The sequence below is a fragment of the Vibrio sp. Isolate33 genome (assembly GCF_022397895.1).
GTDB lineage: Bacteria > Pseudomonadota > Gammaproteobacteria > Enterobacterales > Vibrionaceae > Vibrio > Vibrio pomeroyi.
Genome location: NZ_JAKEUP010000011.1, coordinates 56,829 through 171,317 on the forward strand (window position 1 = coordinate 56,829; position 114,489 = coordinate 171,317).

Sequence of the window (114,489 nt, forward strand, 5' to 3'; positions counted from 1 at the left end):
GACTTCTTCGACCGTCTGAAATCAACGTCTCGTGGTTACGCATCATTGGATTACAACTTCCAACGTTACGAGCCATCAAACATGGTACGTGTAGACGTATTGTTGAATGGCGAAACGGTTGATGCACTGGCTATCATCACGCACAAAGACATTGCTCAGTCTCGTGGTCGTCTACTGGTTGAGAAGATGAAAGAATTCATCCCTCGTCAGATGTTCGATATCGCGATTCAAGCAGCGATTGGTAACCACATCATTGCTCGTTCTACAGTGAAACAACTGCGTAAGAACGTAATCGCAAAATGTTACGGTGGTGATATCAGTCGTAAGAAGAAACTTCTTAAGAAACAGAAAGAAGGTAAGAAGCGTATGAAGCAGATCGGTAACGTTGAACTGCCTCAAGAAGCATTCTTAGCGATTCTTCATGTTGGTAAAGACTAGGTATCAATCGCACTAACTACCTGCTGAACATTACTGGTTAAAATCGTTTATTTCTTTGTTGCAAAGATTGTAATTAGGCCCACTAGTCACTGCACTTTGCGCCTCGAACTAAACGATTTTTCCTGCGTAATCTCCCCAGCATTTAGTCAGCATGATTGATACAGATTAGAAATATTAAGCAGAGTGAAAGGGTTATACTCTTTCACTTTCGTTATTTTTAAAGAAATGAAATTTAAGGGATATCAATGGCTAATACATTTTCGCTTATCTTAGTGATCGTAACTCTAGTGACTGGCATTGTATGGGCGTTGGAAAAGTTTGTGTGGGCGAAGAAGCGCCAACAAAAACTGGCTGACGTTGAAGCACAATCGAATGGCCTAGACGCTGAAACCAGCGCAAAAGTTACGGCTCAGCCTTGGTGGGTTGAGAACAGTGTTTCCATTTTCCCGGTAATTGCATTTGTTTTGGTTCTGCGTTCATTTATTTATGAACCGTTTCAAATCCCTTCTGGCTCGATGATGCCAACGCTTTTGGTTGGCGACTTCATCTTGGTAGAGAAGTACGCGTACGGTCTAAAAGACCCTGTATGGCGCACTCAATTGGTAGAAACGGGCAAGCCAGAGCGTGGTGATTCAATCGTATTTAAGTACCCACCTCAGCCTAACATCGACTACATCAAGCGTGTTGTTGGTATGCCAGGTGACACCATCCGCTACAGCAGTCGTAAAGAGATTTGCATTCAAGCGAAGGGTACAAGTAGCTGTGAACCAGTAAAATTAAGTAACGTTGAAGAAAGCCAATTTGTTCAAGATGGTGTGCCTCTGATTCAGCTGAATGAACAGCTTGGAGACGTAGAGCACCAAATTTTAGTTAACCCATTACGCCGCGACCGTGTGCAAGCATACCAGCCTCGCAATGGTGTTAACGAGTGGGTCGTTCCAGAAGGCCAGTACTTTGTGATGGGTGATAACCGTGACAACAGTGCTGATAGCCGTTACTGGGGCTTTGTCCCTGAAGCAAACCTTGTTGGTAAGGCCGTTGCTATTTGGATCAGCTTCGAGTTCGAACGTGGTTCAGACAGTGTACTTCCAACATGGATTCCTACTGGTGTGCGTTTTAATCGCATCGGTGGGATTCATTAATCGATCAATTAACACATCGAGAGAGCATGAATTCTCCAATTGATAAACTAGAGAGAAAGATTGGCTATCAGTTTAATGATGCCGATCTTATCCACTTGGCGCTGACTCACCGCAGCGCCGCAGGTAAACATAACGAACGTCTTGAGTTTCTGGGCGATTCAATTTTAAGTTTTGTTATCGCTGATGATCTTTACCACCGTTTTCCTAAGGTAAACGAAGGTGATATGAGCCGCATGCGCGCAACATTAGTACGTGGTCATACATTGGCAGAACTAGGTCGTGAATTCGAACTAGGAGATTACTTAAAATTAGGTCCAGGTGAGTTGAAGAGTGGCGGTTTCCGTCGTGATTCTATTCTAGCGGATGCAGTTGAAGCGATCATCGGCGCTGTCTATTTAGATAGTGATACTGAGACGGTTCGCGGCATTATTTTAAGCTGGTACCAATCTCGCCTAGAAGCAATTCAGCCTGGAGTATCTCAAAAAGATCCGAAAACTCGTCTTCAAGAGTTTTTGCAAGGTCGAAGAAATCCTCTACCTGTCTACACAGTGACTAATATTAAAGGTGAAGCACACAACCAAGAATTTACGGTTGAGTGTGAAGTGGCAGGTGTGGATAAACCTGTTATCGGTAAAGGCACTAGCCGCCGCAAGGCAGAACAAGCGGCTGCTGAAACAGCATTAGAGCAACTAAGCAATGTCTGATAACAACCAAGATTTCGATATCGATGCATTCTTTTCATCTGATAGCAAACAAACAGGCCTACCGGAAAACCAACACTGTGGCTTCATCGCTATTGTCGGTCGCCCAAATGTAGGTAAGTCGACGCTTCTGAACCATATTCTGGGTCAGAAGATCTCTATTACATCACGTAAACCACAGACGACACGTCACCGTATTATGGGCGTGGAAACTGAAGGTGATTACCAAGCGATCTTCGTTGATACTCCTGGACTTCATATTGAAGAAAAGCGTGCAATCAACCGTTTGATGAACCGTGCGGCGAACAGCTCACTGAGTGATGTAAACCTAGTATTCTTCCTTGTCGACGGTACTCACTGGACTGACGACGATGAAATGGTTCTGAACAAACTGAAGAAGACCGACTTCCCAGTTGTACTTTGCATCAACAAAGTAGATAACGTTCAAGACCGTACGAACGTCATGCAACACATGATGGAAGTTTCTAAGAAGATGGACTTCATTGATGTTGTGCCAATCTCTGCGAAGCAAGGTAAGAACATTGATGTACTGCGTAAGCACGTACGTGAACACTTACCAAAAGCGACTCACCACTTCCCAGAAGAATACGTGACGGATCGCTCGCAACGCTTTATGGCATCTGAAATTATCCGTGAAAAGCTAATGCGCTTTACGGGTGACGAGCTACCTTACTCGGTAACGGTTGAAATTGAACGCTTCGATTACAACCCAGATAACGATGGTTTCCACATCAATGCTCTGATTCTTGTTGAACGTACTGGTCAGAAGAAAATGGTGATTGGTAAAGCGGGCGAGAAGATCAAAACGATTGGTCGTGAAGCGCGTATCGATATGGAAGAGCTATTCGGTCGTAAGGTTTACCTAGAGACTTGGGTCAAGGTTAAATCTGGCTGGGCTGATGATGAGCGTGCACTTCGTTCGTTAGGCTACATCGACGATCTATAATATATTGAACGTCACTTTCTAATAGTAAAAATTGACAAGTAAGAAAGTTGAACTGAAGATAAATCCAAGAGAGAGTGCGAACTCTCTCTTTTTGTATCTGTAATAAGGGTAAGTGATTGAGCGAAGGGTTACAGCGATGCTTTGTGTTGCACCGTCGACCATACAGTGAGTCGAGTCTGATCTTGGACGTCTTCAGTGAAGAGTTCGGTCGGATGACGTTGATGTCTAAAGGCGCACGCAGCAAGCGTTCCAATTTGAAAGGTGCATTGCAGCCTTTTACGCCGCTACTGCTTAAGTGGTCTGGTAATGGTTCGATGAAAACCTTACGCCAAGCTGAACCTATCAGCTTGGGGCTTCCTCTTGCGGGTATAAACCTGTATTCCGCCATGTATGTGAATGAGCTCATCGGCCGCGTATTGATGGCTGAAGTACCCATGCCTGCACTTTTTCACGACTATCTTCATGCTTTAACAGAGCTCGCGCATAATGAGAACCCTGAGCCAGCACTGCGTCGTTTTGAGTTGGCTCTGTTATCTGCAATGGGCTATGGGGTCGACTTTTTACACTGCGCAGGCACAGGTGAAGCCATCGATCCAACCATGACTTATCGTTACCGAGAGCAGAAAGGTTTCATCGCTTCAGTGCGTCGAGATAACCTGACTTTTATGGGCGATGAACTTATTGCAATCAGCGAACGTAGGTTTATCACTAAAGAGCAGTTAAAAGCGGCAAAACGCTTTACACGCATAGCCTTAAAGCCGTATCTTGGCGGCAAACCATTAAAAAGTAGAGAGCTATTTATGCCAACAATAGCCCTCTCTAGAGCACGGAGTATTGGAAAATGAGCTCAATCCTTTTAGGCGTTAATATCGACCATATTGCAACACTACGTAATGCACGTGGTACTAAATACCCAGATCCAGTACACGCAGCTGAAATTGCTGAACGTGCTGGTGCAGACGGCATTACTATTCACTTGCGTGAAGACCGTCGTCATATCGTTGATCGCGATGTGCGTATTCTGGCTGAAACACTTCAAACTCGCATGAACTTGGAGATGGCCGTAACGGACGAGATGGTTCAAATTGCACTCGATACTAATCCTGAGTTTGTTTGTCTGGTTCCCGAAAAACGTGAAGAGCTAACCACTGAAGGTGGCTTGGACGTGGTTGGTCAGCTTGAGAAGATCAAAGCGGCGACGCAAAAACTGTCTGCAGCGGGCATCAAGGTATCTCTATTTATCGATGCTGACCGTGAGCAAATTGACGCAGCAAAAGCGTGTGGTGCACCGTTCATTGAACTGCACACGGGTCACTATGCTGATGCTAAGACAGAAGAAGACCAACAAGACGAGCTTAAGAAGATCGCAGCAGGCGCAAGCTATGCAGATGACCTAGGTATCACAGTCAATGCGGGTCATGGTCTGACTTACCACAACGTTGCGCCAATTGCGGCACTTCCAGAGATCTACGAGTTGAACATCGGTCACTCGATCATGGGACGTGCAGTGTTTGATGGCTTAAACAAAGCCGTTGCAGACATGAAAGCAATTATGGAAACAGCACGTAACAACGCTTAGTTCGGCAAGTCGTCGGCACTAAGCGATGTGCAGTGAATCATTAGATAGAAGTTAAGTAGTAGAGGAAACATGGCAGTTGTTGGATTAGGTACAGATATCGCAGAAATCGAACGTGTCGAGAAGGCGCTGTCGCGAAGTGGCGACGCTTTTGCTCAACGTATTTTGACGGATTCTGAGTTTGAAGTATTCCAACAGTTGAAGCAAAAAGGCCGTTATCTTGCAAAACGCTTTGCCGCTAAAGAAGCAGCATCTAAGGCGTTAGGTACGGGGATTGCGCTGGGTGTGACCTTCCACGACTTTGAGATTTCAAACGATGAGCATGGTAAGCCAGTATTGAGCTTACACAAGAAAGCGCGTGAAATTGCAGAGGCGAGTGGCACAACATCAATTCACCTGACGATCTCAGATGAACGCCACTACGCTGTGGCAACCGTGTTACTCGAATCGTAATTGATTGCGGCTAACCTGAATCTAATGTTTGATTAGCGACTCGCTACAAAACAAAAAAAGCAGAGCTTATGAGCTCTGCTTTTTTATTGACTGGAAAACCGTTTAACGATTTTTTTGAACAACTATTCGTTAAGCCTTCGCCGGTTTCAAATAGTGAATTGCTGTGGCTTGAACTTTCTCTAGCTCATCCTGAAGTTCAAAAAGCTCCGGCTCAATATCTTCAACAGAAGTGCCTGAACGTAGTTCTTTTTCTATCGTTGCACATACCGATTTTAGCCTTGGAACGCCACTGTACGAGCTGCTGCCATGCATCTTGTGGATGATGTGTATCAGTTGTTCAACAGGGTAGTCGCTGTCTTCAATGGCTTTCTCTGCGGCCTCATAAACCTCAGGAATGAAATCGACTAGCATTTGAAGCATATCGCGTGCGAGGTCTTCTTTATTGGCGGCTTGTTTCATTGCCGCTTGCCAATCAATGATGATGTTCTTGTGCACACTTGCTTCCGTTTCTGACACTTGGCTGTTATCGATTTCAGCCGAGACTGCTGGGTGGTCTGGGTTTATCTTCTCGATGTGCTCAACCTCTGAGGTCGGGCTCCAGTGAATCAAAACCTGCTGTAACACATGCTCTTCAATTGGCTTGGTTAGGTAATCATCCATACCCGCTTCAAGCAGTCGGTCACGCTCGCCAATCATCGCATGAGCGGTCACGGCAATGACTGGCGTATTAGCATTGTTCGCCAGCTTCTTAATATTCTCACAAGCCGTCACACCATCCATTTGTGGCATTTGAATATCCATAAAGATGATATCAAATGGTGTTTCTGTCGCCTTGTCGATCGCCTGCTGTCCGCTAGTACAACTGATAACGGTTTCTACACGCTCTTTAAGCAGCGCGGTAATCAACTTAAGGTTGGCTGGGTTGTCGTCCACGGCCATTACAGTAAGCGGTAGCTTCTCTTCAGAATGGGTTTCAATCGCTGGTGCTATCAAGGTTGGCGCTTGGTTAGACACCAAAGTTTGCAGTAGCTTCTTACGAGATAGAGGCTTGGTGATGCACTGTACATCAACCTCTTTCATTAGTTGTTCACCTAGTGCGAGCTCGGTACTTGGCGTACCAATGATCACGTTCTGAGCAATCTTCTTCGCCCCAATTGCCCAGCCGCTTACGGTATCAAATTGGTAATCTTGGTTGGCCGCAAGGTTAAGTAGAACGTAGTCGTATGAGGTCGACTCGTCCGGCATCACTGAACGGTAGGTAACGACTAAGCCTTCTTGAGTCAGAATTTGCTGAGTAATTGAAGCTGCTTGCATGTTTGGTTCGATAAGCAGCAGTTGCTTGTCTTGCAGACATTGAGTCTCAATCAGCTCGGTCATTGGCATATCGGTGGTCGAAAGCCTTAAGGTGAACCAGAAGGTTGAACCTTGGTGCAGGCGACTGGTTAGACTGATCTCACCACCCATTTGGCTAACAAGCTTCTGGGTGATTACTAGACCTAGGCCTGTACCGCCATAGCGACGAGAGATACTCGCATCCGCTTGGCTGAAGGCTTGGAATAGCTGAGCTTGTTGACGCTCAGAGATACCAATACCGGTATCACGAACCATGAACTGTAGCTCGATGTTGTCTTCGCTTTGCGAGCGCAGTTCAACACTGATATCAATGTTGCCACGTTCAGTAAACTTGATTGAGTTACCAACGAGGTTGGTTAGGATCTGCTGGATACGCAGTGGGTCACCAACAACGCCTGGTGGCACTTTCGGATCGATCTTCAGCGTTAGTTCTAACCCTTTCTCATGGGCGTTGGTCGCTTGAAGGTTCACAACCTCTTCAAGACTCGCTTGGAATTCAAATGGAATGTTTTCTAGGGCTAACTTACCGGCCTCAAGTTTCGAGAAGTCCAAGATATCGTTGATGATACTCAGTAGGTTGTTCGCCGAGCGTTCAATGGTTTGTAGATAATCGGTTTGGCTGTTCGAGAGATGTGTTTTAAGCATCTGACGAGTAAAACCAATAACGCCGTTGAGTGGTGTTCTTAGCTCGTGAGACATGTTGGCCAAGAACTCAGATTTAACACGCGCCGCTTCTTGTGCTCGTTTTTTCGCGATGTCTAACTCAACGTTTTGAATCTCTAACTGTTCAAGAGTTTCACGTAGATCCGAAGTCGCTTGGTCGATACTGTGTTGCATCTCGACGTGATATTCCGACAGCGACACCGCCATCGCGTTGATACCATTTTTTAGCGAGTCCAACTCACCGTGCATTTTGCCTTCGATACGGACATCCAAGTGACCACGACGAATCCTGTCGACCATGTTCTTCATGTGCGTGATCGGTTGAGTTACATCGTGCATCAAACGGAAAGCGAACACACCAGAAAGACCCAGCCCAAGAATCAGTACCAAGAAGGCAGAGAACACCTCTTGATATTGCTGCAAACGAAGTGAAGATAGGTCTAACTCAATCGCGATATAACCAATGGCTTGGTTGGCTTGTGATTGGCCATTGGCTGAGTTGATGTACTGACCTTCCGCAATAATCGGCGTCCGAAGAATCAGCGTATTATCGAGCAGGTTCGACGAGCTCAAATGCGGGATCGGTTTATCTTTGGGATAAGTCAGGCTTTCAAAATCAGGGTGGAAGTTTGAGGTTACGAACAATTCGTGTCGCTCATCAAACACCGCAATACTGCGCACAAGCTTAGAATTCTTTCGATGCGCATAGCTAATTAGCTGACGAACAGACTCTCGGCTTTCGAGTTGCATGCCGGATTCACTCGCAATCGCCAGTGGTTCAATGATGCTAGTACCAGTGTTAACCACTTGCCCCTCAAGGTCTTGATAGCGGTTAAATGAGAAAAATGCACTCAATAGCAACCCAATAATCAGGGTTGGAGCTAGAGTTAAGGTAATTACACGGGCTCTTAAGCCATATCTGGTCATGTTCTTTAATTACATCGAGGTCTGGATATGGGAAAATAACGCACACAATGGCGGTTAAGTGAACGGTAAGCTTAATCAAAGCCGTGACGTTCGACAATGATTCCAAGACAGAATAGTGAGTCCTGGATACCAATTACTTATTAAAAGATACATTAGGCACAAGCAATGGCACGTTTTTTCCAACCAAAAAAGAAAACTCAACTCGAGACCAAGCATCAATCGGTTTTAGTTGAACGAATGGATCACAATGGCGCTGGCATCGCTTATCAGAAAAACAAACCTGTTTTCATTGATGGCGCATTGCCCGGTGAGCAGGTGGTTATTCAACTTACTGAGAGTAAGAGTAAATTTGCACGCGCAAAACTCATCAAATTATTGAAACCGAGCGAGCAACGTTTAAAGCCTTTTTGTAAACACTTTAATAAGTGTGGCGGCTGCCATCTTCAGCACCTTGGTTATGAATCTCAGATTGAGCACAAGGCACAATCTCTCACGCACTTAATGAACCAATATAAGACGGATAAGACCGAAGTTGCCCAACCGATTGTGGGTGATGAAACGGGTTACCGACGTCGTGCGCGTATCAGCCTGTTTGTTGATAAGAAAACACAAAAACTTCAGTTCGGTTTCCGCAAGAAGCAAAGTAAGCAGATCGAAAACATCACCGACTGTGCCGTGCTTGATCCTCGCCTGAATGTATTGCTGCCAAAGCTGAAAAATTTACTCAACACTTTCAGCAACCTTACCTCTTTAGGACACGTTGAATTGGTATTGGGCGATACTAGCCCTGTTATGGTTCTGCGTCACCTTAAGCCTTTGGTAGAGAAAGATGAGCAAGCGCTGATCACATTAGCGAAAGAGGAAGGCGCGACGCTGTACTCGATGCCAGAAACCGACAAATTGCTTCGCTTAGTGGGTGATGCGCCAGCTTATAAAGAAACGGGTGTGACATTGCCGTTTGAACCAAACCACTTTATTCAGGTTAACCAGAAGGTAAACCAACAGATGGTGTCTCAAGCGATTGAGTGGTTAGAGCCTAAAGCGGATGAACGAGTGCTTGACCTGTTTTGTGGGTTAGGTAACTTCAGCCTGCCTATCGCACAACAATCGGCGTTTGTGGTTGGTGTGGAAGGTGTTGATGAAATGGTACAACAGGCCACGTCGAATGCAGAATTAAACCAGTTGAGTAATACCGAGTTTTACCAAGCTAACCTTGAAGAAGACTTATCTTCACAGCCTTGGGCAAAAGAGAAATTCGATAAAGTACTGCTCGACCCTGCAAGGGCTGGAGCGAGTGGGATCGTTGATCAAATTTCAGCGTTAGGAGCGAAGCGTGTAGTTTATGTTTCGTGTAATCCTGCTACTCTAGCTAGAGATTCTGAGAGCTTAGAAAAACAAGGCTACCAATTAGCCAAACTTGGTATGTTGGACATGTTCCCACACACCAGTCATCTAGAATCAATGGCTCTCTTTATCAAGGCTTAGAGGCCCTTAAACAAGGCTTCAAAATGAATCACAAAGGCGCAGGGAAACTTGCGCTGATATCAATATGGTCGAACTAACTTGGAACCAGTTAGTCATATTGAATTGGGTATAAACAGAATAACTAGGAAGGCATGATGGTTGCGGTACGAAGCGCACATTTAAACCCAAGCGAACAGTTTGAGCTAGAAAGTTGGATTGCGTCATTGAATCAAGACGCAAAAACCTCGAATAAACTGATCAAAGTTTATCGTCACTGTGAAGAACTTTTAAAAGATCACGAGCAAGCATCGCTCTTGCTTTGGCGTGGCCGCGAGATGATCGAAATCTTGGTCACCTTGTCCATGGACCGTGCCACTTTAATTGCTGCACAACTTTTCCCTGTCGTCTCTAGCGGCGTTTTTGAGCGCGAAGCGTTTGAAGAAAGCTATGGCAAAGAAACCGTAAAGTTGATTGATGGCGTTGAAGAAATGGCGGCCTTGGGCCAGCTTAACGTGACCCTTGAAGGCAGTGCAGCCTCGGGTCAAGTCGATAACGTTCGTCGCATGCTATTAGCAATGGTTGACGACTTCCGCTGCGTAGTCATCAAGCTAGCAGAGCGAATCTGTAACCTTATCGAGGTGAAAAAGGCACCTGATGCTGTGCGCCGCGCGGCAGCAAAAGAGTGTTCTAACATCTATGCACCACTGGCTAACCGTTTAGGTATTGGTCAGCTTAAGTGGGAAATCGAAGACTACGCATTCCGCTACCAACAACCAGACACTTACAAGCAGATCGCTAAACAGTTGTCTGAGCGTCGTATCGTACGTGAACAATACATTACAGATTTCGTTGACGACTTAACGGCAGAAATGAACCGTTCAAGCATTAATGCTGAAGTCAGCGGTCGACCAAAACACATCTACAGCATCTGGCGTAAAATGCAGAAGAAAGGCTTGGCCTTCGATGAACTTTTTGACGTGCGAGCTGTGCGTATCATCGCCGACCAACTTCAAGACTGTTATGCCGGTCTAGGTGTCGTTCATACCAAATACAAACATCTACCAAGCGAATTTGACGACTATGTGGCGAATCCTAAGCCAAATGGCTACCAGTCGATTCACACGGTTGTTCTTGGCCCTGAAGGCAAGACCATTGAGATTCAGATTCGTACCAAGCAAATGCACGAAGACTCAGAACTTGGTGTTGCTGCGCACTGGAAGTACAAAGAAGGTGCTTCAAGCGGCCGCAGTGGTTACGACGAGAAAATTACTTGGTTGCGTAAGCTTATCGATTGGCAGGAAGAGATGTCGGATTCTGGCGAGATGCTGGATGAAGTTCGTAGCCAAGTATTCGATGACCGCGTATACGCGTTTACACCGCGTGGTGATGTGGTTGACTTACCAATGGGTGCTACTCCGTTGGACTTTGCTTATCACATCCACTCGATGGTTGGACACCGTTGTATCGGTGCCAAAGTGGCAGGGCGTATCGTACCGTTCACCCACAAGTTATCAATGGGCGACCAAGTAGAGATCATCACACAGAAAGAGCCAAACCCATCTCGTGATTGGCTGAACCCAACCACAGGTTTCGTTCACTCTGGACGTGCTCGTGCGAAAATCAACGCTTGGTTCCGTGCGCAAAGTCGTGAGAAGAACCTAGAAGCGGGTCGTGACATCCTTGAGGTTGAATTAGCGAAGGTTGGTGCAACTCTAAAAGATGCCGACCAATACGCGCTAAGACGCTTTAACGTGAACACGCCAGATGAGCTTTATGCAGGCATCGGTAGTGGTGACTTGCGCATTAACCAAGTGGTTAATCACATCAATGCTCTGGTGAACAAGCCAACAGCCGAAGAAGAAGACAAGAAAGCGCTAGAGAAACTGCTTGAGTCAGAAAACAAGCCAGCACAACAGAGTCGTCCTAAGAAAGATGCTGTAGTCGTTGAAGGCGTTGATAACCTAATGACGCACCTTGCACGTTGTTGTCAGCCAATCCCTGGCGACACCATCAAAGGCTACATCACTCAAGGTCGTGGTATCTCAGTTCACCGTAGCGATTGCGAACAGCTTAGTGAGCTAAGTCTACATGCACCAGAGCGCATCATTGATACGGTTTGGGGTAATGGTTTTGTTGGTTCTTACATCCTAACGTTGCGTGTTGAAGCGCTAGAGCGTAATGGTTTACTGAAAGACATCACCTCACTGTTTTCGAACGAGAAGATCAGCGTGACCACAATGAAGAGCCGTATCGACTATAAACGTCAGTTGTCGGTAATGGATTTCGATTTGGAAGTGACCAATATTGAGATCTTAAGTCGAGTGACAAGTCGAGTCGAGCAGATCAAAGATGTTATGTCAGTAAAAAGGTTGGGATAGTCTAAAATACGATCCTCGTCATTCCCGACAGTGAGGGACGAACGTGATAGGGAATCTCGCCAAGCGGTTTGAGATCCCCAACTCGCTCATTCTTCACTCTTGGGGATGACGGAAAGAATAGAAAGGTGAGTGGTTTTGGCTGCTCACCTTTTTTAGTTTTAGAAGACGTTATAAATTTAAAAATCAAAGACAGTAATAGGAAGAAAACGATGAATCACCCGATTGAACAACTTGAACAGATCATGACTAAGCTGCGCGATCCAGAAGGTGGCTGTCCTTGGGATTTAAAACAAAATTTTGAAACAATTGTCCCGCATACTATCGAAGAGACGTACGAAGTGGTGGATGCGATTCACAACAAAGACTGGCCGAATCTACAAGAAGAGTTGGGTGACTTGCTGTTTCAGGTAATCTTTTATAGCCAGTTAGCGAAAGAACAGGGGCTTTTTGAGTTCTCTGATGTGGTTGACGGCATCAATGAGAAGTTAACACGACGTCACCCGCATGTGTTCTCTGATACCGAGTTTGCCAGTGATGAAGAAATCAATGCCAACTGGGAAGCGGAAAAAGCTAAAGAAAAAGCACAAGCAGGCAAAACTCAAGAAAGTATTCTAGACTCAATACCAAACTCTCTACCTGCGCTTTCGCGTGCTACAAAGATTCAAAAGCAGGTCGCGAAATTTGGCTTTGACTGGGACTCAATTGGTCCAGTCGCTGATAAGGTTTTAGAGGAAGTTGACGAGGTGCTGGAAGAGGCACTTCAAGTCACACCTAACGAAGATTTGGTTGAAGAAGAGTTAGGTGATTTGCTGTTTGCGACGGTCAATTTGGTGCGACATTTAGGTAAAAATCCAGAAACGGCGCTGAACAAAGCCAATCTGAAGTTTTCGCGTCGCTTTAAAGGGGTGGAACAAAAAGTTCGTCAGCAAGATAAAAATTTGACCGATTTTTCACTACAACAGCTTGATTCCATGTGGGATGAAGTCAAAGTGGCGGAGAAAAGATAACCAAAGCTTTTATCATGAATTGATTTGAAGCAAAAAATAAAAAATAGCAGTGTGATAGATTTCACGTTGTGGCGATAAGGGGCTTCTGGTATATTTTCATCCCGTCCAGAAGTAGTCCATTTCCCTCATTCAACCAATTTCAGGTTAAACATGACGACAAATTACATTTTTGTTACTGGCGGGGTTGTATCCTCTCTAGGTAAAGGTATTGCTGCAGCATCTCTTGCGGCTATTTTAGAAGCTCGTGGTCTTAAAGTGACTATGATGAAGCTTGACCCTTACATCAACGTTGATCCAGGCACTATGAGCCCGACTCAGCACGGTGAAGTGTTCGTTACGGAAGATGGCGCTGAAACAGACCTTGACCTTGGTCACTATGAGCGATTCATTCGCACCAAGATGACTAAGCGTAACAACTTCACTGCAGGTCGTGTTTACTCAGACGTACTCGCTAAAGAGCGTCGCGGTGATTACCTAGGTGCAACAATTCAGGTTATCCCACACATCACTAACTCTATCAAAGAGCGTGTTATTTCTGGCGCAGCTGGCCACGATATCGCGATCGTTGAAGTTGGTGGTACGGTTGGTGATATCGAATCTCTACCATTCATGGAAGCGATTCGTCAGCTAGCAGTAGAACTAGGCCGTGAACGCGCAATGTTCATGCACCTTACTCTAGTGCCATACCTAGCAGCAGCGGGCGAAGTGAAAACTAAGCCAACGCAACACTCTGTAAAAGAGCTACTGTCTATTGGTATTCAGCCAGACATCCTAGTTTGTCGTTCAGATCGCAACATTCCTTCGAACGAGCGTAAGAAAATTGCTCTGTTCTGTAATGTGCAAGAAAATGCAGTTATTTCTATGCGCGATGTTGACTCTATCTACAAGATCCCTCAGCTTATTAAAGCTCAAGGCACTGATGAACTTGTATGTAAGCGTTTCGGCATCACAGCTCCAGAAGCAGACCTGTCTGAATGGGAACAAGTAATTTACGAAGAAGCTAACCCAACGGGTGAAGTGACGATTGGTATGGTTGGTAAGTACATTGAACTACCAGACGCATACAAATCAGTAAATGAAGCGCTAAAACACGCAGGCTTGAAAAACCGCCTAAGCGTTAATATTAAATACGTAGATTCACAAGATGTTGAGTCTCGTGGCGTAGAAGTTTTAGAAGGCCTAGATGCAATCCTAGTTCCTGGTGGCTTTGGTGATCGTGGTGTTGAAGGTAAGATTCTTGCTGCTCAATACGCTCGTGAAAACAAAGTACCGTACTTAGGTATCTGTCTAGGTATGCAAGTAGCGCTTATCGAGTACGCTCGTAACGTTGCTAAAATGGAAGGGGCGCACTCTTCTGAATTCTGTACTGAAACTAAGTACCCAGTTGTCGGTCTTATCACTGAATGGACTGATGGCGAAGGTAAAGTTGAAGAGCGTACAGAATCATCTGACCTAGGCGGCACAATGCGTCTTGGTTCACAGCTTTGTCACCTAGCGAAAGGTACGAAAGCTTACGAATTATACGGTAGCGCGACGATCCATGAACGTCACCGTCACCGTTACGAAGTGAACAACAATCTTCGTCCACAAATCGAAAAAGCGGGCCTAAAAGTATCGGGTCTATCTGCGGACAAGAAACTGGTTGAAGTTATTGAGAACCCGAACCACCCATGGTTCGTTGCTGCTCAATTCCACCCAGAGTTCACTTCAACACCTCGCGATGGTCACCCATTGTTTGCAGGTTTCGTTAAAGCGGCTGGTGAGTTCCAGCGCGGCGAGTTAGAAAAGTAAAAAGGAATACAGGTAGCTGCGTAAGTTGTGCTGCTACCTTTAAATTTGACATTTATATATTCAACGAGAAGGAAACATTCAATGTCTAAGATCGTTAAAGTTCTAGGTCGTGAAATCATCGATTCACGTGGTAACCCAACTGTAGAAGCTGAAGTACACCTAGAAGGCGGTTTCGTAGGTATGGCTGCTGCTCCATCTGGCGCATCTACTGGTTCTCGCGAAGCTCTTGAGCTACGTGACGGCGACAAATCACGTTTCCTAGGTAAAGGTGTTCTTAAAGCTATTGAAGCTGTAAACGGCCCAATCGCTGAAGCTCTAGTTGGTACTGACGCTAAAGCACAAGCTGACGTTGACCAAATCATGCTTGACCTAGACGGTACTGATAACAAGTCTAAGTTCGGCGCGAACGCTATCCTAGCTGTATCTCTAGCTAACGCAAAAGCTGCTGCTGCTGCGAAAGGCATGCCTCTATACGAGCACATCGCTGAGCTAAACGGTACTGCTGGTCAGTTCTCTATGCCTCTACCAATGATGAACATCATCAACGGTGGTGAGCACGCAGATAACAACGTTGACATCCAAGAGTTCATGATCCAACCAGTTGGCGCTAAAACTCTTAAAGAAGGTCTACGTATCGGCGCTGAAGTATTCCACAACCTAGCTAAAGTTCTTAAGTCTAAAGGCTACAGCACTGCAGTTGGTGATGAAGGTGGTTTCGCTCCTAACCTTAAGTCTAACGCTGAAGCTCTAGAAGTTATCGCAGAAGCTGTTGCAGCTGCTGGTTACGAACTAGGTAAAGACGTGACTCTTGCTATGGACTGTGCAGCATCTGAGTTCTTCGACAAAGAAGCTGGCATCTACAACATGAAGGGCGAAGGTAAAACTTTCACTTCTGAAGAGTTCAACCACTACCTAGCTGAGCTAGCGAACAACTTCCCAATCGTTTCTATCGAAGACGGTCTTGACGAGTCAGATTGGGATGGCTTCAAGCACCAAACTGAACTTCTAGGCGACAAGCTTCAAATCGTTGGTGACGATCTGTTCGTTACAAACACTAAGATTCTTGCTGAAGGTATCGAGAAAGGCGTAGCTAACTCTATCCTTATCAAGTTCAACCAAATCGGTTCTCTAACAGAGACTCTAGCTGCTATCAAGATGGCTAAAGACGCTGGCTACACTGCAGTAATCTCTCACCGTTCTGGCGAAACTGAAGATGCAACTATCGCTGATCTAGCGGTAGGTACAGCTGCAGGTCAAATCAAAACTGGTTCTATGAGCCGTTCTGACCGTGTTGCTAAGTACAACCAACTTATCCGTATCGAAGAAGCTCTAGGTTCTAAAGCTCCTTACAACGGTCTTAAAGAAGTTAAAGGTCAATAATTCCTAGTGAATTGTTAATCTAAGCTTTTTAAATGCCTCGCTTATGCGGGGCATTTTTTTGTCTGCAGAAAGGTGGAGTAAAGAATCTCTAGGTTCTAAAGCTCCTCCTTTTTACAACGAAAGCGGTCTTAAAGAAGTTAAAGGTCAATAATTCCTAGCGAATTATTAGCTTAAAGCTTTTGAAAACGCTCTACTTCGGTAGGGCGTTTTCTTTGCCTAAAATTCGTCATTCCCTAGACTGACGAAGGAAGGAATAGGGAATCTCTTATTTGCGTTTACCTCGATAGATTCCCAACTCAGTCGTTCCTCCTTCTTGTGAATGACGGGTGACGTGATTTAGGAAAGACGTTCTGTCTTTGGTTGTTTCGTCTGGAATAGTTTGTTCGTCATTATCGAGACCGATGGAGGAGGGCGTTGAGAATCTTATTACAGGTTTCGAACAACAATAATTCTCCTACTTATTGATTCCCTTACACCACATATCTCGCACCAATAAGCTCATTATGGTATATATGTGCCTTATTCTAGTTCCTTCTTTTTCAACCGGCGAAAGGTGTTATGCGAATTTTTGCTTTAGTACTGCTCATAGTGTTTGGCTGGCTACAACACACACTGTGGCTCGGTAAAAATGGTATCTCTGATTACTACGGTGTGAACAACGAAATCCAAGTTCAACAACAAGTAAACGAAAAGCTGCATGTGCGTAATGCCGAGATGTTTGCCGAAATCGACGATCTACGCCAAGGCTTAGACGCGATTGAAGAGCGTGCACGTCATGAACTTGGAATGGTAAAAGAAGGCGAAACGTTTTATCGCATCATTGGTGAGGAATCCCATTAATGTCGACTCAACTTCAAAGCGTGATTGCCGTTGTACCTGCGGCGGGCGTGGGTAGCCGAATGCAGGCCGACCGTCCTAAGCAATATCTTAAGATTAACGGTACAACGATTTTAGAGCACACCGTTGAGAAATTATTGTCTCACCCACAAGTCTCTCAGATTGTCGTCGCGATTAGCGATGATGACCCATACTACCCAGAGCTTGCCCTTAATCAGAACCCACAAGTGATCAGAGTGTCTGGTGGAAGCGAAAGAGCAGACTCCGTGCTCTCTGCTTTAGATTACATTGCAGAGCAGCAGCTTGGTGAGTGGGTAATGGTTCACGATGCTGCAAGGCCTTGTGTTCAGTTGGGTGATATCGATAAGTTAATCTCAGGCGCGATGAGCCACGATGTCGGGGCTATTTTGGCCGCGCCCGTTCGTGACACGATGAAGCGAGGTGCCCAAGGGCAGATTGAGCATACCGTTGAACGAGCCGATTTATGGCACGCACTGACGCCGCAAATGTTTAAGGCCGAGCCTCTGTGGAATGCATTGAGTGAGGCGCTTCAACAAGGTGTTTCGATTACCGATGAAGCTTCAGCTTTTGAGTGGAAAGGTTTATCGCCCGCTTTAATCGCTGGGCGTTCAGATAATTTTAAGATTACTCAGCCAGAAGATTTAGCGCTCGCTGAGTTCTATTTAAGTCAGAATAAGGAATAATGATGATTCGTATTGGCCATGGCTTTGATGTACATAAGTTTGGTGGTGAAGGCCCGGTAATTATTGGTGGCGTGAGCGTCCCTTATGAACAAGGTCTTATTGCACACTCAGACGGTGATGTTGCCCTACATGCGTTATGTGACGCTCTATTAGGTGCGATTGCTGCGGGTGATATTGGTCGTCATTTCCCAGACACTGATGATGAATGGAAAGGCGCAGACAGCCGTGAGCTATTGAAAGATGTGTACCGTCGAGTAAAAGAACAAGGCTACGTGATTGGTAATGCCGATATTACTATCATGGCGCAAGCACCAAAAATGGCGCCTCATATAGAATTTATGTGCCAAGCTATTGCACAAGATTTAGAAACCAGCATTAGTAATGTAAACGTAAAAGCCACGACCACTGAGCGTTTAGGTTTTACAGGTCGCAAAGAGGGCATCGCATGTGAAGCGGTGGTCCTAATTACCAAAAGTGCGTAAGCACCAACACGAAAAGAACAGCATGTCAGATATTTTATCTTCATTGGCTTATCTAAACGGTAAACCAACTGCGAAAGCAAAACTAAAAGCAAAAGCCGAACACTTTGTCGTTAATGAAGACTTGGGTTTTGAATTTACTGGCGAAGGCGAGCATCTAATGGTTCGCATCCGTAAAACGGGTGAGAACACGAGCTTTGTAGCGAATGAGCTGGCTAAAGCTTGCGGTGTTAAGTCGAAAGACGTGAGCTGGGCGGGTTTGAAAGACCGTCACGCTGTGACAGAGCAGTGGTTGAGCGTCCACCTACCGAAAGGTGAGCCTGACTTTTCAGCGTTCTTAGCACAATACCCAAGCATCGAAATCCTAGCGACAGCGCGACACAACAAAAAGTTACGTCCGGGCGATTTAGTTGGCAACCAATTTGAGTTGACCTTGTCTGAAGTAACGGATTGCGAAGATGTGGTTCAGCGTTTGGAAAAAGTCGCTCAAGTGGGCGTGCCAAACTACTTTGGTGCTCAGCGTTTTGGCAATGAAGGTAACAACCTATCTGAAGCTCGTCGTTGGGGCCGTGATAACGTTCGTACTCGTAACCAGAATAAGCGCAGCTTGTACCTTTCTGCAGCTCGCTCGTGGATTTACAACCTGATCCTTTCAGACCGTATTGAGCAAGGTGCGTTTGCATCAGCATTGGTTGGCGATATCGTGGTGAAAGACGGCGCTCAACTAACGGTAACGGCTGACAACATTGAAGCTGTAAACCAAGACATCGCGAACGGCTCTGCTTTGATGACTGTTGCTTTGGCTGGCGATAATGCCTTACCAACGACTGATGAGTCTCAAGCTCTAGAACAGAAACACCTTGATGCTGAGCCAGATCTAATGGCTCTGATTCGTGGTAACCGTATGCGCCATGATCGCCGTGAAGCGTCACTGAAACCAACGGATTTAACTTGGGACGTGAACGAAGATAATGTCACTCTTAAGTTCTCTCTTGATGCGGGTTGTTTCGCAACAGCGATCGTTCGCGAATTGGTTGAAGAAGTACACGTAGAAAGAAGCTACGAGCAATAACGATTCTGCTTGGAGCTAAGTCACTTGATATTGGAATTTAGTCACTTGGCATTGGAACAAAAAGAAAGGATACAAGATGAAGATTTTACTCAGCAACGATGATGGTGTGCATGCTCAAGGTATTCATGAGCTAGCAAATGAATTACGTGATCTTGCTGAAGTTATCATTGTGGCACCTGACCGAAATCGCTCAGGTGCTTCAAATTCATTAACTTTAGAACAACCTTTGCGCGTTCAAGAAATTGCAGAAAATACCTACTCGGTACAAGGCACGCCGACCGATTGTGTGCATTTTGCGTTAAATGAACTGCTAAAGAACGATATGCCCGATCTGGTTTTAACGGGCATTAATCACGGTGCTAACCTTGGTGACGATGTGCTTTATTCAGGCACAGTCGCAGCCGCAATGGAAGGGCACTTCTTAGGCGTTCAGTCGGTGGCGTTTTCATTGGTGGGTAAAAAACATTTTAAGACAGCGGCAGCGATTGCTCGTCGTATCGTCGAACAACATTTATTAAACCCAATCCCAACTAATCGCCTGTTAAACGTTAATGTGCCTGATTTGGCTTTAGAACAACTCTCTGGTACTCAAGTTACGCGCCTAGGTGCTCGTCATCATGCTGAAGATATGATTAAGCAAAAAGACCCTCGTGGACATGATATCTACTGGCTTGGTCCTCCGGGTAAAGAGCAAGATGCTGGCGAAGGTACCGATTTTTACGCAATCGAACATGGCTTTGTATCGGTAACACCGTTACAAGTTGATCTGACGGCGCATGAGTCGTTAGGTGCGATGACAACATGGTTAGGGGAGAAGTAAGTGAGCAATCCACAAGCCGAGCGCTTAGTTACTTTTCTGATTGAAAATGGCATCCGAGACCAAAAGGTTCTTGATGCTATTTACCAACTGCCGAGAGAGAGCTTTTTATCACAAGCGATGTACCATCAAGCTTATGATAATAATGCGCTGCCGATCGGACAGGGGCAAACCATCTCGCAACCATACATTGTTGCTAAAATGACAGAGTTGCTTGAGTTACAACAAGATAGCCGCGTTTTGGAGATCGGAACAGGTTCTGGCTATCAAACCGCCGTATTGGCTCAGCTTGTTGATCATGTCTATTCGGTTGAAAGAATAAAGTCGTTACAATGGGATGCTAAACGTAGGTTGAAGCAACTCGATTTCTACAATATTTCAACTAAGCACGGTGACGGTTGGCAAGGGTGGTCTTCAAAGGCGCCTTTTGATGCGATTATTGTTACCGCTGCTGCAGAGTCGATTCCTCAAGCGCTTCTGCAACAGTTGAAAGATGGTGGTCGTTTACTGATTCCTGTTGGGGATGATGAACAACAATTGTTGAAGATCGTTCGTCACGGCGATGAATTTTTGTCGAGTGTTATCGAAATGGTGAGATTTGTACCTCTTGTTCCTGGTGAACTAGCTTAATAACAAGACTATTGGTGTAGGTGGATAGAGAGTCGATGCGTTCGAAGTTGTTTAAAGGAAGTACTTTACTGCTTAGCTGTGCCCTTGTTGGGTGTGCAGCGAATTCGCCTGCGCCGGTTTCAAGCCTTAACAAGAAATACTCATCGATTGATCGTGGTAGTTATCGCGGCAGTTACTATGAAGTGAAAAAAGGCGATACGCTTTATTTCATCGCTTATGTGACCAATAAAGACGTCAATGACCTCGTTAGCTACAACAAATTGTCTGCCCCTTATACTATCCACCCAGGGCAGAAGCTTAAGTTGTGGCGTCCTAGCTACAACGCGCCAGCGTATGGTAAATCAACGGTAGCGGCTGCAGCAGTTGCTTCGCCTGTCGCGGCATCGACAACGTCATCTGTGGCAAGTAAACCTAAAACCACATCGCAACCGAGCAAAAACTCTAAACCTGCCCCGGCTCAAACTACCACCAAAGTGGCGAAAAAAGATCCACCAAAGAAGGTTGAACAATCCAAATCAAAGGAGTATGTTGGTTCTAAAGGTAAACAGAATGTTACACCGTCCACCAAACCAACAAGTGATAAAGTATCCAAATGGTTATGGCCAACTAAAGGGAGAGTAATCAAGAATTTCTCTGTAGGCGAACAAGGAAATAAAGGCATAGACATAGCAGGACAGCGAGGTCAGCCAATAGTATCTACTGCAGGGGGAACGGTTGTTTATTCGGGTAATGCACTACGAGGCTACGGCAATCTAGTGATTGTGAAGCACAATGATAATTACTTAAGTGCATACGCGCATAACGACCGACTATTAGTATCTGAAGGGCAAAGTGTGAAACCAGGGCAGAAGATTGCAACAATGGGAAGCTCTGGAGCCAGCAGTGTTAGGCTGCACTTTGAGATTCGTTACCAAGGTAAATCAGTTAATCCAAAACGATATTTGCCTTAAATACAATATGAATGATTAACGTATTGTATTGAGTGACATAGTCATTTAGCGACATATGAAGTTGTAATGTCATGCTAATTTCGCCAGGGGGAGGCGTTATGAGTATAAGCAATGCAGTAACCAAAGAAGAGTTTGACCTTGACCAAGCAACCACGGAACCGGAAGCTCTTGGAAAAGCAAAACGAACAGTCACGAAGAAAACCGAAGCGAAAGAAGAAGTTGAAGTTACGTCTAAAAGCTTAGATGCTACTCAACTGTATCTAGGCGAAATCGGTTTCTCACCACTATTAACCGCAGAAGAAGAGGTGCTTTACGCACGTCGAGCTCTACGCGGTGATGAAGCAGCACGTAAACGCATGATCGAAAGTAACCTGCGTTTGGTGGTGAAAATTTCTCGTCGTTATAGCAACCGTGGTTTGGCACTTCTCGATCTAATCGAAGAAGGCAACCTAGGCTTGATTCGCGCCGTAGAGAAGTTTGACCCAGAGCGTGGCTTCCGCTTTTCAACTTACGCAACATGGTGGATTCGTCAAACCATTGAACGTGCGTTGATGAATCAGACTCGCACCATCCGTTTGCCAATCCATGTTGTGAAAGAGCTGAACATCTACTTACGTACGGCAAGAGAACTATCACAAAAGCTTGACCACGAACCAACAGCTGAAGAGATTGCTTCTAAGCTAGACAAGCCAGTTGGTGATGTGAGTAAGATGCTTCGTCTAAACGAAAGAGTGAGCTCTGTAGATACTCCAATTGGTGGTGACGGTGAGAAAGCACTGTTGGATATTATTCCAGACATCAATAATTCAGATCCTGAGGTTTCAACTCAAGATAGCGATATCAAGAACTCACTGATCTTCTGGCTTGATGAACTGAATCCGAAGCAGAAAGAAGTGCTTGCACGTCGATTTGGACTACTAGGCTATGAACCGTCAACGCTAGAAGAAGTTGGCCGTGAAATCAGCCTGACTCGTGAGAGAGTTCGTCAAATCCAAGTTGAAGGTCTTCGCCGTCTACGTGAGATTCTGATCAAGCAAGGTCTGAACATGGAAAACCTGTTCAACGTTGAAAACGACTAAACGATATTCCACGATATCGACATAAAAAAACGCTGACCTCATGTCAGCGTTTTTTAGTTTTAGCTTCTGGTTTAGCTTTTACTTCAACTAGGAACCACAGCGCTTAGCTATTTAAACTAGAGTGCTTCTTAAGCTAGAGTAGCTTCTTCAAGCGGTAGAGTTCTTCTAATGCTTGGCGAGGTGTTAGATCATCAGGATCAACATTCGCTAGTGCTTGCTCCACCTCACTCGGTTCAGGGATCAGGCTAAGTTGGTTCGCGATATCAACACCACTTGGCTTCGATGTCGGAGACTCAATACTCAATGCCTCGAGCTGTGTTAGCTTCGCGCGAGCGTTCTTGATTACGGCTTTTGGTACACCCGCCAACCCTGCAACCGCTAGGCCGTAAGATTTACTTGCCGCACCCTCTTGAACTGCGTGCATAAAGGCAATGCTGTCACCGTGTTCAACCGCGTCCAAGTGCACATTTGCTAATGTTGGAAGCTGGTTCGGTAGCTCGGTTAGCTCAAAGTAGTGCGTTGCGAACAGTGTCATTGCATTGATTTGATTCGCTAGCCATTCTGCGCTTGCCCACGCCAATGACAAACCATCGTAAGTACTGGTACCACGGCCAATTTCGTCCATTAGCACAAGGCTATTTGGTGTCGCGTTGTGCAGAATATTAGCGGTCTCTGTCATCTCAACCATGAAGGTTGAACGACCAGAAGCCAGATCATCCGATGCACCGATACGAGTAAAGATACGGTCGATAGAGCCAATCGTCGCGCTTTCTGCTGGCACATAACAACCGATATGGGCCATCAATGCGATAAGTGCAGTTTGGCGCATGTAAGTCGACTTACCACCCATGTTTGGACCCGTGATGATCAGCATTTTACGCTTGTCGTTTAGGTCGATAGGGTTGGCGATGAAAGGTTCGTCCATCACTTGCTCTACTACTGGGTGACGACCCGCTTGGATCTGTACACCTGCCGCTTCTGTCATGGTTGGACGACAGTAATCAAGTGTATCTGCGCGTTCAGCTAAGTTCTGTAGTACATCAAGTTGCGATACTGAAGAAGCGATGTTTTGTAGTCGTTCTAGATATGGCAGTAGTAAATCAAACAACTCTTCCCACAACTGCTTCTCTATAGCCAGTGCTTTCGATTTAGAGTTAAGCACTTTGTCTTCGTGCTCTTTCAGCTCAGGAATTATGTAACGTTCAGCATTCTTCAGCGTTTGGCGACGAACATAATGTGGCGGTACTAGGTGGCTTTGTCCGCGGCTAACTTGAATGAAGAAACCGTGTACGTTGTTGTAACCAACTTTTAGTGTGTCGATGCCATGACGTTCACGCTCTTCTTGCTCAAGCTTATCCAGAAACTCAGTTGCGCCCGCAGCAAGGTCGCGCCATTCATCTAGTTCGGCGTTGTAGCCTTCTGCAATCACACCGCCGTCACGGATAACCACGGGTGGGTTCTCTTTGATTGCACGTTCAAGCAGCTCTGAAACCTCATCTACAGGAGACGCGTATTGAGCAAGTTGAGTCAGGTATGGGTGTTTAAGCTGAGTCAGTGTTTCAGCAAGCTCTGGTAAGTATTCCATTGCTTGACGAAGACGAGCCATATCACGTGGACGAGCAGAACGAAGTGCAAGACGAGCCAGAATACGCTCGATGTCACCAATCTGTTTTAAGGTCGGTTGTAGCTCTGTGAATAGAGCCAAATCTTTCATTTCACCAATCGCATCTAGGCGTTGATCAAGTGCCGAGATATTGCGCATCGGTTGATGTAACCAACGCTTAAGCATACGACTACCCATTGCCGTAGCGGTGTGATCAAGCACTTCAGCAAGCGTGTTATCTGTGCCACCACCAAGATTTTGCGTGATCTCTAGATTGCGGCGAGTCGCAGCATCGAGGATCACAGAGTGATCTTGCTTATCCATGGTGAGTGAACGGATGTGCGGAAGGGCAGTACGTTGCGTGTCTTTCACGTATTGGATAAGACAACCAGCTGCACACAGGCCAAGCTTGGCACCTTCAACGCCAAAACCGACAAGGTCGCGAGTGCCAAATTGTTGGTTCAGCTGCTGCTTGGCGGTATCTAATTCAAACTCCCAGACTGGACGACGGCGATTGCCATTACGGCTTGCCATTAAATCGACAGGTTCGAAATCTTCAGGGAACAGCAGCTCTCGCGGAGAGGTTCTCTGTAGCTCAGCGGCCATTGCTTCTTCTGTCTCTGGCTCGCAAAGTTGGAATCGGCCAGAGGTAATATCAAGCGTCGCATAACCAAATTTACCGTTGTGGTGATAAATGGCTGCAATTAGGTTATCAATACGTTCAGAAAGTAAGGCTTCATCGGTTACGGTACCTGGCGTCACGATACGCACAACCGCGCGCTCAACAGGGCCTTTTGAAAGTGCTGGATTACCAATCTGTTCACAAATTGCTACGGATTCACCAAGTTGCACTAACTTTGCAAGGTATCCTTCAACCGCATGGTATGGAACACCCGCCATCGGAATCGGTTCACCATTTGATGAGCCACGCTTAGTCAGTGAAATATCGAGGAGTTGAGAGGCTTTTTTAGCGTCATCGTAGAAAAGCTCGTAGAAATCGCCCATGCGGTAGAACAGCAGAATTTCTGGGTTTTCTGCTTTCAGTTTTAGGTACTGCTGCATCATGGGAGTATGTTTTTGATCGGCTTTCACAGTTAACTTCTTTCGTTTATTTCTATTGCGGCTTAGGATACGTGAAAGCGTTTCGTGCGAAAAGCGGCTGATGCGAAAAGATGCGAATCCAAATGATATGACAGTAAATAAAGGGAAGTTGATAATGCAGATGACTCAAGCTCTTAGTGAAAAACTCGGACCATTACTGGCTAAACATAAGCAAGTGCTAGTGACCGCAGAATCTTGTACTGGCGGCGGTGTAGCAACGGCAGTCACTGATGTGGCGGGTAGCTCTGGATGGTTTGATCGTGCTTTTGTCACTTACAGTAACGAAGCTAAGCAAGAGATGATTGGTGTTCAGCTTGAAACCTTGGTTGAGTTTGGCGCGGTGAGTGAACCTGTGGTGATAGAAATGGCCAAGGGTGCACTACAACATTCAAATGGCACTATTTCTGTGTCGATCAGCGGTATTGCAGGCCCTGGCGGCGGTACAGAAGAGAAGCCCGTTGGTACCGTCTGTTTTGCTTGGAAGGCATTAAACGGCTGGGATAAAGTGGAAACGAATGTATTTACAGGTGATAGATCACAAGTACGCCAACAAGCCACGCACCATGCCCTGCAAGTTATTTATGATTACCTATCAATGGAAGGTAAGTAACATTTGTACAAATTATTTTCATACAGGTATGGACACTGTATGAATCAACAGTATAATGAAAGCCAATTAGTCACCCCTATGTGGGTTAGAAATAGATTCTAGATCGCTTGTTGAGACAACCGATTACGTGGAGATAGAAATGGACGAGAATAAACAAAAAGCGTTAGCCGCAGCCCTTGGTCAGATTGAAAAGCAATTTGGTAAAGGTTCTATCATGCGTCTTGGTGATAACCGCACAATGGACGTAGAAACTATTTCTACTGGTTCTCTATCTCTAGATATCGCACTAGGTGCTGGTGGCCTACCGATGGGACGTATCGTAGAAGTTTACGGTCCAGAATCATCAGGTAAAACAACACTAACACTTGAGCTTATTGCTGCAGCACAAAAAGTTGGCAAGACGTGTGCATTCGTTGATGCGGAACACGCACTAGACCCTATCTACGCTCAAAAACTTGGTGTTGATATCGATGCGCTTCTTGTTTCTCAACCAGATACGGGTGAGCAAGCGCTAGAAATCTGTGATGCACTGGCTCGTTCAGGTGCAATCGATGTACTTGTTATTGACTCAGTAGCAGCACTAACACCAAAAGCTGAAATCGAAGGCGAAATGGGCGATAGCCACATGGGTCTTCAGGCTCGTATGCTTTCTCAAGCGATGCGTAAGCTAACTGGTAACCTAAAGCAGTCTAACTGTATGGCTATCTTCATCAACCAAATCCGTATGAAGATTGGTGTGATGTTTGGTAACCCAGAAACAACAACGGGTGGTAACGCTCTTAAGTTCTACGCATCTGTTCGTCTTGATATCCGCCGTACTGGTGCGATCAAAGATGGTGATGAGGTTGTTGGTAACGAAACACGTATCAAGGTTGTTAAGAACAAGATTGCTGCACCGTTTAAACAAGCTGAAACTCAAATCCTATACGGCAAAGGCTTCAACCGTGAAGGTGAGCTTATCGATTTAGGTGTTAAGAACAAGCTGGTAGAAAAAGCGGGCGCTTGGTACAGCTACAAGGGCGATAAGATCGGCCAAGGTAAAGCTAACGCTGGTAAATACCTACGTGAAAACCCAGAAGTTGCTCTTGAGATCGACACTAAACTTCGCGAGTTGCTATTAACTCCAGCTGTTCTTGAAGAAAAAGACATAGAACAGGAAGAAGAAAACGAAGAGCTATAAGCTTACGTTTTATCGAGTGGACGTTTGAAAGGAACATTCGCTTTGAAAAATTTAAAGCCTCGCATTTTTTATGCGGGGCTTTTTTATTGGGGCTTACCTTTGCAGTAAAACGAGTTCAACAATGGTGTAATGATTGAGTGGTAGATATTTGCGTTATCTAGTTTCTGCTTAAATATGTTTTGGCTTTTTCTATTACTGGTAAAAACAAAGGCGTACATCGAGATAATATTATCCCTGTACGCTGAATTACTGATTCGAATGTAGATGCTTTTCACGTTGCATTGTGACAACTCCAAGCTATCGATATAGGCCTTCATTTCTGTCGAAGTTACCTTCTTGGAATCGTCATTGAGGTACAGCGTCGCACTGCCGAATTGATAAGGTTGGTAGCTTTCTTTATTTAAGAAGGGTGCTTGTTCAGTGCTGTAGTGAATAAGGTAATAAGCGACTAAAATGATGCCACACCATAGTGCACATAAATTTATCGCAAATTGACGAGGAGACCTTAGCTTTGCACCTTCATTGTTGGTTAATTGTTGAGGGCGAGGGCTATTGTTCTTCACATCTTGAACTTCTATCTCGTTATCTAAAATACCGTTCTCAGATGTAACCTCTACTACATTTCGGTCTATTACTGGTGACCTATCCGTTAGCTGCTGTTGAACCTGCTTGCTCTCGGTAACTGAAAGTGAGTATCCCTTCTTACTGATCGTTTTGAGCTCTAGCTCGTCCGTGTCTAAATTTTTGATGACCTTTCGAATATAACTGATGGTATTGGTCAGGGATTGATCGGTGACCAATACCCCTTGCCAGCACTCTTCAAACAACTCGTCTCGAGATATGCACTGACCTTGGCGCTCTAACAGATACAAAAGAACCTTGAATGGCAAAGGACGCATACTGATCGTGGTGTCAGATGAAGTATGTATGATTGTCCTCATTTCACTATTGATAATGATTTGAGCAGTGATATTGCTTTTGTGATTCATGGGATTGGTATGAGTGGTCGTTTTGGTTTTGCGGGCTGTACTCTAAGCGTAGGAGGCTAGGCTGTAACTGTAAAACGTCATTGGTTATATAAAAATTACATTTCGTTATCTGGTTATATTTTTATTTGGCAATGGTTTGTAGCTAAAGCAAAAGGTGATTGTTAACGTTATGCCGCCTTGAGCTTGGATGATAGCTCGATTACTAATCGTTGTTTAATAGGTAAATAGGATGCCAGAAATCAAACAGAAGAACTCTGAATCAGTGAAGATACTGTTGCAAGAGTACAAAGAAGTGACCTCTGTTGAGTCTTTTCAATTGGATGTCGTTAAGTCTTTAACCAAGATCTTTACCGACACTGATAAAAGCCTTGAGCAAGGCGACAAAGTGACCTTAATAAAGGTCGCACAACAACATATCGATGAAGAGATCGATTTTTCACTTTCTGTTGGCTTTGATGATGCTGTTCCTATCCTTACCGAAATGAGAAAAGTAATTGAGGCTGTCTAAGCGTTGTTTTGAATGTCTTTAGATAGAGGCAACGCAGTGAGCTAGAACAGCAATATTATAATTACATTGAAAGGAAGAAATCATGAATACAGTTACATTTTTAGGCGACAAGATTGCACTAGCAGGTGACTTCCCACAAAAGGGCGAAGTACTGACAACACCTGCGATGACAACAGTATCGTTAGCTCCGCTGACGATCTCAGAAAAAACGGCTGAGTTTAAACTGATTTACTTGTTCCCTAGTGTTGATACGCCGGTATGCTCAAGCAGCACTAAGGCTATCTCTGAATTAGCAGAACTGAAATCAGATTCTGTGGATATCTACACAATTTCAACCGACCTTCCATTTGCACTGGCTCGTTTCCAAGAGAAAGAAGAAGTGAAAGGTATTGAACAACTATCAGTATTTAAGAACCCTGAGTTGTTGAAAGCGTTCGGTACTCAATTTGAAGAGCACGCTCTGTCTGGTTTATCAGCTCGTGCGGTTATCTTGTTAGATGCTAATAACGTTGTAGTACACAGTGAATTGGTTGCTGAAGTAACTGAAGAGCCAAACTACAGCGCTATCATTGAAGCTTTAAAAGCTTAATGGTGGCTCGAAACCTTGGTGAATTTTGGGCACCAAGGTTTCATTGCTATAGAGGCTGCGACAATCAGCTGGTTTCGTTTTCGCAATCTTGGGTAAATTCGGTCTACGCTTATAATTCAGTTGCTTGTCCGTGAACTACAAGGCAAGTGTTTGGGGCTATTAGTCAGATATACGGTGTTATCCATTGAGAAAAGCTAAGTTAGCGATTTTTGTTTGTGTTTCCGCGATAGGGGCGCTGATCCTTGCCATCGTGTTACTCACCCCGCCACTTGTTCTGCGAGGGAGTCAGTGGGCTTGCAACCTAAAGCAAATGGGCTTTGTCACACCCTCATATGCGCAATACTCTGAATTGAATGAATTTATGCTTTACTCATTTAGTTCAGATGAAGACTTTTTTGTCAGCGACAGAATTCAAACCTTGAATCAACAAGGCGATGTTGAAACGGCAGAAGTGGTCTTTGTGGGTAAATATGCCCTGAACGATAATCAGCTAGAGATGGTGTTTAATGAGGTCAATTTTAGACACAAGCACCCTAACGAGATGATCAATCGCAATCAGCAGTTGTATAAAGGGTTCACTATCCAATATGAGATTGAATTGGAGGGCGATTTTCTTTATTTGTATTCATCCAACAACAGTGAAGAATTTAACCACATTTGTACCAAGCGCTAACGGCGGTTATTCACCCACTAGTAATGTTTTCCTCTAAGATAAATCCTATCCCGCGTAACTCTATTTCGCTGTATGTTCCCCGTCTCAGCTAGTGAAATATTCTCCATTTTGTCGATTTACAACTAAAATCCTGCCCAAGGGTGTCTTTTCTACAAGAAAACTAGTCGAAGCCTTAACCATGATCTACAATACGGCAAAATTCTAACTCGACTATTTTCAGGAAGAGCTGCATGTACATGAGCACTGATGAGGTTCGCAACGCGTTCCTTAAGTTCTTTGAGAGCAAAGAACACCAAATCGTAGACAGTTCATCGTTAGTTCCACATAACGATCCAACCCTGCTATTTACTAACGCAGGTATGAACCAATTCAAAGATTGCTTCCTAGGCGCCGAAAAGCGTGCCTACACACGAGCAACTACGGCTCAGCGTTGTGTACGTGCGGGTGGTAAACACAATGACCTTGAAAACGTAGGTTTCACGGCTCGTCACCACACATTCTTCGAAATGCTAGGTAACTTCAGCTTTGGTGATTACTTCAAAGAAGAAGCGATTGCGTTTGCTTGGGAATTCCTGACTGAAACTCTTCAACTGCCAAAAGATCGTCTACTGGTAACGGTATACGAGACAGATGATGAAGCATTCGATATCTGGAACAAGAAAGTAGGTGTACCTGCTGACCGTATCGTTCGCATCGGCGACAAAGAAGGCGGTAAACAGTTCGAGTCTGATAACTTCTGGACAATGGGTGACACAGGTCCTTGTGGTCCATGTACTGAAATCTTCTACGATCACGGTGAGCACATCTGGGGCGGCCGTCCTGGTACACCTGAAGAAGATGGTGACCGTTTCATCGAGATCTGGAACAACGTATTCATGCAGTTCAACCGTCACGCTGACGGCACAATGGAACCGCTACCTAAGCCTGCCGTAGATACAGGTATGGGTATTGAGCGTATCTCTGCAATCATGCAGGGCGTTCACTCTAACTACGAAATTGATGTATTCCAAAAGCTAATCAAAGCGACAGCTGAAGTTGTGGGTCATGACGACCTATCTAACCAATCGCTACGCGTTATTGCTGACCACATCCGTTCTTGTTCATTCCTAATCGCTGATGGCGTTATGCCTTCAAACGAAGGTCGTGGCTACGTTCTACGTCGTATTATTCGTCGTGCAGTTCGTCACGGTAACAAGCTTGGCGCACAAGGCGTGTTCTTCCACAAACTTGTGGGTGTACTGGCTGAAGTGATGGGCTCTGCGGCAGATGAACTTAAGAAACAGCAAGAGCTTGTTGAAAAAGTACTTCGCATTGAAGAAGAGAACTTCGGTCGTACTCTAGAGCGCGGCATGGTTATCCTTAATGACGCACTAGATGCACTTGAAGGCAAAGAGCTTGACGGTGAAACAGTATTCAAACTTTACGATACGTACGGCTTCCCAGCTGACCTTACTAATGATGTAGCTCGTGAACGCGACTTTACTATCGATGAAGAAGGCTTTGAGAAGGCGATGGAAGCACAACGTCAACGTGCACGTGAAGCTGGCCAATTCGGCACTGATTACAACGCTACGATCAAAGTAGATACTAACACTGAGTTCTGTGGCTACACAGGTACTGAAGGTTCTGGTGAAATCTCTGCGCTATTCGTTGACGGCGAAGAAGTATCTTCACTATCAGCGGGCGACAAAGCCATCATCATCCTTGAAGAGACACCATTCTACGCTGAGTCAGGCGGTCAATGTGGTGATGCTGGTACGCTAAAAACAGCATCGGGTCTATTCAAAGTACAAGACACTCAGAAACTAGGTAACGCATTTGCGCACCACGGTGAGCTAGTTGAAGGTGTATTTGCTCAAGGCGATAAAGTAGAAGCAACAGTTGATGCTGAGCGTCGTGCTGCTATCTCACTAAACCACTCTGCAACGCACTTACTTCACTCTGCACTGCGTGAAGTTCTAGGTGAGCACGTTGCTCAGAAAGGTTCTTTGGTTAAGCCAGATAACCTACGTTTTGACTTCTCTAACCTTGAAGCGGTAACACCGGCACAGATTAAAGAAGTCGAGCGCTTGGTTAACGCACAAGTTCGTAAGAATCACGTGATTGAAACCAACATCATGGACATCGAGTCAGCGAAAGAAAAAGGTGCAATGGCACTGTTTGGCGAGAAGTACGATGATGAAGTTCGCGTTTTGTCTATGGGCGATTTCTCTACTGAGCTTTGTGGTGGTATCCACGCGAGCAACACGGGTGACATCGGTCTGTTCAAGATCACTTCTGAAGGTGGTATCGCTGCTGGTATTCGTCGTATCGAAGCGGTAACAGGCGAAGCGGCTCTAGATGCTGTAGAAGCTCAAGCCAACGCTTATGAAGAGAAACTGGCTGAGTCAGCTAAGAAAGCGAAATCTCTAGAGAAAGAAATCCAACTGCTTAAAGAAAAGATGGCTGCAGCTGAAGGCGCAAACATCATGGGCAAAGTGGAAGAAATCTCAGGTACTAAAGTACTGGTTGCTGCAATTGAAGGCGCAGACAACAAGAACCTACGTACTATGGTTGATAACGCTAAAAACCAAGTGGGTAGCGGCATCATCCTGATTGCTAACGTAGCAGACGGTAAAGTTGGCCTAATTGCTGGCGTAACTAAAGACCTTATCGGCAAAGTTAAAGCGGGTGACCTAGTTAAGATGGTTGCTGAGCAAGTTGGCGGTAAAGGTGGCGGTCGTCCAGATATGGCTCAAGCGGGTGGTACTGACGTTGAAGCACTTCCTGAAGCGCTTAAATCTGTACGCACTTGGCTAGAAGAACGTCTTTAAGCTTAAGTAATTGATACAAAGATGCCCAATCAGATGATTGGGCATCTTTTATTTTGTCTATTGGAAGTGTGTAAATCAGGTTTGATTGAGATTAACCACGAAGTCTAATGGTTACGTTAGACTCCTTGGTTCATTTTTTATTGCTTCGCCATGACGCGGAGTATGTGTTTTTTTGTCATATATAGACATTGGTCTTGGGAAGGTGAGGACGGGTGAAAATGCCTCTTATCGTGCAGAAATTTGGTGGAACGTCGGTGGGTTCAATAGAGCGAATCCATCATGTAGCAGAGAAAATCATTGAAGCGAAAAATGAAGGGAACCAGATCGTGGTTGTCGTTTCTGCTATGTCAGGTGAAACAAATCGGTTGGTTAATTTAGCCACACAAGTTGATAGCGTCCCCAACGCTAGAGAGCTGGATGTGCTGTTAACGGCCGGAGAGCAAGTTTCCATGGCTTTGTTAGCAATGACGTTGCACAAGTTAGGTTATGAAGCGACATCGATGACTGGCTATCAAGCCAAGATACACACCGATTCTAATCATAACAATGCAACGATTGAGCGTATTGATACTGCTCCTATTCAAGCCTTGTTAGACGATAATCAGATTGTGATAGTGGCTGGCTTTCAAGGCATGAATGCTAAAGGCGACATTACTACTCTAGGCCGAGGCGGCTCTGATACCACGGCGGTTGCGTTAGCGGGCGCACTTCAGGCGAAAGAGTGCCAGATCTATACTGATGTAGATGGTGTGTACTCTTGTGACCCGAGGGTTGTCAAACATTCGAAGAAACTCGATACCTTAGACTTTCCGTCGATGGAAGAGATGGCTCGCCGAGGTGCAAAGGTTCTTCATTTACCGTGTGTTCAATATGCATGGCAACATAATGTACCATTACGAGTGCTTTCCAGCTTTGAAGCAGGCGAGGGCACATTGATCGCGGGTAACCAGTGTTTGAATGATATTGCTGGCATCGCCATTCAAAGAGACATGGTACGTATCGAGTGTTTGAATGAGGATTTACCGTCTTTCATATCGCATTGCCAACTGTTAGGGATCGAAGTCTGTAGTGTGATCGAGGAAACAGAACGGGCAGCACTCATTATTAAACAAGACATAAGTGCCAAATTAAAACTAGTTTTTGGCGAGAAAATCCGTAATAGTGAACAGGTTAGTTTGTTAACTGTGGTAGGAAGCCGAACACAAGAAATTGTGGTCAGTTCACATGGATTGTTGTCTGAAGGCGAAATTGATGTACAGCATCACTTATTGCAGCAGCAGTCTTTAACTTTGGTGATATCACCAACGCAAGTCGATATGGCTGCTAACATATTACACAATGCATACATCGTAGCGCGTGAAACACAGGGTTATCCTAAAAAAGAAGTGCATTTTGGTTAAATAAACTCAATCGATAGTTTACGAAAATATAACTTTTGTTGGATAATGCTCTCGTAGCTAGATAAATTTAGAGATTACTCAAGGAGCAAAGAATGCTAATTTTGACTCGCCGCGTTGGCGAAACACTGATGATTGGTGATGAAGTAACAGTTACTGTACTAGGCGTTAAAGGTAACCAAGTACGTATTGGTGTTAACGCACCTAAAGAAGTATCTGTTCACCGTGAAGAGATCTACATGCGCATTCAAGCTGAAAAAGGTAATGGTAACGTTGCATCTGGCAACTACTAATACTTTTGCGTAGAGAAGAGGCTAGCATTGTTGCTAGCCTTTTTTGATCTTGGAGCACTGAAGAGTTCATTGAGATATAGATGGCTTAGATAACGGGCCAGTATTCTCTCAGTGAAATGAATGTTCGATAACACTGTGTAATACCGTTCCGATTGTCCAACGTTGTTTCTTTCTATTTTGTTTGGAAAAGCTCAAGATTTGTTAGTTTCTCCTATAGCGTAAAAACGCATCCCGTAGTAAGGTGCAAACAGCGGTAGCACTTGCTGCTGAAGAAATTAGATAATTGTTTTCGGCTGTTTATTCTTGCCAATCTTTCGCCTTAATTTTTAAGGGAAAAAGCGCGATTTGAATCTTATAAGTTCAATTTGCAAGCGCTTTGATTAAATAGCAAACGGTTGAGTGTTTTTGTCCAATTTTTTTCAATAAAGTGTTTGACATATTTTCGGTAAAACGTAATATGTGCCTCCGCAAGACGGTGAGGTGGCCGAGAGGCCGAAGGCGCTCCCCTGCTAAGGGAGTATGTGGTTTGTAGCTGCATCGAGGGTTCGAATCCCTCCCTCACCGCCATTTCTTGCGAGTCTAAAATTAGCAATTTAGACAATGTAAATGTGCGTCCTTAGCTCAGCTGGATAGAGTACCTGGCTACGAACCAGGCGGTCGGAGGTTCGAATCCTCCAGGACGCGCCATTCTCTCTTCTCTTACTTGTAAGTGATGTGAGAATAATGAATTAGGTGAGGTGGCCGAGTGGCCGAAGGCGCTCCCCTGCTAAGGGAGTATGTGGTTTGTAGCTGCATCGAGGGTTCGAATCCCTCCCTCACCGCCATTCATTACAGGCCGATGGCCTTTTTTTTTCTTCGTAGCAAGAAGAATGTGATATATTTCACAACTTCATTCTTAATGAATGAACACCGTGCGTCCTTAGCTCAGCTGGATAGAGTACCTGGCTACGAACCAGGCGGTCGGAGGTTCGAATCCTCCAGGACGCGCCACTATTTAAGGGTCTATTGATCCTCGTATTGACGAAGTTGATACTAAAACCCGTGCGCTCTTAGCTCAGCTGGATAGAGTACCTGGCTACGAACCAGGCGGTCGGAGGTTCGAATCCTCCAGAGCGCGCCACTATTTAGGGTTTAGTTCTTATATGAATTTGAATCCTGATATTGATAAATCGTTTATCGAGAATTAATATCAAAAGCGTGCGTCCTTAGCTCAGCTGGATAGAGTACCTGGCTACGAACCAGGCGGTCGGAGGTTCGAATCCTCCAGGACGCGCCACTATTTAGGGCTTCTCTCTTATGTGAGTGAAATCCTTGTATTGATTGTGTAATAGCAACTTGATACTAAAACCGTGCGTCCTTAGCTCAGCTGGATAGAGTACCTGGCTACGAACCAGGCGGTCGGAGGTTCGAATCCTCCAGGACGCGCCACTATTTAGGGCTTCTCTCTTACGAGAATAGAAATCCTTGTATTGGCTATAAGTTGATACTAAAACCGTGCGCTCTTAGCTCAGCTGGATAGAGTACCTGGCTACGAACCAGGCGGTCGGAGGTTCGAATCCTCCAGAGCGCGCCACTATTTAGGGCTTCTTTCTTATATGAATGAAATCCTTGTATTGAATTGCTTAATAGTAAGTTGATACTAAACCGTGCGTCCTTAGCTCAGCTGGATAGAGTACCTGGCTACGAACCAGGCGGTCGGAGGTTCGAATCCTCCAGGACGCGCCACTATTTAGGGCTTCTTTCTTATGAGAATGAAATCCTTATATTGATACGTTGTTAGTAACAATGAATTGATATTAAAACCGTGCGCTCTTAGCTCAGCTGGATAGAGTACCTGGCTACGAACCAGGCGGTCGGAGGTTCGAATCCTCCAGAGCGCGCCACATTATTAAAAAAAGCCTCGTTTTTACGAGGCTTTTTTTATGCCTGTCATATAAATGTTGATCAAATGTTAAATTTATTTAAAATTTAACTTGTTGTATTTTAAGTACTTCTTGAATGCTTCTTTGTTATTCCACCTTTCTCATATCATTTCTCAGAAAAGCCCCGTTTAAGTCACAGTTTAAATATCTAAAAATGACTCATTTGACAGATTTATGTGATCTGATAGGCGAATAATTAACCTTATGTGTGCGTTATCCGTAACAGAACCTTAAACAAAATTGACAAAGTTTTACCAATCGAGATAATCCATGGGTCGGGATCACTATTCGCTGAAATCCTGTACATATGTCAGGATGACGAAGAAAGGAAGCAACATGACTAATATTGGAAGCCTGCTAGGAGATGCGGCGACTCTAATGATAACGGGAATGTCCGTTGTCTTTATTTTTCTAACTATTCTAGTTTACCTCGTTCGGTTGATGTCAAAACTGGTACCAGAAGAAGTACCTGAGCCGATCGCAGCACCTAAAAAAATTCAAAAATCACAATCAAACCCTTCAGCTGTTAGTCCACAGGTAGTGGCAGCAATTTCGGCCGCGGTTCATCAATACCGTGCGTCTACTGCTAAGTAGCATTTAAAGGATTAAAAAGGAGTTTATGAGCATGTCTAAACCACTAGCTATCACAGATGTGGTACTTCGTGACGCGCACCAGTCACTATTTGCTACTCGTATGCGTATCGAAGATATGCTGCCAATTGCGGCAGAACTGGATAAAGTCGGTTACTGGTCTCTAGAGACTTGGGGCGGCGCGACGTTTGATTCGTGTATCCGTTTTCTTGGAGAGGATCCATGGGAGCGTTTGCGTGAACTGAAAAAAGCGATGCCAAATACGCCAATGCAGATGCTACTGCGTGGTCAAAACCTGTTGGGTTACCGTCACTACGCGGATGATGTAGTAGAAAAATTTGTTGAACGTGCCCATAAGAATGGCATGGACGTATTCCGTATTTTTGATGCGATGAATGACGTACGTAACTTTGAAAAAGCGGTGAAAGCAACGATCGATGTTGGCGGCCACGCTCAAGGTACCTTGTCTTACACAACCAGTCCGGTTCACAACTCTGATACTTGGGTTGATCTGGCTAAGCGTCTAGAAGACCTAGGTTGTCATTCACTATGTATCAAAGATATGTCAGGTTTATTAAAGCCTTATGAAGCGGAAGAGTTAATTACACGCATCAAAGCATCGTGTGATGTTCCTCTAGCGCTACATAGCCACGCGACAACGGGTCTATCGACAGCAACAGCGGTTAAAGCCGTTGAGGCGGGTATCGATATTCTAGACACGGCTATCTCTTCAATGAGCTGTACTTACGGTCACACGCCAACTGAAACGGTTGTGGCGATGTTAGAAGGCACTGAGCGCGATACGAACCTTAAGCTTGACCAAATTGAACCAATTGCTTCTTACTTCCGCGATGTGCGTAAAAAGTACGCGAAATGGGAAGGCCAGCTAAAAGGTGTGGATTCTCGCATCTTGATCGCTCAGGTTCCTGGCGGCATGTTGACTAACATGGAAGGTCAGCTTAAAGAACAAGGTGCAGCCGATCGTATGGACGAGGTTCTTGAAGAGATTCCACGCGTACGTAAAGAGCTTGGTTACATTCCTTTGGTAACACCAACTTCTCAAATTGTCGGTACTCAAGCGGTTATTAACGTGCTAACGGGTGAGCGCTATAAGAGCATCACTAAAGAGACTGCAGGTCTGCTGAAAGGCGAATACGGCCAAGCACCTGCGGAAGTCGATGCTGAACTGCAAGCGAAAGTTCTGGATGGTGCTGAGCCAATCACTTGTCGCCCTGCTGACTTGCTTAAGTCAGAAATGGACACGTTGACAACGGACCTTTTAGAGAAAGCGAAATCAGAAGGCATCTCTCTAGCTGAAGATACAGTTGATGATGTCCTGACTTACGCACTCTTCCCACAAGTGGGTCTTAAGTTCCTTAAGAACCGTCGTAACCCTGAAGCATTTGAACCAGCACCAACGGCAGAAGTTGCGACTCCTGTTGCTGCAGCTCCGGCGCCTGCATCTGGTGGTATCGAAAGCTACAGCGTGAAGGTAGATGGCCAAGTGTATGATGTCGAGGTTGGCCCACAAGGTGAACTAACATCTGTTGCGCCATCAGCAAAACCTGCTCAAGCGGCTCAGGCTGCACCTGTAGCAGCTTCTGACGCTGAAGCGGTTCCTGCTCCATTGGCGGGTAACATCTTTAAAGTTAACGTTCAGGCGGGTGCTGAGGTTGCCGAAGGCGACGTTCTACTTATCCTAGAAGCGATGAAGATGGAAACGGAAGTTCGTGCTGCTCGTGGTGGTATCGTTCAAGAACTGAATGTTAAAGAAGGCGATGCAGTTACTGTAGGCGCTCCACTACTAAGCTTGGCGTAAGGGAGTACCATGGAAGGATTGATGACCTTATGGTCTGAAACAGGGATTGCGAACTTTGAGTTCGGCCAGATCTGTATGATGTTGGTTGGTTGCTTATTGTTGTTTTTGGCAATTCGTAAAGGATTTGAACCGTTACTTCTGCTACCTATTGGTTTTGGTGCTGTATTAGCGAACATTCCAAATGCTGGGTTTACTGATCCAGGTGGTTTGCTTTACTACGTTTACTACATTGGTATTGAAACGGGCATTTTCCCACTGCTGATCTTTATGGGTGTTGGTGCGATGACGGACTTCGGTGCGTTGATTGCGAACCCTAAAACGTTGTGGCTAGGGGCTGCGGCTCAGTTTGGTATCTTCGCAACGCTATTTGGCGCGATCTTGCTGAACTATGTTCCAGGAATGGAATTCTCGATGGCCGACGCTTCTTCTATTGCGATCATTGGTGGTGCTGATGGCCCAACCGCGATTTTCTTGGCGAGTAAGCTCTCTCCTGATCTTTTAGGTGCGATTGCAGTAGCGGCGTATAGCTACATGGCATTGGTTCCTATTATTCAGCCGCCAATCATGAAAGCGTTAACATCTCCTGAAGAGCGTAAGATTAAGATGGCTCAACTTCGTCATGTTAGCAAAGCAGAGAAGATCCTCTTCCCACTTGCTGTACTACTGATGACGATTTTGTTCCTACCTTCAGCAACACCTCTAGTGGGTATGTTCTGTCTGGGTAACTTAATGCGTGAAGCGGGCGTGGTTGATCGTCTATCGAAAACAGCGCAAAACGAACTGATTAACGTTGTGACTATTTTCCTTGGCCTCGGTGTTGGTTCTAAGCTTCAAGCGGATACTTTCTTGAACTTAGAGACTCTGGGTATTCTTGGCTTAGGTGCGGTCGCGTTCAGTATTGGTACTGCAGGTGGTGTATTGATGGCGAAGGTTCTAAACCGCTTCTCGAAAGAGGACATCAACCCATTGATTGGTGCAGCTGGTGTATCAGCGGTTCCGATGGCAGCACGTGTTGTGAACAAGGTCGGTCTTGAGGCAAACCCTCAGAACTTCTTGTTGATGCATGCGATGGGCCCGAACGTAGCAGGTGTACTTGGTAGTGCGGTTGCGGCGGGTATTCTATTAGCGCTAGTTGGTTAACGGATTACTGGTCATGTATCGTTACGTTAATTGGTCGTCAATTTACGAATGAGCGGTTAACTTAGCCTTATTAAATGGTTTATAGTCAAAGGGATGCTTTCGCATCCCTTTCTTTTTATTAATTAGGGTGCTTGCTCACTAGGGCTTTTATCAATCAAGGAAATGTGGAAATGGAAAATAAACAGATTGCGATTACTCAATTCGGCGGCGTCGAAAACCTTAGTATTCAAACCAGTGCGATTCCTGAGCCTAAGGCCGGAGAAGTGGTGGTTAAAGTTTCCTTTTCGGGCATTAATCCGATTGATGTGAAAACCCGTGCTGGCCTTGGTTGGGCAGCAGCACAAAACAAAGACAACCTTCCTTGGGTGCCGGGATACGATATTTCAGGTCAAATTGTCACGCTAGGCGATCAGGCTGAACGTTTTACCATTGGTGATAACGTGGCAGGCTTTATTGGCTTCCCACTGCAAGGTGGCGGTTACAGCCAATATGTATGTGTTCCAGAAGCGGCACTCAGCATGGTTCCGGACTCTGTTACCCTAGAAGCGGCAGCAGCATTACCGCTTGCTAGCCAAACAGCAGCACAAGCGCTTAATAAAGCCGAAGTGAAAGAAGGCGATCGCGTGCTTATTTTAGCGGGCGCGGGCGGCGTTGGTCACCTTGCGGTTCAAATTGCAGTGGCTGCAAAAGCCGAGGTTTACACCACCTGCAGCGAAGCTAACCTCGATTATCTTGCAACGCTTGGCGCTCATGCGATCAACTATAAGTTTGCCCCGGCTTCAGAGCGAGTTTCTGATGTTGATGTGTTGATTGATTTGGTCGGTGGCGATACCGCGCTTGATGCATTGAAGTGCTTGAAAGACGGTGCGAGAGTAGTGACCGTTCCGACTCTATCTGCAGAACTGATCTGCGAAAAAGCCACACTACTAGGTTTTACCGCATCAGGCATGCTGGTTGAGCCAAACCCTGAGCAAATGGACACTATGCTTTATATGGTGAGTGTTGGATTACTTAAAACAGAAATTCAAGGTATCTACCAACTAGACGAAGCACAGTCGGCGCATCTACAGGTTGAAACCGGACACACCAGAGGCAAGGTACTGCTTAAAATGCAAGAAGGCTGATAGGCAGTGCTAGAATTCTTTAACTCCCTTTTTGAAAACATAGCGCTGTGGTTCTCTGACTCGGCGCTTTGGGTACTCTTCATCAGTGGCTTCTTGAGTGCCACATTATTGCCCGGTGGCTCAGAAGCCAGCCTTGTTGCAGCATTGAGCCTAGATCAATTCTCAACATCGTCGATTATTCTCATAGCGACACTCGGTAACACCTTAGGTGGCCTGACTAATTATTGGATTGGTTTGTGGCTGCCCAATCGAACTCAATCTGAAAAGCATGGTCATAAGGCTATGGCTTGGCTGAGCCGTTATGGTTACTGGACTCTGTTATTCAGTTGGTTACCCGTTATTGGTGACCCTTTGTGTCTCGCGGCGGGGTGGCTAAGAATGAAATTTATCCCTAGCGTTATTTTGATAGCGATTGGCAAAGCCGCTCGCTACAGCTTACTTGCTGCTATCTACTTCGGTTTTTTCTAAGGAGAACCTATGAAAAAGGTTTTACTTGGTACATTTTCTCTTATCGCCATCGCAGGCTGTTCTTACAATGTACCTAGCTCAACATCCTTCTTTTCCTCATTGCCAGAAGGCGTCACTTTAGTCGAGGAGGTTAAACCTTCTAAAGACAAAGTTGTGATCCCTTACACTAAGTATCAACTTGAAAATGGCCTGACAGTTATTCTTTCTCCTGATGATTCTGATCCTCTTGTGCATGTGGATGTGACCTATCACGTAGGTTCTGCTCGTGAAGAGATAGGTAAATCGGGCTTTGCTCATTTCTTCGAGCATATGATGTTCCAAGGCTCTGAGAACGTCGGTGACCAACAGCACTTCAAGATCATAACCGAGGCTGGTGGCTCGTTAAACGGCACGACTAATCGTGACCGTACTAACTACTTTGAAACCGTTCCATCTAACCAGCTTGAGAAAATGTTGTGGTTAGAATCAGACCGAATGGGTTTCTTATTGGATGCGGTTTCTCAGAAGAAATTCGAAGTTCAAAGAGGCACGGTTAAAAACGAGCGTGCGCAAAGTTACGAAAACCGTCCTTATGGTTTGATGTGGGAACGCATGGGTGAAGCGCTTTACCCTGAAGGTCACCCTTACTCATGGCAACCAATCGGTTATGTGGAAGATCTAGACCGTGTTGATGTGAATGACCTCAAGGCGTTCTTCCTGCGCTGGTACGGCCCAAATAATGCGGTACTGACTATCGGTGGTGATATCGACGTTGATGACACGCTAGAGTGGGTGAACAAGTACTTTGGACCTATCCCTCAAGGCCCTGAAGTTAAGGCTGCAGAGAAGCAACCAGCTGTGCTAACAGAAGATAAGTACATAACCCTAGAAGATAATATTCGTCAGCCGATGGTGCTTGTGGGTTGGCCAACAACGTATCGTGGTGAAGAGACACAAGCTTCACTGAATGCACTGTCTAATGTATTGGGTTCAGGTACCAACAGCTACTTGTATCAAAACCTCGTAAAAACACAGAAAGCAGTCAGTGCGGGATCTTTCCATGATTGTGCCGAGCTCGCTTGCACCATGTATGTGTATGCGATGGGTAACTCAGGTGAAAAAGGTGATTTGACGGTTCTTAATAAAGAATTGATGGATACTCTAGAGCAGTTCTCGAAAGAGGGCGTTCAACAAGAGCGTCTAGATCAGATCACCGGCATGGCTGAAGCGGATGCGGTTTTTGCACTGCAAAGTGTCAAAGGTAAAGTTTCACAACTGGCATCTAACCAAACCTTCTATGGTCAGCCAGATCGCATTGAATCACAGTTGGATCAAATCCGAGCAGTGACTCCAGAAAGCGTAAGCAAAGCCTACCAAGATTTCATGGAAGGTAAGCATAAGGTGACCCTGAGTGTGGTGCCTAAGAAGCAACTCGATTTAGCAGTTCGTGAAGCGACCTTTACCACACCACCACGCACTTTGCCTGAATACAACAAGGTGACAGAAGACCAACTGGATTTCAGAAAAGCACCTAATACCTTTGATCGTAGCGTGATGCCAGAAGTGAACTTTGGTGTTGAAGCAACGATGCCTGATTTGTACCGCATGCACTTTGCCAACGGCACGGATTTGATCGGTACCGTGACCAGCGAAACGCCGACCGTACAGCTACAGATTCAACTTCCAGCCGGTGAGCGTTATGTCCGTAAAGGACAAGAAGGCCTAGCGAACCTAACCGCTTCGATGATGGAAGAAGGTTCGACAAAACGAACGGTCGAAGAGCTACAAGCGACACTAGATAAGCTTGGTAGTAGTGTGAGCATCAGTGCGGGCAGTTACACCACGGATATTTCAGTTTCTACGCTAGAGAAAAATCTGCCTCAAACCTTAGCGATCGTGCAAGAGGTTCTGTTTGAGCCTAAGTTTGATGATCAAGACTTCGAACGTGTTAAGAAACAGATGCTAGAAGGCGTTGTGTATCAACACCAACAACCAAGCTGGATGGCGTCTCAAGCAACACGTGAAGTGCTATTTGGCGACAGTATTTTTGCTCGAGCGAGCGACGGTACTAAAGCATCTCTATCGAAACTCACTCTAGACGATGTGAAAAAATTCTATGACCAACACTACACACCTGAAGGTGCCAATATTGTTGTTGTGGGAGACATCTCGAAGAAAGAGGTTGGAAAACAGCTACAATTCTTTGAAGAGTGGCAAGGCGATGCTGCACCATTAACGCGCCCACAGATCGTCAAAGAGCTTTCAGGTCAACACCTGTATTTGGTCGACAAACCGGGTGCACCGCAAAGTATTGTTCGCTTGGTGCGTAAAGGCCTGCCGTTTGATGCAACAGGTGAACTGTATTTGAGTCAACTGGCTAACTTTAACCTAGCGGGTAACTTCAATAGCCGTATCAACCAGAATCTACGTGAAGATAAAGCCTACACTTACGGTGCAAGCGGTTACTTTGCGAGTACACGTGAAACGGGCGCGGTGGTATTCAGTGCACAGGTAAGAGCGAATGCCACGGTTCCATCGATTCAAGAGTTCATTAATGAGCTGAACGAGTTTAGTCAAAGTGGGTTAACTGACGAAGAGGTGAAATTTATGCGCCTCGCCGTCGGTCAACAAGATGCGCTTAAATACGAAACGCCAAGTCAAAAGGCTGGGTTGTTGAGTAATATTGTCGCATTGAGCCTTGATGAAGATTACCTACAACAGCGTAATCAGATAGTTGAAACGGTTTCAAAAGAGACCTTAAACGAGCTATCGAAGAAATGGTTCGACCCGAATGATTATCAAATAATCGTTGTTGGTGACGCGACTTCGCTTCGCCCACAATTAGAAAAGTTAGATATTCCAATAGAAGAGCTTGAAATCATTCGTTAGAGTACACATTAAAGGGGGAGGGAAGAGACTCTACTTTTCTCCTCCAACCTAATTTATGATAGTTCTAATCAGAACAATATAAGATAAGTGAACTGAATTTTGACTGATTTTGCTGCGCGACTAAAGCAAGTTGCAACCAACCCTAAGACTTTCTCTCAATTTGGTCGTGGTGTTGAAAGGGAAACGTTACGCTACACGGAAGATGGCCACCTTGCTACTGGGCCGCACCCTAAAGCTTTAGGATCTGCGTTGATGAACGAATGGGTAACGACCGATTTTTCTGAGTCGCTACTGGAATTTATCACGCCTGTTTCTAATGACGTTCCGACGCTTTTGAATCAGTTGTCTGATATCCATCACTTCACGCAAACCAAGTTAGATGGCGAAAAGCTATGGCCGCTCTCTATGCCTTGTTACGTTGGCAGTGAAGATTATATTCAGCTAGCGCAATACGGTACCTCAAACAACGGCAAGATGAAGACGCTATATCGTGAAGGCCTTAAGCGCCGTTACGGTAGCCTGATGCAGATTATTTCTGGTGTTCACTTCAACTTCTCATTCCCAGAAAGCTTTTGGGATAGCCTGTTTGGAGAGCAAACAGAAGAAGCGCGTTGTGAAGCTAAGTCAGATGCTTACTTTGGCTTGATCCGTAACTACTACCGCTTTGGTTGGTTAATTCCTTATTTCTTCGGTGCTTCACCGGCACTGTGCTCTTCTTTCATCAAAGGAAGAGAAACCAACCTACCTTTCGAAAAGGTTGGTGAGACACTGTATCTACCAAAAGCAACGGCGCTGCGCCTGAGCGATCTTGGTTACACAAACAGTGCGCAAAGTGTATTGAAGATTGGCTTCAACAGCCTGGGTCAGTACCTTGAAGGCTTGAATCAAGCGATTCGTACACCATCAGAAGAATTCGCCGAGATCGGCACTAAGGTTGATGGTGAATACCGTCAGCTAAATAGCAATGTACTGCAAATTGAGAATGAGCTTTATGCTCCAATCCGTCCTAAGCGTGTCGCGAAAAGTGGTGAGAAGCCATCTGAAGCGTTGGCTCGCGGCGGTGTTGAGTACATCGAGGTTCGTTCTCTAGATGTAAACCCATTCAGCTCAATCGGTATCACCGAGCAGCAAGTTCGCTTCTTGGATCTATTCCTAACGTGGAGTGTACTAACAGACTCTGCTGAGATGGATAACTGCGAACTTGAATGCTGGCGCGATAACTGGAACAAGGTGATCTTAGAAGGTCGTCAGGTTGGTTTAGAACTGCAAATTGGCTGTCATGGCGAGCGCTTGTCTCTGCAAGATTGGGCGAAGCGTGTTTTCAAAGATCTACGCTCTATCGCTGAAATGATGGACGCAGAACAAGGCGGTCGTGCATACCAAGAAACATGCGATACGCTTGAGGCTTGGATTGATAACCCTGAGCTAACGATTTCTGGCCAGTTGCTAGAAGAGACCAAAAAACTGGGTGGTTTAGGTAAAGTGGGTTGTGCGTTAGGTAAAACGTACGCTCAACAACACAAAGCGCACCAATATAAAGTTTACTCAGCTGAGTTGATGGAAGCGGAAGTTCAACGCTCTGTGATTGCTCAGCAACAAAGTGAAGAAGCAAGCACTCAAGATTTTGATAGCTTCTTAGCGGATTACTTTTCGTATTTAAAAGCATAGCGAGACTTTGGTGGAAAGGAAGCAAGACTTATTAGGTCAGCCTACTCGTGTGAGTGGTAAATGGTTACCTGTAGTGACTGTCGGTGTTGTCTCTAGCCTATTGGTTGGGTGTGCAACGCCACCGCCTAAGCAGCAAGATAATTTGTGCAGCATCTTCAGAGAGCATCCATCTTGGTATGAAGATGCACTTGATATGCAAGAGGAGTGGGGCACGCCGATTAACGTAGCGATGGCTTTTGTGAAACAAGAGAGTAGCTTTCGTCATGATGCTCGCCCACCCAAAGATTACATTCTTGGCTTTATTCCGTGGGGACGCGTAAGTAGTGCCTACGGTTATGCACAAGCTCAAGATCCTGCTTGGGAAGACTTCCAAAAAGCGACCAATAACGGTGGTTCAAGAACCAACTTTGATGATGCATTGATGTTTATTGGTTGGTATACCAGTGAGACACGTCGTCAGCTGGGTATCTCGCTATGGGACCCATATAACCAATACCTGGCTTATCATGAAGGCCGTGGTGGTTATAAGCGTAAGTCATACAACAGCAAGCCATCGTTGATTAAGGTGGCTCGCAAAGTCGAACAGCAAGCAAAAGATTATGGATGGCAGCTGAAACAGTGCCGCAAAGAACTAGAAGACAATCGAAGCTGGTTTTTCTAAAGCCAGCCGTCACGGAGAAGAGCAATGCCTTTATTAGATAGTTTCACTGTTGATCACACACGCATGAACGCACCTGCAGTTCGTGTTGCTAAAACAATGCAAACCCCAAAAGGGGATACCATCACTGTGTTTGACCTGCGTTTCACTGCGCCAAACAAAGACATCCTATCTGAGAAAGGTATCCATACTCTTGAGCATCTATACGCTGGTTTCATGCGTAATCAATTGAACGGTTCAGATGTAGAGATCATCGACATTTCACCAATGGGTTGTCGTACAGGTTTCTACATGAGCCTAATTGGTACACCTACAGAGCAACAAGTGGCTGACGGCTGGTTAGCTGCGATGAAGGATGTACTGAAAGTTGAGAACCAGAATAAGATCCCTGAGCTGAACGAATACCAATGTGGTACAGCGGCAATGCACTCTTTGGATGAAGCGAAAGAGATCGCGAATGCAATCATCGCTGCAGGTATCTCTGTCAACAAGAATGATGAACTGGCACTGCCAGAGTCGATGCTTCAAGAGCTTAAAATCGATTAATCATTTTTGGTTCACCTAGAATACGCTTCACTCTAGATACATTTTGCTCTAGAGACTGAGCGAGCTAGATACTAAAAGGCCCGATTCAATGAATCGGGCCTTTTGTTTTTGTTGCATTTGAGCTTGTGTGCTCATTTAGCTTTTACAGCAAGCCACATTTATCCGTTAACGATCTGTGGGAACACGCGCACCAGCTTGATACGGTTCTCTTCGAGTTCTACGATTTCCATTGGGTGGCTGGCAACCTGAACACTCAGGTGACTCTCTGGAATATCTTCAAGGTGTTCCAGTATCAAACCATTCAATGTTCTTGGACCGTCGGTAGGCAATGCCCACTGCAAGCCTTTGTTGATGTCTCGGATATTGGCGCTACCTTCAATTAAGAAGCTACCATCACTTTGTGGGGTGATCTCTTCAGATAAGCTTGGTGCAATTGAAGTAGTAAACTCACCAACGATCTCTTCCAGAATATCTTCCAAGGTAACCAAGCCGTTGATGTCGCCATACTCATCAACAATCAAACCGATACGCTGTTTATTGCGCTGAAACTTAAGCAGTTGAATGTTGAGCGGTGTCGCTTCAGGAATAAAGTAGATCTCATCTGCCGCACGCAGCAGGGTCTCTTTATTGAATTCGTTTTTTTCCAGCATTAAGCGGTAAGCTTCACGCAGCCTAAGCATACCAACCACTTCATCTATCTGGTCACGATAGAGAACCACACGACCATGAGGAGAGTGAGTCAGTTGGCGAACAATCGACTTCCAATCATCATTGATGTCGATGCCGGTGATTTCATTACGAGGCACCATGATGTCGTTCACGGTCACGTGCTCTAAATCTAGAATAGACACCAACATATCTTGGTGACGCTGGGGAATAAGGCTGCCCGCTTCATTTACCACGGTTCTGAGCTCTTCTGAGCTTAAGTGGTCGGTTGCATCATGGCTGGCTTTGACACCTAAGATACGAATGAAGCCATTGGTAATGAAGTTAACTAAAATCACCAACGGCGACAGTACCTTCATCAGCACCATCAAAAGGATGCTACTGGCGTAAGAGACACGTTCAGGGAATAGAGAAGCAATGGTTTTTGGTGTTACCTCGGCGAATACGAGGATCACGAGAGTCAGGGTACCAGTAGCGATAGCCACACCGATATCCCCGTAGATGCGCATACCAAGAATAGTAGCGATCGCAGATGCAAGAATGTTGACGAGATTGTTGCCGATGAGAATGAGACCAATCAATCTGTCTGGGCGGTTCAGAAGTTTTTCTACGCGTTTGGCACCTTTATGACCCGTATTGGCCAAGTGCTTTAAACGGTAGCGGTTCAAGGACATCATGCCCGTTTCGGAACCAGAGAAATAACCAGAAATTACAATGAGACACGCGAGTAGCGCAAATAAGATACCCGTTGATATGTCGTCCAAAACTATTCTTTTCCTATTTGTGTATCTTGATTAATTTATGACCGAACATGGTCGAGATGTCAATTGAATCTAACGGACTCAATATTTTAAAGGCAAGGTGTGTGAGACCTTGCCTTTATTTTACAGACTAATTCAGGATGATTTCCTGAACGAAGCGGCTACCGAAGTAGGCTAATGTGAGCATGCTGGCGCCGGCCAGTGCGAACCAAGTGACTTTCTGTCCACGCCAACCTTTTTGATAATGACCCCATAAAAGAATGGAGTAGATAACCCAAGCGATAAAAGATAATACCGCTTTGTGCGCCTTTCCTTGAGCAAACATATCTTGTACGAAGATAAGGCCAGTCAGCAAAGTACCCGTTAATAAGCCATTACCAATAAGAATGATCTTGAAAAGCTGTCTTTCCACCATCATTAAAGGAGGTAGGTTAGGGTTAATCACTAAGGCTTTTTTCTTTTTAAGCTTGTGATCAAGCCACGCGAGTTGCAGGGCGTATAACGCACCGATAGTCAGCGTCGCGTATGAGAACAATGCCAAAGAGATGTGCACGAGCAGTTTCGGGTCATTCTCTAGATGTTTGATGAAGGTACTTGGAAGAAACGTTGCGGCCATGAGGTTAAGCGCTGCGAAGCTATAAACAACAGGCAAAATGAACCACAAGCGGGTTCTGAGCATCGCGCCGCTCATCACTATAGAAATGATTAAACTGATTAATGAAGCAACGTTCAAGATACTGAGGTTTTGGCCACTGGCATTAAAGATTAAATCGCCAAGCAACCAAGCATGGAAAGCTAAAGCAAGTAATGCGCTAATAAACACCGTTTTTACACGGATTCCTGTTTGGTGCACGAGACCTGGAATGATCGTGGAAATCGCCATTGTATAAAGAAAGGCTGCTGCGATCGCAATAAGACTGTCCATGGTATCCATTTAAATGATTACTAATTGACGAATTATACCTTGCATCGCTCTTTGGGGCTATGGTGAACCTCACTCAATTCCAAGTGAACAATGTCTCACATCACAAGCGTGGATGATTAACGCTCCACAACGGGTATGACTCTAATCAACGCTAATGTATACTCACAGTAATAGTCGCAGGATTGAGCGAAGAGAAAACTATGTTTGATAATTTAACGGATCGTCTATCCAAAACGCTGAAGAACATCAGCGGTAAAGGTCGTCTGACCGAAGACAATATAAAAGAGACGCTGCGTGAAGTACGTATGGCGCTACTTGAAGCCGACGTTGCACTGCCAGTTGTCCGCGATTTTGTTAAGCGCGTAAAAGAAGGCGCTGTGGGTGTTGAGGTTTCTAAATCTCTAACGCCTGGTCAAGAATTCATTAAGATCGTTCAAGCTGAACTTGAAGCTGTGATGGGTGAGTCTAACGAGGCTCTTAACCTAGCAGCGCAACCGCCAGCTGTTATCTTAATGGCAGGTCTACAAGGTGCAGGTAAAACCACATCGGTAGGTAAGCTATCTAAGCTTCTAACTGAGCGTGACAAGAAGAAAGTTCTGGTTGTCTCTGCCGACGTTTACCGTCCAGCGGCGATCAAACAACTTGAAACGTTAGCAAACGATGTTGGTGTAGATTTCTTCCCATCTTCAGCTGACCAAAAGCCTCTTGATATTGCAAACGCTGCAATCGACCACGCGAAGAAGAAATTCTACGACGTACTATTAGTCGATACTGCCGGTCGTTTGGCTATCGATGAAGAGATGATGGGCGAGATCAAAGAGCTTCATACTGCAATTAAACCAGTAGAGACGCTGTTCGTTGTTGATGCAATGACAGGTCAAGATGCTGCGAACACTGCGAAAGCCTTTGGTGATGCGCTACCACTAACCGGTGTTATCTTAACGAAAGTTGATGGTGATGCGCGTGGTGGTGCTGCACTGTCTGTTCGTCATATCACAGGTAAACCAATCAAGTTCTTAGGTGTCGGTGAAAAAACTGACGCACTAGAACCGTTCCACCCAGATCGTGTTGCATCTCGTATCCTTGGTATGGGCGACGTACTGTCTCTTATTGAAGACCTACAGAAAAACGTTGATACCGAGAAAGCAGAGAAACTGGCTAAGAAGTTCAAAGAGAAGAAAGGCTTTGACCTTGAAGACTTCCGTGAACAGCTTGGTCAGATGCAAAACATGGGCGGCATGATGGGCATGATGGATAAGCTTCCAGGCATGTCTCAGCTACCAGACAACGTTAAAGATAAAGTTGATGACAAGATGTTCAAGCAAATGGAAGCGATCATCAACTCTATGACAATGAAAGAGCGTCAACGCCCTGACCTAATCAAAGGCTCACGCAAAAAGCGTATTGCTGCTGGTTCTGGTACACAGGTACAAGATGTAAACCGTATGCTTAAGCAGTTCACCCAAATGCAGAAGATGATGAAGAAGATGCAGAAAGGTGGCATGAAAGGCATGATGCGCAACATGCAAGGCATGATGGGCGGCGGTGGAGGTATGGGCGGAATGGGTGGTGGCTTTAACCCGTTCGGTCGATAACCTACAAATGTAAGCTTTAGCTACGTTACTTTTCATAGTGTTAGCCGTGTCACAGAAAGTGTACGGCAGCTATGTTGGTGAAAAAATAGCTAAAGCCCTTGCATTGCACCGGAATAAGAGTAAAATTCCGGGGCTTTAATTTGGCACGAGACCCCAAGCTATTACTTAGACTTGGGGTTAATTATTTTATTAAGAAAGCAAAGAGGACGACATGGTAACCATTCGTTTGGCACGTCACGGTGCAAAGAAGCGCCCATTCTATCAAATCGTAGTTGCGGATAGCCGTAACGCTGCAACTGGCCGTTTCATCGAGAAAGTAGGTTTCTTTAACCCTACAGCTCAAGGTCAAGAAGAAGGTCTTCGTCTAGACCTAGATCGTGTTAACCACTGGGTTGGTCAAGGCGCATCTCTATCTGATCGTGTAGCTAAGCTAGTTAAAGACGCTCAAAAAGCGGCTTAATTCTTTTTTAAAGAGAAATAGCTTATGTCGATGAAGGGTAAAGAAACAATGAGCAAGCAAGACGAAAAAATTGTTATGGGCAAGTTTGGTGCTACCTATGGCATTCGTGGCTGGCTTAAAGTTTTTTCCTACACAGACAATGCTGAAAGCATATTTGATTACTCCCCTTGGTACGTTAACCAAAAGGGGAAGTGGGTTGAATTCAAAGTAGAAAGCTGGAAACGTCATAACAAAGGTATGGTGTGTAAGCTGGAAGGTTTTGAGATCCGCGAGGACGCTCATGTACTGACCAACTTTGAAATTGCAGTAGACCCTGCTTCGTTACCAGAATTGTCAGAAGAGGAATTCTACTGGCGTGAATTGTTTGGTATGCAAGTTGTAACCACTAAAGGTTACGATCTAGGTGTTGTTACAGACATGCTAGAAACTGGCTCAAACGATGTTCTAGTAATCAAAGCAAATCTTAAAGATGCTTTCGGACAAAAGGAACGGTTAGTACCGTACCTTGAAGAGCAAGTGATCAAGAAAGTTGATCGCGAAGCTCAACGGATCGAAGTTGACTGGGATCCTGGATTCTAACTTTAAAATCATAGAGCGAGAGAACACATGTGGGTTGGCGTAATTAGCCTATTTCCTGAAATGTTCCGTTCAGTTACTGATTTTGGAGTAACGGGTCAAGCGGTAAAGAAAGGTCTTTTATCTATCGAGACATGGAATCCTCGCGATTTCACTCATGATAAACATCGCACTGTTGATGACAGACCTTACGGTGGTGGTCCTGGCATGTTAATGATGGTTCAGCCTTTGCGCGACGCTATCCAAACTGCCAAGCAAGCATCACCGGGAAAGACGAAGGTTATCTATCTTTCACCTCAAGGTCGTAAACTCGACCAGAAAGGTGTTGAAGAGCTGGCAACAAACGAGAATTTACTTCTTATTTGTGGTCGCTATGAAGGGGTAGATGAGCGCATCATTCAATCTGAAGTTGACGAAGAATGGTCGATTGGAGATTTTGTGATGACGGGTGGCGAGCTGCCAGCCATGACGCTGATTGATTCAGTATCTCGGTTTGTTCCGGGTGTACTTGGAGATTTCGCTTCAGCAGAAGAAGATTCTTTTGCAAATGGTTTGCTAGATTGTCCCCATTATACGCGCCCTGAGGTGCTAGACGATAAAGATGTGCCTTCGGTACTCAAGTCTGGAAACCATAAGGACATTCGTCGCTGGCGATTAAAACAATCGTTGGGCCGAACTTGGCTAAGAAGACCAGAACTCCTGGAAAACCTAGCTCTGACTGACGAACAGGAACAATTACTGGCTGAATTCATTAAAGAGCAACGCTCTTAACGAAAAGCAAGCAGTAACCTATTAAATTTAGTATCAGTTTATTCTAGGAATTTATACAAATGAGCAACATCATTAAGGCTCTTGAAGAAGAGCAACTAAAATCAGACCTTCCTAAATTCGCACCAGGTGACACTGTTGTAGTTCAGGTTAAGGTAAAAGAAGGTGACCGTGAGCGTCTACAGGCTTTCGAAGGCGTTGTAATCGCTATTCGTAACCGTGGTCTTCACTCTGCATTCACAGTTCGTAAGATCTCGAACGGTGAAGGTGTAGAGCGTGCGTTCCAAACTCACTCTCCAATGGTTGATAGCATCGAAGTTAAACGCCGTGGTGCAGTACGTCGTGCCAAGTTGTACTACCTACGTGAGCGTTCTGGTAAGTCAGCTCGTATTAAAGAGAAACTTGCTAAGAAGTAATTCTTTTTGCATTCTATCGATAAAAGCGGAGCCATTTGGCTCCGCTTTTTTGTGCCTGCTATTTGGCGTTTTGAAAACCAGAGCTCCCCAACTCCCTCATTCCTCACTCTTGGGGATGACGGGTAGGTTTCAGTTACCGAGTTATGACACTAAAGGATCTGACAATGGGACAACCATGGCCGTCATTTCCGATAGCGACGAAGGAGCCTAGTCAGAAATCTAGTCGTGTGAGACGATTTGGAACAAGCTTGCGTATAGCCGTCATTCCCTAGACTGACGAAGGAAGGAGTAGGGAATCTCTTTCAGTAAACATCAAACTATCGGAAATAAAAAAAGGATTGACGCAAAACGCCAACCCTTTAATCATTTTTCCGAATCTCGAATCTCGAATCTCGAATCTCGAATCTCGAATCTCGAATCTCGAATCTCGAATCTCGAATCTCGAATCTCGAATCTCGAATCTTAGTACGGATCTTCCGACCAACTGTCGCTATCTGACATGTCTGGTGCGCCAGCGATGCTATTTTCTTCGTCTGCCCACTCACCAAAATCAATCATCTGACATTGCTTGCTGCAAAACGGGCGATGTGGGCTTTGTTCACCCCATTCAACGTCGGTATTACATTGAGGGCATTTAACGATGGTGATTTTTTTCGACATAGTGATTCTTAAATTGAGGGGTAATAATAGTGAGTTTAGGCTTGAGTGAGCACTCAAGCCAAACGATAAAAGGAAATTAATTAGGAACAGATAGCCAATTCAAATTCGATATCTTGAGTACAAGCTTGCCCTGTTTCAAAACTCATGAATTTAACAGCGAAACGGTTCTTGTGGCCCGAGATCATCGGGTAGGCGCCGTATTGCATTGGAATTGAAAGGCGAAGGATATTCGCTTCATCAGCATCGCTCTGGAAGAAGCCTGCACGAGCAATTTGCTCTTTAAAGTGACCAGTCTCTCTAGTTAGCTTTAACCATAGCGTTAGCGCTTCATACAGAGGCTGTAGGCTATCCATCCATGCTTTGGCATCCCTCATTCTCTTATCAAGAGGAAGATGCAGCCAATAATGCAGAGCCGGTAAATCAAAGCAGCATGAACCACCAGGTAGATTAAAGCGCTGGCGAATCGCACTTAGGAATCTGTCTTCCTTAAGTGATTGTCCAAAACGCTCTGCTTGCATAAGATCGCGATAGATGTTGCCAATATCGGTGAGCAGAGATGTAAGCATCTCTTGATCGACACCTTCAACATCTAACCAACTTTTGTAGGTTACACGTTGCTTCTCAATGTCTTTTGCGAGTTCGCTCTTGAGCTGGATCTGTTCGAAGATTTCAATCAGATCAAAGATAGAACGGAAAAAGAGTTGATACTGTTGAGCATCGGAAAATGTAGAAGACAAGTGTAGCTGCCTCAAGAGTGATTCAACTCTTAAGTAGATGCGTGTTTTCTCATTTAGAGGATGTTCAAATTTGTGGGTGATCATCGAGCAAACCTTCATTCAACATTGTTCTATTCTGACCCATCTACTGTACTGATTGCCAGATACTTTTGATGTAAATCTGTGATTTGAGGCAAAAGTTCTTGGTTTTTAGTATGGTTTTTAATCACGTCATCTGCAACTGCTAAGCGCTGTTCTCTTGAAGCCTGTGATTTTAAAATTGACGTTACTTGTTCCCTAGAAACATTATCTCGACTCATCGTACGCTCTATTTGTACTTCAGCAGGAACATCAACGATTAACACGCGATCGACCATGCCTTGCATTTGGTTTTCAACCAAGAGCGGTGCGACTAATAAAGCATAAGGAGAGGTGACTTTAGACAAGTCACTGTCAATTTTGTCGCGGATCATTGGGTGGAGAAGATCATTGAGCCACTGTTTTTCTGTTGGGTCAGAGAAGATTACTTCACGCAACTTGGCTCGGTTTAGTGTTCCATCTTCTAGCAAGATGCCTTCACCAAAATGAGCTGTAATCTGATTTAGGCCTTCACTGCCTAGTGCGACGACTTCACGCGCCACGATATCAGCATCGACAATATCAATGCCAAAATGCTCGTTGAACAGGTTAGCGACGGTCGTTTTACCACTGGCGATACCGCCACTTAATCCGATAATGATTGCCATGGTTACATTCCTAGTACAGAAGTTAAATACCAACCCATGATGTCGTTACCCCACATCAAGCTAACCCAGCCCGCAATGGCAAGATAAGGTCCAAATGGAAAGGCTTTATCGATACCTTGCTGTTTCAAGCGCAGCTGAATCAAACCGAAAACCAAACCAACAAGTGACGATAAAAGGATGATCATCGGTAGATGCTGCCAACCCAGCCATGCACCAAGTGCCGCTAGTAACTTGAAGTCGCCGTAACCCATGCCTTCTTTGCCTGTCAGCAGCTTAAACAACCAGTAAACCGACCATAAAGCTAGGTAGCCTGCCATTGCGCCAACTACAGAATCTTGAAGCGATACTGGGCTGATATTAAACAGAGCTAACGCAATACCAGACCAAACCAAAGGTAAGGTGATTTGATCGGGCAGCAGCATGGTGTCGAGATCGATAAAGGTCGCGGTAATCAATGCGAAGGTGAAAAAGATCAGCGCAACAGCGTAGAAACTAAAACCAAAGTGGCTTGCGACTACGGTACAAAGGATTGCAGTAAGCAGTTCAACCAAAGGGTAGCGAGCACTGATTGGATTCGCACAACTGTGACATTTACCCTTTAAGAACAACCAGCTTAACACTGGAATATTGTCGATGATTCTTAACTGGGTTTCACATTTCGGACAAGTCGAGCGTGGAATGCTCAGGTTAAATTTCCCTTCAGGTGCTGGGATTTTGTATTGAGAGAAATATTCTGAGCACTCTTGTTGCCATTCACGTTCCATCATAATCGGTAAGCGGTGTATGACGACGTTGAGGAAGCTGCCAATAAGAAGGCTAAAAATGAAAGCTAATACGGGGAATAGCCAAGGATAGTAGTGAAATACTTCCATAGTGTCCTTTACCACTTGATCTATATGAGCAGGAGTTTGCTACTCATGGGTGTTTAGTTGCTTTTGGCTATCCTAACACACTCATAAGATTAAAGATCGGTAAGTACATCGCAACCACAAGCCCGCCAACAACCGTCCCCAAAAATACGATGATCAATGGCTCTAGGATCTTGCCCAGATTATCGACGGTGTTGTCGACTTCAAACTCGTAAATTGAGGCCACTTTATTAAGCATGTCATCAAGGTTTCCAGACTCCTCCCCAATCATCACCATTTGCAACACCATCTCGGGGAAGGCATTGGTATTACGCATCGCGATATACATTGGCATACCAGCGGCAGTTTCACGGTGAACTTCAATGATCGCCGATTCATAATGCAAATTGCCTGCGGTTTTTGCGGTGGTTTTAAGGCTCATGAGAATCGGAATACCAGAACTAAAACTGGTGGATAAGGTGCGGCTGAATTTCGCAATAGAGGCTTTGGCCATCACACCACCAAGCACCGGAAATCGCAACCCTAAACGGCTGGCTGACAAGCGAATCGAGTAAGAGCGCTGGCACAATTGATGGACTAATAGTGCGAGCAAGCCAATGCCCACAGCAGTATAAAAACTGTAAGCCTGCATCCAATGTGACAGATAGAGTACCTGCTGAGTGAACCAAGGGAGATCGGCACCAAACCCTGAAAACATCGATTCAAATTCGGGAATAACCATGGTCAGCATTAGGTAAGAGACAGTTAGTGCAACAATGACTACCATCGCTGGGTAGATCAGTGCTTTTATAACCTTTGATTTTAACTGTTCACTCTTTTCTCTATAGGTTGCTAAGCGTTCGAATACTTGTGCAAGGTTGCCTGATAGTTCACCTGTGGCAACTAAGTCGGTATACAGATCATCAAAGTGACGGCTTGCGGTGCGCATCGCTTTTGAAATCGGAGTGCCAGCTTCTACACCTTTACAGATATGGGAGAGGATGGATTTCATTTCAGCCTTACGATGATTGTCTGATACCAACTTGATGGCCTGTACGATAGGGACACCAGTAGCCAACATAGTCGCCAATTGTCGAGTCAAAATAGTGATGTCTTTGGGTTTTACGCGGTGTGTTAAACGAGTCAGTGCAGAGATGCTTTTCTTTTTGATTTTCTTGATTTGAATATGCTGGTCTTTGAGCTTTTCTCGTACCTCTAGTTCGGTGAGTGCTAAGGTTTGCCCTGACACTTTCTTACCTGAGCTATTAATGCCTTTCCAATGATAGCTTTTTAGTTGGGATTGCTTGGACTTACTGCTCATTGGTGCTCCATTGAGTTAAATGTACAGAACACGTTGTAGCTCTTGATAGCTGGTAGTGCCTTCAAGCAGTTTGTCTAAACCAGACTCTTGTAGTGTTCTCATGCCTTCTCGGCGCGCGAGATCTTCAATTGCTAACGCATTCGGTTTGTTAATTAGGCTGTTTTTAAGTTTGTCGGTAAATGGCATAACTTCGTAGATACCAACGCGGCCGGAGTATCCTTGATTGCACTCATTACAGCCTTGAGTGTTGGCTTTGTAGATGGTTTGGCTATTTGGGATAGAGTGACGCAGGTAAATATCTGGTGAATCGTCTTCAGCTTTACAGTGGTTACATAAGCGTCTTGCAAGACGTTGAGCAATGATCAAACTTAAGGACGAAGCAAGGTTAAAGGGTTCTATCCCCATGTGAGCGAGTCGAGTAACGGTTTCAGCTGCAGAGTTGGTGTGGAGTGTAGAAAGCACCAAGTGACCGGTTTGCGATGCTTTGATCGCGATCTCTGCGGTTTCTAAATCGCGGATCTCACCGACCATTACCACATCGGGGTCTTGTCGTAAAAACGATCTCAATGCTTCCGCGAACCCAAAGCCGATCTTAGGTGTCACTTGTACTTGATTGATACCACACAGGTTAATCTCTACCGGATCTTCAGCGGTGGAAATATTACGTTCAGTGGTATTAAGTACTCGAAGCCCAGTATAAAGAGACACGGTTTTGCCACTGCCAGTTGGCCCGGTCATTAGGATCATTCCTTGCGGGCGTTTCAAGGCATCAAGGTAGAGGGCTTTTTGATCTTCGCTGTAACCAAGCTTGTCGATATCTAGATTGGCAGCGCTGCTATCAAGCAGTCGCAAGACAATCTTTTCGCCCCATAAGGTCGGTAATGTTGAGACGCGCATATCAATCGCGAGCTCATCATTTAGGCGCAGCTTAATACGTCCATCTTGAGGTAGGCGCCGTTCTGCGATATCAAGCTTGGCGAGTATTTTCAGACGAGCAGATAAACGGCGACTTAAATGGGAAGCGGGCTGCTGTATCTCAACAAGAATGCCATCACAACGCAGGCGCACACGGTAGTGTTCTTCGTAAGGTTCGAAGTGGATATCTGATGCGCCTTTACGGACTGCATCCACTAATATTTGATTGATAAAACGGCTAACCGGGGAGTCGTCTTGGCTGAGGTCTTCAATTGAAGTCATCTCATCGTCAGAGACTTCAACGAGGTTGGCGAGTTCATCTTGGGTGATATCTTTTCGTTTAGAATCTTGCCCTGAAATAGAGCGGCCATACAACTTTCGTATTGCGCCCTCTAATTCAGCATAGTTAGCGACAACGAGTTCTATCTGCAATCCAGTCGCAAATCGGAAATCATCTTCTGCTTGTAAATCGGTCGGGTCGGCTGAGGCGAGAGTGAGAGTCGAACTTGAGACTGAAATCGGTATCGCGTGATATTTGGTGATCAGCTCTCGAAGCCCTAATTGGTCGCATAAGACTTCATAGTCAGTATTGGCGAGTTGCACCGGTGGCAGACCAAAGATGGCTTGAATATTATGTGCGAGACTCTCGCTAGTGAAGAAATCAAGAGCGAGTAAAGCTTCAGGCGTAGAAACACCTGAAGCATGTATATGTTCCGCAACGGTTTGTTCCTGAGTCAGGCTAAGTAAATCAGCCTGACGCAGAACTGTAGGGAGGTTGGTTAGCATTAGTTCGCGGGACACCAATCAGATACATCTGCGCTTTGGGTGTTTCCATTTGTACATGTAACAGCCCACGTAACACCTGCGGTTGTTAAGTCCGGGGTTATTGTTATGGTATCTCCCTCAACTAATCTTCCTTTGGTTTGGCCTGCATCGACAATTGCTTGAATCGTTGTCGCAGCATCACTAACCCCAGCAACTGCTGAGACGGTAAATTCCCCTAGAGTCTGCGAGTCTGGAACTCCACCGTTACCTGATGAGCAATCAGCTTCGCCATTTACTAGACATATACCGAGAGACATTTTCATGGCAGATGAAGCACTTAGCATTTCACTTGCGTGTGCTTTCATTGTGTAGTTTTGGTAAGCAGGAACTGCGAAAGCTGACAAAATGCCAATAATCGCCACTACAATCATCAATTCAATCAGCGTAAAGCCTTTTTGGCTCGTTCTTTTGTTCTTGTTATTCATTGTCTAATTCCATTCTTTAGTTTGTTTCAGCGCAAGCACTGGTTGATGGAAAGAATAGAAGTCGAGGTGGGGAAGTGGAATGGTGTTCAGGTGTGGTCGCGAGTGGTTTTGTATTTATTAGTGTGGTGTTTCATATAGTGCGCAAATTTATGCGATCAACTTAAATAACTGCTTGAAATACTGACAATTAAGGCAATAAAAAAGGCACTGCCATTAACAGTGCCTTCAGCAATATCTTATTTATTATTCAGTAAATTACGCTTTGAATCTCATTGATAGATCCATTGCTTTCAGGTGCTTAGTTAATGCGCCTACCGAGATGTAATCCACACCCGTTTCAGCAAACTCTGCAATCGTATCTAGTGTCACGTTGCCAGAGTTCTCTAGTGCAGCACGACCCGCGTTGATTTTAACGGCTTCACGCATCATGTCTGTGGTGAAGTTGTCTAGCATGATGATGTCTGCACCCGCGTTGATTGCTTGCTCTAGTTCTTCTAGGCTTTCTGTTTCTACTTCAACTGGTTTGCCAGGGTTTAGTTCTTTTGCCGTAGAGATAGCTTTCTCAATACCACCACAAGCGATGATGTGGTTTTCTTTGATTAGGTAAGCATCGAAAACGCCGATGCGGTGGTTGAAGCCACCACCACAAGCGACCGCGTATTTTAGTGCGCTGCGCAGGCCAGGAATCGTTTTACGAGTATCTAATAGGCGACACTCTGTGTGTTTGATTTTGTCAGCGTAGATAGCTGTCGCCGTCGCACAACCAGATAGAGTTTGAATGAAGTTCATTGCGTTACGCTCGCCCGTTAGTAGCGCACGTGCTGGGCCAGTTAGCGTGCAAAGCGTTTGATTTGGTTCGACCTTATCGCCATCTTCTACATTCCACTCGATCGTTACTTCACCGCCCAATTGCTTAAACACTTCATCAGCCCAAGCTTTACCACAGAACACACCGTGCTCACGAGTAATGATGGTTGCGCTGTTGATTGCGTCTGCTGGGATTAGACTTGCTGTAATGTCAGCCGCTGGATCTAACGTACCACCTAGATCTTCTTTGATAGTCTCGGCTACTGCACGAGTGATCTCTAGAGGCAGTTGCTCTTTTAAGTAGTCAAGGCGTTGGTGGCTGTTATGTGTGTTTTTCATCGCAAATCTAATCTTGAAAGGGAGTGGGAATGGAATGATACTCTTGCTTAACTTCAAATTAAAGAGGCTAGCGCGACTGCTCTATGGGCAAGGTCACATCTTATTGTGCTAGCAGAAAAGAAAGTGAGACCAAGATGACGATCAGCTCTGATGGATGGTACGACAACGCTCGGCATGTTCCTTCCCCGTATTTTGATGCAAGGCCTAGTGTTGATGATATTTCTCTGCTGGTGGTTCACAACATTAGTCTGCCACCGGGCCAATTCGGTGGTCCTTATATTGAGCAGTTTTTTACGGGCAAGCTAGACTCCGCTGAGCATCCCTTTTTTAAGGTGATTCATCAAATGGGTGTGTCTGCACACTGCTTGATTCGTCGCGATGGCGAAGTGGTGCAGTTTGTTTCTTTCCTTGATCGAGCTTGGCATGCCGGCCAGTCGAGCTTTGCTGGGCGAGAAAGGTGCAATGATTATTCGATTGGTATTGAACTGGAAGGTAGTGACTTTGTGGCCTACACCGAGCAGCAGTATCAAGCACTGACCCAGTTAACGGAAACACTGGTATCAAGCTTTCCTCATATCACCAATGAACGCATCACTGGCCATCAATATATTGCACCTCTGCGCAAAACTGACCCAGGTTTGGTTTTCGATTGGCAGAAGTTTAAAGGTGCGCTGAACTTCTAGGCTTTCATTTTCTTTATGGCTCTGCTGATTACAGAGCCTTAGATAGTCAACGCTGAGCATAATGACTTGTGAATTTTTGTTGTTGCGATGTAAAGAAAGTGGTTGAAGGAAGGGCATCAATAAATCGAGAGTGTGACGAGCTTATCAAACACTCATATATTAAAACTTATGAACAGAATTTCCCTCCCAAATGTGCGCTTGGTTCGATTTTTAACCGAGTTAGGCTAATCTTTCTGAAACAATTCATTTTTATCCTGAAACTTTCTAGCACGAATCCTCCCCAAAAGTATTACCCCTGTAAATGGTAAGACCAATTTGGTTGCTGTTTTAAATTTCATTTGTTAAATCACGGTTAATTCACACTGCATTCTATGATGCAGGTCAATTTTACGCTGGACAGTGGCGTTTTAATTATGTTAATTTCTGCCCAACTTAAAATTGGTATTACCAATTGTCAGCGAAGAAAAAGAAGAACAACAAACTATGGCTTATCAAAGGATTCGTCAGCCAAAACTCTCCGATGTAATCGAACAAGAGTTAGAAAGGTTGATAGTGGAAGGAACACTGGCTCCAGGGCAGCAGCTGCCGCCTGAGCGTGAACTGGCGAAACAGTTCGATGTGTCTCGTCCTTCAATCCGAGAAGCGATACAACGTTTAGAAGCAAAACGCTTGCTTACTCGCCGTCAAGGCGGAGGTACGTTTGTTAGTGAAAATATCTGGAAAAGCTTTTCAGATCCTTTGCTTAATTTGTTGTCCTCCCATTCTGAAACCCAACTAGACTTGTTGGAATCGCGTCATGCGATGGAAGGGATTTCGGCTTACTTTGCGGCATTGCGTGGCACTGATGAAGACTTTGCTCGAATTCAAGCATGCCAAGATAAAATTCACGGCGCGCAAGATACGGGTGATATTGAAGCCGAATCTGCAGCGGTGATGGCTTTTCTTATTGCTTTAACAGAGGCAGCGCACAATGTGGTGTTATTGCACATTGTTCGTAGTTTGGCTCCGTTACTCGAACAAAACGTCTTAGAGAATTTAAAGCTGTTGCATCGTCGTAAAGACGTTGTGGAGAAAGTGAGTATACATCGAGCTAACATTGTAGATGCGATTGTTTCAGGGCAGCCAGAACAGGCACGTGAAATGTCACATTCTCATTTAGCTTACATCGAAGAAACATTGCTGGATTTGACGAAGGAAGAGTCGCGCCGCGAACGTTCTCTACGTCGAATTCAACAGGGTAAATAGCCGTAATACTTCGGCTTTTTACGTGTTTAGTAGAATCCAACTAACAAAAAGGATAGATCGCCATGTCTGACATGAAGCATGACGTTGATGCTCTGGAAACTCAAGATTGGTTAGAAGCTCTTGAGTCAGTAGTACGTGAAGAAGGTGTAGAACGTGCACAGTTTTTACTAGAACAAGTTCTAGATAAAGCGCGTTTAGATGGTGTTGATATGGCTACAGGCATCAACACAAACTACATCAACACAATTCCAGCAGCACAAGAGCCAGCTTACCCTGGTGACGTAACTCTTGAGCGTCGTATTCGTTCGATTATTCGCTGGAACGCAATCATGATCGTATTGCGTGCTTCTAAGAAAGACCTAGACCTTGGTGGTCACATGGCTTCTTACCAGTCAGCAGCAGCGTTCTACGAAGTATGTTTCAACCACTTCTTCCGTGCTCCAAACGAGACGGACGGTGGCGATCTAGTTTACTACCAAGGTCACATCTCTCCAGGTATCTACTCTCGTGCATTCGTTGAAGGTCGTCTAACTGAAGAGCAGCTAGATAACTTCCGTCAAGAAGTTGATGGTAAAGGTATCCCTTCTTACCCGCACCCTAAACTGATGCCTGAGTTCTGGCAGTTCCCTACAGTATCTATGGGTCTAGGTCCGATCTCTGCGATCTATCAAGCTCGTTTCCTTAAGTACCTAGAAGGCCGTGGTCTTAAAGATACTTCTGCTCAACGTGTATATGCTTTCCTAGGCGACGGTGAGATGGATGAGCCAGAATCACGTGGTGCTATCTCTTTCGCTGCGCGTGAGAAGCTAGACAACCTATGTTTCCTAATCAACTGTAACCTACAGCGTCTAGACGGCCCTGTAATGGGTAACGGTAGCATCATCCAAGAACTTGAAGGCCTATTCAAAGGTGCAGGTTGGAACGTTGTTAAAGTTATCTGGGGTAGCAACTGGGATTCTCTACTAGCTAAAGACACTACTGGTAAGCTTCTTCAACTAATGAACGAAACTATCGATGGTGACTACCAGACATTCAAATCTAAAGATGGCGCATACGTACGTGAGCACTTCTTTGGTAAGTACCCAGAAACAGCTGCACTCGTTGCAGACATGACTGACGACCAAATCTTCGAACTGAAGCGTGGTGGTCACGATTCTTCTAAACTGTTCGCTGCATTCAACAATGCAAAAGAGACAGATGGCAAGCCAACAGTAATCCTAGCTAAAACAGTTAAAGGTTACGGCATGGGTGAAGCTGCAGAAGGTAAGAACATCGCTCACGGTGTTAAGAAGATGGACATGACTCACGTACAATACCTACGTGACCGTCTAGGCCTACAAGACATCCTTTCTGATGAGAAAGTGTCTGAGCTTCCTTACCTGACTCTGGAAGAAGGTTCTGCTGAGTACGAATACCTGCATGCTCGTCGTAAAGCCCTACAAGGTTACACGCCAGCACGTCTGCCAAAATTCACTCAAGAATTCAAAGTTCCTGAGCTAGACGCATTCGCACCTCTACTAGGTGAACAGAAGCGTGATATCTCTACAACTATGGCTTATGTACGTACGCTAAACATCCTTCTTAAAGATAAGAACATTGGTAAGAACATCGTTCCTATCATCTGTGATGAAGCTCGTACATTCGGTATGGAAGGTCTATTCCGTCAGGTTGGTATCTACAACCCACACGGTCAAGAATACACACCTGAAGATAAAGGCATCGTTTCTTACTACAAAGAAGCAACGTCTGGTCAAGTACTTCAAGAAGGTATCAACGAGCTAGGTTCTATGGCTTCATGGGTTGCAGCGGCAACTTCATACAGCACGAACGACCTACCAATGATCCCGTTCTACATCTACTACTCAATGTTCGGTTTCCAACGTATTGGCGACATGGCATGGCTAGCAGGTGACCAACAAGCTCGTGGCTTCCTACTAGGTGCTACAGCTGGTCGTACAACACTGAACGGTGAAGGTCTACAGCACGAAGATGGTCACTCGCACATCCAAGCGAACACTATCCCGAACTGTATCTCTTACGACCCAACGTTCGCTTACGAGCTAGCAGTAATCATGCAAGACGGTATCCGTCGCATGTACGGTCCTGAGCAAGAGAACGTTTACTACTACCTAACAGTAATGAACGAGAACTACGCAATGCCAGCAATGCCAGAAGGCGCTGAAGAAGGCATCCGTAAGGGTATCTACAAGCTTGAATCTCACGCTGGTGCTAAGGGCAAAGTTCAACTAATGAGCTCTGGTACTATCATGAACGAAGCGCGTAAAGCAGCTGAAATTCTAAGCGAAGAGTACGGCGTAGCATCTGACGTATTCTCAGTAACGTCGTTCAACGAGCTAACTCGTGACGGCCAAGCGGTAGAGCGTGACAACATGCTTCACCCAGAAGCTGAAGAGAAAGTACCGTACATCACAACTGTTCTTGGTAAAGAACCTGCAATCGCAGTGACTGACTACATGAAGAACTACGCTGAGCAAGTACGTGCGTACATGCCAACTGAGTCTTACAAAGTACTTGGTACAGATGGTTTCGGCCGCTCTGACAGCCGTGCAAACCTACGTCGTCACTTCGAAGTTAACGCTGGCTACATCGTAGTTGCAGCTCTAACTGAACTGGCTAAACGTGGTGACATCGAGAAATCAGTAGTTGTTGAAGCAATTGCTAAGTTCGATATCGACACTGAAAAAACTAACCCGCAATACGCATAAGACTGGCATTAAGGTAGGTAAATACAATGACAATCGAAATTAATGTACCAGACATCGGTGCTGACGAGGTTGAAGTAACTGAGATTCTTGTAAACGTTGGCGACAAGGTTGAAGAAGAGCAGTCACTGATCACTGTTGAAGGCGACAAAGCTTCAATGGAAGTTCCAGCGTCTCAAGCGGGTATCGTTAAAGAAATCAAAGTAGCAGAAGGCGATTCTGTTTCTACTGGTTCTCTTATCATGATCTTCGAAGTGGAAGGTGCTGCAGCAGCACCGGCTGCGCCAGCAGTTGAAGCGGCGGCACCAGTTGCTGCAGCTCCTGCAGCGGCAGCTGAGCTTAAAGAAGTTCACGTACCAGATATTGGCGGTGATGAAGTTGAAGTAACTGAAATCATGGTTGCTATCGGTGATGCAGTAGAAGAAGAGCAATCTCTTCTTACTGTTGAAGGCGACAAGGCTTCAATGGAAGTTCCTGCACCATTCGCTGGTATCGTTAAAGAAATCAAGATCGCTTCTGGTGATTCAGTTTCTACTGGTTCTCTAGTAATGGTGTTCGAAGTAGCTGGTTCAGCACCTGCAGCACCTGCAGCAGCTTCGGCTCCTGCGGCGGCAGCACCAGTTGCAGCGGCACCAGCAGCATCAGCTGAGAAAGAAGTAAACGTTCCTGATATCGGTGGTGACGAAGTAGAAGTTACTGAAATCATGGTAGCGGTTGGCGATACAGTAGAAGAAGAGCAATCTCTAATTACTGTTGAAGGCGACAAAGCTTCAATGGAAGTTCCTGCACCATTCGCTGGTACAGTAAAAGAAATCAAGATTGCAGCTGGCGACAAAGTGTCAACTGGCTCTCTAATCATGACTTTCGTAGTTGAAGGCGCAGCGCCTGCTCCTGTTGCAGCACCTGCACAAGCAGCAGCTCCAGCGGCGGCACCTGCTCCTAAAGCAGAAGCACCTGCAGCGGCTCCAGCAGCAGCTGGCGACTTCCAAGAGAACGGTGACTACGCGCACGCTTCTCCAGTTGTTCGTCGTCTTGCTCGCGAATTTGGCGTTAACCTTTCTAAGGTTAAAGGTACTGGTCGTAAGAGCCGTATCCTTAAAGAAGACGTTCAGTCTTACGTTAAAGATGCACTTAAGCGTCTAGAGTCTGGTGCAGCAGCATCTGGCAAAGGCGGCGACGGTTCTGCTCTTGGTCTATTACCATGGCCAAAAGTTGACTTCAGCAAGTTCGGCGAAACTGAAGTTCAGAAACTTTCTAAGATCAAGAAGATCTCTGGCGCAAACCTACACCGTAACTGGGTAATGATCCCTCACGTTACACAGTGGGATAACGCTGACATCACTGAGCTAGAAGCATTCCGTAAAGAACAGAACGCAATCGAAGCGAAGAAAGACACCGGCATGAAGATCACTCCACTTGTGTTCATCATGAAAGCTGTAGCTAAAGCGCTAGAAGCATTCCCAGCGTTTAACTCTTCTCTTTCTGAAGATGGCGAAAGCATCATCCTTAAGAAGTACGTAAACGTGGGTATCGCTGTTGATACACCAAACGGTCTAGTTGTTCCTGTATTTAAAGACGTGAACAAGAAAGGCATTTACGAGCTATCTGAAGAGCTAATGGCTGTTTCTAAGAAAGCACGTTCTGGTAAGCTAACAGCGGCAGACATGCAAGGCGGTTGTTTCACAATCTCTAGCCTTGGTGGTATTGGCGGTACTGCATTTACTCCAATCGTAAATGCGCCAGAAGTAGGTATCCTAGGTGTATCTAAGTCTGAAATTAAGCCAGTTTGGAATGGTAAAGAGTTCCAACCACGTCTACAGCTTCCACTGTCTCTATCATACGACCACCGTGTGATCGATGGTGCTGAAGGTGCACGCTTCATTACTTTCCTAAACAGCGCACTATCTGACATTCGTCGTCTAGTACTGTAATTGAGAAAGTAATTATTAAGGTGGCTTTCGGGTCACCTTAATTCTTTATATAAAGACTATTTTTAGAGAACAGTTTCCCGCATTTCTCATAAAGCGGAAGGGAATTGTTGTCTAGCTCACAGGCTAACTTAAAGCTACTTTCACACTGTTAACATCTCTGTAAAATGTTTCCTGTTTGAAAGCCCAATAATTTAAGAACATCTACTCAGCCTGTTAGGGATAATGACTACAAGAGGTCACAATGAGCAAAGAAATTAAAGCCCAAGTTGTTGTACTTGGTTCAGGTCCTGCTGGTTACTCAGCTGCATTCCGTTGTGCGGATTTAGGTCTAGAAACAGTACTAGTTGAACGTTACAGCACTCTTGGTGGTGTATGTCTAAACGTTGGTTGTATTCCATCAAAAGCACTTCTTCACGTTTCTAAAGTAATCGAAGAAGCTAAAGCGATGGCAGAGCACGGCGTTGTATTCGGCGAGCCACAAACGGACATCAGCAAGATCCGTATCTGGAAAGAAAAAGTAGTAGACCAACTAACTGGCGGTCTTGGCGGTATGGCTAAGATGCGTAACGTTACTGTTGTTAACGGTTTCGGTAAGTTCACAGGTCCTAACAGCATTCTTGTTGAAGGCGAAGGCGAAGCAACAACTGTTAACTTCGACAACGCAATCATTGCTGCGGGTTCTCGCCCAATCAAGCTTCCTTTCATCCCACATGAAGACCCACGTATTTGGGATTCTACGGATGCACTTGAGCTAAACGAAGTTCCTGAAAAACTGCTTATCATGGGCGGTGGTATCATCGGTCTTGAAATGGGTACGGTTTACCACTCTCTAGGTTCTAAAGTTGACGTAGTTGAGATGTTCGACCAAGTTATCCCTGCAGCGGATAAAGACATCGTTAAAGTCTTCACTAAGCGTATTAAGAACAAGTTCAAGCTAATGCTTGAAACTAAAGTAACAGCTGTTGAAGCGAAAGAAGACGGTATCTACGTTTCAATGGAAGGCAAAAAAGCACCAGCTGAAGCTGAGCGTTACGATGCTGTTCTTGTTGCTATCGGTCGTGTTCCAAACGGTGCACTTATCGACGCTGAAAAAGCAGGTATCGAAGTTGATGAGCGCGGTTTCATCAATGTTGATAAGCAAATGCGTACTAACGTTCCTCACATCCACGCGATCGGTGACGTTGTTGGCCAACCAATGCTTGCTCACAAAGGTGTGCATGAAGGTCACGTAGCTGCTGAAGTTATCTCTGGTAAGAAGCACTACTTCGACCCTAAAGTAATCCCATCAATTGCGTACACTGAGCCAGAAGTTGCTTGGGTAGGTAAGACTGAGAAAGAAGCGAAAGCTGAAGGCCTAAACTACGAAGTTGCGACTTTCCCTTGGGCTGCTTCTGGTCGTGCAATCGCTTCTGACTGTGCAGACGGTATGACTAAGATGATCTTCGATAAAGATACTCATCGCGTAATCGGTGGTGCTGTTGTGGGTACTAACGGTGGTGAACTTCTTGGTGAAATCGGCCTAGCAATCGAAATGGGTTGTGACGCAGAAGATATCGCTCTTACTATCCACGCTCACCCAACTCTACATGAGTCTGTTGGTCTAGCTGCGGAAGTATTCGAAGGTTCAATCACTGACCTTCCAAACAAAAAAGCAGTGAAAAAGAAGAAGTAATTATTTCTTAGCCACTCGCTAATGTTTTTAAAAGCCGCTGATTCGTCAGCGGCTTTTTTATGTCTGAAGTACGGCGCAGGAACGTTTCACTCCGAGATGCGAGGATGCTGCGCTCCGGGATACGAAGAGCGAATGCTAAAAACAAAAAGGGTTGACCCATTAGGTCAACCCTTCACAATTCTTCTCGAATCTCGAATCTCGAATCTCGAATCTCGAATCTCGAATCTCGAATCTCGAATCTCGAATCTCGAATCTCGAATCTCGAATCTCGAATCTCGAATCTCGAATCTACTTATAGATGCACAGCATGTTTAGGTAGCTATCCGTCAAGCTTGAAAGCTCTTCAGGCGTTTCTACACGTTTCGCTTGAATGAATAGCGAGTAGCAGATGCCGTGGAATAGGTTCGCTAGATGCTTAGGATCGTGATCGTCGCAAACTTCGCCGCGTTCAATCGCTTTGCTAAACATATTCTGTACTAACATTTGGTTAGTGCGGTTAGTCGTCACGAATAGAGGCCATACTTCATCGCGAGTTGATGCGCTCCATTCGAACCATACGTTCAACCAATGGCTGTCTTGAGCAACTAACGTCACCATTTCAGTCGCAATATTATGTAGGTTTTCTTTTGCGTGAATATCTAAGTCGATATTGTCTGAAAGGAAGTTAGAGAATTGGCGTACAACGTGATTCAGTACTTCATCAACCAGATCTTCACGGGTTGGAAAGTAGTTAAATACGGTTGCTACAGACACCTGAGCAATATCTGCAATGTCTGCGTGTCCACCACGGCCAATGCCACGGCGAGAGAACACTTCAAGTGCGATTTCCATCAATTGAAGTTTTCTTTTTAGGGGTGAAAGCCTAGTTCTAGGTCTCTTAGAGATTGAGTCCATTTTGTTTTCCTTGCCAACGAATTTCTTATATTAATGATTTTATTATTATTTAAGCCAAGATGAGTGTAATGGTGCATATGCGAATGGTCAATCCTTTGAGCTTATTTAATAGACAGTTACATCAAACTTGATACATAAAGCGTGATCAGTATTGATGTGAAAGGAAGCGAGTATCGGACAAGGCATCAACGCACATTATCGTTGATAATCTGACAGTAAATTTGAACCATAAGGTGGTGTGGGTATTTGAGCAGTGCTAGACTTACGCACAAATTGAGCGGCGCCGATGGCAGAACTGTCTACACTTGTCGCAATCACCAAATAAAATGAGAGCAGTATGAAGCATACAGTTGAAGTCATGATCTCTGAGCAAGAAGTTCAGGATCGAGTGAACGAACTAGGCAAACAGATCACGGAACACTACAAGGGTAGTGAAGATCTAGTTTTAGTTGGCTTATTACGTGGATCTTTTGTCTTTATGGCGGATCTTGCTCGTGCTATCGATTTAACTCACCAAGTTGATTTCATGACTGCGTCTAGCTACGGCAACGGCATGGAAAGCTCACGTGATGTTCGTATTTTGAAAGACCTAGATGATGATATCCAAGGTAAAGACGTTCTGCTTGTTGAAGACATTATCGATACAGGTAACACACTGACTAAAGTGAAAGAGATTCTGAGCCTACGTGGTCCTAAGTCTATCGAAATCTGTACGCTACTAGACAAGCCTTCTCGTCGTGAAGTGACGGTAGATACTAAGTGGATTGGTTTTGAAATTCCTGACGAATTCGTTGTTGGTGTTGGTATCGACTACGCACAAAAATATCGTCACCTGCCGTACATCGGTAAAGTTGTACCTCAAGAGTAATTATTACGCTTGTCGAATAGAAGTCATTAAAAAGCCCGCATCAAGCGGGCTTTTTGTATTTATAGAGAAATTGTCTAGCCTTGCTGGCTAAGAAGAGGCGTCGTTAAGATTTTATTCAATGCCTCTAGATGACTGTTCTCTAGGGTATCGTTACTTGAGCAACGTACGCCAAGGTCTTGTAACTTGCCATCGCCAATGCCGTAAACCACACCGTGGATTTCAACCTCTTGGCCTCGCTCCCATGCGTTTTGCATAATGGTTGAGTTACCTAGGTTATAAACCTGCTCTGCGACATTAATCTCGCACAGTTTGTCACCCCATTGCTCACGAGGAAGCCCTTCGATCTGCTTACGGTATTTTAGGTAATTGTCGCGGATGTGAAGTAACCAGTTATTGATTAGGCCAAGTTTAGGATTATCAATTGCCGCGTTAACACCGCCACAACCGTAGTGGCCACAAACAATAATGTGTTTAACTTTGAGTACATCGACCGCGTACTGCACAACAGACAGGCAGTTTAGGTCGGTATGAACCACTTGGTTAGCAACGTTTCGATGAACAAACAGTTCGCCAGAATACAAACCAGTGAGACGCTCGGCCGGTACTCGGCTATCAGAGCAGCCGATCCATAGGAAACCAGGGTTTTGACCCTCTTCAAGCGTTGTAAAATACTCTGGTCGCTCTGAACGAATTTCTTCAGACCATTTAGAGTTGTTTTCAAAAAGCTGTTTAATCTCTGGCATTTTGCGTCTTACATCCCTTAATTAAGAATCACAACTATACACAATGTTACAAATTCAATCTCGTAAAAACTGTGTCAATTAGTACTCATCTGACGTGTTCTAGTCGTTAAAATCATGAACTTAGCTTAGAAGCTATGATCCGGTTATAAGACATGAATAATGTGATTGAATTAACACTTTCTGAACACTTGATACATTTGTTAAAGTGATAAGGTTTGTCATTTCATCATCAGGAAGGTGTGTTTTGTTTGGAAGTCGTTTTACGGATATCAATCTCAAAGGGGACATGTTTGGCGGTGTGACTACAGCCATCATCTCACTGCCTTTAGCGTTGGCATTTGGTGTTGCTTCTGGGGCTGGCGCTGAAGCAGGCCTTTGGGGCGCGATTATGGTCGGCCTATTTGCAGCTTTGTTTGGCGGTTCAAGCAGTTTGATATCTGAGCCAACCGGCCCGATGACAGTGATCATGACAGCGGTAATGACGAGCATGGTCGCTAAATATCCTGAAACCGGAATGGCAATGACCTTCACCGTCGTGATGATGGCGGGTGCGTTTCAAATACTACTTGGGACATTAAAGCTCGGAAAATACGTCACTTTGATGCCATATAGCGTGATTTCCGGCTTTATGTCGGGTATTGGCGTTATTCTGATTATCTTGCAACTCTCGCCACTACTCGGACACGCCGCTCCCTCTGGTGGAGTGATGGGCACGCTCTCTGCGCTTCCTGATACGCTCGCAAACCTAAAAGTGAGCGAACTGTTTTTAGGTGCTTTGACGCTCGGTATTCTTTTTGGCTTCCCAGCTAAGTACCGTAAGTATGTGCCAGCACAACTGGTCGCGTTAGTGGCTGTGACTCTGCTGTCTGTTATCTTCTTCGATACCGATTCTATTCGCCGCATTGGTGAAATCCCTGCAGGCCTACCTTCTCTTGTTATTCCTACTATCAGCGCTGAGCAGTTTACTACCATGGTTATCGATGCCTTAGTGCTTGGTACGTTGGGTTGTATTGATACGCTTTTGACTGCGGTTATTGGTGATTCACTGACTCGTAAAGAGCATGACTCTGATAAAGAGCTTAGAGGGCAGGGCATCGCCAATATGCTTTCAGGCCTGTTCGGCGCACTGCCTGGTGCTGGCGCGACTATGGGGACCGTGACTAACATTCAGGTTGGCGCGCGTTCTCCACTGTCTGGTGTGATTCGTGCCTTAGTATTAGCGTTAGTCGTTTTGGTTGCTGGTGGTTTAACCGAGCCCATTCCTATGGCGGTGTTGGCAGGTATCGCCATGTATGTGGGCTTCAACATTCTTGATTGGAGTTTCATTCAGCGCGCACACAAGGTGAGTTATGCCGGCATGGGCGTGATGTATGGCGTAATGCTACTAACCGTGTTCGTTGACCTGATTATTGCTGTTGGGCTTGGTGTCTTTATCTCGAACATCCTCATTATTGAAAGGCTAAGTCGAGAGCAAGCAAGGCAAGTTAAGGCGATCAGTGATGGCGATGACGAAGACGATATTCCACTCACTGATAGTGAACGTCAGCTACTCGATAGCGCGAATGGTAAAGTTCTGTTCTTCTATCTTTCAGGGCCAATGATCTTCAGTGTTTCTAAAGCGATTTCGCGCCAGCACTCGAGTATCTCTGACTATGAAGCAATGATTCTAGATTTAACGGACGTTCCGATGATTGATGTAACCGTTGGTCTAGCTCTGGAGAATGCCATCAAGGATGCCCTAGATGCGCAGTGTGAGGTGTACTTGTTGTGTCCTAACGAGAATACACGTCAGCAGCTTGAGAAATTCCATGTAATTGACTTGGTTCCTGAATCCAATACTTACCGATTCAGATACGAAGCGCTGACGGCTGCCACCAGTTATGTTGAGAGAGATGAGCACCAATTTGAGTCAGTCTAAGTTTTAGTGATGAACTTATTTGATTAATCGATTCTTCATTTTATTCTGATAAAAATGCCGTTAAGCGAATGACTTGGCGGCATTTTTTTATTTATCGAACACATTCATTTTCTCTAGTTAGCTTAGAACCTCCACTGTTTTAAAAAGAAAGCACGAATCGATATTTGTATTCATCGTTAATCAACGATAAACTTGTTTGCAAAATGGCCGAGTAAACAAATCTTGGGTTAGCTTTCAGCTAGTTCGTTTACGTTTCACTCTCTTCCTCATGCTCGGTCATCAACATCTATCTATAGCAAATGGCAGTCTATCTCTATGTATGCATTAGAAATTGAGCAATTAAGAAAAACTTATGCTGGGGGCTTTGAGGCTCTTAAAGGCATTAGTTTACAAGTAGAAAAAGGCGATTTTTACGCACTACTTGGTCCAAATGGTGCGGGTAAGTCCACCACTATTGGTGTTATCTCTTCACTGGTTAATAAGACTTCAGGCAAGGTTAAAGTGTTCGGCTACGACATTGATACTGATCTGGAGTTGGCGAAACAAAACCTAGGCTTAGTGCCTCAAGAGTTTAACTTTAACCCGTTCGAGACTGTTGAGCAGATCGTTTTGCAACAGGCTGGTTACTACGGTGTACCGAAAGCTCTTGCGAAAGAGCGAGCGAAAAAGTACCTATCTCAACTCGATCTATGGGAAAAACGTAGCGAGCGTGCACGTAACTTATCTGGTGGTATGAAGCGTCGTTTGATGATTGCTCGTGCACTGATGCATGAGCCACAGCTGCTGATTCTTGATGAGCCAACTGCAGGTGTCGATATTGAACTGCGTCGCTCTATGTGGGAATTCCTGAAAGAGATTAACGAGAAACAGGGCATCACCATTATCTTAACCACGCACTATCTAGAAGAAGCAGAAATGCTGTGTCGCAATATCGGTATCATCAATCGTGGTGAGCTGATTGAGAACACAACCATGAAAGCGTTGCTAGGTAAGTTGAGTGCCGAGACCTTTATTTTGGATCTTGAAGAGGGTGCGACGGAACCTAAGCTAGAAGGTGTGAATAGCCAAGTGATGGTGAATGGCTCGCTAGAAATTGAAATCGACAAGAACCTCGGCTTGAATACCATCTTTGCTCAGCTGAGCGAACAACAGGTGAAAGTCCTCTCTATGCGTAACAAAGCAAACCGTCTAGAAGAGCTATTCGTGAGTATTGTCCGTGAGGGGAGTAAATAATATGTACAGCCTATATTGGACAGCTTTCTGTAGTTTATTAACCAAAGAGATCAATCGCTTTACGCGTATCTGGGTGCAAACTCTAGTGCCGCCAGCGATTACCATGACACTTTACTTCATCATCTTCGGTAACCTGATTGGTGCGCGTATTGGTGAAATGAACGGCTTTAGCTACATGGAATACATTGTTCCTGGTTTGATCATGATGTCGGTGATCACCAACTCCTATTCGAATGTGGCGTCGTCGTTCTTTAGTGCAAAGTTCCAAAAGAACATTGAAGAGCTACTCGTAGCACCAGTACCTAACTATGTGATTATCGCGGGTTTTGTGATGGGTGGTGTCGTGCGTGGTTTGCTAGTCGGCACTATTGTAACCTTCGTATCACTGTTCTTTGTTGACCTACAAGTCGATCATTGGGGCGTGATCATTGCGACGGTATTCCTAACTTCAGTCGTGTTCTCACTGGGTGGTCTGATTAACGCGGTCTTTGCTCGCACGTTTGATGATATCTCGATTATCCCTACCTTTATCTTGACGCCACTGACTTATCTTGGTGGTGTGTTCTACTCAATCAGTCTACTGCCTGAGTTCTGGCAAGGTATATCGAAGCTGAACCCTATCGTGTACATGGTAAACGCGTTCAGATATGGCTTCTTAGGTGTGTCTGATGTGGGTATCGTGACGTCATTTGGCGTGTTAGGTGTGTTTATCGTGGTGCTGTATGGCATTGCACATTACCTAGTGACGAAGGGTATCGGTTTACGTAGCTAACTCTTGATTACCCTGAATTGCAGGCAAAGAAAAAGGTCGATATTACATCGACCTTTTTTATGTTCTGCATTTGTGCTTTTGCTTTGCGTTAGAAGCAGGTTTACGCAAAGAGAAGAACGCGATTACTCAGCCGTTTCTTCTTTCACTTCTTCTTTCGTTTCCGTTACCAAATCGAGAACTTGGTTGTCGATAAGACGAGTCTTACCTAGGAAAGCTGACATAAGAATCACTGCTTGAGTCGATTCTGAAGTGATAGCTTGTAGCGTCTTAGCATCACAAATGAAGATCTCATCTGGTTGCAGATCTGCTGCGCGAAGCTGGTCAGTTGCATCTTCAATCACTGATGCGTAATCATCGCGACCGCCGCGAATTGCACTGCTGATCCAACGCATGGTGCGCGCTAGAACAGGAGCACGTTGACGCTCATCAATGGTGAGATTGCTATTGCGAGAGCTCATTGCCAAACCGTCCATTTCACGAACCGTCGCGACACCCACAATTTCAATGTCTAACGCTAAGTCAGTTGTCATCTGGCGAATCACAGCAAGTTGCTGGAAATCTTTCTCGCCGAAGCATGCAAAATCTGGCTGAACGATGTTGAACAGTTTAGTGACAATCGTTGAGACACCGCGGAAGTGACCTGGACGAGAAGCACCTTCAAGCATGTGAGAGATTCCCGGGACTTCAACAAACGTCTGCTTGTCTAATCCTTCTGGGTACATAACCTCTGGCGTTGGTGTAAACACCAGTTCAACACCTTCGCCCGTTAGTTTGCTTAAATCAGCTTCTAACGTACGAGGGTAGTTGTTTAGGTCGTCGGCACGGTCAAACTGCATTGGGTTAACAAAGATGCTTACCACAACAATGTCAGCCAGCTCGCGAGCTTTCTTTACCAGAGTTAGGTGGCCTTCATGCAGGTTTCCCATTGTCGGAACAAAAGCAACCGTACGTCCATCACGCTTAAACTGTTTAATCTGCTCACGAAGAGCCGCTATTTCAGCAAAAGTTTGCATACTTACTCCTAAGCGATTGTATGAGCTTCATCAGGGAAGCGCGCGCTCTCTACTTCTTCTTTGTATAGAGCTACAGCCTTACGCATATCACCTGTTTCAGCTAGGAAATTCTTAGAGAATTTCGGCATGTAATTCGCAGAAATACCGAACATGTCATGCATAACAAGGATCTGACCATCGGTAACGTTACCTGCGCCGATACCGATAACAGGTACGTCACAAGCTTCTGTAATTCGTTTTGCCAATGAAGCAGGTACACATTCAAGTAGAACGATTTGTGCGCCTGCGTTTTGCAATGCTAGAGCATCAGCAACCATTTTATCGGCTTGCTCGTCGTCACGGCCTTGAATCTTGTAACCACCAAAGATGTTCACAGACTGAGGCGTTAAGCCCAAGTGTGCACAAACTGGTACAGCACGCTCTGTTAGCATCTTCACAGTATCAACCAACCAGCTTCCGCCTTCGATTTTTACCATGTTCGCGCCAGCACGCATTAAGGTTGCAGCGCTCTCACAAGCTTGCTCTGGAGTCGCGTAGCTCATGAAAGGCATGTCAGCCATAAGAAGACAGTTAGGGCTACCTGCACGCACTGAGCGCGTATGGTAAGCAATCTCTTCAACGGTAACTGGTAGAGTGTCGTTATGGCCTTGTAGAACCATACCTAGTGAATCACCGACAAGCAGCACTGGCATTTCTTGGCTTTCGAATAATTGAGCAAAGCTCGCATCGTAAGCTGTCGAAGTCGCGAATTTACGGCCTTCAGTTTTGCATTTGATAAGGTCGTTAATGGTTACTTTTTTCATTGGTTTTCCTTAATGCGTTTGGCTATTGCTGCCAAACATTGAGCCCGTTCTTATCTACTATTTTGAGTAGTTCTGTCAGCTCAGTCCCATCAGGGAGTTGTAAACTTGGTGCGATTTCAGCAAGCGGGTAGAGTACAAACTCTCGTTCTTTCATTCCGTAATGAGGAACGATTAAGCGCTCTGAATCGATCACCTCATTGCCGTATAACACAATGTCGAGATCCAAGGTTCTTGGACCCCAACGCTCGTCTTTACGGACGCGCCCTTGCTCTAGCTCGATTTTTTGAGTGCAATCAAGCAGTTCAATTGGCGTTAATTCGGTTTGGATTGCCACTACCGCGTTGATGTAGTCCGGTTGATTTTGCGGCCCCATTGGAGTGCTACTATATAGCTGAGAGGTCGCAATAAACGTTGATCGCGGTAGGTTTTTTAGCGTTTCGATAGCCAAATTTGCTTGGCTAACTGGGTCGGCAAGATTGCTGCCGACCGCAATGTAAGCTGTGATCATTCTGATTGCTTACTCTTTTTATTTCGGTAAGTCTTACGGCGACGATTGCCTGACTTTGCTGGTGCTGCTACATCATTAGCCATGGCTTGGCGCATGTTGCGACCGGCGGTTTGGTAGCGCTCCCACCATTTCGCTAGATCTTTGGTTTCGCCACCTTCAATCTCACCACGCATTTCTAGGAAATCGTAGCCTGCACGGAACTTGTTTAGCTCCATTAGGCGAACGGCACGTTTACCGTTGCGGCGAGGTAGTCGTAATTGCAGCTGCCAAACTTCACGAATGGTTGCTGTGTGACGACGAGGGATAGCAATAGATTTAACTTGCTGGTCAAGAATGATGTTGCTCGCTTCCATGATCGCATCGTAGTGCGCCATGCCTTGCTCTGCGACTAGCTTGTCTGCCAACTTATTCATTGGGTACCAAAGAATCGCAGCAAACATAAACGCAGGGTTTACGCGTTTGCCATCTTCGATGCGAAGGTCAGTCGAGTCGAGTACCAAGTCAAGCATCTGTTCTGTGTAAGAGTCGTAATCTTCAGTGAAGAACTCAGCGATTGCTGGGAACATCTGTTGGAACAGGTTGTATTCACGCATCAGGTGGTAGGTTTCTAAACCGTGACCTGATTGAAGTAATTTAAGAGACTCTTCGTAAAGACGTGCTGCTGGGATATCTTTTAGAAGGTGTGCCAGCTCCTCAATCGGATCAGCTGTGTCTTCTTCAATATCGAAATCCAGTTTAGCGGCGAAGCGCATTGCACGTAGCATACGTACTGGGTCTTCGCGGTAGCGTGTTTCTGGATCGCCGATTAGACGGATCAGTTTGTCTTCTAAATCTTCTACACCACCTGCGTAATCGTGGATGCTGTAGTCTGCAATGTTGTAGTACATCGCGTTGATTGTGAAATCGCGACGCTCTGCATCTTCATCAACACTGCCGTATACGTTATCGCGTAGCAGCATGCCTTCTTTAGATTGTGCAGACACGTTTTTCGATGGTTCTTGATGGTGACCACGGAAAGTAGCTACTTCAATGATGTCACGACCAAACATGATGTGCGCCAAGCGGAAACGGCGACCGATTAGGCGACAGTTTCTGAAAAGGTTCTTGATTTGCTCTGGCGTTGCGTTGGTCGCAATATCAAAATCTTTTGGCTGAGAGCCTAATAGGATATCGCGTACACCACCACCGACTAAAAACGCGTCAAAACCCGCACCATTCAGGCGATATAACACTTTTAGTGCGTTGTCGCTGATCTGCTTGCGTGAAATATTGTGCTCTTGACGAGTATAAATATTCAGAGCTAATTCGTGGAATCCGCGTTGTTCGCTTGGGGTATTGTCGTTTGTATTCATTAGTTTAGAACAAAGTAGGTATCGCCAACTTTGTTTTTCTCTTAGTCCAAAGTGGTAGTGCAGAGTTTAATTGCGGCTAATAATAGCTTAGCGCGAGCCATTTGAGAACATCGTCTGCTTAACCACTGTGGTAGGTTATGGCATTTTTATGTGTCGTTTTTGCTATTTGCCGTGAATTTCGAGCTAATTACAGTGCTCTTTTTGTAAACTATCAGGTAACTGACTGACGTTCCATTGTTGGCAGCCCCACAATAAAATCTCATCGATTGAAGCCTCACAAATAGCCTCAGGAGTAGTGAAACCTAAGAATTGCATGGCATTAAGTAGCGTTGGTTTTGGGTTGTCGAGATCGATGGCTGTGGCGTGGTTCTGTTTTGACAGTTTATTCCCCAAGCTATCGGTTGCCAATGGTAAGTGCAGGTAACTGACGGTTTTTTGCTTGAGTGTCTTATACAAACTGATTTGTCGACCTGTTGGTTCGATTAGGTCTGCGCCTCTAACAACTTCAGTCACGCCTTGGTCGATATCATCAAGGACAACCGCCAAGTTATAAGCAAACAGTCCATCTCGGCGTTTGATAATGAAGTCTTCTTCCGCCAATGCCTTAGGTATCTGGATTGTACCGTGACGAACATCGTCAAACGACTCGACAGGATAATCCATGCACAAGCGTACTGCTTGCTCACCTGAATCAATTAAACCTGCGTGTCGGCAGTGGCCATTATAGAAACCACCTAAGGCTTTTATCTGTTTACGAGTGCATTGGCAGTAGTAGGCTTGTTTATCAGCGACCCATTGATCAATTTGAGCTTGATACATATCGTGACGTTGGCTTTGATAGACGACTTCGCCATCCCAAAAGAGATGGTAAGCCTCAAGCGTCTTAAGAATCAGGTCTGCAGCTCCAGCCATTTCTCTTGGTGGGTCTAGGTCTTCCATACGAACCAACCATTTTCCTTGGTTAGATTTTGCTTGGAAGTAGCTACCAAGAGCAGCAACAAGTGAGCCAAAATGAAGAGGACCTGACGGTGATGGTGCAAAGCGCCCGATATAATTCATGTGTGAACAACCTAATCTGGATGGTACCGCAGTAGCCGATTCTTAAGACGTTTAACTGTCGTAGTATTACTTCTAACTCGCGCTTTAACGCGCTGATATAACCAACAAAAAAGGGAGCCAAAGCTCCCTTTCTTTATATCTGCAAGAATTAACCTTGCATCTGTTTCTCTTTGATCTCTGCAAGTGTTTTACAGTCAATACAAAGGTCAGCAGTTGGACGAGCTTCAAGGCGACGAATGCCAATCTCGATACCGCAAGAATCACAGAAGCCGAAATCGTCTTCTTCGATCTTGTCTAGTGTCTTTTCAATTTTCTTGATTAGACGACGCTCACGGTCACGGTTGCGTAGCTCTAGGCTGAATTCTTCTTCTTGAGAAGCACGGTCAACTGGGTCTGGGAAATTCGCTGCTTCGTCCTGCATGTGGTGCACAGTACGATCAACTTCTTCCCTGAGCTGGTTGCGCCAAGCTGCTAAAATTTTTGTAAAATGTTCCGTTTGCTCAGGTGACATGTATTCTTCACCTGGCTTTTCTTGGTACGGTTCAACACCTGCGATGGCTAGGATGCCTAGCGCTTTTTTCTTAGATTCTGGCATACAGCATCTCCTATTTACACCTAGTCAACTGCAAAGCAGCTAATTTTAAGGCGGGTATCTATAGCAGAAAGAACGAATGGTGGCAAATACTCTTATTCAAACTTGCAATCAATGTGATTTGTTCAACATCTTTGTTCAGTTATTGATAAATTCAACAGATTGTTTTAGTTGTATTTGAGTACTGCTGAGCTCTGCTTTATAGCAAAGCACTTCAACTCCAGCGTCTTGTGCTTGTTTTAGTAATAACGAATATTTGGCGTCTATATGGTGTGCCGCAGACACTTTTTCAATACCTGAATGCAAAACAGTGAATAAAAGTACGGCTCTATTTCCAGATTCGACCATTTCTGTGAGTTCACGCAGATGTTTTTGGCCTCTGGTGGTGACCGCATCAGGGAAAAAACCTTGTCCTTCGGTTGACGCTTGTTGTTTAGTTGACACTTGCTGCTCGTCGAGCAAAGTGACGCTTTTTACTTCGATGTAACAAGGTGGCTTTTCGTTATCTTCAAGCAGAATGTCAATTCGACTATTCTCGCTACCATACTTCACTTCGGTTCGTAACGCGTTATAACCTAAGAGTTCAACTATAGTCCCATTTTCAATTGCTTCCACCGCTAGCTGGTTTGCTCGCGCAGTATTTACACAAATACGGTGACCTTTATCTGTTTCTGAGATCTCCCAGCTGTTTGGGTACTTTCTTTTTGCATTATCAGATGTTGAGTACCAAACGGTGTTACCTGGGGTCGCACATCCTGTCATCGCTCCAGTGTTAGCACAGTGAATAGTACGCTCGCTGCCGTCTGGAAGTTTGATGTCAGTGAGAAAACGTTTATAGCGTTTGATAAGAGTCGCTGACTCTAATGGAGGATTGAAGTGCATATTACTTATTTAGACGAGTAGGTTTTTATGTACAATGTTGCCAACATTACACCACAAGGTTCTCCCATTGCCACAACTGCCCATAGAAGCTGTGATGCCAGATCTGCTCGCTGGCGTAGAAACACACACTCAACTTATTCTAAAGGCCGCTCCCGGTGCAGGTAAGTCAACATTCTTCCCTTTACAACTGGTTAAGACCAATGCCGTTCAAGGCAAAATTATCATGCTTGAACCTAGGCGTTTGGCGGCAAGAAATATTGCGGCTTACTTGGCGAGCCAATTGGGAGAGAAGGTCGGGGAGAGCATAGGTTTTAGAGTTCGTGGTGAATCTAAAACCAGCAACACAACTCGCTTGGAGATCGTTACTGAAGGGATCATGACAAGAATGATCCAAACTGACCCTGAACTGACCGGGGTGGACATGGTGATCTTCGATGAGTTTCACGAACGCAGCATTCATGCCGATACCGCTTTGGCTTTTAGCCTAGAGATCCAAGAGGCACTACGTGATGATCTGAAAGTGGTTGTGATGTCGGCAACCTTAGATCAACAAGAGCTGCAGTCTTTATTGCCGAATGCCAAATACGTTGAATCTCAAGGTCGTACTTTTCCGGTCGACTTCCGCTATCAACCTCTTAGTACTAATGAATATTTAGCCCCTAAAATGGCGAATGTGATTCGCTCTTTGATGGAGAAGGAATCTGGTTCGTTGCTAGCATTCTTGCCTGGCGTGTCTGCGATTAAGCAGGTGGAGTCGCAATTAGAACCACTCTCTAGCGATATCGATGTGTGCCCTTTGTATGGTCAACTCAGTTTTTCTCAACAGCAGAAAGCGATAGCACCATCTGAGAAAGGGCGTCGCAAAGTGGTGTTGGCCACCAATATTGCTGAAACCTCTTTGACCATTGAGGGTATTCGGTTAGTGGTGGACTCAGGTCTTGAACGTGTGGCGAAGTTTGATTTGAAAACCGGCATCACCAAGCTTGAGCAAGTGAAAATCTCGCAGTCTTCCGCTGAACAGCGAGCAGGCCGTGCAGGGCGAATTGAAGAAGGTCTGTGTGTTCGCTTGTACAGCGAAACGCAGTTAATGCAGCAACCCGCTGTACCTGTGCCTGAAATTCTACATTCGGATCTCTCTTCGCTGGTGGCTGAGTTGACGCAATGGGGCGCTGCAAATGCAGATGAGTTGCAATGGCTAGATATTCCGCCACAAGCTTCAGTTGAGCAAGCCAAGCAACTGCTGCAAAGCCTTGAGCTATTAGACTGCAATGGCCAATTTACGGCGCTAGGTAAACAGGCTCAGCGTTTAGGCCTTGAGCCACGTATCGCCAGCATGCTGATAAAAGCGCAACAAGGCAGCCAAGCATTACTGAATGCTGCGATTGTCGCCGCCGCTTTACTTGAAGAGCCTGAACGCAACGTCACCGATATTCAGCATTCGTTGCACCGACTTAAGCAAAGAAAGCATTCGAAAAACAGCGTGGTGATGCAGCGAGCGAAAAGTCTCGCCAGCAAACTCAATCATCACGTAGATTTGTCACAACTTGATGAATCATTGTTACCATTAGTGCTTTGTTTTGCATTCCCTGACCGAATAGCTCAAGCGAGAAGCGCAACCAGCAGTGCTTTCCTGCTTGCGAATGGTCACGGCGCAGAGGTGCGTGATGATGATCCATTGGCGAACAACGATTACATCGTGGTGATTGATTTGATGCGCAGTACAGGACGAGCCAGTCAGATTTTCTTGGCAACCGCCGTTGATATTGCGCAGTTAGAAGAGGCATTTCCAAAACTTTTTGCCTGTTCAGATTATGCGGATTGGGATGAAAAACGTGGCCGCTTAGTTGCCGAGCAGCGAGTCTCTTTGGGCAAACTGATTATCAGCACCAAAGCGTTACCAGAACCGAGTGCGAACCAGGCGAGCCAAGCGCTACTCAATTATATCGCTCGATGCGGGCTTGACCATCTACATTGGACGCCAGCCGCGAAGCAGCTTGTTGAGCGTGTACGCTGCGCTCAGCTTTGGATGCCAGAACATGATTGGCCTGCGATGGATAATGCTAGCTTAATTGAACATCTAGATACTTGGTTATCGCCGTATTTGAATGGCATAAAGTCAGCAAAAGGGTTGTCGAATGTTTCCATTGAACAAGCACTGTCGGCGTACCTTGGTTGGCCGTTGAATCAAGAAATCGATCAATGGTTACCAACGTACTACGTGATGCCTACTGGCAGTAAAAAAGCGATTCGATACCAATATCAATCGGAGCCTGTGATCTCGGTGCGAATGCAAGAAGTCTTTGGTGAACAAGACTCACCATTGATAGCGCAAGGTCGTAAAAAAGTCGTGCTTGAGTTACTTTCGCCAGCGCAGCGACCACTGCAAATCACTCAAGATTTAGCTGGCTTTTGGGCTGGCGCGTACAAAGAAGTACAAAAAGAGATGAAAGGCCGTTACCCAAAACATCCTTGGCCCGATGATCCTGCTAACCATGTAGCAACCACTAAAACCAAACGACAGTTGAACCGATGATGACCAAAATGTTAACGCCAAAAAAGGCACCACCTAAAAAAGCGCCAGCAAAGAAGTCACCAGCGACCAAAGCCAAGCCTCGAAAACCGAGAGCAACCGCGAAGAAGACCAAACCAAGAGCCAAAAAAACGGGTAACCGAGGTTGGTTGAAGATCCTTTGGGGCATTGCGTGGAAAGCGGGCTTAGCCTTGGCTGCGCTGCTGTTGTTTGTCGGTATCTATCTAGATTCGGTGGTCAAGCAGCGCTTTGAAGGTCAATTGTTTGATTTGCCTACCGTTGTTTATGCTCGCGTGTTGGATCTGTCTCCGGGTACGGCGGTGAGTTTGACACAGGTTAAGAATGAACTGGATGTACTTAATTACCGTAAGGTGAATTCTCCTCGTCACCCAGGTGAGTACTCTTCCTCTTCAACTAAGATTGAGATGATCCGTCGTCCATTCGAGTTTGTTGATGGGCCGGAAGCCGACCGTCATGTGATGTTGCACTTCAACGGCAATGAATTAACTCGAATCCAGTCGCTAGAGAAGAAAGGCGACATGGGTTATCTACGTGTTGAACCGAAAATGCTGGGCATGCTTGAGAAAAGCAACGACGAGCAGCGACTGTTCTTAAAACGTAACCAGTTCCCAGAAGTGATGGTTGATGCGCTACTGGCGACCGAAGACCGAAACTTTTACCAACACGATGGGGTTTCGCCATTGGCGATTGCTCGTGCGATGGTGGTAAACGTTAAAGCCGGGCGTACGGTACAAGGTGGTAGTACGCTGACTCAACAGTTAGCGAAGAACTTGTTCCTATCCAGTGAGCGCACGCTGTGGCGTAAGGTTCGTGAGGCCTACATTGCACTGATCTTGGATCATCGTTATAGCAAAGATCGCATCCTAGAAGCTTACTTGAACGAGGTTTACCTAGGTCAAAATGGCGGTCAAGCCATTCATGGTTTCGGCTTGGCTTCGCGTTTGTACTTCGGTCAACCGATCCAAGAGCTGCGCATCGATCAGCTAGCATTGCTTGTTGGTATGGTGAAAGGGCCATCGTATTACAACCCTGTTCGTTACCCTGAACGTGCTAAGACTCGACGCGATCTCGTCTTACGCTTGTTGATGCAGCAAGATATTTTGACTCCAAGACAATATGAAGAGGCAGCAAGTCGTGACTTGGATATTCAAGATAATCCGCGAATTGCTAGCCGACAGCCTGCTTACTTCCAACAGGTAAACATCGAGCTGAAAAAGTACGTTGGAGACCGATTTGAAGCCAAGAAAGGGATACGAGTATTTACCTCTCTGGATCCTGTGTCTCAAGATAAGCTAGAGAAGTCGATTGCACACAAAGTACCGGATTTATCCAAAACGGCAGGTGACAAGCTTGAAGCGGCCGCGATTGCTGTTGATAGAAATACTGGTGAAATTCGTGCGATGGTAGGGGGCAAGCGTACTGGCTACGATGGCTTTAACCGTGCCTTGAACGCAAGTCGCCCAATTGGTTCATTAGTCAAACCTGCAATCTATCTGACGGCATTAGAGCAGCCACAAAAGTACACGCTTGCGACGACTTTGATGGATACACCACTCAGCTTGAAAGGCAGTAAAGGTAGCGTCTGGAGTCCGAGAAACTTCGATCGCAAATTCCGCGGAGAGGTGCCTTTGTATGTGGCACTTTCGAAGTCCTATAACGTGCCAACGGTTCGATTAGGGATGCAGCTAGGCATTGATAGTGTCTCAGATACGATTGGAAAATTGGGTGTCGATAAAAATGAGATTCGCCCAGTGCCATCGATGTTCTTGGGTTCATTCTCACTGACACCATTCCAAGTTGCACAGATGTACCAGACAATCACCAACTCTGGCCGTATCGCACCGTTGTCTGCGCTTCGCTCTGTGGTTGATAACGATGGTGAGGTGTTATATCAATCAATCCCTCGCGTATCGCAAAGTGTTGATCAACAAGCTGCTTGGTTAACAACCTATGCGATGAAACGTGGTGTGTCGGAAGGCACTGGACGCTTCCTACAAGGTCAGTTTGCATGGGCAGGGTTAGCCGGTAAAACGGGCACCAGTAACGACAGTCGCGATAGTTGGTTTGTTGGTGTCGATGGTCGTGAAGTGACGACGATTTGGCTCGGGCGTGATGACAATAAACCGACTAAACTCACAGGTTCTAGCGGTGCGCTGCGTGTTTATGCTGATTACCTGAAGCAAAGAACACCAGAACAGTTATTGCTGCCTTGGCCGACAGGGATTGCGACCGCCAGCTTTACTCGAACTCCCGAAGGGGCTTTAGAGTTTGACTGTGATGGTACCGTTAAATTGCCAGTTTGGGATAAAAGCGGGAACATTAAAAAGGGCTGTGAAAGTCAACCAAAACAGTGGCTAAAGAAGCTTTTTCAGTGGTAAAGTCGTAACAGAAAACAATGACAAGGATAGTTTAAAGAATGATTTCTCGTTGGTTAGTGAGCAGCTTAGGTGTTGTAGGTACAGTGATCAGTTTTCAACTGTTTGCAGCAACTGCGGCGAAGGTTGATTCATCAGAACACGTTGAACTTGCACAAGCTCATAAAAGGCCAACCGTCGCTGTCGTTCTTGCTGGTGGGGGAGCGAAAGGTGCTGCCCACATCGGTGTGCTTAAAGCCTTAGAAGAGATGCAGATCCCAGTCGATTACATCACTGGTACGAGTATGGGCGCCTACGTTGGTGGTCTTTATGCGACAGGGATGAGCGCTGACGAGATTGAAAGTTTTATTTATACGGTTGATTGGAATCGCGGCTATCGCGATCGCGTTAACCGTAGTGATCGCCGTGTGCGTGATAAAGAGTATGAAGATCGCTATCAATTGAACACCGACCTCGGTTTAGGCTGGGGTGAAATCAAAGCGAGAAAAGGTGTGGTTCAAGGTCAGAATATGTTGCGTATCCTGCGTGAGACCACCGGCAATCTATCGTCATTTGACTCTTTCGACAACCTTGCTATCCCATACCGTTCAGTAGCTACTGATATCATTGAACTCGAAGAAGTGGTCATTGACCATGGTCACCTCGTTGACGCCATGATGGCGAGTATGTCAGTCCCCGGAGCGCTTCCACCTTATGAAGTTGATGGTCGAATGCTGGTCGATGGTGGTGTCACCAATAACATGCCTGTGGATGTTGCCCGAGCGATGGGGGCAGACATCGTCATTGCTGTTGATATCAGTACAAACTACAAGAGCAAAGAAGACTTCACTAACTTTCTTGCTGCCGCAGATCAACTCTCTAATTACTTGGTTCAACGCAGTACCCAAGAGCAAGCCGCTACGTTAACGGACCATGATTTCTTCTTACGTCCTGATGTTGGAGAAATGGAAACCACTGAGTTCGATAAAATGCCGACGGCTTATCATGCTGGGTATGAAGCGACTAGGCAGTACACAGAGCAGCTTTCTAAGTTGTCGCTCTCGAATGCAGACTACCAACACTATATTGATGACAAGCAGAAGGCTCGCAGACAACTGAAGCACGGTGATAAAACCAAGATCGACAAGGTGGTTATCAATAACAACACTCACTATTCAGACAAGCTGCTTGAAAACCGCTTAAACCTCGATGCTGGCCAGGTTCTGAAAACCAGTGAAATCGAATCTAAAGTACAAGATCTCTATGCATTAGATAGATTTGAACTCGTGACTTATGAATTTGAAACGGTGGATGGTGAAGAGCAACTTCATGTGGATGTGAATGAGAAGTCGTGGGGACCTAACTACCTCAACTTCAGATTTTTCCTTGAAGATGATTTCTCTACTACAAGCCAATACTCGATCGGTCTTTCGGCCAACTTCACCGATATTAACTCACACGGTGCGGAGTTAAGAACCAATATCGAGATGGGTACGGATAAACGAATTGAGGCGGAACTCTTCTCGCCTTTCTTCTCTAGTCAGAAGTTATTTACTTCAGCTTCGATTGTCTACAGTAAGCAAAACCGAAATTTGCCAGTGGATATCGATGAGATTGAAGAACCTACTCTGGATGTAACTCAAGACTATTTCCCGATGACATACAGCGAATACATCGGTGAAATTGCACTGGGCTACCAACCCACCTTGTGGCAAGAGCTGAAATTCGGTGCGCGTTATACTGACGGTGATGTTGAAGTGGCATCGCTGCCGTCTCTTGGTAATGGTGGTTACAAACGTATTGGCGGCTTCATCAGTTATCGACTGGATACTTTAGATAACTTTAGCTTGCCTACCGAAGGTTATTTTGTCGACTTAGAATATCTGGTTTCTCATGACGACTTTCAGAATGATACTGATATCAATGACACTGAACTGACCTCTGAGAGTGATACGGTTTATGAGTTTTCGGCGAATTTCATGGCTGCACAAAGCTATGAAAGACATACTTTAGTTGGAAAGGTTGATTACGGCATTGTGGAGAGTAAAAACTCGGTTTTCCCTATCGACCCTAAAGAGCTAGGTGGTTTCCTTAACCTATCAGGTATACCAAGAAATAGCTTAATCGGTCAGAACTTAGCGTACACCAGTCTGATCTATCGATATAAGTGGTTTGAAAATGACTTTGGTCTCTTCGAATCACCGTTCTACGTGGGCGCATCCATTGAGCATGGTGGTGTCTGGTCGAACAATGATTTAAGGCTTGATGAAGCGCCAATGTATACAGCTGGGTCTGTTTTCGCGGGTGTCGATTCGCCAATTGGGCCAATCATATTAGCTTATGGACGAACTGAAGATAACTTCGACTCGGTTTACTTGATTGTAGGAACCTCTTACAAATAATCATGCGCAGAGTCGTCATTTAAGTGCGTAAATAGGCAAAAATAGTGGGACTTTCGTCTTAACTTGCTATGTTGGTCAAAATGATAAGATTTTAATTTAACGTTAAATTTGCTATTCTACCGCCCACAGTTTGGCCTCTATGACGCCGCTCATCAATACAAATTGAATGACAAAAATGGCAATGGAGAGCCAAGTTTCCAAGGATGTTCACTTCTTTATTTTACTAACAATTATGAAGGTAAGAAGTGAACCGCAATGAGAGGAAAAAAGTCGTGCTTGAAGCCTACCGTAAACACGTCGAAGAACGTGCTGCCGAGGGAGTTGTTCCAAAACCACTAGATGCTGAGCAGGTTGCTGGCCTAGTTGAACTTCTTAAGAATCCACCTCAAGGTGAAGAAGAGATCATTCTTGACCTACTAGAAAACCGCATTCCACCGGGTGTAGATGAAGCTGCTTATGTAAAAGCAGGCTTCCTTACGGCTATCACAAAGGGTGAAGTATCATCTCCGCTAGTAAGCAAAGCAAAAGCTGCAGAATTGCTTGGTACTATGCAAGGTGGTTACAACATCGAATCTCTAGTATCTCTGCTTGATGATGCCGAGCTTGCTCCTATCGCTGTTAAAGCACTGTCTCACACTCTCCTAATGTTCGATGCATTCTACGACGTAGAAGAGAAAGCGAAAGCTGGCAATGCTGCTGCACAACAAGTACTTCAATCTTGGGCTGATGCTGAATGGTTTACAGCGAAAGATAAAGTAGCAGAAAAAATCACAGTAAAAGTATTTAAAGTCACTGGTGAAACGAACACCGATGACCTATCTCCAGCGCCAGATGCATGGTCACGTCCTGATATCCCAGTACACGCAAAAGCGATGCTGAAAATGGAACGTGAAGGCATTACTCCTGATGACCAGGGTAACGTTGGTCCAATTACTCAAATTGAAGAACTACAAAAAGATGGCATTCCACTGGCTTATGTTGGTGATGTTGTTGGTACAGGTTCTTCACGTAAATCTGCGACAAACTCAGTGCTTTGGTTCATGGGTGAAGATATCCCATTCGTACCAAACAAACGCACTGGCGGTGTTTGTCTAGGTGGTAAAATTGCTCCAATCTTCTACAACACAATGGAAGATTCAGGCGCCCTACCTATCGAACTGAACGTACAAGACATGAACATGGGCGATATCATTGATATCTACCCGTACGAAGGTGTTGTTCACAAAAACGGTTCTGTGATTTCAAACTTCGAACTCAGCAAAGTTCTTCTAGATGAAGTTCGTGCTGGTGGTCGTATTCCACTGATCATCGGTCGTGGTCTAACTGGTCGTGCTCGTGACGCTCTAGGTCTAGCTGAAACGGATATGTTTGCTAAACCAATTGACCCTTCTGCTTCTGATAAAGGCTACACGCTTGCTCAGAAGATGGTAGGTAAAGCATGTGGTGTTGAAGGCGTTCGCGCTGGTCAATACTGTGAGCCGAAGATGACAACCGTAGGTTCTCAAGATACTACAGGTCCTATGACGCGTGATGAGCTTAAAGATCTTGCATGTCTTGGCTTCTCTGCTGATTTAGTGATGCAGTCTTTCTGTCACACGTCGGCATACCCGAAACCTGTTGATGTTAACACTCACCATACGCTACCTGATTTCATCATGAACCGTGCGGGTGTTTCACTGCGTCCGGGTGATGGTGTTATCCACTCATGGCTAAACCGTATGCTTCTTCCTGATACTGTTGGTACAGGTGGTGACTCGCATACTCGTTTCCCATTAGGTATTTCGTTCCCTGCGGGTTCAGGCCTAGTCGCGTTCGCGGCGGCAACGGGTGTTATGCCTCTTGATATGCCTGAATCTATTTTGGTTCGATTTAAAGGTGAAATGCAGCCAGGTATCACGCTACGTGACCTAGTACACGCGATTCCTCTATACGGTATCAAGCAAGGTCTACTGACCGTAGAGAAAGCAGGTAAGATCAACGAATTCTCTGGCCGTGTACTAGAAATTGAAGGTGTTGAGCACCTATCTGTTGAGCAAGCATTCGAACTTTCTGATGCATCTGCTGAGCGTTCTGCTGCAGGTTGTACGGTTAAGCTTTCTGAAGAGTCTATCTCTGAGTACTTGAACTCGAACATTGTGATGCTTAAGTGGATGATCGCTGAAGGTTACGGTGATGTTCGTACTATCGAACGTCGTATTACAGCTATGGAAGAGTGGCTAGCTAATCCTGAGTTACTGTCTGCTGATTCAGATGCTGAATACGCTCACGTTATCGAGATCGACCTTGCTGACATCGATCAACCAATCCTATGTGCTCCAAACGATCCAGATGATGCTCGTCTTCTTTCTGACGTTCAAGGTACTGAGATTCAAGAAGTGTTCATCGGTTCTTGTATGACGAACATCGGTCACTTCCGTGCTGCAGGTAAGATGCTTGAAGAGTTCAATGGCTCTCTAAATACTCGCCTATGGGTTGCTCCGCCAACTAAGATGGATAAAGACCAGCTGACAGAAGAAGGCTACTACGGCATCTTCGGCCGTGCTGGGGTTCGTATCGAAACTCCGGGTTGTTCACTGTGTATGGGTAACCAAGCACGTGTGGCAGATAAGTCGACAGTAATGTCTACGTCTACTCGTAACTTCCCGAACCGTTTGGGTACTGGTGCGAATGTTTACCTAGCTTCTGCTGAACTTTCTGCGGTTGGCGCGATTCTTGGTCGTATCCCAACAAAAGAAGAGTACCTTGAGTACGCAGAGAAGATTAACGCAACGGCTGCAGATACATACCGTTATCTGAACTTCCATAAAATGGGTCAGTACACGGAAAAAGCAGATACAGTTATCTTCCAAGAACCAGCCTAGTTCCTCGTCATATTTGTAGCTGCAGCGTTGTTGACGGCGTGCGTTCACCCTAATCACATAGAGCTTCTATGCTCATAGGGATGAACGTACTTGTCGCCTAGCTGCAACTCCAACTATTTAGAGGAACCCAAATGATAGAGCGTCTACTTCGGTAGGCGTTTTTTTATGTCTGAATGTTAGATGCCGAGCGACTCGATCTATTGATGACTTCGCTATATACTCTCGCCTCATTTTTAACCCTGTCTGCAGTTACTGCGTGGAGCCACTATGGAATTCGAATTTACAAGAAACACTTTAATGGGTGAGTACTACGTGAAATGCAGCATGGGACACGAGATCGTTGGCCGCTGGTTACAAGAAGAGATCGGTAAAGATAAGCAGAAACTGGATCATGTGATGGCGCTTATTGAGCAATCTCGACAGGATCTGAGCAATGAAGTGACCTTGCTTGGTAAAGAGATCAGCTTAGCGATCAATGAAGACGAAGTGACGATTCAAGAAAACGTACTTGGCCACGAGCAAGAGATGGAAGAGGGCAGTGAGTTCGACTTTTATAACTGCGAGAGCCAAGCAAGCTGTGGCATCGATGACTTCGAGTTGTTGATTGAGCGCTGGATGGAGTTTCTAGGTTACTAGTCTTTGATTTTCTAAGCTCGATATTCTGTTTCTATTTTTAGCTTTGAAGACCTTGTTGCCCAAAACTGGAGCAACAATAGTGCAACGCATTAAGATAGTGAAAAGGCCGCACCATATTGGTGCGGCCTTTTTTGTTATTGCGGCTTTATTATTTTTATGTTCTTTAAAATCAATAGTTTAACTTTTTGGCACGCTACTTGGATTGTAATAAGAGAATTAACGGATTAAGTGAAGAATTTAAGGAACGAATATGAAACTAATAAATGCCATTGTTAAGCCATTCAAATTAGATGATGTACGTGAAGCACTCTCTGATGTGGGTATTGAAGGTATGACGGTCTCTGAAGTGAAAGGCTTTGGTCGTCAGAAAGGACACACTGAATTGTACCGTGGTGCGGAATACCAAGTAGATTTCCTACCAAAGGTAAAACTAGAAATAGCTACTCAAGCTGAAAATGTTGACCGAGTTGTTGAAGCGATTAGCCAAGCGGCACACACCGGAAAAATCGGCGATGGCAAAATTTTTGTGTATGACCTAAGCCAAGCCGTACGAATTCGTACTGGTGAAATGGATGCTGAAGCACTTTAAAGAATTACAAGGACTGGAGACTTTAATATGGAACTTACAACAACAGTAACGGAACTACGTTACGCACTAGACACTTTTTTCTTCCTCATTTCAGGTGCGTTAGTAATGTGGATGGCAGCAGGCTTCGCGATGTTAGAAGCTGGCCTAGTTCGTTCAAAGAACACCACAGAAATTTTAACTAAGAACATCTGCTTGTACGCGATTGCTTGTACTGCTTTCTTAGTTGTTGGTTACAACATTATGTATGTGGATAACGGTGAAGGCGGTTGGTTGCCATCATTCGGTACTTTGATTGGTACTCAAGGTGAAGGTGCAGACCACTCTTTAGAATCAGACTTCTTCTTCCAGGTAGTATTCGTTGCAACAGCAATGTCTGTGGTATCTGGTGCGGTTGCTGAGCGTATGAAGCTTTGGTCATTCCTAATCTTCTCAGTAGTACTAACAGCGTTTATTTACCCTGTTGAGGGTTACTGGACTTGGGGCGGTGGTTTCCTATCAGAAGCAGGTTTCAGTGACTTTGCTGGCTCAGGTATTGTACACATGGCTGGTGCAGCTGCTGCATTAGCAGGTGTTCTACTACTAGGTGCTCGTAAAGGTAAATACGGTAAGAATGGTGAAATTTTCCCAATCCCTGGTTCAAACATGCCGCTTGCAACACTAGGTACATTTATCCTTTGGTTTGGTTGGTTTGGTTTCAACGGCGGTTCTCAACTAATGGTTTCAGACTTCGAGAACGCGACAGCAGTGGGTCAAATCTTCCTTAACACCAACGCAGCAGCAGCTGCGGGTGCAATCGCAGCACTACTAGTATGTAAAACAACTTGGGGTAAAGCAGACCTAACAATGATTCTCAACGGCGCATTAGCAGGCCTAGTAGCAATCACTGCAGACCCTCTATCACCATCACCTCTATTCGCGGTAGCAATTGGTTCTGTATCTGGCGCATTGGTTGTATTCAGCATTATCGCTTTAGACAAAGCTAAGATTGATGATCCAGTCGGTGCTATCTCAGTACACGGTGTGTGTGGTTTCTTCGGTCTAATGGCTGTGCCACTAAGCAACGCTGATGCAACGTTTGGTGCTCAACTACTAGGTGCTGCAGTAATCTTTGCTTGGGTATTTGGTGCGAGCCTAGCGGTATGGGCTGTGCTTAAAGCAACAATCGGTATCCGTGTCAGTGAAGACGAAGAGCTGGAAGGTATGGACATGCACGATTGTGGTGTAGGCGCTTACCCTGAGTTTGTATCTGTAAAATAACGTTGCTATTGGGTTGTTAAGGCTTATAGGTAACGTACCCAAACAAAACGAAATTAAGTTTAAACGAACAAACCCCACACCTGAATGGTTGTGGGGTTTTCTGTTTGTATGGACGAGCTATAAGACCTTTATAAAATCGAAATTCGGTATAGCAATCTTGAAGTAGCGACAATGTTTACAGAAATAAATTGTTACAAAAGTGGGAGGGTGAAGGGGCAGACCAGGCTATTTTTTTGTCAGACGTCATTGTAATTATGTTACTGATGAATATAATAACGCAACTGATATACATTATCATTTCGATATAAAGGATTTTACAATGAAGAAACTGCTAACACTTTCAGCTCTAGCGTGCGGTGTAATTGCCCCGACAGCAATGGCTGCGGAAGAAGTAAACGTATACTCTTACCGTCAACCTTTCCTTGTTGAGCCAATGTTTAACGAGTTCACAAAAGAGACTGGCATTAAAGTAAACGTTAAGTTTGCTAAAAAAGGTTTAGCAGAGAAGTTAGCTCAAGAGGGTGAATACAGCCCAGCTGACGTTGTCTTAACTGTAGATATCAGCCGTCTATCTGAACTAACTAAACAAGGCCTAGTTCAATCTGTAGAGAGCGATGTACTTGAAAAGAACATCCCTGCTCAATATCAAGATACAGATAACGAGTGGTTCGCACTAACAACTCGTACACGCAGCGTTTATTCGTCACGTGACCGTGTTGGTCGTCTAGGTGAAGAGTTCACTTACGAAGATCTAACTAAGCCTGAATTTAAAGGTAAAATCTGTACTCGTAGCGGTAAGCACCCATACAATGTTTCTCTAGTGTCTTCGATGATTGCTCACAAAGGTGAAGCTGAAACGAAAGAATGGCTAGAAGGCGTAAAAGCAAACCTAGCACGTAAGCCTCAAGGCAACGACCGCGCGCAAGTTAAAGCGATTAAAGAAGGTCTATGTGATGTTGCTCTTGGTAACAGCTACTACCTAGGTAAGATGGTTAACGATAAAGAGCAAAAAGCTTGGGCTGACTCTGTTTACATTAACTTCCCTAACCAAGAGACGACAGGTACTCACGTAAACATCTCTGGTATGGCAATGGCTAAATACTCTCCAAATGAAGAGAATGCCGTTAAGCTGATGGAATTCCTATCTGGTAACACAGCGCAAAGCATGTACGCAGAAGTGAACTACGAATATCCAGTGAAAGCAGACGTTAAACCTTCTGAGCTTGTTGCTTCATGGGGCGAGTTCAAAGCGGATACTATTTCTCTAGATGAAATTGCAAACCACCACGCGGCTGCAATCAAGCTATTAGATGAAGTTAAGTTCGATCTATAATTTATTACGGTAGGCTTCGGCCAAAGTAAAATGACAACCTCAAGTCGCCATTTTGGCTGCTTGGGGTTGTTTGTTATTGGAAAATCACTTTTTGATACAAAGCACCCCACTGATCCCTTGAGTTATTAGCATCTCACCTTGAAGTCATTAGAGTATATGGGTATAAATAACCCCACCATTAAAAGGATATGAGATGTATTTGCAAATGCATTTGTGTTTCATTAAGCCTCGTTGTAGTTAGGCGATGAAAGAAAAGAATTATTTATGGAACACCAGTAGCGGCATTATTGCGGTATTACTGGTTTTACCAATCTTAGCGATTTTTACGACGGCTGTTGGAGAAACAGATGAGCTATTTTCTCATCTGATGTCCACAGTGATGCCTACCTATGCCTACAATACGGTGGTTTTAGTCATAGGAACCATGTTCCTGTCTTTAGTTTTTGGTATTCCGTCTGCTTGGGTTATGGCAATGTGCCGTGTTCCAGGAGAGCGCGTTTTGCAGTGGGCACTCGTCCTGCCATTAGCAATGCCAGGCTATATTGTTGGGTATATCTTTACCGATTGGTTTGACTTTGCCGGTCCTGTTCAGGTTCTATTGCGAGACCTTACTGGGTGGGGACCCGGTGAGTATTGGTTTCCGGATATTAGAACCTTATCCGGCGCTATTATTGTTCTGTCACTCGTTCTCTATCCTTATGTTTATTTGTTGTGCCGCGCGGCATTTATGGAACAAAACGTATCCTTATTGCAATCCGCTCGTTTGCTAAAATGCTCACCTTGGGAAAGCTTCCGTCGTATCTCCTTACCACTTGTTCGTCCATCAATGGCGGTCGGTTTATCGCTTGTTGCAATGGAAACCATCGGTGATTTTGGCACGGTGAGCTACTTTGCGGTAAATACCTTAACGACCGCGGTGTATGACACGTGGCTTGGCTACTCTAGCTTGACCGCTGCCGCTAAGATCTCAGCCATTATGCTGATTATCGTGATACTGCTGTTGAGCTCTGAACGTTACAGTCGTCGTAAGCAGAAGCTGTTTCAAAACCAATTTAGTAGCCGAGAAGATTTCCGTTACAACTTAGTCGGTTGGAAGATGTGGCTAGCGCTGTTTTGGTGCTGGGGATTAGTTTGCGTTGCATTCTTGTTTCCGCTTGGTCAGCTGATTATTTATGCCTACAAATATTTTGCTCAAAGCTGGACCCCGGAATTCAGAGAGTATGCCGTTAACAGCCTTTATGTGTCGGTGGTTGCTGCGATTATTGGCGTGATTATCGCGATGGTTGTTAACTTTAATCAACGCGTTAGCCCGAACAAGAAAAATCAAGCTTATATGCGTCTCGCTTCGATGGGCTATGCCGTCCCAGGCACCGTGTTGGCTATTGGTGTGATGGTACCTGTTCTGTTCATGGATCATTTAGTCAATGACATTGCGAAAGTGATGGAGTGGGGGCGACCTGGTTTGATCTTCTCTGGTTCGATGTTCGCGCTAATCTTTGCGATGGTGGTGCGCTTTTCGGCAGTCGCAATCGGCAGTATTGAAAGTAGCTTGAGTAAAGTATCCCCTTCATTGGATATGGCTTCTAAAACCATGGGTTGTAATACCAATCAGATGTTACGCCGCGTTCATTTACCCTTGATTAAACGTGGTGCATTGATCGCTGGTTTACTGGTGTTTATCGAATCAATGAAAGAGTTGAATGCGGCATTGCTGCTGCGTCCTTTCAACTTCGAAACATTGGCGACTTATGTTTATAACTATGCCTCAGATGAGCACCTAGAATTGGCGGCGATGCCCGCTGTATTATTGGTGTTGGTGGGTTTAATTCCTCTGATCATCGTAAACCGTTCCTTGGAGCAGAAAAACTAATGAGTTGTGCATTATCAATTAAAGATCTGACTTGTAAGTATGAGTCGCAAACCATTTTGGAAGCGCTCTCGTTAGAAGTCGAGCATGGTGAAATTGTTTGTTTGCTTGGTGCAAGTGGATGCGGAAAAACCACCTTACTTAAGGCGATTGCGGGCTTACTCCCATTGAGTAGTGGTGTGATGAGTTTGAACTGTCAAACCATTGATGATGGTGCTAATTGGTTACCGCCAGAGCAACGTAACATCGGTATGATTTTCCAAGATTACGCGCTGTTCCCACATCTGACGGTAAATCAGAACGTGGCATTTGGCCTGCGTGATATGTCTGAGCAAGACAAGAAAGCAAAAGTTCAAGAGATGCTTGAGCTCGTTCATCTTGATCAATATGGCGATCGTTACCCGCATCAATTGTCTGGTGGTCAGCAACAACGTGTCGCGATTGCGCGCTCTTTGGCTTATAAACCGGATCTATTGTTGTTGGATGAACCTTTCTCGAACATTGATACTCAAGTGCGCCATGAGCTGATCTCGCAGATTCGTAAGATCTTTAAGAAGCAGGGTGTGACGGCGATCTTTGTGACTCATAGTCGCGAAGAGGCATTTGCCTTTGCGGATAAAATGGCCGTGATGAACCATGGCGTGATTGAACAGTATGGTTCGGCATCTGAGTTGTACTTCCATCCATCAAGTAAGTTTGTGGCTGATTTCTTGGGTGGTGGTAGCTACCTGAATGCACAACGTATTTCAGACAACGAATTTGAAACCAGCTTAGGCCTGATTGAAGCGAAAGCACAAACAGAGATTGAGTTAGGTACGGATTGCGCGTTGTTGTTAAGACCTCAGCACATTGTCGCGAGCCATGATGTCGACAGTAATCTGTCTGTATTGGAGCAGCAATTCATGGGCGACCATTGTCGCTATGTGATTGAAGCCAATGGTCAGAAGTTATTAGCGACCTCATCGGAAGCGCTTGAAGTCGGTATGCCAGTCACTGTGAAAGTAGATACCAAAGGTGTGCTGGCGTTCTAACTCAGCTTAGTCGCTAGCTAGCCCAGTAAATCCGACTCTGCTAAGCAATAGAAGTTAGCCATAAAAAAGCCCAGCACTTTAATCAAAGTACTGGGCAAGAGTTCTTCATCTATAGGCTTTAACAAGGCAGTAATTTGTTAAGTCCCATTTAAAACTGCTGCACTCTATAAGCCTATAGAGAGAGAAAGTCTTTCACTTTTTGAAGAACACGTTCTGCAGTGTCTTTGTCTTCCATTTCTGCGAAAATTCGTAGTAATGGCTCTGTTCCTGAGAAACGAGCAATCACCCAGCCGCCATTCTTGAAGTACACCTTAGCGCCATCTTCATAGCTGACTTTTTCAATTTCATATTCAAATTCAGGCAGTTGTTTCTCTACGTAGATCTTGGTGTAGAGTGCTTCTTTCTCCGAAGGCTTAAATTTGCAATCGCCTTCAGCAGTATAGGCATAGCCGTACTTAGAGTAGATCTCATCAAGCAGTTCAGACAATTTCTTACCCGTCACACTGATCATCTCAACCAATAGGCTTGACGCGAAGACGCCATCCTTACCCTTGATGTGACCACGAATGGTTAAACCACCTGAGCTTTCACCACCAATTAGAGAGTCATCGGCTTCCATTTGCGAGCTAATATGCTTAAAGCCTACTGGAACCTCAAAGCTCTTCTCTCCATGATCTGCCGCGACTTTATCGAGCAGGTGTGTGGTTGCGATGTTACGAACCACAGAGCCTTTCCAGCCTTTGTATTCCAACAAGTAGTAGTAAAGCAGCAGTAGCACTTCGTTAGGGTGAATGAAGTGACCTTTCTCGTCGATGATACCCAAACGGTCGGCATCGCCATCGGTACCAATACCAATGTCATAACCTTCTGCTGCGACCAAGTGCTTCAAGCGATACAGTGTTGCTGCGCTTGGTGAAGGCATTAGGCCGCCGAAGTCTGGGTTCTTGCCATCGTTGATTACATCGACATCACAACGACCATTGATAAGAACCGTTTGCAGAGCGTTTTTCGCCACACCAAACATTGGGTCGATCAGTACGCGTAGGTTCGCTTTCTTAATCGATTCAATATCGATGGCATTAATGATGGAATCAACAAAGGCGTTCATCGGGTTGATGATCTCGATCTCTTTGTCATTCAATGCTTGTTCGAAATCGACACGAATAACATCTTCGTTGGTTAGGGTTGCGATTTGCTGTTCGATCTTCTCGGTGATGATCTCATCAGCATCACGGCCACCTTCAATGAAGATCTTAATGCCGTTGTAGTCCGCCGGGTTGTGAGAAGCGGTAATACATGCCGAGTAGGTGCACCCCATTTCTTTTGCTTGGAACATCACGATAGGGGTTGGAACGAACTTATCGATAAAGCTCACTTTGATGTTGTTAGCAGCCAATACTTCAGCAAACCAACATGCGGCTTTATCGGAAAGGAAGCGACGGTCATAGCCGATCACAAATCCGTTCTTGGCTGCATTTTCGTTGTTGATGATGTTTGCGAGCGCTTGTGCCACAAGGCGAACGTTCTCTCTAGTGAACTCTTCACCAATGAAAGCGCGCCAGCCACCTGTACCAAATTTAATCATTAGAAAATCCTTTTAGTCTCATTGTCTCAAGCCTGTAAAGACTTGAGACAAGAGCTGTTCGTTAAATTGAGTGACTAGCCTAGAACAACGACAACATCGTTCACGCTGCCTTCTGCTTGTACTGGAATTGCACCTTCAACTGACTCACCGTTGATAGTGATAGAAGCAACACCTTTGCTTACTGCATTCGGGTTTTGCACCGTGATGTTGTAAGTTGCGCCGCGCCATTGACGAGTAACCTCGAACTCTGGCCAATCCGTCGGGATACAAGGATCGACAGTTAAGCCTTCGAAGCCTGTGCGAACACCAAGAATGAAGTTGGTTACTGCAAAGTAAGCCCAACCAGAAGTACCGGTTAACCATGGGTGGTTTGCACGCCCGTGGTCTTGGTGGTCTTTACCCATGATGAACTGCACGTACGAGTATGGTTCTGCGTAACGTGTTTCAATCATGTCGTTTTGGTTGTACGGGTTAAGCGCATCGTAGAATTTCATCGCACGGTCGCCACGGCCAAGTTTTGCTTCTGCTACCCAAGCCCATGGGTTCGGGTGAGAGAAGATAGCGCCATTCTCTTTTACGCCTTGGTAAACGCGAGTGACGAAGCCGATATCATCGTTTGGTGTTGCGAATGATGGAGAGTTCAGGTGTAGGCCGTATTCAGAGAATAGGTTCTCATCCACTGCATCCATCGCTTTCTCGCCGCGCTCTTGAGAAACTGCACCAGATAGAACTGCTAGTGTGTTTGACTCAAGGTGAACACGACCTTCAGTTTGTTGAGCTGTACCGATCTTGTCGCCATTTTTCGTTAGACCACGGATGTACCAACCGCCTTCACCATCCCAAAGGTGTGTTTCACACGCTTCGCGAACATTCGCTGCCATTTCAGTGTATTTTGTAACATCAGCGTCGTTATTGCGGAACTTAGCTAAGTCTAAGAATTCTTGTAGAGCCCAGAAGTGTAGGAATGAAACCATTGAAGATTCACCGCCACCTAGGTTCAAACAGTCATTCCAGTCAGCACGTAGACCTTTACAGATACCTGTTTGACCTACGTATTCCGCAGAGAAGTTCAGTGCTGCTTTCATGTGTTCGTAAACAGTCGCTTCGCCGCCGTCTGCGTATGGAATTACTTCGTCAAAGAAGTCGTGCTCACCGGTTTCCATCACGTATTTGATGATGGTTGGGACGATCCACAAGTGATCATCAGAACAAGTATCTTCAATGCCGTGGATCTTGTCGTCGTCTGAAGGGGTCGGTACTACTGTAGGTGATTTTGATGGCTCAACATCAGCTTTCTCTGGATCGAACCAGTCTGGATCGAATAGGTGTAGACCGTAGCCCGCTTTCACTTGGCCGCGTAGCAGGTCGATAATACGTTTCTTAGTCATTTGTGGGTTGGCATGAGGTACTGAGATCGCATCTTGTGCAGTATCACGGTAACCAAGACCTGTACGACCGCCAACTTCAATGAATGATGCAAAGCGCGACCAAACTACACAAGTTTCTGCTTGGTATAGTGTCCACGTGTTGATCATTGTGTCTAAGCCTTCGTTTGGAGACTTAACTTGGAACTTGTTGCAACGCTCGTCCCAGTGATCTTTGATGCCTTGGAACGCCGCATCTACGTTTGCTGTGTCTTGGTATTTTTCACGTAGGCGTTCGCCATTGCCTTTGCCGATACCTAGTACATAGGCAAAGCGAACTTCTTCACCCGGTTGAATCGTAAATTGCTTGTGTAGAGAGCCACAGTGGTTGTAACAGGTTTGAGCGCTGTTAGAACATTTACCATTTTCAACTGCAATTGGGTTAGCTTCATCACGGTACATGCCAAGGAAGTTGTCACGTTGGCCATCGTAGCTGTCTGGTGAGAAGGTTGACGCTAGGTAGTAGAAGCCTTCAAAGTCGTTAGTGTTGTAGTACAGGTCGTATTCCAACACACCTTCTTGGTAAGACGTACCCGCAGAGTATAAAGACATCTGGTGGTTCTGGTTGTCTGATTGGATGTGGCTGAATGAAAACTCTACAAAAGAGAACGTGCTGATAGTGCGTGGCTTATCCGTGTTGTTTTTTAGCACAACGTCCCAAACTTCTGCATCTTCGCCTTTAGGTACGAATAGCGTTTTGGTTGCGGTAATGCCGCTGTATTCACATTTGAACTTCGAGTATGACAGGCCGTGACGAACTTCGTAATTCGCTTCATCTAGGCTCTTTGCCACTGGCTGCCAAGAGATAGACCAGTAATCACCCGTCTCATCGTCACGCAGGTAAACATAGTGTCCAGGACGGTCAAAGGTGCCGTTTGGACGGAATTTAGTAACACGGTTGTATTCCGGAGAATTGTAGAACGAGTAACCGCCCGCATTGTGCGAAATTACGGTACAAAACTTTTCAGTGCCTAGGTAGTTGGTCCAAGGTGCTGGTACATCAGGGCGAGTGATGACGTATTCGCGATTGTCGTTATCGAAATAGCCGTATTTCATTGTCATTTCCTTTTTAACAAACTGCATCTATGCAGCTAATTTTTAAATAGTGATGCTGAGTTTTAACTAGACTGAGCACCTTAATTTGAGTCAACGAACACTCGGTATGAGTGTGCTGTGGTTTTGTTTTATTCAGCTTTCCAAGGGTTGCGGTAATCAACATTGAGTCTGTCGAGCAGCGGCAAGTGACCCTTTAGGCGAGACAAGTAATCTAGCCAGTTTCGGTTGTTTTTATGTGTCCAACATCCTTCAGCTAAAGCGCTAATTCTTGGGAATACCATGTAATCCATACGCTTTTGGTTGGTGACGATCTCACACCATAGAGCACTCTGAATTCCGCGGATCCGCTTACGAATTGGGTCGGTGTCGGATATCTCAGCAAGCGCTTCGTAGGTATAAGCTTGTTCTAATGGGATAACGGCAGCCCAATCTACGCCCGGCTCTTCCGGTGCATAATCTTGGGTCATGTCGAGATAGGTAAATTGTGCAGGTTGCAGAACCACATCAAAGCCTTGGCGAGCACAGTTCACAGCCGCTTCTTCGCTGAGCCACGAGTAGATGATGGTCTCTTTGCTCACCTTGTCGCCGTGCTGAGCTTCTTCCCAGCCCACCATACGTTTGCCAAGTTGCTTAAGTTTATTCTCGGCATAGCGGAATAGGTGACCTTGCAAGTCTTTGCTGTCTTGGTACTGGTGCTCTTTCATCAGTGCTTGAGCGGCAGGGCTGTTAGTCCACACGCCCGGTGGTACTTCGTCTGCGCCCATGTGAATCAATTCGCTAGGGAATAGTTCTGCGACTTCTTCAATAACCGCATCTAAGAATTGGTAAGTACCTGGCAAACCTGGATTTAACACGTTGTCGTTGTAGTGCTGAATACTCTTGTATTGAGTAGTGTCAGCTTGCTCTACTAACATCTCAGGCAGTGATTTGATCGCGGCGCGACAGTGTCCCGGGATATCGATCTCAGGGATAACAGTGATGCTACGCTGCTCTGCGTATTCAATAACTTCGCGAATCTGTTGCTGTGTGTAGAAGCCGCCGTAGTTTTCAGCAATATGGGTATATTGCGGTTCCAATGCATGATCAGGACCACGCCAAGCACCGATTTCAGTTAGTTGAGGTAGGCTCTTTATCTCGATTCTCCAACCTTCATCATCAGTTAGGTGCCAATGAAAAACGTTGAACTTGTAGTGCGCCAATTGGTTGATTAAGCGCTTCACTTGTTCCACTGAATGGAAGTGACGAGCGCAGTCCAGCATCATGCCACGGTATTTGAAGCGTGGTTGGTCGGCGATTTTGCAACATGGCACAGAGAAGCTTTCGGCATCCTGTTGTTGAACTAATTGAATCAGACTTGCCACGGCGTGTGTGAAACCAGATTGGCTGCCTGATTCAACAATTATCTGTTGTTCAGTGATGCGGAGTTTGTATTCGGCTTCGTCTAAAGTCGGATTACTGCGGAATAGAATGTCATCGCTTTCTTCTGTTGGAAGCTGATTCGAAATCGACAATTCAAAGGTTGAAAGTAATTCTTGTTTTAGCCAAGTGACGGCTTTATCTGCAAGGTGAGATTGAACTTCAATCTTGCATTTACTATTTAACTCGAAGCTACCTTGCTTAAGTTCGAGTTGGTTCGGCTGAGGAATTAATGCCACCTCAGCAGCGTTCACTTCAGGTATCTGATTGCGTTCACGGTATGGTGACGCCAGCACAATAGGTGATATCGCGACTGGCAGCACCGAGGTTTCACCTTGGTGATGCGTTTTGATAAAGGCATCGTTTAGACCGTCAGAATAGAAACGGAATGGGGCGCTTTGAATGCTGAACTCAAGGTAGTAATGGTTGTTCGCCTTTAACACTGACGAACTTGGTTTGAACGAACAAAAGCTGCCAACTTGAGTTAGCTCGCCTTGCGACAGACTCTCCTGAAGGATGAATCGGTCAAACGCAAAATGGAGTGACCAATCTGTTACGTCAAGATCACTTAAGTTATGTACCGTAAGGCCGAATCGGCAGTTATTTTTTTGTTCAGAAAGAACAGCTAAGTCGATGCGATAATTCATATAACTTCCCTGCTAAGCCTGTTGATACAAGTTGTGTTGTGGTTTACCGGCAAACATCAATGCGCCTTCGATAGCGTCAAATTGAGGTTCAACGATCCATTGTTGTACTGGAGGTGATAGCCAGTTGAGAATGCGCTCTGCGATACTGCCCATTAGGCACACCTTGTCCGCACCTTTACGATGCAGTGCTAGTACAAACATTTCGATATCAGCGGCGGTTTGCTTGAGCATCTCGATAGCTAGCTCATCGCCTTCGTTAGCCAGTTGAAAAATCACTGGCGAGAATTGACCGTAGTCCTTTGGAATAGCGCCTTTTGACCATTCAACGATGGCATCAACATCATTGCCAAAGTGGTTCATCACGTGTTGAGTCAGTGGTGTCTTGTTGCGAATACCATCTTCAGCAAGCAGAACTTGTTGAATCAAACGAAGGCCCATCACAGCGCCGCCACCTTGGTCGGAAATTGGGAATTCACGGCCGCCAACCACGTACTGCTCACCATCTTGTAGGTAGATGCCGCATGAGCCAGTTCCACCAATCATGATCGCGCCGTTTTGGCCATTGTGAGCGCCAATACAAGCACCGTAAGCGTCAGTGTTGAGCGTCATACTTGCGAAAGGGTGTGGTTGAGCCATGAAGTCGAACCATGCCGATTTTTGCTCAGCACCAGCCAGTGCAAGGCCAACATACATATTGGAAAAATGATTAGAGTCGAGTTGCCCTTGCTGCGCCGCTTGAGTAATCGCATCAACAATTGAGCTCATCGCAACATCAACACCCAAAAGGATGTTGGCACTGCCACTTTTCGCTTCACCAATGAGTGTGCCTTGTTCATCACGAATACGCGCGCGACAAGACGTGCCACCACCATCAATACCTACGTAGTAAAGAGTCATGATTATTGCTCCTTACGCTGTGCTAAGAAATTGAATTGCGCAGCAGTTGCCAATAGGAACCATGCGCCATGAGGGATCCATTGTTCGCCCCAGCGCCAGTTCTGGAGCATGTCATCTTTTTGTGCTGGTGGATTGAACGCAATGTCTTGATCATCTTCAAAGCCAGCGGTGATGCCGTTACAGATACCGCCTTTCGCATTGAAAAAGCCAAGCTGTGGTAGGTAGTCAGGGTTATTATGGCCGTGACCATCAAGCATGCACATGTGGTATGGGTTGAGGCCCAAGATCCAATCTAGGCTGTTCTGTGAAAGTTGGATTAAACGCTTTTGAAGTTCGCTGTCTTGAATGTGTGGCTGAACTAAGTACGCCATGGTTGCGATTGAACCAAGACGTGCGTTTTCGCCTTGCCACCAATAGCCCGTTTCATTTTTCTGAGCAACGAAGAAAGCATCGCGCTTATCACCATCAACATTTTTAACGTACTGTCTTGGGTAGCCAAATGGGTTGGTTACTTTATCGGTGATGCTGATTTCGAACTGACACGCCTGTTCAACAACGGTGCGAGCTTGTTCTTTCAGCTCCGTATCGGTTTCATTGTTGATGTACTCATACAGAGCAATCACAGGAAGGCCAGCTTCAGCGGCATGAAAGTATGGGCGAGAGCCATCAGCGTTTGCTGACCAGAAATGCGAAAATGAGTCATCTGACTGTTGGCGAGAGATCAAACGAGTCGCCCAAGTTCTTGCTTCTGAGAGGTATTGTTCGTCTTGTGTTACTCGGTACAGCTCATTGGCTGCGAGTAGGGCGCAATACTCATCAATGATGTTCTCTTCACCATCGTTTAGGTACTGCAGGTTGTACTCTTTAAGATGCCAGTAACCTTTGGTTGCGGTATCAAGATAGGTTTGGCTAGAGTAGCTGCCTGAAACCTCAAGTTCAGAAGCTGCGGCTAATGCAGCGATAGCAACACCGGCACCTTGTCGGTAGCCTGCTTGCAAATCTGTAGACTTATGACCTTCTTGAGTGGTATATGCGCAGATGTCGCGTTGGTTGATGTCTTTGCTCCACTTGTCGAATACTGTCATGTAGAAGTATCCAGCCGCGTCTTGCATACGCACTAGGAAATCAGCCCCGAATAGCGCTTCTTCTGTTAGGCGAGTCATGGAGAATTTAGGGAAGTCTGGATTGTCGCTGGTTAAGCGCACGCTTTTGAGCATGTTCCAAACCACCATAGGAATCTGTTGTGGGTTTAGGTAGTTGCCGTAAGACAAGTGGCTAAAGTACTTACTTACATCACCTGATGCATCGTACCAACCTCCGTGGACATCGACATATCTGTCGGTGCCGAGAATTTGTGCTTGTCGATCTTTCTTGTCAAAAGTGCCGCCACAACGTTGAGACTTAAAGTAATGAAGCACATCAGAAAAGGTGTGGTTCATTAATAGGTTGCTGCCAATCTCGAAAACTTCTGAGCGTAGGTTATCAAAGCGCAGGTAGTAGCGGCCGGATTCGGTAAATGAACTGAAATCGATTGTGAAGAATTGTCCTTGATGCCAGTTTGCTACGCGGCCTTGTTTCACGACATCAAAGTTGCCCACAGTAATATGGTTGTCGGCACACACCAAAAGTGCAGTCGTACTCGATAAACGAGCCTTTTTAGTTTGTAAGATCGCCTGCTTAGGAGCCGAAGATTCGTAGCCAATATGGTTGGTCAATAACAGCATCAATGTTCTCCAAAGGTCCCAGTTTCTTTTGGCTAGGTACCTGAATTAGTTTGGATATGAGTAGTTAGGGCCCGCAGACCCTAACTCAGTCTTAATGTTTAGCTTTCGTGTAGGTAACAGCGAACAAAGTGGTTATCGGCTAATTGAGTCACACCCGGTAGCTGCTCTTTACACTTGTCCATTGCGTGAGTACAACGGCCTGCAAAAGGGCAACCTGCGGATACTGGAGTCCAAAGTGGAATTTCACCTTTGTTACCTGCCAATTGTTCGTGGATCGATTTCTTAGGATCTGGAACGGCAGAAACCAGTAGTTGAGTGTAAGGGTGTTGAGGGTTAGCAATAACGTCATCGGTATCGCCCCATTCCACCATATGGCCGACGTACATCACTGAAAGATCTTCGGCAATGTAACGAGCTGTCGCGATGTCGTGAGTGATGTAAAGCAGAGACATTTGTTTCTCAAACTTCATCTCTTCCATCAGGTTCAAAACACCAGCACGAATTGAAACGTCTAGCATTGAAGTTGGTTCATCCGCTAGAACAACCTCAGCACCAACCGCGATGTTACGTGCTAGGTTGACGCGCTGACGTTGGCCGCCAGACAGTTGGTGAGGGTACTTCTTCGCTGTCTCTTTTGGTGGGATCAGGCCAACTTGCTCTAAAAGATCGTAAACACGTTCTTCTAGCTCTCTCTTATTGCCAGGGGTGACCTTCTTGTGGATCAACAGTGGTCGAGCAATATGGTGGAAGATGTTATGTGTTGGGTTGAGTGAACCAAACGGGTCTTGCCATACCATCTGCACACCCTCACGGTAGTGCATAAGATCTTTTCTGCTTGAGATCTCTTGGATATCGCGGCCTTTGTATTCAATCGTACCGCCTGAAGGTGCGTACATCTTTGCGATCATTTTTGCTGTTGTTGATTTACCTGAACCAGATTCACCAACGACCGCTAAGCCGCGGCTTTTGTACATCTTGAATGACACGTCGTTGATCGCACGCATCATTGGGGTTTGAATGGTGGTACTGCTTATTGGGAAGTCTTTTACGACATTCTTACCTTCTACCAATAATTGACCGAAATCTTTGCTCATAATTGTCTCCAGAATCCTTGTTCGCTTTGCTTGTTTTTAGGCGGTCGAGCCGCCTGTTTAGTTATTCACGCTGAAAAAGCGTGCAAGCTATAGCTTCCTTTGTACTATTGGGTCGCCGTACAGGTGGCAGTTAGACAAATGTCCCGGTTCGATAGAGCGCAGCTTGGTTGGTACCTTGGTACAGGTTTCATGTACACGGTCACAACGAGCTTGGAAACGACATCCTTCAGGAATCTCTAATAGGTTCAAAGGGTTGCCCGGAATGCCTGCTAGTTTTGTCTTTGGCCCTGTTAGTGGAGGGAAAGAACTTCCCAGCCCTTTGGTGTAAGGGTGGTAAGGGTTTTCTAGAATATCTTGAGATTTAGCGACCTCGATAAGCTCACCTGAGTACATGATGCCGATGCGGTCAGAGAACTCGACCATCAATGACAAGTCATGGGTAATGAACAGAATCGAGAAGCCAAACTCTTCTTTCAGTGCATAGATCTTTTGTAGGATTTCGCGTTGAACAACCACATCAAGAGCGGTCGTTGGTTCATCCATAATGATCAGTTTTGGATTCAGGGCTAGAGCTATAGCAATAACCAAGCGTTGACGCATGCCACCAGAGAACTGGTGAGGGTAATCACTCAAACGGCTAGGGTGAATATCTACGATTTCTAGTAGACCTTCAGCTCGTTGTTTAGCTTGCTCACGAGTCATGTTGGTGTGACGCATGATTACGTCACAGAACTGCTCTTCCATTGGTAGTACTGGGTTGAGCGCGTTCATCGCACTCTGGAATACCATCGACATCTCGCTCCAACGGAACGCTTGCATGCGGTCATCACTGTATTCAAGGATGTTCTCACCGTTGAAGATAACCTCACCACCACTGATGTAAGCGGGCGGCTTATGAAGACGCATTAGCGAGAAAGCAACGGTTGATTTACCACAGCCAGACTCACCAGCTAAGCCGAATACTTCACCTGGCGCGATATCGAAACTTACGTTGTTACACGCACGGACATCGCCAGACTCTGTGATGTAATCCACGCATAAGTTGCGGATAGAAATTAGTGGTTCAGACATGATTATTTATCTCCGCTCCAAAGTGCATTTTGTGGTGGTAGTTCTGGTTCACGTTCTTCTTTGTCTTGAGCTGCTAGTTTATTCCAACGCTTCATGCCTTTGTGAGAACGCAGTTGTGGGTTAGCAATTTCATCGACAGCAAAGTTAAGCAGAGCAAGACCCGTTACGAGTAGTGTCAGTGCGATACAAGGAGCCAACAGTTCCCACCAAGCGCCAATCAGCATTGATGAAGAAGTTTGAACGTTGTAAAGCATGATGCCCCAGCTGATTGTGTTCGGGTCGCCAAGACCAAGGAACGAAATCGTTGCTTCCATCATGATTGCGTACATCACCGAACCGATGAAGCTCGCACCAACGATAGAGATAAGGTTTGGCAGAATTTCTACGAAGATGATGCGGAATGAAGATTCACCCAAAACTTCAGCAGCTTTTACAAACTCTTTTTCACGTAAAGCTAAGGTTTGGGAGCGAACAACACGGGCGCCCCAAGCCCAGGACATAAAGCCAATAACCAAGGTTATGGTGAGTGGCCCTGCCTCACCGATAAAGGCTGCAACAACGAACAACAATGGATATTGAGGGATAACCAACATAATGTTCATTGCGGCGGTTAGAACGTCATCAACACGTCCACCGAAGTAGCCTGCAGAAACACCAATAACGGTTGCTAATAGACATACGGTTAGACCCGCACCAAAACCTACAGCAAGAGATACGCGTGCGCCGTATACCACTTGAGACCAAACATCACGACCCATACGAGTTGTACCAAGTACGTGGTCTGCCTTTTTAGACATAATCAATGTACGACGGTCATCTGCTAGGTTTTGAGCAACCCAGCCATCAGGGTTAGTTTGTGCTGATTTAACGACGAAGCCAGGGTATTCGTGTGGATTACCTGTACGCTTGTCTGGTACATGTTTTGTGATCAATGGAGCAGCAAGTGCGCCAAGGATGAAAATACTTAGGATGATGACGCCTGTTAGTGCCATCGGGTTACGCCAAATGAGTTTTAGAAAGTCTTTCATGATTATTTACCACCCTTACGAAGACGAGGGTCAAGAACAACGTAAAGCATGTCTGCAACTAGGTTAAAGAACAGCATGAATAGCGTCATGATAAGCAGTTGACCTTGCAGTACTTGGTAGTCACGAGCGTTAATTGCGTTGAAAAGTACACTGCCAAGACCTGGGTAGTTAAAGATGATTTCGATAATTAACTGACCACCGATTGCCATACCTAGTGACATTGAAAGTGCTGTCACACTTGGTAGCATCGCGTTACGAGCTGCGTAGTTGAATACCACTCGGTTTTCGCTCAGGCCTTTGCCTTTCGCCATGGTGATGTAGTCTTCTGCTAGTAGGTTGATCATGTTGTTACGCATGTTTACTAGGAAGCCACCAATTTGAACAACAGAAGCACAGAACAGTGGTAAAAAAGCGTGGTAAGCGACATCTTTAATGAATGCCCAGCTTGTCCAATCAGGCATAGTACCTGCGGTGTAGGCATAACCGGTTGGGAACCACTTCAAGCCAATTGCAAAGGTAAATAGTGCAATCATCGCGATAACAACTTGAGGAACGGCTTGTAGAATAAGCATCCCTGGCGTTACGAAGGCATCGTATTTACTGCCGCGTTTCCACGCTGCGAAAATACCTAGAATTGAACCAATCGAGAAAGAAAGAATAACTGCGGTGCCAGCTAAGAAAAGCGACCAACCGAATGCTCCGCCCAACAGTGTGTTTACAGAAAGTGGGTAGAATTGAATTGATGTACCAAGTTCCCAGCTCAGAATGTTCTTCATGTACGCTACGTATTGAACCAGTAAGCCACCATCAACGAAGCCTAATAGTTCTTTCATTGCAGCAATACGCTCTGGAGTAACCTGTACAGAAGCGTTCGCAAACATCATGGTAACTGGGTCACCAGGCATTGCTCTTGGAATAATAAAGTTTAACGTCGCAGCAACTAACAGCGCGACAAAATAAAATGACAAACGTCTTAAAAAATAACCCATAACTCACACCTTACTCACCCAGATTGTTTCCCTGTTTCTGGATTCAGGTCGCTCCTAGCGAAATTTGGAACGAAAAATCCCCTGACGACTAGCGCCATACTTTCAATTGAGAGTGTGGGGATTTTTATAAGCGGCGTAAGAGGTTACGCCGCAAGGATTGAACGATTACTTATTTAACTGGTTTTAGGTCCAGTACATGAAGTAGACGCTCTGGAATACCAGCCCAAATGTTTGGACGGCCTTTTGGATTTTCTTCGTTCCACCAACCAGTGAAGCGAGTTGTGTTGTATTGGTACATGTAAGCACCAGACATCACAGGGATTGTCACTTGGTCTGCAGCGATGATTTGCTGGATACCGTGTGCAATATCTAGCTGCTCGTTCTTATCAGCTGTTTTGTAGAAGCTGTTTAGAAGACCATCTAGCTTTTCGTTTTTGTAGAAGTGCATTGCGAAACGAGGCATACCATCACCAGATTGTAGTGATGAGTTGTAAGCACTGTTCCAGTACGTGTATGGATCCGCACCGTGGAAGTAGTTTGTGTATGCTACGTCGTATGTACCTTCAAGCATTGCTTGGTTGTATACAGAGAAATCTGGTGTACGAGCTTTCGCTTTAATACCGATTTCGTTTAGCTGTTCTACTGCTAATTGAACTGTGTTGTTGAAGTCAGTCCAGCCGTTTGGCGATTGGATCATTAGTTCGAAAGACTTACCAGATGGAGTGTCAACAAAACCATCTTTGTTTACATCTTTGAAGCCAGCGTCAGCAAGAAGCTTTTTCGCGCCTTCAGCGTTGTAAGTATTGAAGCCTTTGTACTTGTCATGAGTTTTTTCATCAGACCAAGCTTCAAACGCGTAACCTAGACCCGATGCGAAATCGTTCACAGTGCCGCCGCCGTAGAATGCGATGTCGATGATAGTTTGACGGTCAAGAGCCATAGAGAAAGCACGACGGAAGTCAACGTTGCTCAACGCTTCATGCTTCGCAGCATCAGGGTGTTTGAAGTTAACGATGAATGCCTGTGTACCTGCTGGCGGGTACCAGTAGTGGTGTTTAGGGCTAGCTGCTGCGTATGTACGGTCGATATCTGGAACGAAAGAAGACGTCCAGTCCATTTCACTGTTTACAACTTTACCTAGGAATTGGTCGTTGTTCGCAATTTGTGGAACACGTAGACAGTCAACATCTAGGTTGTCTGCATCCCAGTAGTTCGGGTTTGCACACTGGATGTATAGTTGAGCTGTAAACGTATCGATTTCTGTAAACGGACCAGAACCAACTGGATTTTCATTGGTAAACGTTGATGGATCTTTAACGTCTTTCCAGATGTGCTTAGGTACTACAGGTACTTTAGCAATCTCATAAGGTACGTTCGAGTTTGCTTCTGTTAGGCTGAACTTAACTTGGTTGTCGTTCAGTTTTTCTACAGAAGTTACCCAAGAGTTGATACCAGATTGGTCAAGCTCTGGCTTCTCTTTTACAAGGTTGAAAGAAAAAACAACATCATCAGCAGAGAAAGCTTCTCCGTCAGACCATTTAACACCCTTACGAATGTCGAAAACTACGCTCATCAGATCATCTGACATTTTGAAGTTTTCAGCTAGACGGAACACTGGAGTGTTACCGTGCATTTCGTTAAATACTACTAGCGGCTCATACATGAAGTCAGTTGTAGTATGTAGGTTAGTAGCACCAAGGTACGGGTTAAAGTTACGTACGAATGTAGTGTACTCTTTCGGGTGAACGGTCAGTTCACTGCGTTCTGCAGCTGTTGCTACTGATGCAAAACCTGTTGTAGCGGTAGCAATAATTGCTGTTGCTATTGCTGTTTTTTTTATATTGGCAAGCATAGCTGTTCCTTACTATTTGCTTTCATTTCACTAATGGATTGAATGTTATCTGTCGCTAAATGGTTTAGTAGATACACACTCTAGTTAAAGGCCTACCTCTTCTTCGTTGCTCCAGATTCATCGTTGATTCCGAGAGGTGGTAAGAGTGGCCTGTAGGCCTTTGGCAGGAGTAAGAAAACACCTTATCGATGAATTAATCAAACTCGTTTCCCGTCAAAAACGTTAAAAACACATAACCACACGTCATTAACGTCAAAATAGGGTGGTTTGATGGTTTTTTGCACGCAATTGTTATGGTGATGTGACTCGCAATTGAATTTGTGTTGGTAATTAAATGTTAGTGCTTACTTACTTTCTGTTCTTTTAATTATATAGCCTTGTTCTGTTTTAATGTAATTGTAGATCTTGGTCACTTGCTCGTTTTACGTTAAATTTCCCTAGAAAATTAAATCTGCCGTTCTGTTGTGACTCGCTTCTCAAACTGCAACAAAGAGTCAGCTAATGGTTAAGAATGGTGAAGAAAAGGGCAAGTAACCGTGAATTTTAACAGTGCCGTTTGCGCTCAAGTAACGTGATATTTCGCTTGTTTAATGATGTGAAAAAAGTGGTTTCAAGGAGGCGTTATTGTGCCTTTTACTGGAATGCCATGCACAAAAATGTATGGTCCGCCCCGTTATTGCAACTACAATTAAGTAATAACGGAGTTGGTTTGCGCTAATGTATTCGGAGTCCTTGTTGGGAGCACTAGCTTCCCAGCTCCACGATGATATCCGCGCCAGATTATCCTTAAAAAGCCC

The 114,489-nt window shown here is 45.3% G+C and carries 93 protein-coding genes and 10 tRNA genes (1 of these 103 cut by a window edge); 71 read left to right on the top strand and 32 right to left on the bottom strand.

What is annotated here, in order from left to right:
- The 7 genes from lepA to acpS form a co-directional block, all read left to right on the top strand.
- On the top strand, positions 1-438 hold the 3' end of the coding sequence (gene lepA, locus L1D37_RS15695; RefSeq protein WP_017629577.1) for a translation elongation factor 4. The gene continues 1,356 nt to the left of window position 1, outside the view; 438 of the gene's 1,794 nt are visible here — the last part of the coding sequence; the start codon falls outside the window, past its left edge; its stop codon occupies positions 436-438.
- 245 nt (positions 439-683) lie between these two features.
- A complete protein-coding gene (gene lepB / locus L1D37_RS15700) occupies positions 684-1,580 on the top strand; it encodes a signal peptidase I (protein WP_086711995.1) in 897 nt (298 codons plus the stop codon).
- 26 nt (positions 1,581-1,606) lie between these two features.
- A complete protein-coding gene (gene rnc / locus L1D37_RS15705) occupies positions 1,607-2,284 on the top strand; it encodes a ribonuclease III (protein ID WP_017629579.1) in 678 nt (225 codons plus the stop codon).
- The gene (gene era, locus L1D37_RS15710) at positions 2,277-3,248 is read left to right on the top strand and encodes a GTPase Era (protein ID WP_017629580.1); all 972 of its coding nucleotides are present in this window, start codon (positions 2,277-2,279) and stop codon (positions 3,246-3,248) included. Before rnc ends, era begins: the two co-directional genes overlap by 8 nt.
- A gap of 116 nt (positions 3,249-3,364) precedes the next feature.
- Positions 3,365-4,093 (top strand): DNA repair protein RecO, encoded by a 729-nt coding sequence (gene recO, locus L1D37_RS15715; RefSeq protein ID WP_026084110.1) that lies wholly within the window; start codon positions 3,365-3,367, stop codon positions 4,091-4,093.
- Positions 4,090-4,827 (top strand): pyridoxine 5'-phosphate synthase, encoded by a 738-nt coding sequence (pdxJ, locus tag L1D37_RS15720; RefSeq protein ID WP_017059040.1) that lies wholly within the window; start codon positions 4,090-4,092, stop codon positions 4,825-4,827. The genes recO and pdxJ overlap by 4 nt, the downstream gene beginning before the upstream one ends.
- 69 nt (positions 4,828-4,896) lie before the next feature.
- Positions 4,897-5,277, top strand: coding sequence for a holo-ACP synthase (gene acpS / locus L1D37_RS15725; protein ID WP_176680449.1), 381 nt, complete (start codon positions 4,897-4,899; stop codon positions 5,275-5,277).
- Between the two features lie 129 nt (positions 5,278-5,406).
- Here the strand turns inward: acpS and barA are convergent, their stop codons facing one another.
- A complete protein-coding gene (barA, locus tag L1D37_RS15730) occupies positions 5,407-8,220 on the bottom strand; it encodes a two-component sensor histidine kinase BarA (RefSeq protein ID WP_239848414.1) in 2,814 nt (937 codons plus the stop codon).
- Positions 8,221-8,385: 165 nt separating this feature from the next.
- On the opposite strand from barA, the gene rlmD reads away from it, so the two are divergent.
- From rlmD to rpoS, 13 genes are all read left to right on the top strand, one after another.
- Positions 8,386-9,705, top strand: coding sequence for a 23S rRNA (uracil(1939)-C(5))-methyltransferase RlmD (gene rlmD / locus L1D37_RS15735; RefSeq protein ID WP_239848415.1), 1,320 nt, complete (start codon positions 8,386-8,388; stop codon positions 9,703-9,705).
- 134 nt (positions 9,706-9,839) lie between these two features.
- Positions 9,840-12,062 (top strand): GTP diphosphokinase, encoded by a 2,223-nt coding sequence (relA, locus tag L1D37_RS15740; protein WP_176680446.1) that lies wholly within the window; start codon positions 9,840-9,842, stop codon positions 12,060-12,062.
- A gap of 209 nt (positions 12,063-12,271) precedes the next feature.
- The gene (gene mazG, locus L1D37_RS15745) at positions 12,272-13,069 is read left to right on the top strand and encodes a nucleoside triphosphate pyrophosphohydrolase (RefSeq protein WP_017629585.1); all 798 of its coding nucleotides are present in this window, start codon (positions 12,272-12,274) and stop codon (positions 13,067-13,069) included.
- A gap of 150 nt (positions 13,070-13,219) precedes the next feature.
- Positions 13,220-14,860 (top strand): CTP synthase, encoded by a 1,641-nt coding sequence (locus L1D37_RS15750; protein WP_017629586.1) that lies wholly within the window; start codon positions 13,220-13,222, stop codon positions 14,858-14,860.
- A gap of 81 nt (positions 14,861-14,941) precedes the next feature.
- Positions 14,942-16,240 (top strand): phosphopyruvate hydratase, encoded by a 1,299-nt coding sequence (eno, locus tag L1D37_RS15755; protein ID WP_017059033.1) that lies wholly within the window; start codon positions 14,942-14,944, stop codon positions 16,238-16,240.
- 558 nt (positions 16,241-16,798) lie between these two features.
- Positions 16,799-17,080 carry a cell division protein FtsB gene (gene ftsB, locus L1D37_RS15760; RefSeq protein ID WP_017633218.1) on the top strand — a complete coding sequence of 94 codons (282 nt, stop codon included), beginning with the start codon at positions 16,799-16,801 and terminating at the stop codon, positions 17,078-17,080.
- A complete protein-coding gene (gene ispD / locus L1D37_RS15765) occupies positions 17,080-17,781 on the top strand; it encodes a 2-C-methyl-D-erythritol 4-phosphate cytidylyltransferase (RefSeq protein WP_176680443.1) in 702 nt (233 codons plus the stop codon). Before ftsB ends, ispD begins: the two co-directional genes overlap by 1 nt.
- Before the next feature lie 2 nt (positions 17,782-17,783).
- Positions 17,784-18,263, top strand: a complete 480-nt coding sequence (gene ispF, locus L1D37_RS15770) for a 2-C-methyl-D-erythritol 2,4-cyclodiphosphate synthase (RefSeq protein ID WP_239848416.1) — start codon at positions 17,784-17,786, stop codon at positions 18,261-18,263.
- Between the two features lie 22 nt (positions 18,264-18,285).
- A complete protein-coding gene (gene truD / locus L1D37_RS15775) occupies positions 18,286-19,332 on the top strand; it encodes a tRNA pseudouridine(13) synthase TruD (protein ID WP_239848417.1) in 1,047 nt (348 codons plus the stop codon).
- A gap of 76 nt (positions 19,333-19,408) precedes the next feature.
- Positions 19,409-20,152 (top strand): 5'/3'-nucleotidase SurE, encoded by a 744-nt coding sequence (surE, locus tag L1D37_RS15780; RefSeq protein WP_239848418.1) that lies wholly within the window; start codon positions 19,409-19,411, stop codon positions 20,150-20,152.
- Positions 20,153-20,779: a protein-L-isoaspartate(D-aspartate) O-methyltransferase gene (locus tag L1D37_RS15785; RefSeq protein WP_017633213.1), complete on the top strand. Its 627-nt coding sequence runs from the start codon at positions 20,153-20,155 to the stop codon at positions 20,777-20,779.
- A 35-nt stretch (positions 20,780-20,814) separates the two neighbouring features.
- A complete protein-coding gene (gene nlpD / locus L1D37_RS15790; protein ID WP_239848419.1) occupies positions 20,815-21,729 on the top strand; it encodes a murein hydrolase activator NlpD in 915 nt (304 codons plus the stop codon).
- A gap of 98 nt (positions 21,730-21,827) precedes the next feature.
- A complete protein-coding gene (gene rpoS / locus L1D37_RS15795; RefSeq protein ID WP_017059027.1) occupies positions 21,828-22,808 on the top strand; it encodes an RNA polymerase sigma factor RpoS in 981 nt (326 codons plus the stop codon).
- 133 nt (positions 22,809-22,941) lie between these two features.
- On the opposite strand, the gene mutS is transcribed toward rpoS, so the two are convergent.
- Entirely contained in the window at positions 22,942-25,503 is a 2,562-nt protein-coding gene (gene mutS, locus L1D37_RS15800; protein ID WP_017633210.1) for a DNA mismatch repair protein MutS, read from the bottom strand.
- A 124-nt stretch (positions 25,504-25,627) separates the two neighbouring features.
- On the opposite strand from mutS, the gene pncC reads away from it, so the two are divergent.
- Together pncC and recA are read left to right on the top strand one after the other, a co-directional pair.
- On the top strand, positions 25,628-26,122 hold the full coding sequence (gene pncC, locus L1D37_RS15805; RefSeq protein WP_017633209.1) for a nicotinamide-nucleotide amidase: 495 nt from the start codon (positions 25,628-25,630) through the stop codon (positions 26,120-26,122).
- Between the two features lie 139 nt (positions 26,123-26,261).
- Complete coding sequence (recA, locus tag L1D37_RS15810) at positions 26,262-27,302, top strand: recombinase RecA (RefSeq protein ID WP_239848420.1); 1,041 nt, start codon at positions 26,262-26,264, stop codon at positions 27,300-27,302.
- Between the two features lie 83 nt (positions 27,303-27,385).
- Here recA and L1D37_RS15815 read toward each other — a convergent pair whose 3' ends face one another.
- Positions 27,386-28,243, bottom strand: coding sequence for a winged helix-turn-helix domain-containing protein (locus L1D37_RS15815; protein WP_239848421.1), 858 nt, complete (start codon positions 28,241-28,243; stop codon positions 27,386-27,388).
- Positions 28,244-28,520: 277 nt separating this feature from the next.
- Here L1D37_RS15815 and L1D37_RS15820 point away from each other — a divergent pair, with 277 nt between their 5' ends.
- The 25 genes from L1D37_RS15820 to luxS all read left to right on the top strand — a co-directional run bounded on the left by L1D37_RS15820 (position 28,521) and on the right by luxS (position 47,368).
- Positions 28,521-28,799 (top strand): hypothetical protein, encoded by a 279-nt coding sequence (locus L1D37_RS15820; protein WP_239848422.1) that lies wholly within the window; start codon positions 28,521-28,523, stop codon positions 28,797-28,799.
- Between the two features lie 82 nt (positions 28,800-28,881).
- Positions 28,882-29,388, top strand: coding sequence for a thiol peroxidase (gene tpx, locus L1D37_RS15825; protein ID WP_239848423.1), 507 nt, complete (start codon positions 28,882-28,884; stop codon positions 29,386-29,388).
- 184 nt (positions 29,389-29,572) lie between these two features.
- Positions 29,573-30,061, top strand: a complete 489-nt coding sequence (locus tag L1D37_RS15830) for a hypothetical protein (protein WP_239848424.1) — start codon at positions 29,573-29,575, stop codon at positions 30,059-30,061.
- A gap of 230 nt (positions 30,062-30,291) precedes the next feature.
- On the top strand, positions 30,292-32,874 hold the full coding sequence (alaS, locus tag L1D37_RS15835) for an alanine--tRNA ligase (protein ID WP_239848425.1): 2,583 nt from the start codon (positions 30,292-30,294) through the stop codon (positions 32,872-32,874).
- A gap of 218 nt (positions 32,875-33,092) precedes the next feature.
- The gene (locus tag L1D37_RS15840; RefSeq protein WP_239848456.1) at positions 33,093-34,274 is read left to right on the top strand and encodes an aspartate kinase; all 1,182 of its coding nucleotides are present in this window, start codon (positions 33,093-33,095) and stop codon (positions 34,272-34,274) included.
- Positions 34,275-34,366: 92 nt separating this feature from the next.
- The gene (csrA, locus tag L1D37_RS15845) at positions 34,367-34,564 is read left to right on the top strand and encodes a carbon storage regulator CsrA (RefSeq protein ID WP_004415691.1); all 198 of its coding nucleotides are present in this window, start codon (positions 34,367-34,369) and stop codon (positions 34,562-34,564) included.
- A 474-nt stretch (positions 34,565-35,038) separates the two neighbouring features.
- Positions 35,039-35,131: transfer RNA gene (locus tag L1D37_RS15850), tRNA-Ser, on the top strand.
- Between the two features lie 43 nt (positions 35,132-35,174).
- Positions 35,175-35,251, top strand: a tRNA-Arg gene (locus L1D37_RS15855).
- Positions 35,252-35,295: 44 nt separating this feature from the next.
- Positions 35,296-35,388, top strand: a tRNA-Ser gene (locus L1D37_RS15860).
- An 89-nt stretch (positions 35,389-35,477) separates the two neighbouring features.
- A tRNA-Arg gene (locus L1D37_RS15865) sits at positions 35,478-35,554 on the top strand.
- A gap of 53 nt (positions 35,555-35,607) precedes the next feature.
- A tRNA-Arg gene (locus L1D37_RS15870) sits at positions 35,608-35,684 on the top strand.
- Positions 35,685-35,763: 79 nt separating this feature from the next.
- Positions 35,764-35,840, top strand: a tRNA-Arg gene (locus tag L1D37_RS15875).
- Between the two features lie 75 nt (positions 35,841-35,915).
- Positions 35,916-35,992 (top strand) — tRNA-Arg (locus L1D37_RS15880).
- A gap of 68 nt (positions 35,993-36,060) precedes the next feature.
- A tRNA-Arg gene (locus L1D37_RS15885) sits at positions 36,061-36,137 on the top strand.
- A gap of 75 nt (positions 36,138-36,212) precedes the next feature.
- Positions 36,213-36,289 (top strand) — tRNA-Arg (locus L1D37_RS15890).
- 81 nt (positions 36,290-36,370) lie between these two features.
- Positions 36,371-36,447 (top strand) — tRNA-Arg (locus L1D37_RS15895).
- Between the two features lie 375 nt (positions 36,448-36,822).
- On the top strand, positions 36,823-37,080 hold the full coding sequence (locus L1D37_RS15900) for an oxaloacetate decarboxylase subunit gamma (protein WP_004741884.1): 258 nt from the start codon (positions 36,823-36,825) through the stop codon (positions 37,078-37,080).
- Positions 37,081-37,111: 31 nt separating this feature from the next.
- Positions 37,112-38,896, top strand: a complete 1,785-nt coding sequence (gene oadA, locus L1D37_RS15905) for a sodium-extruding oxaloacetate decarboxylase subunit alpha (RefSeq protein WP_239848426.1) — start codon at positions 37,112-37,114, stop codon at positions 38,894-38,896.
- Between the two features lie 9 nt (positions 38,897-38,905).
- Positions 38,906-40,036, top strand: coding sequence for a sodium ion-translocating decarboxylase subunit beta (locus tag L1D37_RS15910; protein WP_019825842.1), 1,131 nt, complete (start codon positions 38,906-38,908; stop codon positions 40,034-40,036).
- 170 nt (positions 40,037-40,206) lie between these two features.
- Positions 40,207-41,160 (top strand): NADP-dependent oxidoreductase, encoded by a 954-nt coding sequence (locus L1D37_RS15915; protein ID WP_239848427.1) that lies wholly within the window; start codon positions 40,207-40,209, stop codon positions 41,158-41,160.
- A gap of 6 nt (positions 41,161-41,166) precedes the next feature.
- Positions 41,167-41,628: a YqaA family protein gene (locus L1D37_RS15920; RefSeq protein WP_004741880.1), complete on the top strand. Its 462-nt coding sequence runs from the start codon at positions 41,167-41,169 to the stop codon at positions 41,626-41,628.
- 9 nt (positions 41,629-41,637) lie between these two features.
- Positions 41,638-44,496 (top strand): pitrilysin family protein, encoded by a 2,859-nt coding sequence (locus L1D37_RS15925; protein WP_239848428.1) that lies wholly within the window; start codon positions 41,638-41,640, stop codon positions 44,494-44,496.
- A 99-nt stretch (positions 44,497-44,595) separates the two neighbouring features.
- A complete protein-coding gene (gene gshA, locus L1D37_RS15930) occupies positions 44,596-46,164 on the top strand; it encodes a glutamate--cysteine ligase (RefSeq protein WP_239848429.1) in 1,569 nt (522 codons plus the stop codon).
- Positions 46,165-46,174: 10 nt separating this feature from the next.
- Entirely contained in the window at positions 46,175-46,825 is a 651-nt protein-coding gene (locus tag L1D37_RS15935; protein ID WP_176680433.1) for a hypothetical protein, read from the top strand.
- A gap of 24 nt (positions 46,826-46,849) precedes the next feature.
- Complete coding sequence (gene luxS, locus L1D37_RS15940) at positions 46,850-47,368, top strand: S-ribosylhomocysteine lyase (protein WP_017629423.1); 519 nt, start codon at positions 46,850-46,852, stop codon at positions 47,366-47,368.
- A gap of 158 nt (positions 47,369-47,526) precedes the next feature.
- On the opposite strand, the gene L1D37_RS15945 is transcribed toward luxS, so the two are convergent.
- Both L1D37_RS15945 and L1D37_RS15950 read right to left on the bottom strand, forming a co-directional pair.
- A complete protein-coding gene (locus tag L1D37_RS15945) occupies positions 47,527-48,798 on the bottom strand; it encodes a CNNM domain-containing protein (protein WP_017629424.1) in 1,272 nt (423 codons plus the stop codon).
- Positions 48,799-48,925: 127 nt separating this feature from the next.
- Positions 48,926-49,720 (bottom strand): inner membrane protein YpjD, encoded by a 795-nt coding sequence (locus L1D37_RS15950; RefSeq protein WP_239848430.1) that lies wholly within the window; start codon positions 49,718-49,720, stop codon positions 48,926-48,928.
- A 200-nt stretch (positions 49,721-49,920) separates the two neighbouring features.
- Between L1D37_RS15950 and ffh the strand changes: the two genes are divergently transcribed.
- The 5 genes from ffh (at position 49,921) to rplS (ending at position 53,535) form a co-directional block, all read left to right on the top strand.
- A complete protein-coding gene (gene ffh / locus L1D37_RS15955) occupies positions 49,921-51,315 on the top strand; it encodes a signal recognition particle protein (RefSeq protein ID WP_050653637.1) in 1,395 nt (464 codons plus the stop codon).
- A gap of 211 nt (positions 51,316-51,526) precedes the next feature.
- Complete coding sequence (rpsP, locus tag L1D37_RS15960) at positions 51,527-51,775, top strand: 30S ribosomal protein S16 (RefSeq protein WP_004410028.1); 249 nt, start codon at positions 51,527-51,529, stop codon at positions 51,773-51,775.
- Between the two features lie 24 nt (positions 51,776-51,799).
- Positions 51,800-52,354, top strand: coding sequence for a ribosome maturation factor RimM (rimM, locus tag L1D37_RS15965; RefSeq protein WP_017629425.1), 555 nt, complete (start codon positions 51,800-51,802; stop codon positions 52,352-52,354).
- Positions 52,355-52,381: 27 nt separating this feature from the next.
- On the top strand, positions 52,382-53,122 hold the full coding sequence (trmD, locus tag L1D37_RS15970; RefSeq protein ID WP_017629426.1) for a tRNA (guanosine(37)-N1)-methyltransferase TrmD: 741 nt from the start codon (positions 52,382-52,384) through the stop codon (positions 53,120-53,122).
- Positions 53,123-53,181: 59 nt separating this feature from the next.
- A complete protein-coding gene (rplS, locus tag L1D37_RS15975) occupies positions 53,182-53,535 on the top strand; it encodes a 50S ribosomal protein L19 (RefSeq protein ID WP_004738151.1) in 354 nt (117 codons plus the stop codon).
- A gap of 462 nt (positions 53,536-53,997) precedes the next feature.
- Here rplS and yacG read toward each other — a convergent pair whose 3' ends face one another.
- From yacG to nadC, 8 genes are all read right to left on the bottom strand, one after another.
- Positions 53,998-54,195: a DNA gyrase inhibitor YacG gene (gene yacG / locus L1D37_RS15980; RefSeq protein WP_239848431.1), complete on the bottom strand. Its 198-nt coding sequence runs from the start codon at positions 54,193-54,195 to the stop codon at positions 53,998-54,000.
- Positions 54,196-54,275: 80 nt separating this feature from the next.
- A complete protein-coding gene (zapD, locus tag L1D37_RS15985; RefSeq protein WP_076655026.1) occupies positions 54,276-55,016 on the bottom strand; it encodes a cell division protein ZapD in 741 nt (246 codons plus the stop codon).
- Between the two features lie 26 nt (positions 55,017-55,042).
- Entirely contained in the window at positions 55,043-55,657 is a 615-nt protein-coding gene (gene coaE, locus L1D37_RS15990) for a dephospho-CoA kinase (RefSeq protein ID WP_239848432.1), read from the bottom strand.
- A gap of 2 nt (positions 55,658-55,659) precedes the next feature.
- Positions 55,660-56,529 (bottom strand): A24 family peptidase, encoded by an 870-nt coding sequence (locus L1D37_RS15995; RefSeq protein WP_239848433.1) that lies wholly within the window; start codon positions 56,527-56,529, stop codon positions 55,660-55,662.
- A 67-nt stretch (positions 56,530-56,596) separates the two neighbouring features.
- Positions 56,597-57,826, bottom strand: a complete 1,230-nt coding sequence (locus L1D37_RS16000; protein ID WP_239848434.1) for a type II secretion system F family protein — start codon at positions 57,824-57,826, stop codon at positions 56,597-56,599.
- Positions 57,827-57,841: 15 nt separating this feature from the next.
- On the bottom strand, positions 57,842-59,527 hold the full coding sequence (pilB, locus tag L1D37_RS16005; RefSeq protein WP_239848457.1) for a type IV-A pilus assembly ATPase PilB: 1,686 nt from the start codon (positions 59,525-59,527) through the stop codon (positions 57,842-57,844).
- Positions 59,527-59,991, bottom strand: a complete 465-nt coding sequence (locus tag L1D37_RS16010; RefSeq protein WP_239848435.1) for a prepilin-type N-terminal cleavage/methylation domain-containing protein — start codon at positions 59,989-59,991, stop codon at positions 59,527-59,529. The genes pilB and L1D37_RS16010 overlap by 1 nt, the downstream gene beginning before the upstream one ends.
- A 255-nt stretch (positions 59,992-60,246) precedes the next feature.
- On the bottom strand, positions 60,247-61,137 hold the full coding sequence (nadC, locus tag L1D37_RS16015; protein ID WP_004738163.1) for a carboxylating nicotinate-nucleotide diphosphorylase: 891 nt from the start codon (positions 61,135-61,137) through the stop codon (positions 60,247-60,249).
- An 83-nt stretch (positions 61,138-61,220) separates the two neighbouring features.
- Here nadC and ampD point away from each other — a divergent pair, with 83 nt between their 5' ends.
- The 5 genes from ampD (at position 61,221) to lpdA (ending at position 69,391) form a co-directional block, all read left to right on the top strand.
- Positions 61,221-61,820, top strand: coding sequence for a 1,6-anhydro-N-acetylmuramyl-L-alanine amidase AmpD (gene ampD, locus L1D37_RS16020; protein WP_239848436.1), 600 nt, complete (start codon positions 61,221-61,223; stop codon positions 61,818-61,820).
- A 483-nt stretch (positions 61,821-62,303) separates the two neighbouring features.
- Entirely contained in the window at positions 62,304-63,065 is a 762-nt protein-coding gene (pdhR, locus tag L1D37_RS16025) for a pyruvate dehydrogenase complex transcriptional repressor PdhR (RefSeq protein WP_239848437.1), read from the top strand.
- 62 nt (positions 63,066-63,127) lie between these two features.
- A complete protein-coding gene (aceE, locus tag L1D37_RS16030) occupies positions 63,128-65,791 on the top strand; it encodes a pyruvate dehydrogenase (acetyl-transferring), homodimeric type (RefSeq protein ID WP_239848438.1) in 2,664 nt (887 codons plus the stop codon).
- A gap of 26 nt (positions 65,792-65,817) precedes the next feature.
- Positions 65,818-67,719 (top strand): pyruvate dehydrogenase complex dihydrolipoyllysine-residue acetyltransferase, encoded by a 1,902-nt coding sequence (aceF, locus tag L1D37_RS16035; RefSeq protein WP_239848439.1) that lies wholly within the window; start codon positions 65,818-65,820, stop codon positions 67,717-67,719.
- Positions 67,720-67,960: 241 nt separating this feature from the next.
- A complete protein-coding gene (gene lpdA, locus L1D37_RS16040; RefSeq protein WP_017630530.1) occupies positions 67,961-69,391 on the top strand; it encodes a dihydrolipoyl dehydrogenase in 1,431 nt (476 codons plus the stop codon).
- Positions 69,392-69,679: 288 nt separating this feature from the next.
- Here lpdA and L1D37_RS16045 read toward each other — a convergent pair whose 3' ends face one another.
- A complete protein-coding gene (locus L1D37_RS16045) occupies positions 69,680-70,285 on the bottom strand; it encodes a LuxR/HapR/OpaR family quorum-sensing transcriptional regulator (protein ID WP_048664508.1) in 606 nt (201 codons plus the stop codon).
- 337 nt (positions 70,286-70,622) lie between these two features.
- On the opposite strand from L1D37_RS16045, the gene hpt reads away from it, so the two are divergent.
- Positions 70,623-71,153 carry a hypoxanthine phosphoribosyltransferase gene (gene hpt, locus L1D37_RS16050; protein ID WP_017633235.1) on the top strand — a complete coding sequence of 177 codons (531 nt, stop codon included), beginning with the start codon at positions 70,623-70,625 and terminating at the stop codon, positions 71,151-71,153.
- Between the two features lie 74 nt (positions 71,154-71,227).
- Here the strand turns inward: hpt and can are convergent, their stop codons facing one another.
- On the bottom strand, positions 71,228-71,896 hold the full coding sequence (gene can, locus L1D37_RS16055) for a carbonate dehydratase (RefSeq protein ID WP_017633236.1): 669 nt from the start codon (positions 71,894-71,896) through the stop codon (positions 71,228-71,230).
- A 286-nt stretch (positions 71,897-72,182) separates the two neighbouring features.
- Here can and L1D37_RS16060 point away from each other — a divergent pair, with 286 nt between their 5' ends.
- The 3 genes from L1D37_RS16060 to L1D37_RS16070 all read left to right on the top strand — a co-directional run bounded on the left by L1D37_RS16060 (position 72,183) and on the right by L1D37_RS16070 (position 75,819).
- The gene (locus L1D37_RS16060; protein ID WP_239848458.1) at positions 72,183-73,814 is read left to right on the top strand and encodes a SulP family inorganic anion transporter; all 1,632 of its coding nucleotides are present in this window, start codon (positions 72,183-72,185) and stop codon (positions 73,812-73,814) included.
- Between the two features lie 315 nt (positions 73,815-74,129).
- Positions 74,130-75,047 carry an ABC transporter ATP-binding protein gene (locus tag L1D37_RS16065; RefSeq protein ID WP_239848440.1) on the top strand — a complete coding sequence of 306 codons (918 nt, stop codon included), beginning with the start codon at positions 74,130-74,132 and terminating at the stop codon, positions 75,045-75,047.
- Position 75,048: 1 nt separating this feature from the next.
- The gene (locus L1D37_RS16070) at positions 75,049-75,819 is read left to right on the top strand and encodes an ABC transporter permease (RefSeq protein WP_017633239.1); all 771 of its coding nucleotides are present in this window, start codon (positions 75,049-75,051) and stop codon (positions 75,817-75,819) included.
- A gap of 122 nt (positions 75,820-75,941) precedes the next feature.
- On the opposite strand, the gene panC is transcribed toward L1D37_RS16070, so the two are convergent.
- The 7 genes from panC to sfsA all read right to left on the bottom strand — a co-directional run bounded on the left by panC (position 75,942) and on the right by sfsA (position 82,028).
- Positions 75,942-76,832, bottom strand: a complete 891-nt coding sequence (gene panC / locus L1D37_RS16075; protein WP_239848441.1) for a pantoate--beta-alanine ligase — start codon at positions 76,830-76,832, stop codon at positions 75,942-75,944.
- 8 nt (positions 76,833-76,840) lie between these two features.
- Positions 76,841-77,635 carry a 3-methyl-2-oxobutanoate hydroxymethyltransferase gene (panB, locus tag L1D37_RS16080; RefSeq protein WP_176680420.1) on the bottom strand — a complete coding sequence of 265 codons (795 nt, stop codon included), beginning with the start codon at positions 77,633-77,635 and terminating at the stop codon, positions 76,841-76,843.
- A gap of 22 nt (positions 77,636-77,657) precedes the next feature.
- Positions 77,658-78,143 carry a 2-amino-4-hydroxy-6-hydroxymethyldihydropteridine diphosphokinase gene (folK, locus tag L1D37_RS16085; RefSeq protein WP_017088704.1) on the bottom strand — a complete coding sequence of 162 codons (486 nt, stop codon included), beginning with the start codon at positions 78,141-78,143 and terminating at the stop codon, positions 77,658-77,660.
- Positions 78,140-79,495: a polynucleotide adenylyltransferase PcnB gene (gene pcnB, locus L1D37_RS16090; RefSeq protein WP_239848442.1), complete on the bottom strand. Its 1,356-nt coding sequence runs from the start codon at positions 79,493-79,495 to the stop codon at positions 78,140-78,142. Before pcnB ends, folK begins: the two co-directional genes overlap by 4 nt.
- A gap of 183 nt (positions 79,496-79,678) precedes the next feature.
- Complete coding sequence (gene gluQRS, locus L1D37_RS16095) at positions 79,679-80,554, bottom strand: tRNA glutamyl-Q(34) synthetase GluQRS (protein WP_239848443.1); 876 nt, start codon at positions 80,552-80,554, stop codon at positions 79,679-79,681.
- Between the two features lie 148 nt (positions 80,555-80,702).
- Positions 80,703-81,149, bottom strand: a complete 447-nt coding sequence (gene dksA, locus L1D37_RS16100; protein ID WP_004738189.1) for an RNA polymerase-binding protein DksA — start codon at positions 81,147-81,149, stop codon at positions 80,703-80,705.
- A gap of 135 nt (positions 81,150-81,284) precedes the next feature.
- Positions 81,285-82,028 carry a DNA/RNA nuclease SfsA gene (gene sfsA, locus L1D37_RS16105; protein ID WP_017633245.1) on the bottom strand — a complete coding sequence of 248 codons (744 nt, stop codon included), beginning with the start codon at positions 82,026-82,028 and terminating at the stop codon, positions 81,285-81,287.
- Positions 82,029-82,122: 94 nt separating this feature from the next.
- Between sfsA and hrpB the strand changes: the two genes are divergently transcribed.
- From hrpB to L1D37_RS16155, 10 genes are all read left to right on the top strand, one after another.
- Positions 82,123-84,561: an ATP-dependent helicase HrpB gene (gene hrpB, locus L1D37_RS16110; protein ID WP_239848459.1), complete on the top strand. Its 2,439-nt coding sequence runs from the start codon at positions 82,123-82,125 to the stop codon at positions 84,559-84,561.
- Positions 84,558-86,957, top strand: coding sequence for a penicillin-binding protein 1B (gene mrcB / locus L1D37_RS16115; protein ID WP_239848444.1), 2,400 nt, complete (start codon positions 84,558-84,560; stop codon positions 86,955-86,957). The genes hrpB and mrcB overlap by 4 nt, the downstream gene beginning before the upstream one ends.
- 38 nt (positions 86,958-86,995) lie before the next feature.
- Positions 86,996-89,335 (top strand): patatin-like phospholipase family protein, encoded by a 2,340-nt coding sequence (locus tag L1D37_RS16120; protein WP_239848445.1) that lies wholly within the window; start codon positions 86,996-86,998, stop codon positions 89,333-89,335.
- Positions 89,336-89,607: 272 nt separating this feature from the next.
- On the top strand, positions 89,608-92,196 hold the full coding sequence (acnB, locus tag L1D37_RS16125; protein ID WP_239848446.1) for a bifunctional aconitate hydratase 2/2-methylisocitrate dehydratase: 2,589 nt from the start codon (positions 89,608-89,610) through the stop codon (positions 92,194-92,196).
- A gap of 267 nt (positions 92,197-92,463) precedes the next feature.
- On the top strand, positions 92,464-92,832 hold the full coding sequence (locus L1D37_RS16130) for a YacL family protein (RefSeq protein ID WP_017633250.1): 369 nt from the start codon (positions 92,464-92,466) through the stop codon (positions 92,830-92,832).
- 250 nt (positions 92,833-93,082) lie between these two features.
- Positions 93,083-93,421 carry a P-II family nitrogen regulator gene (gene glnK, locus L1D37_RS16135; protein ID WP_004738200.1) on the top strand — a complete coding sequence of 113 codons (339 nt, stop codon included), beginning with the start codon at positions 93,083-93,085 and terminating at the stop codon, positions 93,419-93,421.
- Between the two features lie 27 nt (positions 93,422-93,448).
- On the top strand, positions 93,449-94,678 hold the full coding sequence (locus L1D37_RS16140) for an ammonium transporter (RefSeq protein ID WP_239848447.1): 1,230 nt from the start codon (positions 93,449-93,451) through the stop codon (positions 94,676-94,678).
- Between the two features lie 319 nt (positions 94,679-94,997).
- Positions 94,998-96,011: a Fe(3+) ABC transporter substrate-binding protein gene (locus L1D37_RS16145; RefSeq protein WP_017633252.1), complete on the top strand. Its 1,014-nt coding sequence runs from the start codon at positions 94,998-95,000 to the stop codon at positions 96,009-96,011.
- A gap of 244 nt (positions 96,012-96,255) precedes the next feature.
- Positions 96,256-97,881 carry an iron ABC transporter permease gene (locus tag L1D37_RS16150; RefSeq protein WP_239848448.1) on the top strand — a complete coding sequence of 542 codons (1,626 nt, stop codon included), beginning with the start codon at positions 96,256-96,258 and terminating at the stop codon, positions 97,879-97,881.
- On the top strand, positions 97,881-98,909 hold the full coding sequence (locus L1D37_RS16155) for an ABC transporter ATP-binding protein (protein WP_239848449.1): 1,029 nt from the start codon (positions 97,881-97,883) through the stop codon (positions 98,907-98,909). The genes L1D37_RS16150 and L1D37_RS16155 overlap by 1 nt, the downstream gene beginning before the upstream one ends.
- A gap of 172 nt (positions 98,910-99,081) precedes the next feature.
- Here L1D37_RS16155 and L1D37_RS16160 read toward each other — a convergent pair whose 3' ends face one another.
- From L1D37_RS16160 to L1D37_RS16205, 10 genes are all read right to left on the bottom strand, one after another.
- A complete protein-coding gene (locus tag L1D37_RS16160; RefSeq protein ID WP_048658177.1) occupies positions 99,082-100,494 on the bottom strand; it encodes a phosphoglucomutase/phosphomannomutase family protein in 1,413 nt (470 codons plus the stop codon).
- A gap of 74 nt (positions 100,495-100,568) precedes the next feature.
- Positions 100,569-102,974 (bottom strand): N,N'-diacetylchitobiose phosphorylase, encoded by a 2,406-nt coding sequence (locus L1D37_RS16165; protein ID WP_239848450.1) that lies wholly within the window; start codon positions 102,972-102,974, stop codon positions 100,569-100,571.
- 128 nt (positions 102,975-103,102) lie between these two features.
- Positions 103,103-105,037, bottom strand: a complete 1,935-nt coding sequence (locus L1D37_RS16170) for a family 20 glycosylhydrolase (RefSeq protein ID WP_239848451.1) — start codon at positions 105,035-105,037, stop codon at positions 103,103-103,105.
- A 12-nt stretch (positions 105,038-105,049) separates the two neighbouring features.
- Positions 105,050-105,934 (bottom strand): N-acetylglucosamine kinase, encoded by an 885-nt coding sequence (locus L1D37_RS16175; RefSeq protein ID WP_239848452.1) that lies wholly within the window; start codon positions 105,932-105,934, stop codon positions 105,050-105,052.
- A gap of 2 nt (positions 105,935-105,936) precedes the next feature.
- The gene (locus tag L1D37_RS16180) at positions 105,937-107,658 is read right to left on the bottom strand and encodes a glycoside hydrolase family 9 protein (protein WP_239848453.1); all 1,722 of its coding nucleotides are present in this window, start codon (positions 107,656-107,658) and stop codon (positions 105,937-105,939) included.
- A gap of 98 nt (positions 107,659-107,756) precedes the next feature.
- Positions 107,757-108,752, bottom strand: a complete 996-nt coding sequence (locus L1D37_RS16185; protein WP_017063264.1) for an ABC transporter ATP-binding protein — start codon at positions 108,750-108,752, stop codon at positions 107,757-107,759.
- An 87-nt stretch (positions 108,753-108,839) separates the two neighbouring features.
- Entirely contained in the window at positions 108,840-109,823 is a 984-nt protein-coding gene (locus tag L1D37_RS16190; RefSeq protein ID WP_017633260.1) for an ABC transporter ATP-binding protein, read from the bottom strand.
- Between the two features lie 2 nt (positions 109,824-109,825).
- Positions 109,826-110,851 carry an ABC transporter permease gene (locus tag L1D37_RS16195; RefSeq protein WP_239848454.1) on the bottom strand — a complete coding sequence of 342 codons (1,026 nt, stop codon included), beginning with the start codon at positions 110,849-110,851 and terminating at the stop codon, positions 109,826-109,828.
- Between the two features lie 2 nt (positions 110,852-110,853).
- Positions 110,854-111,840, bottom strand: a complete 987-nt coding sequence (locus L1D37_RS16200) for an ABC transporter permease (protein WP_017633262.1) — start codon at positions 111,838-111,840, stop codon at positions 110,854-110,856.
- Between the two features lie 169 nt (positions 111,841-112,009).
- On the bottom strand, positions 112,010-113,692 hold the full coding sequence (locus L1D37_RS16205) for an ABC transporter substrate-binding protein (RefSeq protein ID WP_017633263.1): 1,683 nt from the start codon (positions 113,690-113,692) through the stop codon (positions 112,010-112,012).
- Between the last annotated feature and the right edge of the window lie 797 nt (positions 113,693-114,489).

What these genes read in the sequence shown, in the direction of transcription:
- sfsA (WP_017633245.1), bottom strand. Translation starts at nt 82,028, where the DNA reads ATGCACTTCAATCCTCCATTAGAGTCAGCGACTCTTATCAAACGCTAT.
- rpsP (WP_004410028.1), top strand. Translation starts at nt 51,527, where the DNA reads ATGGTAACCATTCGTTTGGCACGTCACGGTGCAAAGAAGCGCCCATTC.
- L1D37_RS16140 (WP_239848447.1), top strand. Translation starts at nt 93,449, where the DNA reads ATGGAACTTACAACAACAGTAACGGAACTACGTTACGCACTAGACACT.
- nadC (WP_004738163.1), bottom strand. Translation starts at nt 61,137, where the DNA reads ATGAAAAACACACATAACAGCCACCAACGCCTTGACTACTTAAAAGAG.
- relA (WP_176680446.1), top strand. Translation starts at nt 9,840, where the DNA reads ATGGTTGCGGTACGAAGCGCACATTTAAACCCAAGCGAACAGTTTGAG.
- L1D37_RS15925 (WP_239848428.1), top strand. Translation starts at nt 41,638, where the DNA reads ATGAAAAAGGTTTTACTTGGTACATTTTCTCTTATCGCCATCGCAGGC.
- L1D37_RS16070 (WP_017633239.1), top strand. Translation starts at nt 75,049, where the DNA reads ATGTACAGCCTATATTGGACAGCTTTCTGTAGTTTATTAACCAAAGAG.
- ffh (WP_050653637.1), top strand. Translation starts at nt 49,921, where the DNA reads ATGTTTGATAATTTAACGGATCGTCTATCCAAAACGCTGAAGAACATC.
- surE (WP_239848418.1), top strand. Translation starts at nt 19,409, where the DNA reads ATGAAGATTTTACTCAGCAACGATGATGGTGTGCATGCTCAAGGTATT.
- L1D37_RS15815 (WP_239848421.1), bottom strand. Translation starts at nt 28,243, where the DNA reads ATGAGGACAATCATACATACTTCATCTGACACCACGATCAGTATGCGT.
- L1D37_RS16130 (WP_017633250.1), top strand. Translation starts at nt 92,464, where the DNA reads ATGGAATTCGAATTTACAAGAAACACTTTAATGGGTGAGTACTACGTG.
- hrpB (WP_239848459.1), top strand. Translation starts at nt 82,123, where the DNA reads ATGCCAGATCTGCTCGCTGGCGTAGAAACACACACTCAACTTATTCTA.
- L1D37_RS16160 (WP_048658177.1), bottom strand. Translation starts at nt 100,494, where the DNA reads ATGATTAAATTTGGTACAGGTGGCTGGCGCGCTTTCATTGGTGAAGAG.
- recA (WP_239848420.1), top strand. Translation starts at nt 26,262, where the DNA reads ATGGACGAGAATAAACAAAAAGCGTTAGCCGCAGCCCTTGGTCAGATT.
- L1D37_RS16150 (WP_239848448.1), top strand. Translation starts at nt 96,256, where the DNA reads ATGAAAGAAAAGAATTATTTATGGAACACCAGTAGCGGCATTATTGCG.
- L1D37_RS15995 (WP_239848433.1), bottom strand. Translation starts at nt 56,529, where the DNA reads ATGGAAGTATTTCACTACTATCCTTGGCTATTCCCCGTATTAGCTTTC.
- L1D37_RS15950 (WP_239848430.1), bottom strand. Translation starts at nt 49,720, where the DNA reads ATGGACAGTCTTATTGCGATCGCAGCAGCCTTTCTTTATACAATGGCG.
- L1D37_RS15910 (WP_019825842.1), top strand. Translation starts at nt 38,906, where the DNA reads ATGGAAGGATTGATGACCTTATGGTCTGAAACAGGGATTGCGAACTTT.
- rimM (WP_017629425.1), top strand. Translation starts at nt 51,800, where the DNA reads ATGTCGATGAAGGGTAAAGAAACAATGAGCAAGCAAGACGAAAAAATT.
- dksA (WP_004738189.1), bottom strand. Translation starts at nt 81,149, where the DNA reads ATGCCAGAATCTAAGAAAAAAGCGCTAGGCATCCTAGCCATCGCAGGT.
- pcnB (WP_239848442.1), bottom strand. Translation starts at nt 79,495, where the DNA reads ATGAATACAAACGACAATACCCCAAGCGAACAACGCGGATTCCACGAA.
- rplS (WP_004738151.1), top strand. Translation starts at nt 53,182, where the DNA reads ATGAGCAACATCATTAAGGCTCTTGAAGAAGAGCAACTAAAATCAGAC.
- L1D37_RS15840 (WP_239848456.1), top strand. Translation starts at nt 33,093, where the DNA reads ATGCCTCTTATCGTGCAGAAATTTGGTGGAACGTCGGTGGGTTCAATA.
- ispF (WP_239848416.1), top strand. Translation starts at nt 17,784, where the DNA reads ATGATTCGTATTGGCCATGGCTTTGATGTACATAAGTTTGGTGGTGAA.
- L1D37_RS16010 (WP_239848435.1), bottom strand. Translation starts at nt 59,991, where the DNA reads ATGAATAACAAGAACAAAAGAACGAGCCAAAAAGGCTTTACGCTGATT.
- L1D37_RS15820 (WP_239848422.1), top strand. Translation starts at nt 28,521, where the DNA reads ATGCCAGAAATCAAACAGAAGAACTCTGAATCAGTGAAGATACTGTTG.
- can (WP_017633236.1), bottom strand. Translation starts at nt 71,896, where the DNA reads ATGCCAGAGATTAAACAGCTTTTTGAAAACAACTCTAAATGGTCTGAA.
- L1D37_RS16165 (WP_239848450.1), bottom strand. Translation starts at nt 102,974, where the DNA reads ATGAAATACGGCTATTTCGATAACGACAATCGCGAATACGTCATCACT.
- coaE (WP_239848432.1), bottom strand. Translation starts at nt 55,657, where the DNA reads ATGGCAATCATTATCGGATTAAGTGGCGGTATCGCCAGTGGTAAAACG.
- L1D37_RS16060 (WP_239848458.1), top strand. Translation starts at nt 72,183, where the DNA reads ATGTTTGGCGGTGTGACTACAGCCATCATCTCACTGCCTTTAGCGTTG.
- pdxJ (WP_017059040.1), top strand. Translation starts at nt 4,090, where the DNA reads ATGAGCTCAATCCTTTTAGGCGTTAATATCGACCATATTGCAACACTA.
- L1D37_RS16145 (WP_017633252.1), top strand. Translation starts at nt 94,998, where the DNA reads ATGAAGAAACTGCTAACACTTTCAGCTCTAGCGTGCGGTGTAATTGCC.
- era (WP_017629580.1), top strand. Translation starts at nt 2,277, where the DNA reads ATGTCTGATAACAACCAAGATTTCGATATCGATGCATTCTTTTCATCT.
- rpoS (WP_017059027.1), top strand. Translation starts at nt 21,828, where the DNA reads ATGAGTATAAGCAATGCAGTAACCAAAGAAGAGTTTGACCTTGACCAA.
- L1D37_RS16200 (WP_017633262.1), bottom strand. Translation starts at nt 111,840, where the DNA reads ATGGGTTATTTTTTAAGACGTTTGTCATTTTATTTTGTCGCGCTGTTA.
- L1D37_RS16175 (WP_239848452.1), bottom strand. Translation starts at nt 105,934, where the DNA reads ATGACTCTTTACTACGTAGGTATTGATGGTGGTGGCACGTCTTGTCGC.
- truD (WP_239848417.1), top strand. Translation starts at nt 18,286, where the DNA reads ATGTCAGATATTTTATCTTCATTGGCTTATCTAAACGGTAAACCAACT.
- L1D37_RS16120 (WP_239848445.1), top strand. Translation starts at nt 86,996, where the DNA reads ATGATTTCTCGTTGGTTAGTGAGCAGCTTAGGTGTTGTAGGTACAGTG.
- pdhR (WP_239848437.1), top strand. Translation starts at nt 62,304, where the DNA reads ATGGCTTATCAAAGGATTCGTCAGCCAAAACTCTCCGATGTAATCGAA.
- ispD (WP_176680443.1), top strand. Translation starts at nt 17,080, where the DNA reads ATGTCGACTCAACTTCAAAGCGTGATTGCCGTTGTACCTGCGGCGGGC.
- alaS (WP_239848425.1), top strand. Translation starts at nt 30,292, where the DNA reads ATGTACATGAGCACTGATGAGGTTCGCAACGCGTTCCTTAAGTTCTTT.
- L1D37_RS15750 (WP_017629586.1), top strand. Translation starts at nt 13,220, where the DNA reads ATGACGACAAATTACATTTTTGTTACTGGCGGGGTTGTATCCTCTCTA.
- L1D37_RS15900 (WP_004741884.1), top strand. Translation starts at nt 36,823, where the DNA reads ATGACTAATATTGGAAGCCTGCTAGGAGATGCGGCGACTCTAATGATA.
- L1D37_RS16155 (WP_239848449.1), top strand. Translation starts at nt 97,881, where the DNA reads ATGAGTTGTGCATTATCAATTAAAGATCTGACTTGTAAGTATGAGTCG.
- panC (WP_239848441.1), bottom strand. Translation starts at nt 76,832, where the DNA reads ATGCAAACTTTTGCTGAAATAGCGGCTCTTCGTGAGCAGATTAAACAG.
- L1D37_RS16170 (WP_239848451.1), bottom strand. Translation starts at nt 105,037, where the DNA reads ATGAATTATCGCATCGACTTAGCTGTTCTTTCTGAACAAAAAAATAAC.
- zapD (WP_076655026.1), bottom strand. Translation starts at nt 55,016, where the DNA reads ATGATCACCCACAAATTTGAACATCCTCTAAATGAGAAAACACGCATC.
- acpS (WP_176680449.1), top strand. Translation starts at nt 4,897, where the DNA reads ATGGCAGTTGTTGGATTAGGTACAGATATCGCAGAAATCGAACGTGTC.
- trmD (WP_017629426.1), top strand. Translation starts at nt 52,382, where the DNA reads ATGTGGGTTGGCGTAATTAGCCTATTTCCTGAAATGTTCCGTTCAGTT.
- pncC (WP_017633209.1), top strand. Translation starts at nt 25,628, where the DNA reads ATGCAGATGACTCAAGCTCTTAGTGAAAAACTCGGACCATTACTGGCT.
- L1D37_RS15915 (WP_239848427.1), top strand. Translation starts at nt 40,207, where the DNA reads ATGGAAAATAAACAGATTGCGATTACTCAATTCGGCGGCGTCGAAAAC.
- aceE (WP_239848438.1), top strand. Translation starts at nt 63,128, where the DNA reads ATGTCTGACATGAAGCATGACGTTGATGCTCTGGAAACTCAAGATTGG.
- eno (WP_017059033.1), top strand. Translation starts at nt 14,942, where the DNA reads ATGTCTAAGATCGTTAAAGTTCTAGGTCGTGAAATCATCGATTCACGT.
- L1D37_RS16185 (WP_017063264.1), bottom strand. Translation starts at nt 108,752, where the DNA reads ATGAGCAAAGATTTCGGTCAATTATTGGTAGAAGGTAAGAATGTCGTA.
- L1D37_RS16000 (WP_239848434.1), bottom strand. Translation starts at nt 57,826, where the DNA reads ATGAGCAGTAAGTCCAAGCAATCCCAACTAAAAAGCTATCATTGGAAA.
- L1D37_RS16045 (WP_048664508.1), bottom strand. Translation starts at nt 70,285, where the DNA reads ATGGACTCAATCTCTAAGAGACCTAGAACTAGGCTTTCACCCCTAAAA.
- aceF (WP_239848439.1), top strand. Translation starts at nt 65,818, where the DNA reads ATGACAATCGAAATTAATGTACCAGACATCGGTGCTGACGAGGTTGAA.
- rlmD (WP_239848415.1), top strand. Translation starts at nt 8,386, where the DNA reads ATGGCACGTTTTTTCCAACCAAAAAAGAAAACTCAACTCGAGACCAAG.
- tpx (WP_239848423.1), top strand. Translation starts at nt 28,882, where the DNA reads ATGAATACAGTTACATTTTTAGGCGACAAGATTGCACTAGCAGGTGAC.
- ampD (WP_239848436.1), top strand. Translation starts at nt 61,221, where the DNA reads ATGGGCAAGGTCACATCTTATTGTGCTAGCAGAAAAGAAAGTGAGACC.
- L1D37_RS16190 (WP_017633260.1), bottom strand. Translation starts at nt 109,823, where the DNA reads ATGTCTGAACCACTAATTTCTATCCGCAACTTATGCGTGGATTACATC.
- folK (WP_017088704.1), bottom strand. Translation starts at nt 78,143, where the DNA reads ATGATCACAGCTTACATTGCGGTCGGCAGCAATCTTGCCGACCCAGTT.
- pilB (WP_239848457.1), bottom strand. Translation starts at nt 59,527, where the DNA reads ATGCTAACCAACCTCCCTACAGTTCTGCGTCAGGCTGATTTACTTAGC.
- mazG (WP_017629585.1), top strand. Translation starts at nt 12,272, where the DNA reads ATGAATCACCCGATTGAACAACTTGAACAGATCATGACTAAGCTGCGC.
- panB (WP_176680420.1), bottom strand. Translation starts at nt 77,635, where the DNA reads ATGAAAAAAGTAACCATTAACGACCTTATCAAATGCAAAACTGAAGGC.
- glnK (WP_004738200.1), top strand. Translation starts at nt 93,083, where the DNA reads ATGAAACTAATAAATGCCATTGTTAAGCCATTCAAATTAGATGATGTA.
- L1D37_RS16065 (WP_239848440.1), top strand. Translation starts at nt 74,130, where the DNA reads ATGTATGCATTAGAAATTGAGCAATTAAGAAAAACTTATGCTGGGGGC.
- L1D37_RS16195 (WP_239848454.1), bottom strand. Translation starts at nt 110,851, where the DNA reads ATGAAAGACTTTCTAAAACTCATTTGGCGTAACCCGATGGCACTAACA.
- gluQRS (WP_239848443.1), bottom strand. Translation starts at nt 80,554, where the DNA reads ATGAATTATATCGGGCGCTTTGCACCATCACCGTCAGGTCCTCTTCAT.
- luxS (WP_017629423.1), top strand. Translation starts at nt 46,850, where the DNA reads ATGCCTTTATTAGATAGTTTCACTGTTGATCACACACGCATGAACGCA.
- L1D37_RS16180 (WP_239848453.1), bottom strand. Translation starts at nt 107,658, where the DNA reads ATGCTGTTATTGACCAACCATATTGGCTACGAATCTTCGGCTCCTAAG.
- lpdA (WP_017630530.1), top strand. Translation starts at nt 67,961, where the DNA reads ATGAGCAAAGAAATTAAAGCCCAAGTTGTTGTACTTGGTTCAGGTCCT.
- csrA (WP_004415691.1), top strand. Translation starts at nt 34,367, where the DNA reads ATGCTAATTTTGACTCGCCGCGTTGGCGAAACACTGATGATTGGTGAT.
- nlpD (WP_239848419.1), top strand. Translation starts at nt 20,815, where the DNA reads ATGCGTTCGAAGTTGTTTAAAGGAAGTACTTTACTGCTTAGCTGTGCC.
- mrcB (WP_239848444.1), top strand. Translation starts at nt 84,558, where the DNA reads ATGATGACCAAAATGTTAACGCCAAAAAAGGCACCACCTAAAAAAGCG.
- barA (WP_239848414.1), bottom strand. Translation starts at nt 8,220, where the DNA reads ATGACCAGATATGGCTTAAGAGCCCGTGTAATTACCTTAACTCTAGCT.
- rnc (WP_017629579.1), top strand. Translation starts at nt 1,607, where the DNA reads ATGAATTCTCCAATTGATAAACTAGAGAGAAAGATTGGCTATCAGTTT.
- ftsB (WP_017633218.1), top strand. Translation starts at nt 16,799, where the DNA reads ATGCGAATTTTTGCTTTAGTACTGCTCATAGTGTTTGGCTGGCTACAA.
- yacG (WP_239848431.1), bottom strand. Translation starts at nt 54,195, where the DNA reads ATGTCGAAAAAAATCACCATCGTTAAATGCCCTCAATGTAATACCGAC.
- lepB (WP_086711995.1), top strand. Translation starts at nt 684, where the DNA reads ATGGCTAATACATTTTCGCTTATCTTAGTGATCGTAACTCTAGTGACT.
- oadA (WP_239848426.1), top strand. Translation starts at nt 37,112, where the DNA reads ATGTCTAAACCACTAGCTATCACAGATGTGGTACTTCGTGACGCGCAC.
- L1D37_RS16205 (WP_017633263.1), bottom strand. Translation starts at nt 113,692, where the DNA reads ATGCTTGCCAATATAAAAAAAACAGCAATAGCAACAGCAATTATTGCT.
- hpt (WP_017633235.1), top strand. Translation starts at nt 70,623, where the DNA reads ATGAAGCATACAGTTGAAGTCATGATCTCTGAGCAAGAAGTTCAGGAT.